This window comes from Thermodesulfobacteriota bacterium, from assembly GCA_040753795.1.
In the GTDB taxonomy this organism is placed as follows: Bacteria; Desulfobacterota; Desulfobacteria; order Desulfobacterales; family Desulfosudaceae; genus JBFMDX01.
In genome coordinates this window covers 403701-519043 of sequence record JBFMDX010000001.1, presented here as the reverse complement: position 1 = coordinate 519043, position 115343 = coordinate 403701, and the positions used below count along the sequence as shown (strand labels likewise).

Below are 115343 nucleotides of genomic sequence, written 5' to 3'. Positions count from 1 at the left end.
GCTCCACGGTCACGACAATGGAAATGTTGCTGGTGGTATCGGAGGCGTCTTTTTTCTCCGGTTCGCCTTCCTTCTTTTTCTTTTTGCCGCCGCCCATGGCGCCGCCCATGCCTCGCAGCACGTCCAGTTCCTTGGGATACTCGTGTTCGGCTTCATCGTATTTTCTGGCAATGGGCCGCAGCAGACCCATGGCAAACCCCTTCATGCTGGTCGCTACTCGCTCAAGTTTTTCCGAGAATTCAAGATCTAACATTGGTCTCTCCTTATATCTTTCATCGTCATTATTTTTTCACGCCATACCGGCAACGGCCTTTCACGCCGAACCGTTACATGGATGACAGTGCTTCCACGGTGCTGAAGCTCCGGGCATTACGGTAATACCGTTCCACCGGGTATTCCCGGATATAGCCGTGACCGCCCATGATCTGCACGCCGTAATCGGCGATCTTCATGGCCATCTCACCGGCATACAGCTTGGCCAGATAGGCTTCCCGGGTGGCGTCCTTGCCGGCTTCCAGTTTTGAGGCCGCCTTCCAGGCCATCAGGCGCATGGAATCCACTTCATAAGCCATTTCCGCCAGCATGAAGGCCACGGACTGCCGGTAGGCAATCGGCTCACCGAACTGCTCGCGGGTCTTGGCATATTCCCGGGCAAACTCATAAGAGGCGTTGGCCACGCCGGTAGCCATGGCCGCCATGGCCGCCCTGGCCCGCTGCAGCAGGGCGGCATAATTGCAGCCCTCTTCGCCGCCCAGCTTGTCGTCCGCCGGCACTTCGCAGTTTTCCAGAGAGACCGGGTACATTTCCAGGGCGTACATGCCCAGAGTCTTTTCCCGTTCACCGATCTTCATGCCCGGATTTTTCGCGTCCACGATAAAAAGTTCGTTTTTCCCGTTCACGGCCGCGGCCACCATGATATGGGAAGACTTGGCCGCCAGGGGAACAAAGCACTTCTGGCCGTTGATGACATAGGCGGCGCCCTTTTTCTCGGCAGTGGTCTTCAGGTCGACCACGTCAAAGGCGAAACGCGGCTCGTTGATCGCCAGCGTACAGGGAGAGAACTCCTCCTTGCAGACCTTGGGCAGGTATTTCTTTTTCTGGGCTTCGGTGCCCATTCTGACCAGAGGTGAGATAAACAGAGACGGAGCCGTGGCCGTGACCGCGAAAGCCATGTCGCCGTACGCCAGTTCCTCCAGGACCAGGGCGCTTTCCAGGGGGGAATCCGCCATACCGAATCCGCCGTAGGCTTCGGGGACGGAGTTGACCGAAAAGCCCAGTTCCCAGGCTTTCTGGATGGACTCTGCCGGGATACTGCCGCTTTCATCCATATCATGCGCGGTTTCGGTCACAAGCGCCTTGACCAGCTTTGCGACCTCCTTCTTGACCATTTCCTGCTGTTTTGACATCGCGAAATTAAGCATACTCCGCCTCCTTAATTTACTGTATTTAATATATTTTCCGAAAAACTACGCTTGCGTCTTTCAGAAAAAACTGACATGTCAGTTCAATATTGCATCGTTTATTTGCCTTGTCAACCTCTTTTATGACATTCCGCCTATGGCGATGTTTTTTTATCCGAACCGATGTTGATGTGCAGAAACGATTTCCGGGGCAGCCGGAAGAACAGAACATACAACCCCGCCGCCAGGTAAAACACATCCCGGTAAAGCAACTGGAGAGCGGATGAGTCAGGATCGTGCGTGAACGAAAAACAGCCGCAGTCGAACTGGTGGCCCCGGGCCAGGTTGATGGAAATGGCAACAATGAATAAAAACAGCATGACGTTGACGATCAGGACGGCGCCACGGGGATACACCCCGAGAATCAGAGCGGCTCCGCAGAGCAGTTCAAAAAACGGACAGATCACGGCGAGGGGATAGATCGTCACCGGAGGGAAAAGGTCATAACCGACGATAATCCGGACAAACTGCGACGGATCGGCAATCTTATGAAAACTTGAATATAAAAAGATCCCGCCCAGCATCCAGCGGGCCAGTACTTCAATAGTTGTCCAGAACATCATTTTTCTGTCATTGAACGGCAACGGTAAACCCCTTTTCCCGCCAGGCAGCCATACCCCCGGCAAAAATCCGGACATTCTCATAGCCCATATCGGAAAGTTCCCTGGCCAGCATATGGCTGTCTTCGCAGGTAACGCTGGAGCAATATACAATGATCGCGGCGTCGGGCTGAACCTCGCTCAGAAACGGCAGCAGGGCATCATCCAGTTCATAGAGCGGCAGGGAACAGGCGCCCGGGATATGGCCGGCTTCATATTGCTCGGCTGACCGGGAATCCACGAACACCACTCCGCCGGCATCATGCAACCGCCTGGCCTCAGTCACGCTTACGACTGGAAAGTGGGAATCAACCGCCCCGACAGGCTCGTCGCCGGGGCAGAATAGCGGAATACCGACCGGAGAAAACGCATTAACCGCCAGAGCAAGGCATATGGCGACGACGGAAAGGATCACCGCTTCCCGAATCGTCTCCTCCACCCATTTTCCAAAGTCGCGCATGAAAATCAATCTTACCCGTCCATGCTTATCGCCATCTGTAACCACCCTCTTCAGGTTTTGCTATCCAGACGCTGAAGCTTCCCAATATTTTTTCGAATCTTGTCGAATTTCGATTTCAAATTATGTTCAACCAGCAGGCCGACCCACCGCTGGATAATCGTCTCCAGCCCATCCAGCCGTTCTCCGGCCTTGGCTGAAACCGTTTTGACCGCCGACTGCCTGGCTTCTATCCCGGCCATGGCCTTTTGCAGGGCCTGGTTTTCCGGATCGGACCCCAGCAGGTGCCGATAAATTTTCAGGCTCTGATCAAAATAACCCTGATCGGCGCAGAGCCCGGCCATGGACGCCGTAAAAAAAACCGGGTTGTCTTTCATGGAGCCCCTCCCTGTTCTTTGAACTTGTATACAATCTCGTCCTTGGCGATCATGCCCAATTCCTTTCTGGCAAGGTGCTCGATATAACGCTTGTCGGTTTCCAGCCGGTACACCTGGCGCCGCAGCAGAAAATTTTCTTGTTCGGCGGCAGTATTTTTTATCTCCAGGGCTTTTTTCTGGTCGATCAGCCGGAGATAGTCAACGTATCCCCCCTCACCGAACAGAATCAACCCCACCAGCACGAGCATCAGCACTCCGCCCCCGGCCAAGGCAACCTTATGACCGGTTTTTATCCGGGCCATTCCCCCTCCTGAAAAAATTCATCAGACCGATCACCTCACCGCTTCCGGCAATATACGCAAAAAAAACATAGCACGCAACCCCCGCGACGATGCAGGCCGGAATTCCCGCCAGCAATCCGGCGACACCGGCGCCGGCCGGGATCAGACGCACGGACGCCTCCCGGACCACCAGGCCCATCAGGCCGGAACAAACCGCGGATCGAACAAAAGATACGGTTACCGCGGACATCTTCAGGGAAGGGAGTCTGGCCCTTAACGCTCCCATCAGCAGGATAAAATTCACCACCGCCGACAGCGACACGGCCAGGGCCAGGCCGCCGTGGGCAAGGGGCCCCATGAGCGCCAGGCCGAAACCGATATTGGCCAGGCTGGCGACAAACGCCATCAGAACCGGCGTGCGGGTATCCGAAAGAGCGTAAAAAACGGACACCACGATACGGGCAGCGGAAACCGCCCACAGACCAAGGGAGTAAAACAGCAGCGCCTGGGCCGTCATTCTTACCGCGGCGGCATCGAATTCCCCCCGCTGAAACAGCAGCGCCACAATGGGTTCGCGCAGGACGATCAGACCGGTCATGGCGGGCAGGGTAATAAAAAAGGTCAGTTTCAGGGAAAAAGCGAAGGTATCGGCCACCGCCCCATAATCCCCGGCGGCCGCCTGACGGGACAGGCTCGGCAGCGCCGCCATGGCGCCGGACAGGGCGAAAACGCCCAGGGGGAACTGCACCAGGCGGTCGGCGTAATACAGGCAACTGACGCTGCCTTCCGGGAGCATGGTGGCCAGCAGCCGGCCGACAACGATATTGACCTGGTAAACCGCCGCCCCGAAAACCGCCGGCAACATCAAGATGGCCACTCTTTTCAGTCCCGGATGGAACAAGGGCGCTCTCTGCCTGATCCGCAAGCCCACCTTCATCAGAAACGGCAGCTGCAGGGCCAACTGCAGAACGCCCCCGGCCACTACCCCCCAGGCCAGGCCCTTTGCCCGGAACAGGCTGTCCCCGGACAGGGCTGCCGCGCCGCTGACGGCGGCGATCATGGCGATATTAGAAAACACCGGAGAAATCGCCGGGGCCGCGAAATAACCCAGGGCGTTTAAAATGCCCATGCACAGGGCCACCAGTGAGACAAACAGCAGATAAGGAAACATGATGCGCGTCAGCGTCACCGTCAGGGCAATCTTGTCCGGTTCGTCCGCCGCCCACCCCCAGCCGATCACGCGCACGATGGCCGGAGTAAAAAGGATGCCGGCCAGAACAACCGCCAGCATCACCGTGGTCAGCAGACGCAGGGCGGAACGGGCCATGACGAAGGCGTCCTCGCGTCCCTGGTTTTTCATACGATCGATGAACACCGGGATAAAGGAAATGGTCAGGGCGCCTTCGGCGAAAAGACGACGTAACAAATTGGGAATGGTAAAGGCGATAAAAAAAGCGTCCGCGACCAGGCCGGCGCCCAAAAACCCGGCCACCACCATGTCACGGATGTAGCCGAAAATGCGGCTGGCCAGCGTGGCCCCGCCGATCACCCCGGTGGCCCTGGCCACCTGACGTTTTTCGTTCATGAATAAACGACGTTTCAATTATGTGGTTATGTGATTAAGTGATTATGTGGTTAAAGGGTTCATTATTTATTATGGCCTTATGTTATTCGACCGCAGTAAAACCGTCAATACCACCGCGAGGCCGGGTTGATCCGGATTGCCGCCGTATGCGGAATATGTTGATTCCGGCCTGATGTTGTAATAGTCTAAAGAATCAGGCGTATCGAGCCTAATCCCCGCAACCGACACAAGAAATAAGGAGAAGGGCGACGTGCCGAACGATAACGAGCTGAAAAACCTGCCCGTATTCAAAAAGCTGTCCGATGCGTCCCTGGCTACAATCCTGTCCCAGGCCCGCTTTGAACATATCCCGGAAGGAGAAGCCATCATCCGGTTCGGCGAAGCCGGACATTTTTTCGGCGTAATCCTGGACGGACGGATCGAGATTTCCCGCGCCAATGCCGACGGCGTCCGGGAAAGGCTGAACGTGCTGGAAAAGGGCGAATTCTTCGGTGAAATGTCGCTCATGACGGGCGAGCCGACCACGGCCGATGTTTCCGCCCTGACCGACGCCAGGGTGGTCATGGTCCCCCATGAGGTGCTGACCCCGATTGTCTCGACCGAACCGTTTCTGGCGGCGACCCTGGCCGCCACCATTTCCCGAAGGCTGGTGGCGAGAGATCTTGATGTCCGGGAAAAGGAACGGCTGATCGAAGCCCAGAAAGCCCAGGTAGATCCTTACGGGCTGGCCAGTTTTCCCCTGCCGTCCGGCGGGCTCATCCTGACCGTGAATTGCGGTTCCTCGTCTCTGAAATACCGCCTGTTTGACGGCCGCAGCGAGCTCCCCCTGGTCAAAGGACTGGTCGATCGCATCGGCTTGAGTGACACCACCCACGTTTTTGACCGCGCCGGCGTCAAAGGCCGGGAAACGATAGAAGGCGGCGGATTCGCGGCAGCGTTCGCGGCCATGGTCAACGGGCTGGGCGGAAGGGACACCCTGGAAAAAATCGAAGTGGTCGGCCACCGGGTGGTTTACGGCGGCCGGGATCATTCCAACGCGGTGGAAGTCACGGATGAGGTGCTGGGAGCCATCCGGGCCGTCGAAAAAACAGCGCCCCTGCATATCCCGGCCAACGTGGCCGGTATTGAAGAAGCGCGGCGGCTCATACCCCGGGCCGCCAATATCGCCGTCTTCGACACCGGCTTTCATGCCACCATACCGAAATTCGCCCGCATCTACGGTATTCCCTACCGCTTTTTCGAGGAAGGGATCTATAAAATCGGCTACCACGGCACGTCCCACAAATTCGTTTCCCTCCAGGCGGCGCAGTTCCTCAAAAGGCGTAGTCCCGAATTGAAGATGATCACCTGCCATCTGGGGAACGGCTGTTCCCTGGCGGCCATCGACCACGGCCGCTGCGTGGACACCAGCCTGGGCATGAGCACCATCGCCGGGCTGACCATGGGGACCCGTTGCGGGGACTTTGATCCCGGCGCCCTGCTGCACATCATGAAGGAGCACAGTTTGACCCCCGCGGAAATGGAAAAAGTACTCATGAAGGAGAGCGGGTTGCTGGGCATATCCGGTATTTCCAGCGACATGCGTGAGATCCTGGAGGCAGCCGGCCAGGGGAACGACCGGGCGCTGACAGCGCTTCAGCTGTTCTGCTACAACGTCAAAAAATACATCGGTTCCTTCTGGGCAGCCCTGGGCGGCATCGATGTGCTGGTCTTTACCGGCGGCATCGGGGAGAACGCGGCGGAAGTACGGGCCCGGGTCTGCCAGGGACTGTCGGGCATCGGCATTGTTCTGGACGAGGCGGCCAACCGCGATCCCGCCTATCGGGGTTCACCCGCCGCGACCATCTCCGCCGACAATTCCCCGGTAAAAATCCTGATCGTGCCCACGGACGAGGAGCGCATGATCGCCCGCGAATCCGTCAATACCGTATCCAGGGCCCGGGTAACCCGGGTCATCAAAAGCCATGACAAACTCATACCGGTCGGTGTTTCCGCCCATCACGTCCACCTGTCCAAGGAACATGTCGCGGCCCTGTTCGGCCCCGGCCACGGGTTAACCTTCCACACCCCGCTTTATCAGACCGGCCAGTTCTCCTGCAAGGAGCAGGTCGATCTGGTCGGCCCCAAGGGACGGGTGGATCGGGTCCGGGTCCTGGGCCCGGCCAGAAACGAAACCCAGGTGGAAATATCACGGACGGAGGAATTCAAGCTCGGCATCGACGCGCCCATCCGGCAGTCGGGCGACCTGGAAGGCACCCCCGGCCTGACCCTGATCGGACCGGCCGGACAAGTGACGCTGTCCAAGGGGGTCATCTGCGCCCAGCGGCATATCCATATCGGCCCCCAGGACGCACTGGAACTCGGCGTGCGGGACAGGGATGTCGTCATGATCCAGGTCGAAGGTGAACGGTCGCTGATTTTCGGCGATGTGGTCGTTCGGGTAAATCCCGATTTTAATCTCGAATTTCACATCGACACGGACGAAGCCAACGCCGCCGAAGTAAGCTCCGGGATGAAAGCCAGGCTCCATTCCATCCAGTCCCGCCGCGGAGCGGGCCGATAACCCCTTTTTCTTTGTTGACACCGACAGCGGGGTCACGTTAGCGTTTCCAGAAAAAAAGGGGGTTGACATGGCAAAAACGCTGTTGGGATTGATCGCCTCTTACCGGAAACGGGGCAACTCGGAAATTATCACCAAGGCCGTCGCCAGGCAGATGGGTGGGCAATGGCAATTGTCCCTGGTCCGGCTGCCGGACCTGGAGATAAGCCCCTGCCGGGGATGTTACGCCTGCCTGATTCCGGGCAAACAATGCCAGATCGAGGACGATATGGTCTGGCTCCTGGAACAGATGAAACAGGCCGACGCGATCATCATGGCGGCGCCGAACTATGCCCTGGGGCCGGTGGGCATCGTCAAGATGATTTCCGACCGGGTGCTGCAGGTAGCGCACTATTTCCATCATTTCCAGCACATCCCCGCCGCCGTCATCCTGACCCTGGGTCTGAAAAAATACGCCGGCCTGGCCCAGACGGCTCTGTGCGCCCAGACCGCGTCTTTGGGGTTAAATATCGTCCGCGTGGAAAGCTTCCTCGGCACCCATCCCGGTGAAGCGGCCCTGGACGACTCCTTCAGCCAGCGCATCACTGATATCGCGCAGGCACTGACCCGACCGGATGCGGGGAAAACAACCGGCCCCGGACAATGCCCCCGGTGTTTTTCCGACCTGTTCCGGCCCCACCCGGACGGGGGCCTGGAATGCGCCATCTGCAAATCCGTGGCCAGGCAAAATGGCGGCAGGCTGGATTTTTACTATTTTGACCCGGAATTCACCAAAGAAGGCCAGATGAAACACATGGAATGGCTGTTCGGCAAAAAACAGGAGTACGAAACCATAAAAGACCGGCTCAAGGCCGTCCGTGAAACATTCCGGGATGGAGAGTGGAAAAAACCGGTGAAAACGCCTTGACCGGTTTCAGATAACCATATAAATTATTTTATCTATTATTAAAATCCCGACTTGCCCCAGTCAAACAAGCCTGGTTCCTGGCCGGCCTTGTGTCGACATTTTTTATAGATTGTAAAAGGTCTCTTCACCCCGGGATTCGGTTGATACCGTTTGGCAGCCGTCTGCGGTCGACAGCCATACCGCGCTTCCGGCATCCGGCGTCTCCGCCAGCCACCCGGCCGGAGCGTTCATTCTTTGAATCCACTATATTAGCAACCGGTGTGATCCAGATTGGCGGAGCCCGCTTGCGGGTCCTTCTTCCCCTGTGCTACTCTTGGCATAGAAAGTGCTAATTTCAGTCTGGCAGCAGAGGCGACCGGGGTGCATGAGCCGCCCCCCGTCTTATTATATGAGGTCAGGAGATGACAACGGCAACAGTACTGCTGGTAGATGACGAGGAGGCTTTTGTCACTTCAAACGCCAAGCTTTTAAGCAAGCGGGGATACGATGTCCGGACCGCCCTTGAAGGGACAACGGCTATTCGACTGCTGGCGGAACAGGATGCCGATGTGGTGGTCCTGGACGTAAAAATGCCGGGCATGGACGGCATTACTGTGCTAAAAGAGATCAAAAAACGGTTTCCCCTGGTGGAGGTCATCATGTTAAGCGGACAGGCCACCTTTGAAGCGGCGGTGGAAGGGATCAACCTCGGCGCCGGCGACTATCTGATGAAGCCCTGCCAGATCAGTGAACTGGTGCGGAAAATTGAAGAGGCCCGCGAGAAGCGGAAAATCAATGAGGAAAAACGCCGTTACCTGGGCAAGATGGGAAAAGACGGCTCCTAACGATCCAATCACTTCGGGAATGGGTGGAAATGCCTGATATGGTGAACGTGCTTTTTGTGGATGACGAGACCGGATTTCTCGATGTCATCACCAAACGGATGACCAGGCGGGAGATAAACGCCACCGGCATTCCCAGCGGAGAAGAGGCCCTGGCCCTGATTGAAAAGCAGCCCGTGGACGTGGTGGTCCTGGATGTCAAAATGCCCGGCTGCCGCGGCGGCATCGAGATCTTAAAAGAAATCAAAACCCGATGGCCCCTGATCGAGGTCATCATGCTCACCGGTCACGCCATGCTGGACGCGGCCAGAGAAGGCATGGAGGTCGGCGCCTTTGATTATATCGTCAAACCGGCGGACTTTGACGAACTGTTTTATAAAATAAAGGACGCCTGTCAGAAAAAACGGCTTCAGGAATCAAAAATTAAAGGAATTGAGGATATTATCCGGAAACAGACTTAACAAACTTTCAACAGCTTAACAAAAAGGAGAAAATTCATGCGGTTCTTGACCAAAGCAGGCCAGTTCCTGTACGCGGGCGCGCAAGCCCATGCGGAATGGGAAATCAGTACGGCCAGAACCATTTTGAGCGATAAAAGACGCCTCCTGGTTCTGGTATTGATGCTGCTGCCGATCCTCATCGGCGGCGTGGTGTTCGCCGACGACATCGCCGGCGGGCTCCCGGGCTATCTCGGCGGAAAAACCGCCTACAGCCCGTCCTTCTTTACCATGAAAGTCTTCATCGCCTCGATCCTGATCGGTCTGTGCGCGGGGCTGATTACCGGCTGCATCGGCGCGGGCGGCGGGTTCATCATCGCCCCGGCCCTGATGAGCGCCGGCATCAAGGGTATTCTGGCGGTGGGTACTGACCTGTTCCATATTTTTGCCAAGGCCATCATGGGCAGCGTGCTGCACAAAAAACTCGGCAACATCTCGGTGTCCCTGGCCGTCATCTTCCTGATCGGCTCCATCGGCGGCGCCTCCCTGGGCGGGTGGATCAACCGCGTTCTGTATGAATTAAACCCTGTCATCAGCGACGCCTTTATCACCACCATCTACGTGCTCATGCTGGGCGCCCTGGGCCTTTATTCCCTGCTTGACTTTCTCAAGGCCAGAAAGGCGGAGGGCGGCGGCGATTTCCACGGCGGAAAAGACGAGGGCACTGATATGGGCAATCTGCCAAAAAAACTCCAGGCCATGAACCTGCCCCCCATGGTCACCTTTGACCAGGGCCTGATTCCCGGCGGACGCCGTATCTCCTCCTGGTTCCTCATAGCCAGCGGTTTTTTCGTCGGCCTGGCCGCGGCCATCATGGGCGTAGGCGGCGGATTTCTGACTTTCCCCATCTTCGTTTACGTTCTGGGCGTATCCTCCATGACCACCGTGGGCACGGATATTTTCCAGATCATCTTTACGGCCGGATACGCGGCCATCGGCCAGTATGCCATCTACGGCTTCATCTTCTATACCCTGGCCATGGGCATGCTGCTGGGTTCCCTGGTGGGCATCCAGATCGGCGCCATGACCACCAAAGTGGTCAAGGGCATCACCATCCGGGGATTTTACGCCATGGCGGTGCTGGCCGGCTTTATCAACCGGTTTTTCGCCCTGCCCTCCAAACTCTCCTCCGTGGGCTGGTTCCCGCTTTCCAAGGAGACAGCGGCCATTCTGGACAAACTGGGCATCTGGCTCTTTTTTGTCTTTATCACCATTTTCGCGGTCTGGGTCATCGGCACGTTTGTATTGAACATCAAAAAACTTAGAGGCAAGGAGGCGTAATACCATGACATCGACTACCAACAAGAAAGAGCTGTTTGGCGGCATTATATTATTGGCGGCCTTTCTGGCGGTGCTGGTCGCCATCTTCATGCCCCTGTACCACGGACAGAACGGGCTCAATTACCTGGACAACCTGTTCAACTCCATTTCCAAGGGATCAGCCTACTACATTCCGGCCATCAGCGAGGATGTGAAAAAAGCCCAGACCGGCAAACCGGTCACGGTCAAACTGACCTATGACACCGAAGCCCAGGCCGCGGAAAGCGCCCTGCTGTTCCGGAAGTCTCAGGCCACGGCCGTGGTCGAAGGCGCCACCCTGACGGTTACCGGCGATTTCGGTGCTATTCTGGGCAACTGTCTGGAAGACGCCGACACGCTGTTCCACAACGACGGGGAAAAACTCCAGGCCAAATACGGGCTGGAAGGCCGGAAGGCCCTTTTCTGCTGGCATAAAAGCCTGAAGGCCATGCAGAAGGATCTCAACAAGCAGGAGAAATTTGCCGAAGGCAAAGTGGTCTATACGGTCATGACCAAGGCCGTGGAGTGCGCCTACAACTACTATAAAATCGTACCGGAAAAAATCACCGACCGGCTGGGAACGGTGCTGTTTGCGCTGGTCTTTTACGTGATTTATACCCTGTGGTACGGATACGCCATTCTCTTTATCTTTGAAGGATCAGGCATGCAGATCAGCCACTGATCGGTATTGACCGGAAAAAGGACAAGCGATATGATGATAAGAAGCGCCGGACCTTCCGGCGCTTCTTATCATCTGACGACATGAAACGACTGATCCATTTCTTCAAATCGCGGCTCACCGGAACGTCATCCGCCGACACGGTCGACGTGGAGGGCCTCCGCATTGCCTTCAAGGAGCGCTACCACCACTTCAAGCTGCTGCTCAACGCCAATAACAGCGCCCTTGAAATCATGACCGCCATGGAACAGGCCCTGGCGGGCAGGCAGCCCTTCGGCATGTCCTTTGTCAGAAGCAACTGCATCGCCATTACCGTCAACCTGCTCCGCCTCCTCAAACACCTGGAGCAGTTAAGCGGCGGCAAATACAACCCGCTTTACGGGCGTTTTGACGAAATCATGAAAAACGTCAGCGCCCTGATCGAGCAGAAAAAAGAGCCCGCCGACCAGCGGGCCGTCATTCCCCTGGCCGACGTGGACCGCACCATGGCGGACCTGGTCGGCGGCAAGATGGCCAACCTGGGCGAAATCCGGAACAAGGTCGGGCTGAAGGTCCCGGCCGGATTTGTCATTTCCGCCCGTGCCTATCAACACTTCATTGCCCACAACGATCTCCAGGCCGACATCGACAAGCGCTTTATCGCCATCGATATCACCGATATGGAGGCCCTCTACGCCGCCAGCGAGGAGATCCGGAAAATGATCATCAGCGCGCCTCTTCCGGAAGACCTGGAGCAGGAGATGACCGGGGCCGCCGGCGCCCTGGAGCAAGAATCGGGCGGACCGGTTCCCATGGCCTTGAGAAGCAGCGCCATGGGCGAAGACTCGGCCGCCAACTCCTTTGCCGGACAGTATCACTCCGAACTCAACGTGTCCCTGGCGTCCCTGGTGCAAACCTACAAGGAGGTCGTGGCCAGCAAGTACAGTTTGACCGCCATCACCTACCGCCTCAATAAAGGCATCCGGGATGAAGACATCGCCATGAGCGTCGGCTGTCTGGCCATGGTGGACGCCCGCTGCGGCGGCGTCATGTACACCCGCAATCCCCTGGACGCCGGCGACGACTCCATCTTCATCAATTCAGCCTGGGGCCTGCCCAAGGCCGTGGTGGACGGCAGCGTGGACTGCGACCTGTTCGTGGTCGCGCGGACTGAACCCCTGGAGATATCCCGCCGGGATATCCGGGACAAAAAAAGCCGTTTCGTCTGCCGGACCGAAGGCGGCACCTGCCGGATGGAAACCGTTGATGAAACCGTGTCCCAGCCGTCCATTCGGGATGACGAGGCCACGGCCCTGGCGGAACTGGCCGTGCGCATGGAACTGTACTATGGGTCTCCCCAGGACGTGGAATGGGCCATCGACCGGGACGGAACTGTCTATATCCTTCAGTGTCGACCCCTTCGGCAGATGGAATCCGGAACGGCCGAAGTTTCCGACGCCCTCATGCAGAAGGCCAGGGAAAACGTGCTGGCCTCGGGGGGAACCGTCATCTGCCCGGGAATCGCCGCCGGAGAAGTGTTCATCGTGACCGGTCCCGACGACATGGTCCGCTTTCCCGAGGGCGGGGTACTGGTGGCCAGCCAGGCGCTGCCCCTGTGGGCCTCGCTGCTCAACCGCACGGCCGCCGTTCTGACCGAGCACGGCACCTTTGCCGGTCATCTGGCCAACGTCGCCCGGGAATTCCAGGTGCCGGCCATATTCGGCCTGAAAGACCTCACCCGGACCCTGAAAAACGGTGACCGCGTGACGGTGGACGCCGGCAGCGCCTGTGTTTACGCCGGCATCGTGGACCTCCCCCAGCGGCCCGCGGATTCCGACCGCAGCCGCATCGAAGGCAGCCCGGTGTATAACACCCTGCTGGAGGTCAGCCGATACATCATCCCCCTGAACCTGCTGGACCCCTATTCTCCGGACTTCAAACCCGAGAACTGCCAAACCTTTCACGACATCACCCGCTTTGCCCATGAGAAATCGGTGCAGGAGATGTTCAATTTCGGCAGGGATCACGACTTCTCCGAGCGCTCCAGCAAGCAGCTCTTCTATAAAGTGCCCATGCAATGGTGGATACTGAACCTGGATGACGGGGTCCGGGAAGACGCCAGAGGAAAGCATATCCGGCTGGAGGAGATCACGTCCGTTCCCATGCTGGCCCTGTGGGAAGGCATGATCGCGGTGCCCTGGGACGGGCCGCCGCCCATTGACAACAAGGGGCTGGCTTCGGTTATGTTCCGCTCCACGGCCAACCGGGACCTGGAGACGTCCGTCAAGTCCGCCTACACGGAACGCAACTATTTCATGATTTCCAAAAATTACTGCAGCTTCACGTCCCGGCTGGGATATCATTTTTCAACCGTGGAGTCCCTGGTCAGCGAACGGACCGCCGAAAACTATATCAGCTTCCGTTTCAAGGGAGGCGCCGCCGACAGCCAGCGCCGGATCCGGCGCATCCGGTTCATCGCCGACATCCTCACGGATCACGGGTTCCGGGTCGAAACCAACCGGGACAACCTGGTCGCCCGGGTCGAAGGATTTGAAATCGCTTTCATGCTGGAGCGATTGAAAATCCTGGGCTATCTGGTTCTGCATACCCGGCAGCTGGACATGATCATGTCCAACGAGGCGGCCATCGCCTATTACCGGGAAAAAATCAACGCCGACATCAGAAAATCCGTTCTGGCCGGACAAGCCGGTTCGGGTTAAATCAAACGATCCGATTTCAGGCGACGAATGATCTCGCAGGTGGAGCGGCTGCGGTCCATGGTGTAAAAATGCAGCCCCGGCACCTTCTGCCTCAACAGACCCCGGCACTGTTCCGTTGCCTGATCGATACCGAAGTCCAGCACCGTGTCACTGCCGGCATCGGCCAATCCGTCCAGGAGCCGCTTCATCGATTCGGGGATGGACGCGCCGCACAGTTTGGTGAGCGTCCGGGTCAATTTCAGAGAATAGACCGGCATGATGCCGGGGATGATGGGAACAGTGATGCCTCTGGCCCGGCATTTTTCCACATAATTCGCAAACAGGCTGTTGTCATAACAGAACTGGGTAACCACATATTCGGCGCCGCTGTCGATCTTCAATTTCAGATGCTCGATGTCGGCCTCCAGGTTCTCGGCCTCTATATGCCCTTCCGGGTAACCGGCGCAGCCCAGCGTGAAGTCGTATCTTTCCCTGATGAACCGGAGCATTTCATATGCATAATTGAAGCTGTCAGGGTGCGGGACAAAATCGGCCTCCCGGGGTTTGTCGCCGCGGATAACAAAAATCGTCCCGATTCCCAGTGCCTGATACTTGTCCAGTACAGCGGTGATCTCGTTCGGCCCTAGGCCGTAACCGGCGATATAGGCGACCACCGGCAGGTTTTTATCCTCGATCAATCGTTTAACGGTCTGGTACGACCCTTCCCGGGTTGATCCCCCGGCGCCGAACGTCACCGTCACATAGTCCGGCTGCAAAAGGGCCAGTTCGTCCACCGTTTTTTCAAACGCGCCGGCATCCTTGGGCGGGAAAAATTCCAGGGATATGACCGACGCTTTTTTGCTTTCATACAACTGCAGAATCTTCATGTTTATTCCCCTTTTACAACTCCTGTGCCAGGCGGCATGAGGTATTATCATCCTTCACTGCGGTAAAGAAATAAAATCTATGCGGAACGACCCGGGGATGTCAACCCAAAAGAGCCGCCGGCGGGGGATTTTGAAGAAGATACCGGTGATATTGAATTTCCGGTAATCAGATTCGGATGGAGATAGGGTCGACCCAAAGAACCGACGCCTTTTGCAAAAAATGAACAGGTGTACAAAAAACATCTTGACAAGAGCGCCGGATAATTTATTATACAACTGTACAAAATATTTTAACCGGCCGCCGGGAGCCCTCCTGCCGGCCGATAACAAGGACACAACATCAAACCGGAGGACACCATGTCACAGCAAACATTCACGATTACCGTCGATGTCGCCGAACTCTTAACCGAATTCATCCCCACCATGGCCCGCCAGTTTATCGCCCTGCGGGGACCGGACGAGGCGCTCAAAGGCACCAACCTGACCCTGACCGTCGATGTTTCCGGCAGCCGCTACAGCTACACCATCAAGGACGGACAGGAGTTTGACGTCAAACAGGGTGATATCGACAACCCCATGGTCCTGCTGGCCATCCCCCTGGAAACCATGTCTCTGCTGGCGGACATGAAAAACATCGACATGCTGATGGGATTCCAGGGCCAGATCTCCGGAGGACAGGCTTCCCGTCAAAAACTCAACAGCCTGGCCTCCCTGAAGGGGACGGCTGTTTACAAGCTGAGAAGGCCGGACGGGAAAGAAGCCGTCATCACGGCCACGTTCAACGGCGCCAAGACCCCGGCCTGCACCCTCAAGCTGGCCATTGAAGACGCCCGGACATTGACGGCCCGCAAAGACACGCCCATTCAGATGTTCATGAGCGGCAAGCTGCAGATCGAAGGGGAGATGTCCTTTGCCCTGGCCATGCAGCCCCTGTTCTCCTGATGTTCTTAAGCCCGCTTGGCACCATTTGTAAAAAGAGGTATATATCCGGGGATGAGTTTTCAATCGGGGAAAATCATCCCCGGATTATTTTAAGTTAAGGATAACCGATGAAACGTCTGGCTTACCACCTGCGGCTCCGCCACCTGATGTACGGCTACGCAAGGCTTTTACAATTCGCGGGGCTGATCGACTACTCTTTCCGTCAACGGCTGGCCGAAAGGCAGTTCACCTTTGTGATGACTTCCCGGGACAACACCACCGCCCGCTACTTTTCCTGCGCCGGCGGAAAGCTGAAGTCCTCGGTAACCCCGATTCCCGTGGATTTCAAGCTGATCTGGCGGGACAATCAGACCGGCGGAAAGATCATGCTGGATATGATGCGGGGAAAACCGAAAGCCCTTTATAACGCCGTACTCAAAGGCGATCTTCAGCTGGAGGGCGACGCCCAGACCATCGGCTGGTACATGAAAACCAGCGGCCGGCTGGAAAAGGTGTTCCGGTTAAAGAAAAAGAAAAAAGAAGCGGAGACTGCCGGGCAACCGGATACTGCTGATGAAAAGTAGCCGCCAATCACTTGCCTGACTCCAGGCCGCCGCTGATCATGTCCCGACAATACGCCTGCTCCCGCCTGGCAGGGCCATGGCCCGGATCCATCTTCAGCACCCGAGCGAACAGGGCCGACGCCTCCTGAAAATTCCCCCTCGACATCAGGGCAACCCCTAAATTATAGCAGACGTCCCTGTCCTCGGGATTGATCGTCAGGGCCTTGCGGAACAGCGCCATGGCTTTTTCCGCATCACCCTGTTCCATCAGCACGGCACCGAGATTATTGTAGGCGGCGGCATAATCCGGGCCGGGCCTGTCCGGTTCCCGCGCGAGCCCCGCCTGATAATGGCGGACGGCATCTTCGGACCGGCCCGTCCGGTAAAGGACGACCGCCAGATTCAAATGGGCATTGATATAGTCCGGATTCAGCCGCAGGGCGTCCTGGAAATGGCCGATGGCCTCCTCATACCGGCCGGCTTTTTTCAGGGCCACGCCGAGGTTGTTGTGAATCCGGGCGCTTTTTGGGCTGGCGGCCGCGGTTTGGGAATAAAACGTGATTTCATCGCGCCAGTCCCGGTTCCGCTGAACGGTAACGGCCGCATAGAGAGCAAAAACGACACTGCCGATGACGGCCGCCCGGGTCATGTTCAGCCGGCCGGGACGAATGGAGGAAAGGGATTGAACCGCGACCGCCAGCAGCAGGCAGAACCCCAGCGACGGAATGTACAGCCGCTGCTCGGCAATGGGCCGGGATACGAGATAGACGATATTGGCCGCCGGCACCAGGGTCAGCCCGATCCAGCCGATCGCGAAAAGAACGATCCCTTTGCCGGACAATGACCGAACGGCGATTCCCGCGCTCAATGCCAGCAGACACAGGAAAGTGACAACGCCCGGGTCCGAAAGTGACTCCGGGACCGTAAAGGCATGCTCGGCGTTCAACGGAAAAGGCACCAGCAGCATGCGGCCGTACATGCCCAGGGTCTTCATCACCGTCAGCGCCCGCTGAACGGCGCCCTCGGGGAGAATAGCCCCCGGCGGCAGGGGGTCGCCGGGCCGGATGAAAACGTGCATGAACCAGAAATACGCCAGGATGGTCACGCCGTAAGGGACCACCCGCACCAGGGCCTTTTTTCGTTCCTCTCCGGAAATAAAGCAGACCGCGTAGAGCGCCGCTACCCCCGGCAGGCTCAAGGCCGTTTCCTTGGACAGCAACGCCGGGGCAAAACACAGCCAGGCCCCGGCCAGCATCAACCAAGAACGGCTGCGGCCGGCTGCGGCCAGGTGACGGATAAACAGTAGCAGCGATATCAGAACAAACAGCAGCGCCAGCAGTTCCGAACGGTTTTTGACCAGGTTAATCGATTCGGTATGAATCGGATGGGCGGCGAAAAAAAGAGCTGTCAGGAAAGGCCATCCCGCTACCCGCGCCTTGCGGACGGCCGGTTGCTTTCCGGCACCGCCACCCGCCGCCACCAGGGTGGTCAGATAAAATATCAGCAGGACGTTAATGGCGTGAATCAGAATGTTGGTCACCCGGTACCCGGCCGGGTCCAGCTTCCAGAAAAAATAATCCAGCGCCAGGGATATCTCCCGCACCGGGCGGTAAAGATTCGGGGAAGGATGGGACTCATTCCAGTAGCGGGGCGTCAGCAATCGAGGGATGTGGCGGATGTCCCGGATCGCCCGGTTTTCCGCGATCTGCGGCAGGTCATCCCACAGCAGCGCGTTGGGCAGCGTGTTGACATACAGGCCCAGGCATGCCGCCAGCAGCACCAAGACCGCCAGAGCCCGGGACCGGAAAAACGTGCCGCCGTTCAACATGATCACTTCCCCGCCTCCAGGCATTCCCGATAAGCCCGCTGCGCCTTCTCACTGTCGGGATCCAGCTGCAGGGCCCGGGAAAGCAAGTCTTCCGCCTCCTTACGCCGGCCCTGAAGCAGGCGTGCTTTTCCCAGATTGCAACAGATATCGGCGCTGTCGGGCATTAGCCGCAACGCTGTCTGCAAATAACCGGCGGCCTCATCCACCCGTCCGGTCAGGGATAGCGCCAGGCCCAGATTGTTGAGCGCCTGGGCGTGATCCGGCTGCAGCCGCAAGGCGTCAAAAAAATGGCGGATGGACTCTTCCCGCCGCCCTGCTTTCAGCAACTCGGCTCCCAACCGGTTGTGGGCGTCGGCGCTGCCCGGCTCCAGGCGCATGGCCGTTTCATAATGCCGGATCGCCTCATCCGATCGGCCTGTCGCTCCCAGCGCAAGGCCCAGATTAACATGCGCGTCCACGTAATCCGGATCCAGGGCAATCGCCCTCATAAAAAACCGGATGGCGTCTTCCCATTGGCCGCGGCGTGCCATCTCCACTCCCAGGTTGCTGTTCGCCATAACATTTCCCGGATCCAGACGCAAAGCGCTTTCATAATAAGCAATCGCCTCGCCCGATCGGCCCGCCTTGGCCAGGGCCGCCCCCAGATTGACATAGGCTTCCGTGAAATCGGGATCAAGAGCGATAGCCGCAAAAAATTGGTCCAGGGCTTCTTCCGTTTTTCCCGTTCTCGAAAAAGCGACGGCCAGATTGTGGTGCGCCCAGGCGGAGTCCGGCAGCAGGTCCAGAGCGATCCGGTAGTGACGGATCGCCTCTTCCAGGCGGCCTTCTATGGCCAGCACCGCCCCCAGGTTGATATGCACCTCCGCGTAAGTTGGATTCAGAGCGATCGCCCGCTGAAAATAATCAATGGCCTCAACCGGGCGACCGCTGTCGGCCATGACCAGTCCCAGATTATTATAGGCCCTGATATTATAAGGGTCCAGCCGCAGTGCGGCCTGATAATGGTCGACGGCCTCTTCGTACCGTCCGGATTCGCTCAAGGCGACACCGAGATTATTGTGCATGCGGGCGTTGGACGGACTGCCCGCCAGAACCTTGGAGTAGAACAGGATGGGCTGCCCCCAGTCCCGGTTCCGCTGCACGGTGAGAGCGGCATAAACAATGAGGGCAAGGCCGCCGATTGCGGCCGCCCGGTTCCGGTTCAGCCGGCCGGATGGAGCAGCCGCCAGTCGCCGGACGCCGCATACCAGCAGCAGGCAAAACCCCAGTGAGGGAATATACAGCCGCTGCTCGGCAACAGGCCGCGACACCAGGTAAACGATATTGGCCGACGGCACCAGGGTCAACCCGATCCAGCCGATCGCGAAAAGAACAATGCGGTTACCGGCCAGCGACCGGACGGCCAGCACGCCGGACAACACCAGCAGGCACAGGAAGATCACAATATCCGGGTCCAGCGGCGATACGGGGATGGGAAATGGATGTTCCAGGCTCATGGGAAAGGGCACCAGCAGCATCCGCGGATAAAACCCCAGGGTCTTCATCACCGTCAATACCCGCTGGACGGTGTTCGCTGGCAGAGGAACGTTCGGCGGCAAGGGGTCGCCGGGCCGGATAAACGTATGCATGAACCAGAGAAAACCCAGGATCATCACCCCGTACGGGATCACCCGGATCAGCGCTTTTTTGCGCTTGCTGCCGTCAAGAAAACAGGCCGCATACAGGGCCGCCACCCCCGGCAGGCTCAGGGCCATCTCCTTGGACACCACCGCCGGGATAAAACACAGCCAGGCCCCGGCCAGCATCAGCCACGAACGGATCCGGCCGGCCGCGGACAGGTGACGGATAAACAGCAGCAGCGATATCAGAAAAAACAGCATCGCCAGCAGGTCCGAGCGGTTCTTGACCAGGTTGATCGATTCGGTATGGATCGGATGCACGGCGAAAAACAGCGCCGTCAAAAAAGCAAAAGCCGTCCGATCGTTCGTTCCGGATTGCGCCCCGCCGGCTCCTTCCGCGCCGGTCAACAGGCCCGCCAGAGAAAACACCAGCAGAACGCTGACCGCGTGAATCAGAATGTTGGTCACCCGGTATCCGGCCGGGTTTTCCTTCCAGAAATAATAGTCCAATGCCAGGGATATCTCCCGCACCGGCCGGTAAACGCCGGAGGAAGGACTGGACTCGTTCCAGTAGCGGGGCGTCAGAAAACGGGGAATGTTATTAAAATTTCGGATATACAGGTTATCGGCAATCAGGATGCGGTCGTCCCACAAGAATTTGCCGGACAGGGTATTGCTGAAAAGCGCCAGTGAAACAATCGCCAGCGCCAGGAGCGGCAACGCCCGATACCGGGGAATAGAAGCGTTTACCATGTTCAATTGATCCTCTCCGGGCACTCCTGATAAGCCTGCCTCGCTTTTACGTGGCAAGGATCGATTCGCAGCGCCCGGGATAATAATGCACAGGCCTCTTCCGGTCGCTTCCCCTGAACCATCAAGGCGACACCAAAATTGCAGAGAATGTCCGCATCATCCGGATAAATCCTGAAGGCTTTTTCATAAACCGCGATCGCCTTGTCTGTCTCTCCCTGTTCCATCAGCGCCTTTCCAAGGCTGTGGTAGACAGCCAGGCAATCCGGTCGTGACTTCAGGGCTGACGTGTAATAACCGACGGCTTCCCGGGAACGGCCCAGATCGACCAGAAGATCCCCCATGTTCCAGTTGGCCTGCATATCACCCGGAGAAATTTTCAAGGCGGCCGTAAAAACCCCCAAGGCTTCGTCCAGACGGGCGGATGCATGCAACGCCACGCCCAGGTTGTTCAGGGCATCTACATTTCCCGGTTCCCGGGCCAGGACCTGCCGGTAATGGCCGATCGCCTCTTCGTGTTTTCCCAGTCCATAAAGCGTAATTCCCAGGTTGTAATGGGCATCCAGATAGTCCGGCACCAGGCGCAACGCCGCCCGGTAGTGGCCGACGGCCTCTTCATACCGTTGCTCCCGGCACAGGGCATTGCCGAGATTGTATTGAATCCTGGGGCTGGCGGCGTTTTCGGCCAGGGACCGGGTGTAAAGGGTAATTTCATCTCGCCATTCCCGGTTTCGCTGCACGGCAACGGCGGCATAGAGGATAAAAATGATACCGCCGATCAAGACCGCCAGGCTTCGGGCCGACCGGCCGGAGCGAGGGGATGCCAGTGACTGAAGGCCATACCCCAGCATCAGACAGAACCCCAGCGAAGGAATGTACAACCGCTGTTCGGCAATGGGCCGGGCCGCCACGTAGACGATATTGGCCGCCGGCACCAGGGTCAGCCAGATCCAGCCGATTGCGAACAGGACGATCCGGTTGCCGAACAGTGACCGTGCGGCAAGGATCCCGGTCGGCGCCAGCAGCAGCAGAAACGTCAGAATACCCGGGTCCAGCAGCGTTTCGGGAATAGAAAAGGGATGTTCCAGGACCAGGGGAAAGGGGAACAGCAGCATGCGAAAATAGATGCCCAGCGTTTTGATAACCGTCATTACCCGTTGAATGGCGCCTGCTGGCAGGACGGCCACCGGTGGCAACGGGTCTCCGGGCCGGATAAAGGCATGCATGAACCAGAAATAGCCCAGGATGATCATCCCGTATGGGATCACCCGGATCAGCGCCTTTTTCCTCCGGTCACCGGAAAGAAAACAGGCCGCGTAAAGCGCCGCCACCCCCGGCAGGCTTAAGGCCATCTCCTTGGACAGCACCGCCGGGATGAAACAGAACCAGGCCCCGGCCAGCATCAGCCAGGAGCGAATCCGGCCGGCCGCGGACAGGTGACGGATAAACAGCAGCAGCGATATCAGGCAAAACACCATCACCAGCAGATCCGAACGATTCTTGATCAGATTGACCGACTCGGTGTGAATCGGGTGCGCGGCGAATAAAAGCGCCGTTAGGAACGCGGTCCCCTCCAGGCAGCGCCTCCGGCCAAACGGATCCCCCCCGCTGCCGCTCTCCACCGCCAGGATGACCAGATAAAATACCAGCAGAACGTTGGCGGCATGGAGCAGAACGTTGGTCACCCGGTATCCGGCCGGGTTCAGCTTTGAGAAAAAATAGTCCAGCGTAAAGGAGATCATCCGCACGGGCCGGTACTGGCCGGGGTAAGGATGCGACTCATTCCAGTATCGCGGGGAGAAGAACCGCGGGATATTGCCGATGTCCCTGACATGACGGCTCTCCGCCACGGACAGAAGGTCATCCCATACAAACGCGTTGGTCAGGGTGTTGGCGTACAGCCCCAGGCTGACGGCCATCAGCAGGACGACCACCGGCAGGCGGGACTTGGTGGATATGGTATTCGTCATGGAAAATTCACGACTATAATGCAGTAGTGCCGGCAGGCACGGTTTTATGTCCATACTCCGCGAGCGGCCTTGATCGCCTCCTGGACCGCGTATCTGGCCAGCATGCCATTGGCGTTTTTCAGAATCTCCCCGGCAAACAGTTTGAAATAATAAGGCCGGAGATACACCCTGTTGATAACGCGCTGCGTCTCCCTTTCCAGATCAGACAGGGAGTCGGTCCAGGGAAGCTTGATCCAGGGAGTAAAGGAACGGTTCACCGACCAGTCCCCGATCAACCGGTTTTCCGCTCTGGCTTCTTCATAAACAGCCGTCCCGGGATAGGGGATCAGACGGAGGATGCTGGCGGTGGTCGGCTTCACGGCAAGGATCAGCCGGGTCGTTTCCCTGATGGTCTCCCGGGTTTCCCCCGGGAAACCGATGATCCAGCCGGTGTTTAATTTCAGTCCGGCTTTCATCACCGTCCGGCAGGCTTCAATATTTGTTTCGATCCGGGTCTTTTTGTTCATCCGGCGCAATATTTCCTGGGAACCGGATTCCATGCCCATGGAAACCAGATAGGCCCCGGCCCGCCTGGCCTTGTTGACCAGTTCCGGGCTGATAACCGACGTCCGGCTTTTAAATCGGAAAGAAATTCTGACCTTTTCCCTGATGATCAGGTCAAAAATCCGCATCGCCCGAACGGGGTCATGGGTAAAGTTCGCGTCAGCGATATCAAAACCGGCTATCCCGGAACGGTAACGCTCGACGATCTCCTCCAGCACGTTTTCAGGCGACCGGGCCCTGAAGGTACCGGGGATATTGCTGCAGAAGGCGCACTTGAAAGGGCAACTCCGGCTGGTCAGCAGCGTCTCCATGGGTCGCTCTTTCTCCAGGATCAAATAATACTTATCGGCCCGATAGGCCGCCGACAGCAGATGCCGGGCGGGCGGCGGCAGCAGGTCCAGATCGCTGATCGGATCGGCCGCCGGGCTGCCGGCGACGGTCCCTTCCTGCCGCCAATACAGTCCCGGAACCTGACGGATATCCTCTCCATGCGTCAACGCCCGGACGAGGTGCACCAGGCTCTGCTCACATTCCCCGGTAAGGACCAGGTCCACGGCGGTAAACTCCTTCAACACGGCCTCCGGCATGGCATTGGCATGCGGTCCGCCAAGCATGAGCCTCGCCCGGGGGCAGGCGGCTTTCAGCCTTTCGGCCAGGCGGAAGGTCTGAATCATGGTTTCCGACAGCAGGGAAATGCCGATCAGGCCCGGATTTTTCTCCGCGACCTGCCGGACGACCTCGTCATCAGAAAAACCGAAGGCGTTGGCATCGATGATTTCGACCTCATATCCGTCGCGCAGAAGGGATGATGCCAGGTAGAGCAGGTTGACCGGGGCAAAGCATTTCTGCTGGATTTCCTCCGGCCGCCGGGAACGGGGGTTGATTAGAATAATTTTCATCTTGGCATTAGCGTCAACTGGCTTGTTTTTTTATCATAGCATAACGCTGAAAGGACCGTATGAACAAAATCCCGACAAGTACCGGCAGCACGTACTCAACCAGTGAAATCAATATACCGCCGCTGAAAAGCGAGGCGGAGGGGCCGAAATCCTTGAGGAAATAGACGATGGCCATCTCCCGCGTCCCCAGTCCCAGCGCCGTAATCGGCAAATTGTTAATTATCATTATCACCGGGACGATGACCATGAGATAGGCGAACGGGGCCGCCACACCCACGGCCTTGAGCAGGATGAATGTATTCACGAATTCAGACAGCTGATAAACAAGGGAATAAACGATCAGGATCGTCTTTTCCGATCCCCGGACCTCCGCGAAACCGCTCAACAGGCCGTTGACGGTTCCATGCAGGCGGGGAACGATTCCGGCGACGACGACGGCCAGCCCCTGGCGGAACCGGTCGGAATAAACCGCCAGTAAAATCAGCGACAGGATCAACAGCAGGGCCGCCTTGATAAAGGGGATGTCAACGACGGACAGCCCGATGATCGCCAGCGGAATCAGCACCAGCAGGTTCATGGCCTTATCCAGGATCAGTGAACTGGTCGCGCGGGTGAAAGAAAGTTTTCTGCTCCGGTCCAGATAGTAGGCCTTGAGGAGTTCGGACGACTTGAAAGGCAGCAGGATTTTAAAGGGGATGCAGCCGGTCCGGATCGCGAGCACCTCCCGGTATGGAAGGTCGCATCCCAACGCGGACAGGATCCGCCGCCATTTTTCAGCGCCGAAAAGGACATTGATGCCAAGAGAAATCACCGCGGCCAGCCCCACCAGCCGGATATCGCAGGTCCTCAGTGATTCCACGATCCTGCCGGTATCGATCTTTACCAAAAGCAGATAAAGGATCAACGCCGAAACGGCCAGTGGAACGAATACGCGTAATCTTCTGGTCAGCAGACTGGGCAATTACCTCACCAGGGTTTTGAGTTGGTTCAAAATCGTCGGCACACTGAACGAGAACGCCAGGTTGAGTTCCACCCGCCCGGCGCACCAGCAGTCGTCGCAAGCCATCGGCCCGAGTCGCTCAAACGCCTCCCGGAAAGAGGCCTCGGCGCAATTTCCGGGGGTGGCTCCTGCGGCGCCCCGGCTGCAATGCAGGACCTGTCCGTCCGGCTCGATCCGGCAGGAGATCCGGCCGCTGGCGCAGGCCATCCGGACCGGATCGGGCCAGCGGATCAGGTGCCGGAGACCGGTCAGGGAGTTGGCGATGGCAGGGTCTCCGGCATTTTTCCGGGCGATCAGCCCGGTAATCACTTCACGGTAGGGACCGACCGGGGGCGCCAGCTCATTGGGCGCCCGACCACCCAGCCGCAGTCGAGTTGCCGGTTGAAACATGACCCGGCAGCCAGCGTCCCGGGCCCCATCCAGAACGAATTCCACGGCGTCAAGGTTGGTGGAAGCCAGTACCGTGGCCAATCCGACCGGTACTCCCTGACCCCTGGCCGCCCGCATGGCCTCCCGCACCTCCTGAAAGGATCCCGGCCCGCGGATGGCGTCATGAATCGCTTCCGGGCCCTCCAAACTCAGGAGCAGCATATCCAGACCGCGCAGATTGTCGATTTTTTCCTTCACCAGGGATCCGTTCGAATTCAAACGCGTTTCTATCCCCTTTTCCCGAACGTAACGGATGATATCTCCCATGTCCTCTCTGAGCAGCGGCTCCCCGCCGGTAAAGGATATCCGCAAAGTCCCCGAAGCGGCCAGTTCGTCCACAATTCTGAAGACCGTGGCCGTCGGCAGGTCCTGCCGCGGCCGCTGCCAGATGGCGCAATAAGCACATTTCCGGTTGCACTGATGGGTAATAGCCCAGCCGACAACCAGTGGCCGGTTCCGTTTCAGCAGTTTCGCCTGCGCGACGGCAGCGGCGGCCTGAATCATCTTGTTCCGTTTCATATGCGTTTCAACCAGAGACCGGCCTTCCCCTTTTCAACCGTCACTTTTTGCCACTTTCCGGTTTCCGCTCCATTTTCTCCGGAAGGATCGTTTTATTCTAAGCGGGTAATATTTGAGATAAACGAGATAGCGGTAATCCCGGCCTTTAACGGCCACCAGCAGCTGCCCGATGATAACAATCGGTTTGGGGATAAGATCAAACACCCGGAGGTCACCTGACCGGATCAGCCGCCGCACGATAATATCCGGTATGATCGGCAGCAGTTTATAACATTTTGAAAAAAGGTCCTTGGCCTTTTTCAGCCGTCCGTCGCGGATGGCGTCGCCGTGGAAGAAATCCGAGATCTCCCCTTTTTTCAGTTTGTCTTCATCCTCCGCGCCCAGCACGTTATGCTCACGGGCATACCGCGCCATGGTGGTGTTCGGGAAGCAGGTCAGGTTGTGGCACTTGATCCGGTTGAGCCGTTTGAGTCGGCTATAATAGCGCAGCCCGTCCACGTGATCCCGGACCGTTTCCCCCGGCAGCCCGAAAATATGGTCGATGTCATAGCGCAGCCCGAAGCGGTCGCAGCGGCCGAACGCCTCCAGGGCCATGGCATTGGTCTCGTTGCGGTGCAGCACACTTCTTTTGAGGTCTTCATTCCAGGTCTGCATCCCGAATTCAATGCAGTAGCACCCGCCATCGGCCAGCATGCGGCAGATGTCGTCATCAAGATGAGACACCTTGCCGAAGCACCGGAATGGCACGCTGATCTTTTCCCGGTATGCGGCCATCAACTGCCGCAGCCACTCCCGGTCGGTAAAAAAAAGAGCGTCATTGAACATGACCTCTTTAAAGCGGTACCGCGCCTTCATAACGGTCAGTTCCGCCATGACGGAGGCCACGCTCCTGCGGCGATAATATTGATGCCGGTACAACCGGTTCAGGGTGCTTTCGCAGCAGTAGCTGCAATTAAAAACGCAACCCAGGCTGGTGATGATCACGTAATCGTCGACATAATTGACGTCGTTTTCAAACAGCGTCTTGTCGGGAAAGGGCAGGGAATCCAGGTCCGCCAGGGGCGGTGCCAGCGGGTTGTTCATGACAACCCCATTGCGCTTGAACCAGAGGTTGCTCACGTCATCCAGGCGGCCCCGGCCGGAAGCCAGGACCGCGACCAGGTCCGGGAAAGCCGCAAACGCCTCACCCTGAATGACGAAATCGACATTCCTGTCGGCGATAATGACTTCCGGAACCAGGGTGGCGTGAATACCGCCGAAAACAATGGGCACTTTCAGCGATCGCCTGATTTCCGCGGCTATGCCCCGGGCCCACTGGTAGGTGCCGGTATAAACGGTAAAAGCGATCAGATCCGGGGATGACTCCCGGATGGCGGCAAGCACCTGCCGCCGCTGGTCAAACAGTCGTTCCAACGCGGGAACACAGAACACATTGTCCTCCGGGCCGAACAGACCCGGATCGTATGCCAGGGACACCTGATGCCCCTCCCGCCTGACGATGCTGGAAAGGTATTCAAGGCCGAGGTGTTCCCGGCCCAGGTGGACAAAAGTGATTCGCATGGATCCGCTTTATTTGTATTTTGCGATTTTCTTGTAAAAATCCAGCCGCCGGGAATTCTCGTTGTAGGCGACAAAGGCGTCATCCCCCCTGGAAACGTCCTCCTGGCTGAACACCATCTCCAGAAACCCCAGGAGCTTTCTCTTGAACTCCGAAAACGATCTGACCTGCAGCGTGGACCGGACCAGGAACCGGAACCGGGAATGATAGTTCACATACGCCCATTTGGACAGGCGGTCCACCTGGGCTTCGGTCAATTCCGTCCAGGGTCGCGGCAGAGGGCGATCCTGCTCCAATCCGCGCACCCAGTCCTCCCAGTAGTCCCGCCCGGTCTCCTGCTTCATCTGCTCCCACAGCGGTGTCAGGGGCTTGGCCAGACACTTGGAAAACTGGACATATTCCAGGTCAAGGGACCGGGCGAACCTGACGGTCTGTTTCACGGTCCGTTCCGTCTCCCCGGGAGCGCCGATCAGGAAAAATCCCAGGGCCTTCATTCCCAGCTTCCGGGTATGTCGCACCGTTTCCCGGACCTGATCCAGGGTGATCCCCTTGTTGACCCGGTCCAGGATCTCCTGGCAGCCGGATTCAATACCGTAGTATATCCGGCCGCACCCGGCCAGCCTCATCTCTTCCAGCAGTTCCCGGTCGATGTCAATCCGCGACCGGCAGGCCCAGAGAAGGTCCAGCTTCCGGCTTCTCATCTCCCGGCAGATGGCGATGGTCCGTTTTCTGTCGGCCGTAAAAGAATAATCGAAGATATCGATTTCCCGGATGCCGTACCGGTCATAACACTCCTGCATTTCGTCAACCACGGTCATGGGGCTTCTCGGATTATAGGGCGTTCTTCCGGCCTCGCAGAAGCTGCATCCATAGGGGCACCCCAGGCTGGTCACCATGACCGTGAAATTCTTTCTCTCGGTGGGGAACTCCGCATACAGATCATTGGGCAGCAGATCCCGGGCGGGACTGGGAAAGTCCTCAAACATGACCGGCCGGGGCGGATTCTTGACAATGGCCCCGTCCTTTTTATAGACCAGTCCCGGCACGTCCTCCAAGCTTCCTCGTCCTTCCAGTGCCGCGAAAAGAAGAGGCACCGTTTCCAGGGCGTGTTCGATCACGCCATAGTCGATTTCCGGGTGGCTCAGGGACGCTTCCGGATAAACCCGTAAATTATAACCACCGATGAGCACAGGGATATCAAACCTTTTCTTAAAATAGCGAATCCATTCCAGGGTGTCCTGGAACATGTAGGTGGTCATCATAAAGCCCATGATGTCCGGCGCGAACGCCTCCAGCCGGGCAGCCACTTCTTCTTTGGAAAGTTTCAACGTTCTGGCGTCGATGATGGTCACTTCGTGGCCGGCTCGCCGGGCGATGGCCGCCACCCAGGAAATACTCAGCGGCGGGAAAAGGCCGAAATACTTCTGCACAATACGGAGATTCTCTTCGTGCACTTTGTATTTGAATGGATTAAAGACCAGGGCCAGTCTCATCAGCGGTTATGTTCTTTCCGTATCGAAGGCGGGTGAAAAATCACGCGATTCATTTTGGTTGCCATATTTTATTAAATTTAGCCGAGGCCGGACGGCATGTCAAACACTTCAGGCGCCGTTGGATGTTAAAACACGAATTCATTTTCTAAAGTTTTTATTGACATAACCTGAAAAATATAATTATGAATCTATTCTATTTGACGTTACTTACTGAAGTGGAGGGCGGAGTGTTCGATCTGTTCAGTTTTCAGAATATTTCCAATAGCAACGGTTGGGCCTTCGCAGCCCTGGGGATTTCCATCGATATAGCCGGCCTGGCAATTCTATCGCTGATCGTTTCCCGGGTGCCCAGGCTGGTCGCTCTGCTGGAAAAGATCGGCAGTCTGCTCAAAAAAGCGCCGGTTCAGCCGCGGAAAAAACAGACCGTCAAATCGCAGCCGGACAATCTTCTGGCAGCGGGTATCAATGATCTGGCGACCGTTTACAAATCACTGACCGATCCCCTGGGAGACGTTTTTCAGCTCTCCGAGGTTTACAGGGCTGCCGAGGAAAACGGTCTGCCCCATCCCCATCTGACCATCAAGGCCTTGCGGGAGTCCGGCATGCTTGTTTCTGAAGGCAACGGCCTGTTCAGATGGCGACGGTAGATCCGCCCGGCTGTTTTCAACTGGAAGGGAAAATATAATAGATGCTTGATCTGGCACTGAATTTTTTGAGCAACACCGGTTTCGCGCTGGCCGATTACCGCCACCTGATCATGCTGGTGGTCTCCTGCTTTTTTATTTATCTGGGGGCGGTAAAAGGATACGAACCGCTGCTGCTGATTCCGATCGGACTGGGTGTGGTGATCGGCAATATCCCTTTTTTCAAGGGATTCGGGATCGGCATCTATGAGAACAACAGTGTCCTGCACTACCTCTATTTCGGGGTTACGTCGGGTATTTATCCCTCCATTATTTTTCTTGGCCTGGGCGCCATGACCGACTTTTCCTCCATGCTGTCCCAGCCGAAGTTGATGATGCTGGGCGCGGCCGCCCAGGTGGGCGTTTTCTTTACGATGCTGGCGGCCCTCGGCCTCGGATTTACCCCGCAGGAAGCCGCCTCCATCGGCATCATCGGCGGCGCCGACGGCCCCACCTCCATCTTCCTGACGGCCAAGCTGGCCCCGCACCTGATCGGGCCCATCGCCATCGCCGGCTATTCCTACATGGCCCTGATACCGGTCATTCAGCCGCCCATCATGCGGCTGCTCACGTCCCGCAAGGAGCGACTCATCCGTATGCCCGAGTTGCGGGACGTATCCAGAAACGAGCGCATGATTTTTCCCGTCATCGCCATCATGCTCTGCTGTTTTCTGGCGCCGGCCTCCATCCCCCTGCTGGGTCCCTTCTTTTTCGGCAATTTTCTCAAGGAATGCGGTCAGGCGGAGCGCCTGGCCCAGAGCGCCCGGACGGTCATCATGGACGCCGCCACCATCTTCCTGGGCATGACGGTGGGCGCCAGCACCCAGGGAGATGTCTTCCTGACGCCGAAATCCATCGGCATTTTTCTCCTGGGCGCGGTGGCCTTTTCCGTGGCCACGGCTTCCGGGGTCCTGTTCGCCAAGATCATGAACCTGTTCATGAAGGAAAAAATCAACCCTCTGCTCGGAGCGGCCGGGGTATCCGCCGTGCCCGGATCAGCCCGCGAGGTTCATCTGGTCGGGCGGCACGAGGATCCCCACAATTATCTGCTGATGCATGCCATGGCCTGCAACGCCTCCGGCGTCATCGGTTCGGCCATTGCCGCCGGTGTGCTGTGGAGTTTTATGATCGGCAAATGATGGGCGGAGGGGCAAGGACTAAAAGCGATTATGGTCTCGGCTGCTTTTCTTCTCCCAGAAAATAGTCGGAGATGACGCCCATGAACCGGTTATACTTGATGGCGTAATGGGTCTTGCCTGATTGAACCATCTCTTGCGAAAGGCGTTTATCCTCAGCCGTCAGCGTGTCTCCGACCGCCTTCCAGGAAGTTTCGTCTAACGCCAGCAACTCGTCGACCTTTTGGCGGTAAACATCCGCGCAGTCCAGATCCGACCAGGCGTTGACGAACCAGGGCATGACCCGGCCGACCTTCTGCAGAAACAGGTTCTGCTCCGGGCCGAAATCAAGGCAGGTGGCGTCCGTGAAATTGACCAGACTTTCTTTTTTATCAAAATCGATGTAACCGCCCCGTTCGCTGATGGCATAGGCTTCCGTGCCGGGATAAGGGTAGAAGAAGGTCCACCGGAACCGGCCGGGTTTAGCCTCGGCCAGCAGCCGGATCGTCTCCATGACATTTTCGGCTGTTTCCCCGGGAAGCCCGATCATGACAAAACAGGAGGTGTGCATCCCTTCGTCTTTGGCGTATTGAATGGCCGCGGCAATGTCTTTGTTGCTGGTGTGCCGGCGCATGATCTCTTTGCGCACGCGCGGACTTCCACTCTCCAGGCCGAACTTGACGATCCGGCATCCGGCGTCCGCCAGTGACCTTGCCCGCCTGGGGTCGAAGAAGTGAACGTGGGCGTTGACCACAAACGGAATCCGGCAAATCTTGCGGTATTCCGCGCAGAATTCCGCCAGGTAGTCCGCGTCAAAGGTAAACAGGTCGTCGTCAAAAATGAACATGTTGATGCCGGTGTAATGTTCAAGCAGGTACCGGATTTCCGCGATCATGGCGCTGACAGGAAAATGCCGGATGTAGTTTAGTTTGGAAAAACCGCAGTCCAGGTCGGCCCGGTACTTCTTGACGATGATATGGTTGAAGCAGTAGGTGCACTGAAAGGGGCATCCCCGGGAGGCCATGAGTCCGACCCAGCCGTTCTTTTCGTCGATCAGCTTCTGGAAGTCGAAAATGGTGTAATCTTTCATGGGCAGGGAAGCCAGGTCGGGAAAGGGACGGACCGGGTTCAGGTGAACCGCGCCGTCCTTTAAAAAACCCAGGTTGCGGATGCCGGACGGGTCACCACCCTTGGCGATGGTGTCGACGAGTTCGAGAAAAGCGGTATCGCACTCTCCGGCCAGGACATAATCAAACAGGCCCGAACCCAGCACCTGCTCCGGCGCCACCGTGGCGTGAATACCGCCGCAGACCATGGGAACGGAAATCTGTTTTCGGATCCAGGCGGCGGTCTGCTCGGCCAGGTGCCACTGATTGGTCACCACGGAAAAACCGATGATCCCGGGGTCGTATGCGCTGACCAGGTTCCGCAGTTGGGCTTCATCCGGCAGCGGTGCCAGTTCCTCGGCCAGATGGAGGAGCTTGACCTCGTGGCCGGCCTGCTTGAGGACGGCGCTCATGTGGGCCAGGCCGTAGTTGAATCCCAGCTGGGAGCCGGCATTGGGGTAAATAAAAAGTATCTTCACGCCCGGTTCCTGGCGTCATGGATGCGGGCGATGATATCGGCATTGTCGAACATCCGATCCCGGCTCAGATTATCCACATGAATGACGCGGCTGACGGCTTTTCCCCTGGCCTGCCACCGCCGGACAAAGCGGGGGTTATTGGAACCGGCAAACACGGTGCAGGACGGGATTCCCGCGGCCGCCGCGATGTGCTGGCAGGCGGAGTCATACCCGATGAATTCATCGCTGCCGGAAATCAGGGCCGCGATCTCCCCGATGCCGCAGACAATGCTGACGATTCCCGGTTCCGTCAAATCCGCCGGGCGGCTCATGTCCGCGTGGGCGGTCGGAAAGCCCTTTTCCCCGAGCGCTGTCAGAAGCCGGCCGGCGCGTTCCTTTTCTTCGGCTTCCGCCCCGCAGTCCAGAATAACGGCGGTGCCTTTTTCGGAAAGAAGGGAAGCCAGCAGATCGAATTCGAAATCGTCATCCAGGCGTTTCCGGGAATTCCCCCCCACGCCGAGGTTGACGGTGACGATATGCCCGGCGGTGCGCCGCAGGCGGCCCAGCATATCACCGGCCGCAGTTGTCGACGGCCCATCGATCCACACCCCGGGATGACAGAAACCCGATTCCGGCAGAACCCGGTTGGCCCACTCGTTAGCCAGTTCGGACATGGACTGGCGGTGGGTGCTGTTGCCGTTATGCCGGCTGTTGAAGAAAAAATAGTTACCGGCGTCGGCCACGGGCAGAATGCCCAGCTGGGAAAGCCGCGAATCCGGATCGATCACCAAAAACCGGCCGCCCAGGCCCCCGGTCTCCTCCTCCACGGCCGCCAGGGCCGAGAACCAGGCTGAAAACCGCTGGATCAGACCGCCCCGCCGGGGATAGGAAAGCTCTCGGATTCTCAGGTTCTTCAGCCCGCCGAAGATTCCGTTCAGCTTGGCGCTGCCGAGCAATACCAGCTCCGCCCCGGGGAATAGTTGCGCGAACCGCTGCATCAGCACGCTGGTAATGGCGATATCCGCGCCAAAGGTCACCCGGGAAAGAAACATTATTTTTTCCGGTTCCGCTATTTCTTCCTTCAGGGGGAAAGATTTGCGCAGCCCGGCGGCCCGGCCGAGCAGGCTTTCCAGGGAAGTCAGGCCGAAACCGTCCAGGGTTTCGTCCAGTTTCTTCCCGCGGGCCGTCTTCCGGCAGAACGAGACGATCTGGCACATGACCCGGTCGTAAATTTCCGTCTGCATATCCTCGAACTCATCGCACAAGCCTTCGACGACGATATCGAACAGGGCCGACGTGGCCCTGGCGTTCAGGCCGCTGCCCGGGTCAAAGGCCGTGGCCATTTCGCACAACAGATCGATGCAGGACTGTTCATACCGGTCGCGATATAGGCAGGCATCCATAAAAGAGAGGGCCACCTGACGGGAAAGGTGTTCAATCGCGTCCGGATCCGGCGTCTTTCCTTTGATTTGATGCCATCTGGCTGTATAGGATCGTGGATTCATATTCAACAAAAAAAATAAGGAATCAGGGTAGTTGCTTTTTTGGTCATCACCTATAACAAGGCCGGTCCGGTGTGTCAACGGTTTTCTGGACGCCAGAGACCGGTATCCGCTCATCGACCGGGTTTTCCGTTACGAAGAAGAGCAATTGCAGCGACAAGAAATTATTATTCGCACCCTGAGCCTTTTGCCGTCTTCTGCATTTCTCGATCTCGGGCTGTCCGGAATCACCGGAATCCACTGCCTGGCACCCTCAAACAGCGAGAAATGCTTGACGCAGCCGTCTTCAACCGGCTTTCTCCCAAAAGGCTCAACCGGCGCTCACAAAAACAACTTTTCGCTAAGCCCGTTTTCCCGGCGGATTTTACCCACAATGCCGATCATATTTTCACGACAAAAGTGACCAATGCAAACTGGCGCCGGAATGAAAGTTTTTTTTGAACGGGATAGGATTGCGCTAAAAAAGATACGCGGGACTTCATGTAAAAGGGTACCTCAAAATCAGCACAGCTATTCCCGAAGGCGGCCGCCGTACCGATTTCCTGAAGACTTCATGTTTCGGCTTTCTCCGGAAGAAAAATCCGAGGTGGTCGCAAATTGCGACCACCTGAAGAACACGAAATATTCCAGCACACTGCCATACGCATTCACTGAACATGGGACGATCATGGTTGCCAGCGTACTGAACACATCCAGAGCGATTGAAGTTAGTGTTTATATCGTTCGTGCCTTTGTTAAAATGCGGAAGATGATTTCAAGCCAAAAGGGATGGCAACGTAAGATATCACAGATTGAGCGGCGACTTGCCGATCATGATGAACAAATCATCGAGTTGGTTAACTTTATCAAACAATTATTGGATACCGATCCACTGCCAGAAAAGAAAAGGATAGGATTCTAATCGGAACGATAACCAAGATCAAATAAGGACAGCCGGGTTAGTTTTTGGAAAAACCCGGAGAGGTTGAGTCGGCGGGCTCGCGAAGCGAAAAGCCATTTTTATTCGCGCCCTGACCCTTTTGGGGCCGGTTGATGCCGTCTGCTGCATTTCTCGAACTCGGGCTGTCCGGCAGGACTGAATTCCACAGACGGGCACCCTCAGACAGCGAGAAATGCTTGACGCAGCCGTCTTCAACCGGCGCTTTCCCAAACGGCTCAGACGACGCTCACAAAAACAACTTTTCGCTAAGTCCGTTTTCCCGGCGGATTTTACCCACAATACCGTTCACATTTTCACAACAAAACGACCCATGCAAACCAGTACCGGAGAAAAAACGTTTTTAAGAAAACTTAAGCGTAATGCCTAAATCGATCCGAACGGCAATTTCTTGAGATGCCCTAATCAGCACAACTGGTCCCGAAGGCGGCCGGAGGATTCAGCCGCCATATTGACATCAACCGCCAAATCCGATAAAAAAAATCATCATGTTTTCGTTGTATTCACGGGGGCGGGTTTATCTTGACAAGGGTTGTAACGCCTGAACCAATTTACAGGGATTTACTTCCCATTCAATTTCCATATTGGGATGTAATATTATGATTAATGGAAAGATTCCCATCTATATGCGTCATTAACATGGAAATTCTTCCATTTATTGCAACTGTTCGCCATCAAAAATATGACTGTATCAACTTCACAATTATTAGATGAATTTGAAGCCTCGGTGAAAAGAAAATTTCAAAATTTCATCACTGAAAGAAGGGCGGTCTATAATTCTGGGTTTTCACAATTTGAAGGAAATCCAAAAAAATTAAAGAAAAGAGGGGCTAAAATTCCAAGTATATTTTGGTTTATTTGCCGTTTTCAATTTCCATCTGTTGTCCTAGATATTGGCTATGGTGACAAAGAATTCATCGTCGAACCTGAATTGTATTATCCTCAAATAGATCGATATATTTATCCCACATTCTTGGTGGAAGCGGCGGGTAGGAATAAAGAGAAAGGGTTGGGAGGCAATACATTTGTACTTGATTTGGGCTTTATGAAAAGAACAATTCAAGAATTAGCAACAGCAATTACATCAACATGGGATATATTAGAATCTCCCTCACGAGAAATCTTTGATCGTGTTCAAGTTATTCTTGGGGAAAAAATGATTTTTGACCAAGAAATGCAGAGAAAAAAAGACAGGGAAAGAGACGCAATTATTGCATCAAAGGCCTTTCATGAGGGTGATTATGAACATGTTATTTCTTTACTTTCTCCGCATCAGAACGATCAAGAGCTATCGGTCGCTACAAGAAAAATATTAAAGATGGCGCATAAATATAAAGATAAAAAAGGCGAACAAAAGCATTAAGGGTGACGGCAAAAAGCCGCTGCGCCTTATGCTTGGCGTTGAGCACACAACAATACCGAAACTGGCATCCCCGCGACCAAACAACCTCCGCCAACCCGTACCGAAATCATGCAAAAAGTCTTTTGTGAGCAACTCTGATTATTTTGGGGAGAAAGGTCGCGATGGCTTTCGCGTAAAGGATTTCTCGCTGTTTGAGGGCGACGGGCTGTGGATTCCTTCGGTGATGACGGACAGCCCGAGTGCGAGAAATCCAGCGAAGGGCGTCGCGACCGCCCAAAATAATCACGTTGCGAACAAAACGGCTTTTTGCATGCACGATTTATCGGCTCCTCACCTCATTCCCGCGTCAGCATCTCCAGAGATTAAGTCTCCGGGATGAAATCAAAGGGCGCTTCTTGTGTTCACGACTCTACAGCAAATTATGCTTGACCGTTAGTCACGCCATGCGTTATTATGGGATACATGATCAGATCATTCAAATGTGAATATACTGAAGCGTTATCAAAAGGTTACCCTGTCAAAAGATTCGCGAACATTGCCAAAGCTGCCCGACGTAAAATTCGCCAGCTCGAAATCGCGAATCGGCTTGATGATTTGAAGGTGCCGCCCGGCAATCATCTCGAAGCACTCAAGGGTGATCGTGCCGGTCAATACAGTATCCGCATAAACGATAAGTGGCGAATATGCTTCAACTGGACAAATGCGGGTGCGGAAAATGCGGAAATCGTTGATTACCACTAAGAAGGGCCTATTATGAAAAAACTTGATCCCATCACGCCAGGCGAACTTTTGTTGGAAGAATTTCTTAAGCCTATGGGGCTTAGCCAGTATCGCTTAGCCAAGGAAATTGATGTTCCCGCCCAGCGTATCAGTGAGATCGTTTCAAATAAACGTTCAATCTCGGCTGATACTGATTTGCGCTTGTGCCGATTCTTCGGTCTGTCGAACGGTTATTGGTTACGTGCCCAGGCTGCCTACGATACGGAAGTCGCTGAACGCACTATTGGCCCTTTGCTCAATAAAATCAGGCCCTGGTCTGAATCCCTCGCCCAACAGCATTGAGGCGATAAAAAAATCCGCCGTGCCTTATGCCTGCCATAGGGTGCAGAGCCGAACGGACACCCCCGCGACAAAAATCAAAGCAAACCCGTACCGAGATCATGCAAAAAGTCTTTGGTGAGCAACTTTGATTATTTTGGGAAGAAAGGGCGCGAGGGCCTTCGCGTAAAGGATTTCTCGCTGTTTGAGGGCGACGGGCTGTGGATTCCTTCGGTGATGACGGACAGCCCGAGTTCGAGAAATCCAGCGAAGGGCGTCGCGACCGCCCAAAATAATCACGTTGCGAACAAAACGGCTTTTTGCATGGAATGATTTATCGGGAATTCGGGGTATACCTATTTATTTTAGGAGCCGGTGAGACCGGCCGGCAAGCACCGGATCTTCTCGCGCCTTGATAAACCCGTTAAGGAATGGTATTTTCCCCTCACTTATCCGGTGACGGTCTCCAGAGCCTTTTCCGGGTAGAAATTTTTCGGCTGTCATATTCCGGTATGGGAAAACGCCAGCGATGAAAACAGAACCGTCAGGGCACCTAAACGACATTCGCGATCAGAAGACCGACAACGGCTCCGCGGCCGGTCCGCAACCGCCGATCCGGCTGCCGGAAAACCCGTCTTTTCTCATCATCCTCATGGGCTCCCTGGGGGACGTGGCCCGGGGGCTGGTGGTGGTGTCCCAGATCAAAAAAAAGTTCCCGGCCGCGTCCATATCCTGGCTGGTCGAACCCAAATGCCGGGAACTGGTCACCTATCACCCGCTTATCGACCAGGTTCTGTTTTTTAACCGGACAAACTGGAAACAGGGGGGATTGAAGGATATCTTCCGCGAACTCCGGCAGCGCCATTTTGATTGTGTCCTCGATCTCCAGCGCCATTTCAAAAGCGGCTTGTTTTCCTTCCTTTCCGGGGCCAGATATCGAATCGGCTTTCATCCCGACGACGCCAAGGAAGGGAACTGGCTGTTTAACAATATCCATATTCCCGCCCAGGATAAGTTTTATCCCAAGCTCTTTCATTATCTCAAATTCACGGAATACCTGGAATGTCATCCGGCCTATGCGCCGTCTCAATCCCGGTCGCTCTTTGAATCCGGGGCCCTTGATTTCGGCTTCTCCGGCCCCGGGCTTTCCTCCCTGGCGTCCGAAATCCTGTCCGGGATTACGTCCCCCTACGCGGCCGTCGTTCTCGGCTCCAGCTGGGTTTCCAAGGAATGGCCCGTTGAAGGTTATTCCCGCTTAATACAGGAGATGATAACGACAACCCCCTGGAACATCGTCATGGTGGACACCAAGGAGAAATACCCCATGGCATGTGATCTGGAGAAACGAGTCAACTCCGCCCGGCTGATCAATCTGGTGGGGCGGACCTCTATCCTGGAACTGGCCGCGGTATTGAAACAAGCCGCGATCGCGGTCGGGCCCGATTGCGGTTCCGCCCATATTGCCGCCGCCGTGGGAACGCCCTATGTGACCATCTTCGGGCCCACCTCACCGGAAAGAACCGCCCCCTTCGGCAGCGAGCATCTGGTCGTGAGCGCAAATGTCCCCTGCGCGCCCTGTTACAAACGGAAATGTCCGGGCAAAAACATGATCTGCATGAGCGCTATTCAGGCGGAAGACGTCATGCGGAAAATACGGCAGGCAACCCCAGTCCATCCTACAGCCGGAGTTTAACGCGGTTTTCCCCGGGCTTTGCCCGTTTTCTGGATTCCGAATCTCGTCCGACGTTGTCGGACTCGTCCGGAATGACGATTGCTTCAGGTTATTGGACAGCCTGTGAAACTCTCCACCAGCATCTGGAAGGCTGAAGCCTTCGCTACTTATGCGTCTGCGCCAGCAGCCGGACGCTGGCATCCAGGACTTCTTCTGGGGTGATCAGGGTCATGCATTGGTGATGACCGAGGGGGCATTGTTTTTCGTGGCAGGGGGAACAGTCCAGGTCCTTGCGCAGGACAACGGTTCTCTCCAGGTTGGCGGCGGTGTAATCCGGATTGGTGGGCCCCATGATGACGACCGTGGGGATGTCAAAGGCCACCCCGTAATGCCTCGGGCCGGTATCATTGGTGATCAGAAGATCCAGCCGGCTGATGACGTATTTCAACAGGGACAGGTCCACCCGGTCCGGACCGGTGTCGATGATGGCCGCCCGGGTTGACGCCAGGATGGAGGCCGCGATTTCATCCTCGCCGGGACCGACCAGCAGCAGAATCCGGCAGTTCCATTTTTCACTGACCCGTTCCGCCAGCCGGGCGAAATTTTCCGCTGGCCAGCACTTGGAGGCGCCGAATTTCGCCCCGGGATTGATCCCGATGACCATCTCGCCCGGCCGGATGCCATAGCCGTCAAACAGACCGTCCCCTTTTTTCCTGACGTCTTCGGAAAAAAACAGTTGCGGTTTCAGTGAAGAGGAAGGGGCCAGCCCGAGATGATGGCAGACGGCCATATAATAATCCGCCATGGGAACCGGCTTGATGCCCTTTTCATCCATCACCGGCCGGGGGCCGCCGCTTAACAGCAGCGAGCGCAGATCTCTTTTATACCCGTATCGTTTTGAGGCCCCGGAGAGAAGGGCAAGGAGGGACGACCGGAAAGAATTGGGCAGCACAATGGCCATATCCGGCCGCAGGGACCTGAGAAATTTGACGCTTCTGATAAAGCCGCCGGTGCTTTTGTCTTCCAGTTCAATAATCCCGTCAAACCAGGGACCGTCCTTGACAACACCGGCGGCGTAACGGCGGATCACACCGAAAATTCCGGCCTCCGGGAAATTCCGGCGCAGACAGTCAAAGACCGGCGTCGCCATGACCACATCACCGACCCAGTTCGGGCAGAAAACGAGTATCGTCATCCGGGCGGGGTTGTTGTTTTTATCGGTAGGTTTCAACTTCCGGGTATTTCTTTCGTCTGGAAGATAACCGGGGGCCTTTGATCCGGCGGCCGGATCAGCCCTTCATTAAAAGGAAAAAACGGTTTTTCCAGGCCCTGAAATTAAAAGGGTGAAGCGACAGGGTCTGCCGGAGAAGGGCTTCCCCCTCCTGCTTTTTCCCTTTTTTAAAAAGATTTTCAGCCATATGGGCATAAATCCGGGCCATTCGTCTATTGTACACCGCCCGGGGGATCAACTCGGGGTCGTAATTCTTTTCCAGCACCCGTATCCAGTTCTTCCGTCCCTTGATGCTGTCCTGCCGGATCTCGATGGGCCTTCGGGTATAAACGGTCAGAATATCGTTGATAAAGCCTATCTGATATTTTTTCGCGATCCGCAGCCACATGTCGATTTCCTCGCACCGGGGCAGGCTTTCATCGAACACGCCCAGTTGATCGAAGCATTCTCTTCTCACGACCACCGATGAGGTGCGGATAAAATTCCTGTAAAAAAGATCCTTGTAGACCCACCCGGATTTCCCGTACCGCCTTCTTTTATTGATCGAAACGGTCTCAAAATGCCGGTCCACTGTGTTGGTCAGGCAGCGGGTGGCGACCATGCCGTATTCCGGATGCTCACCGAAGAAGGCCATCTGTTTTCGCAGCTTGTCCGGTTTCCAGAAATCATCCGAATCCAGAAAGGCGATATACTCGCCGCCGGCGATTTCAAGCCCGCGGTTTCTGGCGCTGGAAATGCCCCCGTTTTCCTTATAATCGTAACTGATTTTATCGCCGTAAGACTCGATTATTTCCCGGGTATTATCCGTCGATCCGTCATCCACCACAATGATCTCATAATCACCGTAGGTCTGCTGCAGGACCGAATCGATGCTCTGCCTGACAATAAAGGCCCGATTATAGGTTGGTATAATGACGCTTACGTTTGGCATAAGGTATCCTTCAGCGGGATGACCCCGGGTATTTCATAAAATTTTCCGGCTATCCCGCATGTCCCGACAGAATTGACCGCTTTAACCGGAAAATCCAGAGAAATTTTTTCTTTTTATTGATCTTCGACAGCAGCTTGCGCGGTTTATGGTAATACGGATCCAGTTCGATGGCCTTTTCGCACTCCCCCCGGGCCCGGCGGTAATCCCCCTGCTCATAATAAATTTTCGCCAGATAATAACAGGGATCGGCTTTCTCCGGACAGAATTGTTTCCAGTATTGCAGGGACGGGATTTCCGCCGTCCCTTTATTGCCGCCGGTTATCCAGGGCATGTCAAAAACGGGCTTGCCCAGGAAATCAGAAATCATCGCGGCGGCGTTCTTTGTATCCCGAATAACACATAACCGGTTTTTCTCACCCGTCTCAGAAAAAAACCGCTCTGCCTCCCGGGTATGCCGGAGATACATTTCTTCCATCTGCTGATCGGAAACATCTTTCAGGCGGCTGACGTCAAACCCCAGATAAGGCCCGTACTGTATTTTATCAAACGGGGCAAGCGCCCTGTCTTTCAGGTGATTCCTGACGCTTTTCACCCACCCGGGCGGATCGCGGTGAACCAGGATGAATCGGCTGTTGACCCACCGCTCCGCCAGGCGTTTATATAAAACGGGAAACGGGATATCGCTTAAGGCATCATATTCTTCAATGACCGGCGCCAGCAGGGACAGCACGCTGTCCTGCAGATGCTCTATCCCCCGGAAGTTCTCCTCTATATTCACCCCCCGGATATATTTCGGGTAATGAATCGTCCGGTATCCCAGAATCGACAGGTAGGCATCCACGCTCCGGGTCATGGTCCGGTGCAGGGAAATGACAAAGACCTTTTCTTCCATATTAAATCCCATTGATCCGGACATTACGGGGTGGCCCCGACCCTTTCATAAAATTTCAGGGTCTGCTCCGCCAGGGACTTCCATTCAAAGCGTTCCCGGGCCGAGGCAAGCGCCTGGCGGGAAAAATGTTCCAGCGTATCGGGTGAATCCATCAGTCCTTTCAGCGCCGCAGCAAACCCCTCCGCCGACTGTTGCACCAGATACCCGTTCCGGCCGTCCCGGACCAGTTCCGGCAGATAGCCCATGTCAGCGGCGATCACCGGCACTCCGGCCGCCATGGCCTCCCGGACGGTCCGGCAGGTCCTGTCGGTTCCGGGCATGGGGTAAAGCAGGACCTGCATGTGACGGAAGGCGGCCACCAGATCGTCGCCCCCGCAATAACCCGCCAGGACCACTTTATCCTGAATGCCCAGGCCGGCGGCCGGTTTTTCTATCACCCTTTCCACCGCGCCGAAGCGGCCGCGGCCGACCAGGAGCAGCCGTAACCCGGGATACGCGTCCCGCAACCGCTGAAGGGCGCCCAGGGGAATGTCAAGGCGGCGTTCCGGCCGTATCCGGGAAACGACGCCCGCCACAAAGCAGCCCTGAAGGGGCCCGAAATCCGTCCGTCCGGACAGGTCCCTTGACGGTGAAAATCGTTCCAGGTCGATCCCCGGCTGGATCACTATCACCCTTTCCGGTGCAAACGACCGGGATATGGCCGACTGTCTTACCTTTTCCGTGACCACGATAAGACCCCGGGTAAAATGGCGGTAACACCACTGGGAACGGAGGTCCCCGCCCAGCCGTTCAGGATCATAGGCGCTTCGAATCAGCAGGGCCTCGCTGTTTTTCCCGCGGCCCAGGCCGGCCAGCAGGTGGGCGTTGCGCATATGGCAGTGAATGACATCCGGCTTCACCCGGTCGATCATTTTCCGGATCCTGCCGCTGCCGCGGGAGACCAGGGTAAACCGGGTATGCTTGGTCATTTCCGGCCAGGCGGCGACATTCTCCATCCCTTTTCCCCGGGCGTGAAACAGCACATCCGTTCCCGGTTCGCTATCCGGCGGGGCCTGGCCGCAGACCAGCCAGACCTGCTGGCCCAGCCCGGCCTGGGCCATGGCCAGGTCAATGACCAGTTCAGAGCGTTCCGTCCATTTCCAGTTGCTGAGCAGATGGAGGATCTTCATTGCGCCAAAAAATATATGAAATCAAAATAATACGGCCCGGTCCGGACAAATCCGGCCGCGGGACCAGACAATGATTATCTGTTATGGCCCTGTGTAACACAAAAAAACTTGAGTTTGCAAGAACGTGCTAATAACATGCTGAAGCGGTAATATCCCTTATCGCCCGCGGATTCCGGAAAGGAGCATCAAAAAATGGCTCGCACGCCGCTTATCGGATTTGTTCACATCCCCAAAACCGGGGGAAGCACCCTCAAGTTCATTCTGCGCAACTCCACTTTTTTCCGCCATTGCGACCTTCAACCCCTGGCCCGCTCCGGCATCTTCACCGAGCGGGATTTCACCTTCATGAAAAAGGTCTTCTTCTTCGGTCTTCACACCATCAGCGGCCACTCCCTGCGGCCGTTCGCGGTCAGCTTCCCCGAGCCGGTCCGGTACTTTACCATGATCCGTGACCCCTATCAGCGATGCCTGTCCCACTATCAGCACATCAAGCGGGCCTGGCAGCGGCTGGGAAGGGATATCACCTTTGAAGATTTCATCCGCAACGAGAAAATGACCGATGTCCAGGTGCAGCGGATCTGCGGGGCTCCGGATTTAGACCAGGCCAGGAAGCAGCTGGAGAAAAACTATTTCTTCGTCGGCCTGACCGAGCGCTTCGCCGAGTCCGTAACCATTCTGCAGCGGCTTTTCCCCTGGCCGCTTGTCCTGCAGTACCAGCGGCTCCACATCACCAGAGACAACACGGCCAGGCAGGAGGTCCTGAACAACGAGGCCCAGATGGCCCTGCTGCGCCAGGGGAACCGGCTGGACCTGGCGCTCTACCATTTCGTACGGGATGAACTGTACCCGGCCTTCCGGGAAAAGGCGGGGCTGCCGGCCCGGGAAATCGATGAAAAGGAGCACGCCCTTTCCGGTTCCGCGGTTCGCAACCGGATTACCCGGATCTACAACCACGCCGTTTACCGCAATCTGAATAAATTCCGCAGAAGGCTGAATCGCCAGGAAGGGGCCAGGGGGACGGCGCTGCCGGAATCTATGCTATAGTCCCGAATTGCCCTTTACTTCTCAAAAGAGTAATTCGCCAGGAAGGGGTAATCCTGGATGCGCCGGGTGACGGAGGCGATGATCTCCTCCGTCCAGGGCGCGTCATGGCGGGTCTGGTGGGGCTTTGAAAAAACAATGCCGCTGCAGGCGTCCAGATACTCGGGAGAGGCCTCCACGCCGAGAAAGGCGGTCAACTGCCGCAGGTAAAGGCGCGCGTCGCTGATAAAGTCCTCGTGGCTGACTTCCATCAGATCCTTGTCCGGGATGATCTGCTTGAGCCGGAGCACCTCATCGGCCAGAAAAAAATAGTAGTCGATGCTTTCCTGGAAATTCTTGTTCCGGCCCTTGAGAAATATGGTGCTGATATTGTCAAACGGATTGCGCACCACATGAATCGTGCGAATGGGCACGCCCACCATCTGCCGCAGGCGCTGATACACCCCCGGATGGTAGCAGATCCGCTTGACCGACCCGCTGCCGCGCTTGTCGCCGATCACCCGGAGACGATTATAGCGGCCCTGCCACTGCCCGGGCACGGCATAGAGATAGTCCGTATGCCATCTCCCCTCATTTGAAAACTGGCGCGAATTTTCCAGCAGCAGCCAGTAGATCTGGTCGCGGCTGAACCGGTACCGCACATAACGCAGCGTATTCAACTCATTGCCCACCACGATTTCCGGATGGGCGTCCAGCAGCGACCCGATCAGCGTGTGTCCGCTCCGGGGATACCCGATGAACATGCAATACACTTCCACGCCATTAAAATCTTCCCGGTATTGCGCCGCGCGCGAACGGGAGGCCGCATACTGGCGTATCAGGCGCAGCTTGCGTTTCAGGTTTTTATGCAGCATACGTCGTCCTTTCGCACTTCCGGGAAGAGGTGAGGCATCACTATACCAGCGCCCGAAAAGAGGTGTCAACTGTTTACACCAGTTCTCACACCGGTCGGCCGGGCCCTTCCGGCCGTTGTTGCTTGCCAACCGGACCGGTAGTGTGCTAAAAGTTTCGATAAAAATTTATACCTGATAATAACAATTTGATTTCATATTCAAACCATCATGTCCCCGGGAAACGTTCCCGGCTGTGACCGCCTTGTAAAGATATGGCACAACCTCCAGCTGCGACAGAAGTCCCTTCGGTTTCCGATCTGATCCGGAACATAAAAAACTTCCGCATAATCATGGATCGGTCCTCTGACCTTGGTTTTTACCCGGAGCGCCTGTTGGATGCGTCACGGCCCATTCTCCCTGTTTCCGGCAACTTTCGCCGGATGGTTTATTCAATCCAGACCGATTCCGGTATTTTCTTCCTGAAATACAGTCCGGTCCAGCGAAAAAAGGACCGGCTACGGTTTCTGGCCCTCCCCTGGAGAATCGGGACCGAATGGCGGAACCTGGCCCGACTCCGCAAAAAAGGGATCGCCGCGCCCCGGCGGATTTTATTCGGTTACAGGGGGCTGTTCCCCAATCTCGGTTTTTTTCTTGTCACCAGAGAAGTCCCGGGCGCGACGATAGATCGCCGGAATCCGGACCAGGTTCTTGCCCTGGCGGCCTTTATGGCCGGACTTCATGAGCGGGGTGTTTTTCACCGGGACATCCACCCGGACAATATTCTGATGGACCATAACGGCACCCCGACCCTTCTCGATGTCCAGGAGGTCTACTTTTTGCCGTGGTTGCCGCGCCGCCTGAAAATCTCCAATCTCGGTCAGTTGTGGTGGCACATCTGCTCCCCTCCCGGTGGCCCGGTCACCCTGGAAGCGTTTCTGCAGGCTTATAACACCGGGGAAAACGCCCCTGTCTCCGCCGCGGAAGTTGAGAAAGCCGCCGATCGCCGCCAGCAGCGCTATTATCGTTCCCGGGATGAAAGATGCTGCAAAAACAGTACGGAATTCCAGGTTATCCGGAATGGATCGTCCTTCCGGGGATTTAAGCGGAGAGATTTTGCCTGGGGAAAAGCGGAACTGCAGATTGCCCTGGACCGGGGAAAACAGATCAAAGGCGAAAACCTCCTCGTTCATGAAGCGGTCTGCGTCAAAATTCATAAGAAACGGCTGTTCCACAGGGATCGCTCCCTGACCGGCTGGAAAATGTCCAGGGCGCTGGCAATCAGGGGGATAGGCGTCCCCGTCGCCCTGGCCTATTTCGTATTGCCGGAGTTCACCTGCCTGCTGTCCGTGTTTTACGGCGACGGCCTGAGGCTGAACGACTACTTTTCAACATCCATGAGCGGCCCCGAAAAAAAGGCGGCCATCAGGCGTCTGGCCGGCTGGCTTCGGACCTGCCACGACCTGAACATCTGGCAGCGCGACTTCAAGTCCAGCAACGTCCTTGTCGTGGACGGTCAATTCATGATGGTCGATCTGGAAAGCGTTAAAATCTGCCGGAAGATTTCACCGAAAAGGGAGCTGATCAACCTGGCCCAGCTCAACGCCTCACTCAGCCATCGCCTCACCATCAAAGACCGGCTTCGCTTTTTTCATTCTTATTACCGTAACGCGCTCCCGCCGAGGAGGGAACGACGTCGGGCCTATCAAACCATCTGGCGGATCACCCGGGGGAAAAACACCCTGCCCTTTGGATTGGATCCTGAAAAAATTCAACCCTGACAGCCGTCTACCGGCATCGACCGGAAAGGGCCGACCATGAACATCCTGAAAATACGATCCGTCGCCATTCGTTTCCTGGAAGAAAAGTCCGGGCATATGATTTTGTATTTCCTCTTTGTGCTCCTCTTTTTCATATCGACGGAGCAGCGCTGGCCCCGGAACTTCTTTTACGCCCTGATGATCCCGACTTTCCTGATATCGCTTCGGACGGAAAATATCAGACGTTTGTTTTCTTCCAGCCTCTGGCGGATCACCCTGATCCTGCTGGTCTATCTTCTTTTGACAATGCTCTGGGGAGAAAATCCCGGGAAGGAACGGCCGATCTATTTCATCCGTAACGCCTTTTATCTTCTGACTTTCTTCATCCTGACCATGGAGCTGACGATCCGACATTCCCGGTTTCCGGAAAAACTGTTTGTGCTTCTGGCCTGGGTTGGGGCCGTGACCGCTTTTCTGTCCGTTCTCCTCTTTTACCGGGCCGCCCCTCTATCCGATCGCCTTATATTTCTCGCGGACCAGCTTGACAATCCCGTGTTAGGCGGAATCCTTTACGGCATGATTGTGCTGATCGTTTGTTTTCACATCCTTCAGGCACCGGGCGGCCGGCCGCGATGGCTATATATTCTCTTCCTGGCCATCATCGCCGGGTCCATGCTGATGACCCAGAGCCGGGGCCCTGTGGCCGTTTTGCTGGCCACGCTGGTTATCGGCGGCCTGATCACCCGGAACAGAAGGCTCCTGATCGCACTGGGGTGCATCATCGTAATCGGAGCGGCGGTCGCGTTGAGCGTCAAGCCTTACCGTGAAATGGTCACCCAGCGGGGCATGAGCTACCGGGTTGAACTGGCGAAAAACACCATCGCCATGATCCAAGACGATCCCGTCTTCGGCAAGGGGCTGACCACCGACCAGCGGGTCATGATCCATGAAGGAAGGCGGCTGCGCCATCCCCACAACGTCTATCTGGCGATGGCGCTTTACGGCGGTCTGACCGGTCTGGCGATCCTGGTGCTGCTGCTGGCGACGGCCTTACGGGAAGGCTGGAAACACTACAAAAAAACCGGGAACATCACGCTCCCGGCGCTGGTTCTGTTTGCCGCCGGCACGATCATGGCCAGCCAGGACAAACTCATCACCACCACCCACCCGCTCTGGTTTTTCTTCTGGCTCCCCATTGCCATTCTGGCCGGGATTTCCTGCAGAGAGACCGGCCCCGCTGATCCATCTAATAATAAACCGTAACGGGCCGATGGCATAATTTTGGATTCGCCGGAGAGAAGGGTTGAATCTTTAATCCGGATGCTACTGCCCTTCCGGCCGGTTCTGATGCAGTTCCCGAAGCTTGATATACTTTAAAAACTTGCCGAAAGCCGAATTTACACAGATAACAAAGCCGTAGTAGCCGTCCAGAAAACCCGCCTGAAGAATGTACATTTTCAGAAAAGTCAGCGGAGGGTTCAGGAGAATGTCGGCAATAAAGTGCGATTGTTTCCCTTTTTCATAAACAGCCCGCGCGGCCAGATCGGAAAACGTGTTGATCTGTTCCACCTGCTGCCGGATGCTGTGATAGGAGTAGTGCAGCAGGTCGCCCGTCAGATGGGTCACCTCGCAGCCGTCCCGCATGACGACCAGATCATGGGGATTGGTCCCTCCCCACTGCCCCTTTCGCCGGTCCCAGAGCCGGATTTTCGAATCCGGATACCAGCCGCAGTGGCGGATCCATCTGCCGCAGTAACTGGTCAGCCGGTTAAGTGAATAACCGTCGCCCCGCCAGTTGTTTTTCGCCGCCAGAATAGACTGCCGCAGGTCATCGGACAGGGCCTCGTCCCCGTCCAGGGACAGGACATAATCGTGGCTGGCCCGGCTCAAGGCATAGTTCTTCTGTTCGATGTGACCTTCGAACGGGTGCTGCAGAAACACCGCCCCCATCTCCCGGCAGATTTCTCCGGTCCGGTCGGTTGAGTAGGAATCGACCACCACGATCTCGTCGGCGATATCCCGGAGCGACGCCAGGCAGCGCCGGATATTCCGTTCCTCGTTGTGCGTAATGATAACGGCGGAGATCTTCATCTTGCCCACCACTTTACTGTTTTCGTATCAGAAAGCCATGATAACGGTTCAGGCCCGTTTTCTTTTCCAGCGCCGCTACGGGCAAAAAAGAAGCCGACCGGTTTTTCAAACAGCCGTTATCCGCCTTCCAGGCCCGAAGAAGCGGCGTCCGTCCGGCAATCCGTTGAAGCCGGTAGCCCAAACCGCCGCCTTCAAAAACCCTGACCTGAAATTGTTCCGGTCGGGCGCCGGACTTCACGTCCAGATTCAGCACCTGATGATCGGTCGGGAGACCGGAGCCGTCATCCAAAAGGAATTTGTCAAGGGATTGCGCCAGGAAGATCATATCAGATCGGGAAAAATATTCCCGGGAATGGTGCCGTTTCCGGTAGTACCCCTGATAACCGTCATGCCTGAAAACCCCTGTCCGGCTGTTCTCCGATGTGCATTGTCTGGCCGCCCGGCGCTGATCCCGTAACCGCACCTTATCCTCTTCCCTCCGGATGCCGGAAATCCATTCCCGCCGTTCCCGGCGGGTTGCCCCCGGGCCCAGATAGGCGTTCAAAAACCGCATCTGATCGGTCCGGGATAAATGACGTCCCATGCGATTGAGCTTGGCCAGGCTGTGGATTCTTCTCTGCAAAGAAAATTCCCGGACGATCCGGGTTCTTTCAAAATCCACAAAATAAAGTTGAAAGGTGCTGCCCGCCTGTTTCTGAAAAAGAATGTTGTTGGGGTCAAAATCGTCCTGATAAACGCCCTGGTCATGAATCAGGCGGGCCAGCTTCCCGTATTCACGGACAATCTGTTTTTTCAACCAGCCGCCGGACACCCCCTTCCTGATCAGCGCTTCCTCCAGATTCATGCAGTCCGGCAGGTATTCCGCGAAAACAGCGCTTTCCTTCAACAGGCCCCATTTCCTCACGTTTCGGACCTTCTCCGGAACAATCGTCGGGATCCCCTTTTCCCGAATGCGGGCCGCCAGGGCAAGCTCCCGGTGTGCCTTGGACGGCCGGAACAGATATTTCACCTTTTGCCACAGGCCCGGATAATAATAAATTTTAACGAGGCGAAACCGGCCGGTTCCGGCGTCGAGGCAGCGCAGGACTTTTTTTGACTTTGACGCCTTCATCACCTCGCAGTCGGTGATGTTCCAATGCCAGAGCGGATCTTGATTGCGCATAAAACGCCTTCTGTCCGGTTATCGTTTTGCCCGCAGCCCCATGTCGTCCGGGCACAGCCGGAGATGCCACAGGCATAGCCGGGCGTAAATCTTCCATTTGCGCCGCGGTCTCGGCTTCATTCCCAGGGTCAGCGCCACCGCCAGGGAGGCCAGCAGAAAATTAACGCCCAGCTTGACCGGGCGGAAAATCCGCAGGACCACCCAGGCGAGCGTGCTTCTGTTCTTTTTGAAAAAAAGGTAACTGGACCGGTAATATTCGATCCAGGCCAGATCGGGGGCCTTGTTTTTACTGGCGCCCTGGATATGGTAAATCCGAGACCCGGGCACGTGATACACCCCGTATCCCGCCTGGCGCATACGATAGCACCAGTCCGTCTCCTCCAGGAAAAAAAAGTAGTCCCCGTCCAGAACGCCCACTTTGGCCATGGCCTCCGCCCTCACCAGCATGCAGGCGCCGATGACCGAATCCACCGCCAGGGGTTCCTGATAATCCTTCCGCTTGCTGGGGTATTTTCCGGGAAAGATAATTTTCAGCAGGCTCTTGTTGAGCAGTTCGGAAACCAGCCCGGGGAAATTATCAAAAGAGTTCTGCCTGGAACCGTCCGGGTTCAGATACTGGGGCGCCGCGATGCCCGCGCCGGGGTTCTCATCCATGAATCCGACCAGCGTTTCGACGGCGCCTTTTATCAGTTCCGTGTCCGAGTTGAGCAGCATGGCATAGCGGGAGGAAACCTGCGGCAGGATTTGGTTGTTGGCCCCGGCAAACCCCTCGTTATTCTGGTTGACGATCAGCCTTACCTGAGGGAATCGCTCGCGGACGGCTTCGGCGCTGCCGTCGGACGAGGCATTGTCGACCACCACCACTCCATAGCTCAAGGTTTCGATGCACGTAAAAATCGACTCCAGACACCTGAGCACCAGGTCCCGGGTGTTCCAGTTGACGATGATGATGGTCAGATCCGTTGGCGGCATTGGCCTTACCTGAATCCCGTCACTTTAAGCCGGCCGGAGGAGGCAGCCCCAGCTTTTTGTTTTTTTTCATCCGGCGCCGCTTCCTTTTGGCGATGTCTTCCGGGTAAAGATGGGGATAATATTTTCTCCACCGTTTGTGAACCCAGAACCACTGCTCCGGATAAGCCCTGACCGCCCCTTCAATCGCGTCGGTCATGACCTGGGTGTTCTTCGCCAGGTCGGCGCGAAGGTCGCCGGTCCGTGCCATGGGCAGGGGTTTTCCGATCTGAAGGGTAAAATTGCCGTCGCCGTTTCGGACGCAGAAACCGGGCAGGACCGGGCTTTTGCAGCGCATGGCCAGCAGGGAAGCACCGGCGGTGGCGGTCACATACCGGTCAAAGAACTTGATCTTGACCCCCAGGGAGCTTTTTGTTCCCTGATCCACCAGAACCGCCAGGGCCTTATCCTGGCGCAGGGCCCGGATCATGTCGGACATGGCCTCGTCCTTGTAGATCACCTCGCTCCCGAACCGGCTCCGCAGACCGTATACCCATTTATCGACGAATTTATTCTCGAGTTCCCGGGCGACAACGGCCACCGCCGTCTTGAAGTACAAGGGCCAGAACAGCGGTACCACTTCCCAGTTTCCCAGATGGGCGGAGATCAGCACCACGCCCCGGTGCCCGCTCATGGCTTCCCGCAGATGTTCTTCGCCCCTGACCGTCACTTTTTTCAGGATATCGTCTCCTGAAAAACAGGTCATCTGACATATCTCGATCAGGGTAATCCCCAGGTTCTGAAAAATCCGCCGGGATGTTTCTCTGACCTTTTCCGACGACCAGTCCGGATAAACAAACGCCAGATTCCGCCGGACGATTCGCCGATGCCGGACATCCATGTAATATATCAGCAGCCCCACGATTCTGCCGATGGCGGCAATATGACGATAAGGGATACGGGTGATATGCGAAGCAAACTTTTTCCGCAAAATCAGTGAGTCCTTTCCAGTATTTGCTGTCGGGCATAACCTATAACAAGGCCGGCCTTTCGTGTCAATCGATCCTGGCGCGTCACGCTTCCGTCAGGCCCAGATCCGCGAAGATATCCGGCAGCCGGTACTTGCGAACGGCCCTGGCCCATCGCCGCTGATATTTTCGGGCCAGTGCCTGACCGGCCGACGAACGGATGCGGGCTTTGTCAAAATCGATCAGATAAATTCTGCGGTCTTGATCGACCAGAACATTGCCGGGATGAAGATCTACATGATGAATGCCGGCGTTGATCAGCAGGCGGATATGGCGGGCAATCTCCGGAATCAGGCGCAGAGACTGCTCCTGCTGCGTAACGCAGAACCGAACGAAGGGAATGTGCCCGGGGATTTCCCTGGTTATCAGCCAGGCCCGATACCATAGCAGTCCATGACTGGCGTAGGCCACAGGAACCGGTACGCTGACTCCGGCTTTCTTCGCCCATGCCAGGCATTCAAACTCTCTTCGGGAACGAACGCGCAACGTCCGCAAATAAATGTCCCGGTTCAACCGGGACATCCACCCGCCGCGTTTATAAAACTTGATAACCACCGGGCCGGTTTCGGGACTAGACGCGAATTGCGGCGCCGCCCGGCCCTCAAGTCGTTCAGATGCTTTATATGACCCTTTCTGGAATATTTCCACAAAAGCGCCCAGCGTCGCAGCGCTCAACGGTTCATAGAAGCCGAAGGAATAAAGCCCGTGCGTTGTCTTCCGGATAGCCGGTAAATAATTTTCCGAATGCGCTTTCATTGGCCTATATATGATCAACCAAATAATAATAGGGTGTTGATTTGGAACTGGTATAGCATGGAAAGGTTTGTGCTGGCAATACGGGCGGGGTTTAAGATTCAGGGTATAGAGTTCAAGGTGCAGGGTTTAAGGTGTAAGATCCCGGGGCAAGGTACACCTTAACCCTTAAACCCTGAACCTTAAATCCTTAAAAAATATCTGCTTTACAAAGGACCATGCGTCTGATTTGCTCCTGCCAATCGAAAGGTGAAAATAAGGAGCTCAACAATGAAACCGACCGTCTTTATCACCCGCACGCTGCCGGAATCGGGGCTGAAACTGCTCCGGGACCGTTTCAGCGTGAGCGTGTTTGAAAAGCCCGAGCCTATTGACCGGCAGACATTGAGGCAGGGGGTCAGCCGGGCCGACGCTCTGGTCTGCCTCCTGTCCGACCGCATTGACGCCGACATTCTGGACCATGGCAGACGGCTGAGAATCGTCGCCAATTACGCCGTCGGCTACAACAACATCGATATCGCGGCCGCCCGGGAAAGAAACATCATGGTGACCAACACCCCCGGGGTGCTGACCAACGCCACCGCCGAACTGGCCTTTGCCCTGATCATCACGCTGACCCGCCGGATTCTCACGGCCGACCGGTTCACCCGCCGGGGCCAATTTATCGGCTGGGATCCGCTGCTGCTGCTCGGGGATGAACTGGCGGGCCGGACCCTGGGAATTGTCGGTATGGGCCGGATCGGCCGGTCACTGGCGGAAAAAAGCCGCGCCTTCGGCATGTCCGTTGTCTACCACAATCGCCGCCCCCTGAATAAAGAAACGGAAACGCGGCTGGCGGCAAGTTACTGTTCCTTTGATGAGTTGCTCGGCCGCGCCGATATCATCTCCATCCACGCGCCTCTGACCGCCGAGACCCGGCATCTGTTCAACCGGGCGACTTTTGAGAAAATAAAGCCCGGCGCCTGTCTGATCAACACCGCCCGGGGGGAAATCGTCGACGAAGCTGCCCTGGTCGAAGCGCTATTGTCGGGTCGGCTCAAGGGCGCCGGCCTGGATGTGTATGAACGGGAGCCGGCCATCACCAATGCTTTGATGAGCATGGACAACGTCGTTCTGCTGCCGCACATCGGTTCGGCCACGGTTGAAACCCGGTCGAACATGGCCGTCATGGCGGCGGAAAACGTCATCGCCGCCCTGGAAGGACGAAAACCGAAAAACCTGGTGCCGGAAATGGCTCTGCCTTAAATCCAGGAAAGCCAGGTAGCAAAGATGAGATGACAAGTCACCGCCAGGACGGGCAGCCCGACGGCGGCGATGGTTTTGGCCTTCAAGGTCAGATGATCGTGGCACCAGGCCACCACTAAAAACGGCAGGCAGTAAGCCGCAATGATCAGCCAGATATTAGGCCATTGCCACCAGACATTGTCCCATACCAGCAAACCGGCCCGGTTCAGCAGGACCTCCACGAACACTGACGCCAGGCCCATCATCATTGGGATCACCAGTCGGTTGGGAAGGCCCAGAATCTTCAGGGACCGGTCCGCAGGCAGGGCCTTGATGACCAGAAGAGCGGCCACGGCAAAAAAGAAGGCAATTTCGATGTTCAGTCCGACATAAATCACGTAAGCGGAATTACCGCCCGGCGTGCTCCACATGGGCGCCCAGCCGTTGATCTTCAGCACCAGGGCGTTGAACATCTCCCAGATGAATTCCCCGGCCCAGAAGGCAATGCCCAGGGTCACCGCCGGCCAGTTTTTCCTTTCGATCTCGGTGATGTAGGCGTAAATGACAAAAATCAGCAGCGGCACGACGTACCACTGCATGTTGCCGGTATGGCGCAGAATGGATACCGCTTGCTCACTGGCAGGACTCATGACGCCCCTCTTATCCGGATTGAACCGGCAATTGTCTGACGTCCATAAAGTGTACCACTCGGTTGAACATGAACGTCAGCAATTCATAAACGGAAAAATCCTCTTCCTCTGTCTTGAGCCGGTTCATGATCTCCCGGTTCTTCAAAACCTGGATTTTCAGCTTCTGAATCCGCTTCAATTGCCCCAGGGACTGGGCCAGCGGCGGGGCCACCTGGCCCGCCGCATCCGGACCTCCCTGCGCCTTTTTAATCAACTGGTCGAGTTGCTCGGGGGTAACGGCCAGAAGCTGTTCACGGTGCTCCCTGGTCTTGAACAGGGTCTGGCGCTCGATCAGGCGGCGGATCTCCTGTCCCGTTCGCTTATTCTCCGCGTTCAGTTCAGTCTTGAACATCTCCCGCGCCGGGTCGACAAGGGTGGTCCTCAAAAACTGAAGCGCCTCCCGTTTCCGCTCCATCCGGGCCTCAAATTCCGAAACGGCGCTTTTCCAGAACATGGCGTTAATCTCGGGGACAACCGATTCCGGCGGCCGGCCTTCCTTTTTGGCCGCCTTGAGCCTGGCCGCCGCCTCATGGAAGAGCGGGGAAGTTTTAGAAAATAAAGTCTCGCCGGTCAGCAGCCGGTAGATCATGGCCACGACAGAATACCAGTCCTGAAGATAATATGCCGGACGCAGGTCCTTGTAAAAAGCGAGCAGCAGTCTGTTATTGAACATATGCAGCGGGGTGGCATAAAGAGAAGTGCCGCCCAGAAACGGCTGTTCAATCTCCTCCGGAGTTTCCGTACCGAATATCACCGACGTTTCAAAATCGATCAGCCCGATGGAAAACCGTTCCGGTGTGGCCAGAAAAGCGGGATAATTGTCCATGTCGCCGTCAAGGAGCAGATTGTCCGGTTTAATGTCCCTGACGGCAACGCCTTTTCCCTTGAGCCAGGCCAGCAACTCGATAACGTTGGCCACGACGCCTTCTTTATATTTTCTGTTCTGAAAATATCGTTTTGATTTCAGATAATCGACGACCATGGCCCTGTATCTGTCAATGACCTCCCGGTTTCCCTCCACGATCCGGCTCAACAGCTGATTTACCCCCGGCGCCCGCTCTTCGCTGACCTTTTGTTCACTCTGGTCTATGGGTTTACCGCTGATGGTGTGAAAAAACCATTCCTGCATCTTGTACAGCATGTCGGATGAAGCGGCGCCGGTGTCGGTCATCAAACGGGACGCCTTCTCATTGAAAATTTTGTAAACGCCCTTCAGGTCCACCCCGACCTGAGTGTTTTCAATGCCGTACCGGCCCTCGAATTTCTCAAAATTGTCCAATATCGAATGATCGCGGGTGATCTCTTCCTGGACTTTAGTGCCCAGGCCGTGGAAAAGCTGCAGAACGTCCGCCAGAAACATATATTTGGAAAGGTCCATGAAAAAAACAAAGCCGCCTCCTATTTTGAGATACCGCTGGTATTCCTGATTGAAGTTCAACCATTCAAAATAGGCGTCCTCCCGCTGATCCCCCTTGAGTTCATTGATGCGGGGAAACTTGTAAATCTTATCCAGGATCATGGAAACGCCCGGTATCAGGCATTCCCGCGGCTTTAACGTATCGACAATTTTTCTGTCCCGGACGATACAGCGGATATATTCCTCAAAATCAGTTATCGGCCTGGGCGGAATTTTAATGACCAGCTTGCTGTCGTAAATCGCGAAAAAACAGGTGCTCTGGCTGCCTGTTTCCTCGGCGATAGGGCCGACGGTCACCCGCCGCGAGGTTTTGTCTTTATTGTACTCCACGATCAGATCATAGGTGATCAGCTTGGGATACTGGCGGCTGGGCTCCACCTCAACGATCTGCGACACGGCGTCTCGCGGGACACCCAGGGTAAGCTTGTAAAGCGTCATGAAATAGTCAAGAAGACTTTCGACGGTAACTCCGCTCCTGCTTTCCGCTTTGCTCTCTGTCATTGGAACCCAAGAAAATGAAATTATGAAAAAAAGGAATACGTCTGTCGCTCTACTTGTTATTTAAAGATGGGACCGTTTATATGTCAATCTTTAATTTAACGGCAATTGACGGCCTGGGAAAAGTGCTTTATTCTAAAAAAATGATTTTTGTCACCGATCATATCACCATCGCCGAGGCGGAACTGGATTTCAAGTTCATCCGCGCCTCGGGTCCGGGCGGCCAGAACGTCAACAAGGTCTCTTCGGCGGTCCAGCTCCGGTTTGACGTCCGCCGTTCTCCTTCCCTGCCGGAGGAAACCCGGGCCAGGCTGATCCGCCTGTCCGGCCGGCGGATCACGGATGACGGCATCCTGATCATCGAGGCCCGGCGGTTCCGTGATCAGCCGCGGAATCGCCAGGACGCCGTCGACCGGCTGACGGCCCTGATTCGCCAGGCAGCGGTCAGGCCAGTCGTTCGCCGGAAAACAAGCCCCACGGCCGCTTCCCGGCGGCGTATCCGGGAAACGAAAATCCGCCAGAGCCGATTAAAACAAAACCGCGGTAAAATTACGGACTTTGAATAATTAAGTAACCTGGCGACACCTTCCCCGACATGGCCTGTGTATCGACTTTAATCAAAGCGCCGGACGGCAGGTCGGGCAAAACAGCGCCTTCGGCGCGGAAAGATCCTTGCCTTGAATCAGGACGGAACCGACTTTTACCAAAACCATTTCCGGGAATACTTCAAACGGACCGTTGCCATTAATCCTGCCCCGTTTCTGACCCCGCTGATCGACAACCTGGCCAAGGACGCGACTGTGCTTGACATCGGCTGCGGCTCCGGACGGGATCTGCTGTGGCTCAAAGAACGGGGCTTCCGGGTCACGGGCTTTGAACGCTCGCCCGGCCTGGCAAAACTGGCCGCAGCGCACGCGGGATGTGACGTTATCACGGGCGATTTTGAACAATATGATTTCTCCCGTTTCTCATTTGATGCCGTCATGGCATGCGGCTCCCTGGTGCATGTTCCCCAGGGGCGGCTGGCCGGTGTGCTTCAGAACATCCTGCGGGCGCTGACGCCTTCAGGCATCTCTTATGTTTCCCTGAAGCAGGGCCGCGGCCTGAAATCCGATGCCTTCGGCCGGACCTTTTATTTCTGGGAAAAAACGCTTCTGGATGAGTTGTGGCGGGAGCTGGGCCTGACGGTCGTTCACGCTGCAGCCAGTCGTTCAGCCCTCAATTCCGGAGACGACTGGCTGGCTTATGTACTGCGGCCCCTTCCGGCCCCCCTGAACCCCTTAAATCTTGCACCTTAAACCTTGTACCTTGCACCCCTCCCCCATTGACCTTCCCCGGTTTTTTCTTTATGGTGGGGCATAACCGGCTGTTTGGCGCCCGGTCAACCATCGCACGGGAATTTCCGATTTTATGCCGCGGGTCACCTTTATCCATACGGCCGATATCCATCTGGACACGCCCTTCAAAGGACTGTCCGAAATCGACGCCGATCTGGCCGACCGCCTGAGACAGTCCACTTTTCAGGCGTTCCGACGGGTGGTGGACCTTTGTCTCCGGGAACCGGCGGACTTTCTGCTGATCGCCGGCGACACCTTTGACGGAGAGACCCGGAGCCTGTCGGCGCAACTGGGTTTTGCCGAGGAACTGGGGCGTCTGGCTGAAGCGGGTATCCCGGTTTACCTGACCTTCGGCAACCATGACCCCGCCGACGACTGGCTCAGGGAAATTCCCCTGCCCGGGAACGTGCACTGCTTCTCCCCGGCCCGGCCGGAGACCGTCACCTTTTCCAAAGACGGCCGTCCCCTGGCGGATATCCACGGACTCAGTTTTGACGGCGGGAAAAGCGCCGACAACCCCGTACTCCTTTTCCGGAAAACAGAAGACCCGGCGCCCTTTTCCATCGGCCTGCTCCACGCCACCGTCGGCCCGGCCGGACCCCATGCCCCTTACAGCCCTTTTGCCGTGGACGATGTCATGGACAAGGGGTTTGACTACTGGGCCCTGGGCCACGTTCATAAGCAGCGGATCGTCCGTCAGGCCGACCCGGCCATCGTCTATCCCGGCAATCCCCAGGGCCGGGATTTCGGGGAACCGGGGCTCAAGGGCTGCTGCCGGGTGGTCCTGGAAACCGGACGGCAGCCGGTCATCTCGGTCATCCCCACCTGCGCCATCCGTTTTGAAACCGTGTCCGTGGACCTGTCGGATATAGAGGCCCTGACCGAGGTTCCGGACAAAATCGAAGAGGCCATCGGCGACAGCAACCCCGCGACGGAGGCCGACTGCCTGACGCGGGTCGTCCTGAGAGGGCGGACACCGCTGCACCAGCACCTGAGCAAAGAAGAAGATCTCTCGGACCTGGCCCGCCGGATGAATGAACTCCGGGCGGGAACCCGGTTTTACCACATTGACCGCATCGAATCCGAAACCCTGCCCGATATCGACCTGGCCGCCGTGGCCCGGGGAAACGATTTTCCGGCGGAAGTTTTCCGGACCATCCGCGGATATGACGACAACCCGGCGGAAAGCAGCCGCCTGATCCAGTCACTGGCCGGCGAATTCGCCACGCCCGGGATCAGAAAAGAGATCAGCCTGCCGGATGAAGAGGCCTGCCGCCGCATAATGGCGCTGGCGCAACGCCAACTGATAGACCTTTTTTTTCCGTAACCCTTATGCGTCTTGTCGAACTGAACATTGACGGCTTCGGCCTGTTCACCGGGTATACCCTCTCCGGGTTGAAACCGGGCGTCAATATCATCTTCGGAGAGAATGAGGCCGGGAAATCCACCCTGTTGCAGTTCATCCGCTTCACCCTGTTCGGTTACCCGCGGCCTTTGGAGCAGCGCCTGCCCCCGCAAAACGGCGGCCGCCACGGCGGCCGGGTCAACGTCCTGCTGAACGACGGAGCGGAGCTTGTGCTGGAGCGGACCGCCGGATATCCCGGCGACATCCAGCTGTACTCGGACGACACCACCACCGCCGGCACCCAGGAGTGGTCACGACTGATAGGGCATGCCTCCGGAGACCTGTTTGAAAACGTTTACGCCATTTCTCTAAATGAACTGACCGGCCTGGAATCCCTGAATCATTCCGGAGTCGAGGATCGCATCTTCAGCCTCGGCCTGGGCCTGAAAAACATTTCCGTTAATGATATTGAACGGAACCTGACGGACCGGATGGAGGCCATTTACAAGCCCAGGGGAAGCAAGCAGACGGCCATCCGTCTGGCCCGGGAGATTTCTGAATACAACCGCGAAATCGAGGCCCGGCAGCTTCATCTGCCCCAATATCAACAGCTTTCCCGGGATATTGACCGCCATCAGGAGGAACTGGGCCGGGTGGAGGCCGAGCTGTCGGACCGGCAGTCCCGGTACGACCGGCTCAGCGCTTACGGAAAATGCTATCCCAGTTTTGTCATCATCCGGGACGCCGACCGGGAACTGGCGGCCCTGCCGGAATGGCGTCCCTGGCCGGAAAACGGCGCCGCCCGCCTGGAACAGATGGAACAGGAAGAGGCCCGCCTGCGGCAGGTTCTGGCCGGCCTCCGGGACGAGCTGGCCGCGGCACAGGCCGGTGAGGCCGGCGGTTACAACGAAGCCCTGGCCGGCCGGACCGAGGAAGTTGAAGCCCTGTCCCGTAACCTGGAAAAGTACAAGACCTGGGCCGGGGAAAGCGGCCGGGACCGGGCCGACCTGGATGACCTGGACCAGTCCATCGCCCGGCGCGTTACCGCCATCGGCACCGGCTGGACGAAGGACGCCGTCCTGGCCTTTACCGACATGGTGACCCGTCGCGACCGGCTGACCGGTTTTAAACAGCGGCTGGAAACTTTACAAGGCAGCCGCGACCGCCTGGACACGGAAATCAGCCTGCTCAAGGCCCGGCGCTCGCCGGTTCACGTCCGCAACGCCTGCCTCCTTATCGCCCTGTGCCTGCTGATCGGCGCGGCCCCCCTGCTTTACGACAAAAACTATCTCTGGGCCGGCGTCCTGATCCTGATCAGCCTGGTTGTGTTTTTCGGCAGAAAACTGCTGGTGGTGGATGCCCCCTTAAGAGAGGCGCTCCAGGCTTCCGCCCTGCTGGAGACGGAAAAGGCCGCGGCAGACGACCAGCTCCAGCGCTATCTTGGCGAGGAACTGGGGCTGCCGCCGGCGCTCTCCCCGGAAGCGGCCCTGGAGACGCTGCGGGTCATCGAGCAGCTCGGCCCGGACATCGCCGCCCGGAACCGGCTCCGCGACCGGCTCAACGAAAAGGAGCGGTTCCTCAAGGCCTTTGAAGCGGCCCTGGAATCCCTGGCCAGGATCTCGTCCGACAGCGCGGCTGAAACGGACAAGGTCCGGTTGGCCGGCCGCGTCCTGAAGGAGCACAAAGAAGCCGTCTCCCGGAAAAACCTGTTTATCCAGAAACAGAAGGAAGTGGCCCGGCTGCGGGAGGCGGAGAAAAAGGCCGGCCAGGCCCTGGCCCTGGCCGAGGAAGCGATCGACCGGCTGCTGACCTCGATCCAGGCCGAGGACCGCGTCGACTTTAAAGAAAAATACCGGATGAACGCCCGGGTCGGCGCCATGACGGAACAGCGGCGCCAGGCCGTGCGGACCATCGAGCAGATCGCCGGCGTTCATGACAGCGAAAACGTCATCGCTTATCTGGCGGCCACGGAAAAACCGGTTTTCGAAAAAGAACTGGCCCAGGCCGGCCAGGCGTTGAAAGCGTTAATGGAGCAGCGGGATGAGTGGAACCGGAAAATCAGCGCCGACATGACCCGGCGCGACCAGCTGCGCGCCGCCTCCAGCCTGGCTGAAATCATGACCCGGGTCGCCACCTGCCGGGAAAACCTGAACCGCTGCCATCAGGAGTGGCTGGCCGCCAGAATCGCCCGGCAGGTCGTGCAGCAGGTCAAACAGCAGTACGAACAGCAGAAGCAGCCGGCCATTATCCGCAACTCCAGCGATTTCTTCCGGCGCATCACCGGCGGCCGCTACCAGCGCATCCAGGTGTCCCTTGAAGACAGCCGGGTGCTGGTGTTTGACCAAAGCGGCGCGGCCCGGCGCATCGACCAGCTCAGCCGGGGCACCCGGGAGCAGCTCCTGATCAGCATCCGCCTGGGATTTATCGAAGAGTATGAGAAGAAGACCGAGTCCCTGCCCCTGGTCCTGGACGAGATCCTGGTCAATTTCGACCGGAAACGGGCCGAACGAACGGCCGCCCTCCTGCATGAATTTTCACAAAACCGCCAGACCCTGCTCTTTACCTGCCACCCGGAAACAGAAGGACTGTTTCAGGGCTTGCCGGTCAACCGGATCGCCATCGGAAACTGATCACTCCCCGTACATATCCGTAATCAGCTTGCGCAACTGGGCGGCTTTACCGTCAGGCAGCCGGTCAATTTTCTTCTGCAGTCTCTTCCTGCTGATGGTACGGATCTGGTCCACGGCAATTTCCGCTTTTTTGTCGGCGCAAGTGATCTGAATCCGGGTTCTCCATTGCGGGTGGAGCTTTGAAGTTAAGGGGCAGACAACGATCGTTTCCAGGTGCTGGTTCATTTCATCCTGGCTGATGACGACGACCGGCCGCACTTTTCTGATTTCGCTGCCGATGGCGGGATTCAGGTCCGCGTAATAAATGTCGTACCGCTTAATCTCCAAAGTCCTCGTCCTCCAGGCCGTCGGAAACCGTGGTTTCAAAATCTTCCCAGGACTCCTTTTCCCGGGCCATGGCTTTATACGTTTCTTCCCAGGTCAGCCGGCCTTTTTCTTTATTGCGCAGCAGCAGCCCGCCCTCTGTTTCCTCCAGCAGCAACGAATCCTTCAACCCGTATTTATCAAGCAGGGCCTTGGGGATTCGAACCCCTTTGGAATTGCCGATGGGAACCAGCTTCACGTCTCTTGTCCGTAATTGACTCCGCATGGTCATCTCTCCTGAATATATGGCAACTATTTTGTAATTATTGTAATTACATTTTGCTGGCGGTGTCAAGGGTCTTGAGCGGCTTTTTTTGATCCAACTACACTCCGCCCGACGGCATCAGTTTGATATGCATCTGTCTTGAGCGGGGGCCGTCGAACTCGCAGAAGAAGACCGACTGCCAGGTGCCCAGCACCAGGCGGCCATCCTCCACCAGGACCGTCACGGAACTGCCCATCAGACTGGCCTGGATATGGGCGTCGGAATTGCCCTCCACATGGCGAAAGGCCTTGTCCGCCGGCACCACTTTTGCCAGATGGCCGAGAATGTCCCGGCAGACGTCGGGATCGGCGTTTTCATTGATGGTGATGCCGGCAGTGGTGTGCGGCACGTAGGCGATGACCAGACCGTCGGCCAGGCCGGCCGCTTTCACCGCCTGCCGCAACTCGTCGGTCACGTCCACCATCTGCTTCCTGGCACTGGTTTTCACGGATACGGTAATCATGGGGTCTCCCTTCAGCATTGATCATGATCGGCAATCATGCTGATCTTGTAAAAATTCGGAATCTACCTTGTTTCGTCACCCCGGCGAAAGCCGGGGTCCAGTGAAATCAAGTGGCTCTGGCTTCTGCTGCTCGCCGGAATGACGATGACAAAGCTCTTTTACGACTTCATCAATCCTAACTTTCAACGTATTCCTGGGCTGTCGCGAAAAGTCATTTTTATTCGCGCCCTGACCCTTTTGGGGCCGGTTGAAACCGTCTGCTGCATTTCTCGAACTCGGGCTGTCCGGCAGAACTGAATCCCACAGGCGCGCGCCCTCAAACAGCGAGAAATGCTTGACGCAGCCGCCTTCAACCGGCTATCTCCCAAACGGTTCAAACGGCGCTCACAAAAACAACTTTTCGCTAAGCCCGTTATTCCCGATGGATTTTTATCCCACAATACAACTCATATTTTCACAACGAAACGGACAAGGCAAATTGCTGCCGAATCGAAAGTGTTTTGTAAACGAAATTGAACGTAACGCAGAAATTGAGCCGAACATCAATTTTCAGAAATGCCCACGATCAGCACAACTGGCCCTGAAGGCGGCCGGAGGATTCGGCCGCCGTATTGACATCAACAGCCGAATCCGATAAAAAAGTTCATCATGTATTCGTTGAATTCACGGGGGCGGGGTTTCGCTTGAACATGGCTGGTAGGATATAACCATTGCCGCTATTCACCAACAGGTGCGAAAACTGTTCTGCTGGATGGATGAAATGGAAAAAAAAAGGAAACCAATACCAAAAGACATTGAACTGTGCATTCTCTTCAAGAGCAAGCGTCGATGCGCCCTTTGCTTTCATTACAACTGTGATCTATGTGTCAAGGAAGGACAGATAGCGCACATAGACCGGAACCCGGAAAACTGTGTAGAGGAGAACTTAGCTTGGCTCTGCCTACTACACCACAACCAGTACGACACACGTCCAAGCCAAAGTAAAAGTTTTCAGAAAAGCGAACTCGCCAAAGCTAAAGCCGACCTACTCGCCTATCTTTCCCAACACAATGAACAGATTCTCTCGGTTCCTCATTACGATTCAACACTCGCGACACATCCTTCACGAGGTATAGCCCTCGATGTTTTCCAAATCCGACTGCCTGTTTATCGAGCATTCCAGAAAATCGCTTTACACATTGTGCGAGAGGCGATTGTCCCACATGAAGTGCTCTTTGAATACTTACGTGAAATACAAGATGCGCTCTTCTTGTTTGACGAGGATTTAGACCAATATCTGCTGCACGTCTACAGACAAGCAGTACGCTTACGCGGCTTGCAGGGGCGCATGGAGCAACCCGAGCGCTATAACAACGAGCAATGGTCCAAGATCGTTGATGACGAAACGGACCTGATCCTGTGGTTTGACAAACAGCTGGAAGAAGGAAGAAATAGGTTCAATCGCTACCTTAATATTACCGATCAATAACCTTCTGGAAGTGGTTCTGGAAGGTTTGTGGACGCGTCACCAACAACACCTCAGGAGTGACGTTCTCCAAAGGAGACGTAGATGATAAATTGGATACTTGATAACAAAGAATGGGTCTTCAGCGGATTCGGGGTTACAGTTGTTGCAGGCATTTTGGTTACCGCAGTCCGACTAGTACGTAAGGATTTAACCGAGGGGGGAGCTGGAAAGACGTCCATCTCTATTACAAACCACAATATCATGTCAAATGAGGGGAAGGTTGCTGGTACAACAACAGTCCACGACATAGACATACTAAAGGCAAAGACTCATATATTATTCATTGATGATGACCAGAAATTCAAAGTTGTCGATATTCTTGTAAAGAGCGGCTGGGTCCACACACGGCGGATGAGTGACGTTGGTTCTATTGATGACGAAAAAATACAAAAAGCGCAGATTCTCTTTATTGACATACAGGGCGTAGGCAGGAAACTTCAGTTTCGGGACGAGGGCCTCGGTTTAGCCAGCGCTGTCAAAGATAAGTTCCCAAACAAAAAAGTCGTCATTTACTCAGCGCAGACGCAAGGTGAACGATTTCATGATGCCTTGCGAAAGGCTGACGACTTTCTTCCCAAGAACGCCGATCCCTATGAATTCCAACAACTCACCGAACGTCTTGCTTCAGAGCTTTCCATCGAGCCATGAAATATTCTATTCGACAGCCCGACAATGAGGAAATCGCTGGGAATATGCTTCCCCAATGTGGGGCATGCTTCTCCCAATGTAAGACAAATTCAACCACAAAAATAAAATGCTCGGCTGACGGTCTCACGCGGCGTTTAGGGTTAGGGAAAACAGAACAGGGCCTCGTCTTGCTTTGTTCTCCAGATAAAGACGACGTGAACAGTTCGAAAGTTTTTCGCTCCCGAATGTCCGCTTATGTTACCATTCTCTCACACGTAATGACCGTGCGAACAGACATGGCAGCGGCCTTCAACCAACAGATGAAGCGTCTACTCCACAATCTCACTTCGTTGAATGCCCACTGTATCCAGGAGATCTTCGATCTCGTTTCGCAGGACACATTAACCAAAAACATTTCCCAACAGCTGAAAACCGTACAAAATGTTTTAAAGGCATCGCCACAGAAAGCTGCGAGAACTATCCTCCGAATTGCCAAAAACAATCTTGCTATGAAGTCGGAATTTGTAGCTATGCGTTATTTGGAGGATGCGAGTCCCCATCCTCAATTAAGGGTTCATCAAATTCAGAAGGTTGTTCTCAATGTGCTTCATGCTTTCTTCCAAGACTTCACAGATCACAGCGTCAGGGTTTACGTTAACGATTCTCCTTTTACAGTTCTTCTCGACTATGACACCTTTCATGTAGCTTTGTACCATGTCTTCGACAATGCTACTAAATATATAATGCCGAATTCAGAGTTAATCGTTAGCTTTGAAGCCAAAGATGGGAGAGTAAAGGTAGTCTTGGACATGTTGAGCCTGCCAATATCACCACAAGAACTCGCTCGTCTCGGAGAAGAAGGTTTCTCTGGCAGCTTGGCGATTCGTTTACAGTTAGCTGGACACGGCTTGGGAATGTTCCGCACTAAGCGGCTCTTAACTGTGAATAGAGGCCTATTGAATGTCCAACCAAATATTTCGCCATCGAAGGTGATAAAGCATAATGGCATTACATATGAATACAATAGGTTTGTGTTTAGCCTTCTTGAGTCAACGAGGGAGGGACGAATCGGGTAACCGGGGGGTTCTTCCTGGTGCCAGAGCTTGGCGTTAGACACAAGTCCGAACTGACATTCCCGCAACAAAACGACCTCCGTAAAACCCGTACCCCGGTCATGCAAAAAGACTTTTGTGAGCAACATTGATTATTTTGGGAAGAAAGGTCGCGACGGTCTTCGCGTCAAGGATTTCTCGCTGTTTGAGGGCGACGGGCCATGGTTTCCTCCGGTGATGCCGGACAGCCCGAGTTCGAGAAATCCAGCGAAGGGCGTCGCGACCGCCCGAAATAATCACGTTGCGAACAAAACGGCTTTTTGAACATGACCAATATGCATCGCATGCATGTCGGAGGACAGCATATCTATTTATTCTTTCTAGCGGCATAAAAAGGAAATAGGTATGCTGTCCCCGGTATTCACTCCCGCGTCAGCAGCGCCAGCATCTCCAGGTAACGGGTCTCGGGGAAAAAATCAAAAGGGATGATCTTTTCCACCTCATAACCGCCCGCGGTCAACCGCGAGAGGTCTCTGTTCAGGCTGACAGCATTGCAGGAAAGACAGGCGATCCGTTTCGGCCGGAACACATCCGCGATCCAGTCCAGCACTTCCGGTTCAATGCCCGTCCGCGGTGGATTGACATAGAGCAGTCGGTGGTCAGGGTCCACGGTCAGCAACTCCGCCAACTGGGGCAGACGCTGCCGGGCCGCGCCCCGCAGGATAGTCGCCGATGGGGCATTGATCCCGGCGCATTCCACGCTCTCGGCGCTGATTTCAACGCCCGCCACACACCCGGCACGACCGGCCCAGCGCCGCAGACTGCCGCCGATGCCGCAGTACAGGTCCAGAACCCCATCATCCGCCCCCGGGGCCAGAAAGGATTCGGCTTCGTCCAGGGCCGCCCGGGACAGATCCGGGATCAACTGCTGAAAAGCGGTCGGGCCATAAATCAGACCGGTAGAGTCGATGGACCGGGGCTCGCCCCAGACAAGATGCCAGGTGTTTTTGGCCGTTACCCGGCGGCCGGCCGCGGGATGCAGATGCAGCCACAGTCCCTGGCCGCCGGCCCGCGCGAACGCTCCGGTCACTTCGGCAGTCAGCCAGGAAAGGTCCGGAAGGTCCCGGATCTTGACCACCAGGGTCACCTGGCTGCCGGATTGCAGATAATAGGCCAGGGGAAATGACCCGGCCGCTGGCAGGACGCCGGCCATCAGGCCGATAATGGTATTGACGCGGGATGAGTGCAGGGGACAGTGATGGATGGGGATCAGGGCCTGCCGGTGACGCAAACCTATGCGCCAGCCGCCCTCTCCCCATTCGGCCGCCAGGCAGACCTTTTCCCGGTACCCTTTCCGGTTTTCTTCAGCCGGCTCCCGTACCGGGCCAATCCGATCCCCCCAGGCAGACAAGATCTGGCTGACGAACCTGCGCTTTTCGTCCAGCCGCTCTTGCGGTGAAAGTTTGCGGTTGTGGCACCCGGGACAAAAAAAAGGGCAGAGCGGCTCCTGCGTCCGCCCTGCCCCCTGGTTGCTACTTGTCATACTGCTCCGGTTTATAACCCGCCGAACCCGTCATCGGTAATCTCGATGGCGGCCGGGCAGGTGGCCATGACCGAATCCAGGCTGCCCAGGGTCTGGTAGACGACGGTGTTGAGGAAGAACTCGGCCGTCTTGACCTGGCCGTTGTAAAAATCGACATCGGACTTCTTGGCTCCGGCGATCTTCGGCGCGGCGGCCATGGCCCTCCACAGCAGCATCCAACCCATGATGGTATCGCCCATGGCATGGAGGAACGGCAGGGAGTGGGCAAAGGCTTCCTTGATTTTTCCGCCCATGGCCGTGACGCCCAGGTGCATGGCCGCCTCGCCCAGCCGCTTGGCCAGTTTTTCCAGCTGCCCGGCCATGTCTTTGGTGGCCTCGACCTGTTTGGCCGCGGCGATGGTCTTGTTGACCTCGGCCAGGAAGTTTGAGAAAAGCTGGCCCTGTTTCATGGTCATCTTGCGGCCCAGCAGGTCCATGGCGTGAACCCCGCTGCAGCCTTCATAGATGGAGGTGATCTTGCAGTCGCGCATGTACTGTTCCACCAGGTATTCCTTGATGTAGCCGGAGCCGCCCAGCACCTGCATGGCCTGGACGCATACTTCAAATCCCCGCAGGGAGAGGTACTCCTTGATCAGCGGGGTGAGCAGCTCGAACATGTCGGAGTTGAACTCCTTTTCCTTGGGATCGGTGGACATGTGGGACATCTGGCCGACCAGGCTGGTGTAGTAGAAGAAGCTGCGCATGCCGTCCACCATGGATTTCATCCACAGCAGGTTGCGGCGCACGTCCGGATGCTTGATGATGGCCACCGACGGCGCGTTGGGATCCCGGAAACTGGTGATCTCCTTGCTCTGGATCCGCTGCCGGGCGTAGTTGACGGCGATCATGTGAGCGGCGGTGGCATAGGCAAAGGCCTGCAGGCCGGTGGCCATGCGGGCTTCGTTCATCATCTCGAACATGATGCGCATGCCCTGCTTTTCCTTGCCCAGCAGGAAGCCGATGCATTTGCCCTTGGAGCCCATGCTGAGGCTGCAGGTGGCGCTGGCGTGAATGCCCTGCTTCTCCTCGATGCCGGTGCAGACGATGTCGTTGCGCGCGCCCAGGCTGCCGTCGGGATTGACCAGGTACTTGGGCACGATGAAAATGGAAATGCCCTTGGTGCCGGGCTCATGGCCTTCGATGCGGGCCAGCACCGGGTTGATGATGTTCTCGGTCAGGTTGTGCTCGGCGTTGGTGATGAAGATCTTGTTGCCGGTCAACGAATAGGTGCCGTCGGGGTTCTTCACGGCCGAGGTCTCCAGGGCGCCCACGTCCGTGCCGGCGTTAGGTTCGGTCAGGGCCATGGTACCGCCCCATTCGCCGGAGATCAGTTTGTCCACGTACAGTTTTTTCTGTTCCTCGGTGCCGTGGCGATGGATCATGCCGGCGGTGCTGGCGCCCAGGGTGACATAGGTGTAGAGGGGCCAGTTGGCGGCCATGAACAATTCGCTTACCGCGGCCGCCAGAAAGCCCGGGGCACCCTGACCGCCCATCTCCTCCTCCACCATCAGACTCTGCCAGTCGCCCTCGAGCAGCAACTGCCGGAGACGGTGGAAGGATTCCGGAACGGTGACGGTGCCGGCGTCGAACTTCAGCCCTTCGCTGTCGCTTTCGCTCAAGGAGGGCAGGATCTCCTTGATGGCCAGGGCACGGGCCTCGTTCAAGACCATTTCACAGGTCTTTTTATTGAACTCCTTGAACCCGAACTTTTTCAGAAACGCTTCGCCGTCAAGCTGCTCCCACATGACAAAGTCCATGTCCCGTCTGTCCGCCAGTTGCTGCGCCATGATGATCCTCCTTCTGATTGTTTTGAATGTGTCCTTTTAATGCCTTGTATTTCAAGGGAAAAAATTACTGAACAATCGTTCGAAAAAATGAATGCTAAATCATTCCGGCCGCCAATGTCAAGTGTTAAATCGTATTGGCCGGATGGTGGATGCTGCCGGGAGAAAAGCCATGAAATAAAAGGGTTATTGACTGACAACCAGACGGAACCCGATGATGCTGCTTTTAAAATCAGGACCGCGCCAGTTCCGTTCCGCCGAACGACAGCCCCGGGCCCCGCTGCTCCAACCGCCGCCGCGGAAAATACGGGCCTGACCGGCGGAAGGGCCGACGGGATCGACCACCATGAAAGAAGAGTACTCCCCGGACCAGTCCGCGCACCACTCCCAGACATTACCATGCATATCGTAAAGCCCCCAGGCATTGGGCGCGAAGCTTTTGACCGCGACAAGCGAGTTTCTTGTCACGCCCGCGGAACATCCCTGCTGAAAAAACTTGCCGTCATAATTGGCCTGATCCGTGGACAGGCAATCGCCGGTGTTGAACGGACCGGTTGTGCCCGCTCGGCAGGCATACTCCCACTCGGCTTCCGTGGGAAGCCGATAAATCCGTTTACCCGTTTGATTGAGCTTCTTGATGAACTCCTGAACGTCATTCCAGGAGACCTGCTCCACCGGGCAGTTTCCCCCGCACGACAGGAAATGGGACGGATTTTTCCCCATGATCGCCGTCCACTGCGCCTGAGTCACCTCGGTGGTCTGAATGTAAAACCCCCTGGTCAGCGTCGTCTTATGCTGCTTCTCATCGTTATCCCTGCCCGGTTCGTTCTCCGCGCTTCCCATAATGAACTTGCCCGGCGGGATATATACAAACGTCATCCCCAGATCATTGGTAAAAACGGAGTCAGCGGATGGAGCCGCGTCCGCCGCTTTGATCCTTGGCCGGCAGGCGGCGGTTATGGCCGTGAGTATCATGCCCGCGCCAGTATCGGCCCGGGCGGGTGAAAACCCGGCGACCGGCATTGCCAAAAGCAGCAGAAAGCATAGCGTTATGGCGACCCCCCATCGCCTGATAATCTCCCCCGCAGACATAAACACGACCATCACGCCCCCCTGTGGTAATGGTTAAGGACAAATCGAGCCGACATTTCAATTGCCAACGTTTCCCCCCAGCGACACATTAAGCGATTTCTCTTAACACGACCCGTCAATTAAATCAAGCCCCCTGCCCGCGTTCCTGAGGACATTCCGGACGAAACCCTGGAGATCATTAGCGGTGAAGGTTATGCCGGCTCGCCTCTTTTACGATCGTTGAAAACAGGCTGGGGACATGATATGCATATATACAAAAATTTCAACCTAAAAAATGAGCCCGCTATGTCATCTACCAAGGCACTGCTGACCGCCCATGATGTCCGCCCGAAAAAAAGTCTGGGCCAGAATTTCCTCTGTGATCCCCAGGCCGCGGAAGCTATTGTCCGGCATGGACGAATCGGACCGGCGGACACGGTCGTGGAGATCGGCGCCGGTACAGGCGCGCTGACCGTTCACGCCGCCCGGGCCGCCTCCAGAGTGTACGCCGTCGAAACCGACAGCCGGCTGATGGATGTGCTGACGGAAACCATCCGGGAAAAAGATATTGGCAACGTAACCATCGTCAACCGCAACTTCATGGATGTGGATCTGGCCGAATTCTTTGAAAAGGCGGGTAGCAAACTGGTTGTCATGGGAAACCTTCCTTATTATATCTCCTCCCAGATACTGGTTCGCCTGATTGAAAAACGCCGGCTGATTGACCGGGCCGTGCTGATGTTCCAGCAGGAACTGGCCGACCGCATCGCCGCCCCACCGGGAAGCAGGGATTATGGCCGTCTGTCGGCCATGCTGCGCTACTGCGCCGAGGTCAGACCGCTGATGCGGGTTCGGAAAGAGCTCTTTTACCCCAGGCCCGCGATTGCGTCGGCCGTGGTCGGTATTCTATTTAAACCCTCTTCCGAAACGGTTTCCTGCGACGACGAGCTACTTTTTGAAATTATCAAAACCGCCTTTGCCAAACGTCGGAAAACCATCAAAAACGCCCTCGCGTCCGGGAAATCCGGAGCGCCTCCGGCACTATGGGATCAGATACTGGAACAGGCCGGAATCGATCCGGAAAGCCGGGCGGAAGCCCTTGACGCGCCGGCGTATGTTGATATATGCAGATGGTATAAAGCATTGACACAACTTTGACCTGAATCGAAAAAGTAAAACGACGGGCACGACATCCATGAAAGATGATGAGAAAGAAAACCTGGCCGAACTGATCGACTCCTGGCAGGAGCCGACGTCCGGTGTGCGCCGTGTTTTTCTCCGCCTGCGGGACCATCTGGAATCCAAGGACCCGGTACGGCTGGCATTCAAGGCCCGGCCAGGCGTCAGTTATTCCCTGCGAGCCGCCACTCCCGGCCAGGGCCGGGAGCTGTTTGTCATGGTGGATGTCATCGACGATGACCCGCAAAACCGCTGGCTGTCCGTCTGTTTTTACGGAGAAATGATCACTGATCCGGAAGAAATGGGGGACCTCATCCCCGGCGGCCTGCTGGGAGAAGACGGGTATTGTTTTGACGTCCAGGAAGATGACAACGCCATGGTGACCTACCTGCTCGCCCGAATTGATGAAGCGCATCAATCGGCACTTCAATAAAGGCCTTCTTTAAAAAATGACACCCGAAAAGGAAAACTGCATATATGGTCCGGTGCCGTCACGGCGCCTGGGGCGTTCCCTGGGCATCGATCTGCTCCCGGCCAAAATCTGCTCCTATGACTGCATCTACTGCCAGCTCGGCAGAACGGCCGCCGCCACGATCAGGAGACGGCCTTTTCGAAACGCGGCCGACGTCCTGACACAGGTAAAAAAGGTACTGGCCGGCGGGGTTACGGCAGACTGCCTTACCATCGCCGGGTCGGGAGAACCGACCTTGAACAGTGACATCGGCAAGGTTATCCGGGGCATAAAAGAGGCAACCCCCCTGCCGGTGGCGGTATTGACCAACGGTTCCCTTTTGTCTGATGAGGATGTCCGTGACGCCCTGATGGCGGCCGATATTGTGGTGCCGTCACTTGACGCGTATAACGCGGCCCTGTTTGAAAAGATCAACCGGCCGCACAAAACCATCGGGTTTGACCGGATGGTCGAAGGGTTGGTCGACTTTTCCCGCGCCTTTCCCGGCCGGCTGTGGCTGGAAATATTCATCATGGACGGTATCAACGCCGCTCCGGAAGATGCCGCCGGATTCAAGCCGCTGGTGGACCGGATCGCGCCGACGGATGTTTATATCAACACCGCCGTCCGGCCGCCGGCGGACTCCTCCGTAAGGCAGGTCAGCGAGGAAACGGTCGACTTTTTTTACCAGGCGCTGGGGGTCAGCCGGCAACGGGACACGGTCTTTTCCGCCCGGGCAGGCGACCAGGCCGGAGATATCGCACCGGCCATTCTTGAAATGGCGGCCAGAAGACCGGTCACCCTGGAAGACATGGCAGCGGGCCTGGCGACGCCGATAGAAAAAATCCGCCGGACAGTAAAGGAACTGATTGCCGGCAACCGCCTTGATGCAGTTAAAAAAAATGCCTCTGTTTACTACCGCGTACCGATAGCTTGAAACGGTGTTTTTTTATCGGTCATAAATAAACGATGCCAAACCATGAATCCGCTATTACGGAAATTGTAAAACAATTTTTCCTGGCCGCCCAGGGCAGTCATGACTGGGAGCATACCCGGCGTGTGGTCGATCTGACCAGAACCATCGGCGCGCTCGAAGGAGCGGATATGGCCGTGGCGGTGACCGGGGCCTTGCTGCATGATATCGGCCGATGCCATCAGGACAATGCCGGCGGCGCCCTCTGCCACGCGCAAAAGGGGGCGGATCTGGCGGTCGCTATCCTGGAGCAATTTGACTTTTCAGCAAACCAGATAAAAAACATCGTTCACTGCATCGCGGCCCATCGCTTCCGGAAACCGCCTGAGCCGGAGACGCTGGAGGCCAGGGTAGTATTCGATGCTGATAAGCTGGATGCCATCGGGGCCATCGGTATCGCCAGGGCATACCTTTTTGCCGGAGAGCTGGGGGCCTGCCTGCACAACCCGGAAATCGACGTTACCCTGGCCCCGTCATATTCGGTAAACGATACCGGCTACCGGGAGTATCTGGTCAAACTGCGCTGGATAAAGGACAGGATGCTGACCGCGGCCGGCCGGGAAATGGCGCGGCAGCGGCATGAATTCATGGAGCTGTTTTTCAGTCGGTTCCTGGCCGAATATGAAGGGAAAAAATAAAAAGCTGTTGCGCACAGGGGGGTACGCAACAGCTTTTATTATGTAGGTGGTCTGCCTAACTCACCCGGCTGGAGGAGGGGGGGGTGCCGGTAGCACCTGGGGAGATGCTGGCGAGCGATTCAGACGCACCGTACAACTTGAAGCCTGAGTGGTTTAGGGGGAGGGGGGGGTAACCACATCTTTCAGACTTCGTCAAAAACAATCTTATTTTTCAAATATCACTTTTGCCTTTTAAAAAGCAATATCCGGGCCAAAAGAAGACGAAACTTCATATTTCTTGGATAAAAAAAAATAACACTTTGAATCATAACAAAAAAACATTAATCTTGTCTGTGTGCAACTTATGCCAGCGGCTCTGAAAAGTTCCATTCCAATAAAAAAAGACGCATAAAAAAGCATAACTTTGTCCTAAAATATTTGACATTGTCCTGCTGAAGAGTACAAACTGGCCCAAAAATCAATAGCGGATTTAGAGATCGCTTCGCCGCTTATTTTGCCTCTGCTGTCGGCTGCACGGCATAAATAATTTAACAATAAAATCAATTATTTCTGGAGGTAAGTTGCCATGAGCATTAACACCGTAAAAGAGATTGACGGCCTGATTCCCATCCGCAATCTGCTGATCAGTGTTTCAGACAAGGACGGTCTGGACGCTTTTGTCAAAGATCTTATCAATATTATTCCGGAAGTTCATTTGCTTTCCACCGGGGGAACCTTCTCGGCGATTCAAAAGGCGCTGGGCGACAGAGCCGGATCAAGGCTCACCCAGGTCGCCGATTATACAGGACAGCCCGAAACCCAGGGAGGTCTGGTAAAAACCCTTGATTTTAAAATATATCTTGGGATTCTGACCGAAACCTACAACAACGCTCACCAGGCCGATTTGTCAAGAACCGGCGCGATTCGCATCGATATGGTGGTGGTCAATCTCTACCCCTTTACCCGGACCGTCGCCCGGCCCGACGTTACCCCGGAGCAGGCCCGGGGGAATATTGACATCGGCGGGCCATGTATGCTGCGGGCAGCCGCCAAAAATTTTATCCGCGTGGCACCGGTAGTCAACCCGTCCGATTACCCGACCATCCTGGATGAATTGAAAGCCACCGGCGGAAAAATATCCCTGAAGACGCGCTTTGGTCTGGCCCAAAAGGCCTTTGAGCACACGGCTGTCTATGATCGGGCCATTGCCGATTATTTGAAGGCCCGCAGCCTTGACGACATCGGCCGGTGTTATACGCTGCATGAGTGAAGGTTTGCCGGCATTAAAAATATATGATACATCTGCCTTAACCGAATGCATCCTGTTTCCGGCAGGATACCGTCATCAATCAACAGCACCGCTCATGACAACAGACGCTGACAACACCACGATTTCTATCGTCATACCGGTTTACAATGAAGCCGATATCCTCCGGGACTGCCTGCCGGCTCTGGATCAGGCCCTGGCGGCAGAGGACATCCGCCACGAATATATTTTCGTCGATGACGGCAGCACCGATAACAGCTGGGATATTCTCCTGGATATCAGCCGCAACCGTCCCGACCTCACCCTGATCTCCCTGTCCAGAAGATTCGGTAAAGATATCGCCGTGTTTGCCGGCATCGGCAGGGCCGCCGGCAAGGCCGTGGTGGTAATCGATGCCGACCTTCAGGATCCCCCGGCCATCATCCCCGGCCTGCTGCAAAAATGGCGGCAGGGCCATGACATCGTCATCGGTATCCGCAGGCGCCGAAGGGGCGAGAACTGGATACGACGGCTGGCCGCCAAAATTTTCTACAAACTCATCCAGACGATATCCGACTGCGATCTGCCGCCGGACAGCGGCGATCTCTGCCTGCTGGACCGGCGTGCCGTTGACGTCATCCTGCAGTTCACCGAGCGGACCCGCTACTTCAAAGGGCTGATCAACTGGATCGGCTTTCGCAGAGGCTTTGTGGAATATACACGGGAAAAACGCAAAGGGGGAAAATCCAAGTGGAGTTATATGCAGCTGACCGCCTTTGCCATTGACGCCATCACGTCTTACAGCCGCCTGCCTTTACGGATATGGACCCTGGCCGGCATCAGCGCCGCCGCCATCGGTTTCTGCTACGGCGTTTACGTTTTTGTCTATACCATTGTCTTCGGCGGCCGGGTGCCCGGATATGCCTCCATGGTCATGCTGATCCTTTTTCTGGGCGGCATCCAGCTCATTTCGATCGGTGTTATCAGTGAATACATCGGCCATCTGTTCCTGGAAGTCAAAAACAGGCCGCTGTTTGTCATCCGTGAAATAAAAGCGCCCGATGAAAAAAACAAGGCTGAATAGCGCTACTGACGGTATCAATGACGCCCTGCGGCTTCAGCGCGGGCTCTACACCTCCCGCAACCCCACCCGGAAATGGCTGCACACGAGCCGGCTGCAATGGCTGATCGATACAGCCGGCCGCTATTTTCCGCCCGGCGCCAAAGGGCCGGTCATTGATATCGGAACCGGCTGCGGTATCCTGCTGCCGGCGCTTTCCCGGCATTTTGAATCGGTCATCGCCCTGGATCTTGAGACGGAATTTCTCAAACAGGTCAAAACCGGGTTCAAAGAAAACAAGGCCATGCAGTGGCTGGCCGGCGACGCCCGTTTCCTGCCGATTCGCGATAATGTCGCCGACCTTGTCGTCTGCGCCGAGGTGCTGGAGCATATCGACAGCGGTCTGGTTTGCCTGAAAGAGATATACCGTGTTCTGAAGCCGGGCGGCATCCTTCTGCTTTCCACCCCTCAGCCGTTCAGCCTTCTGGAAATAACGGCCGGCATCCTCCTGCGCCGGCCGGTCATCTCTCTGGTAAGAAAAATTTATCGCGAACCGGTGCTGCCGACGGGTCACATCAACCTCATGACCTCGCGCCGGCTGAACGAAAGTCTCGCCCGCATCGGTTTTACCGTGCTGGAAATTCACAAGTCCGGCCTTTACCTGCCGGGCCTGGCCGAAACATCCGCCCGGTTTGCCCAGCGTCTTGCGGCAGCGCTGAACACCAGGCTGTTTAACACGAAGTTGGATTTTCTGCTGTGGACCCAGTTTTTTGTCGCCGGCAAGCCGGCCGCCGGCCGAGGCCGCCCCAGACCAGCAAAAGAACAGCCATAAAAAGACTGGCCAGGGTCAACCGGTTGGCGATTTTCTGGGCGGGCGGCATTTTAAAGTCGTAAGGCCGGTAACGGGTAAAGGCGACAACCTGATCTTTCTGCGCGACCGTGAAATGATCGCCGGGTCGACAGCCATTTTCTTCGGGGAACACATAGCAGGCGGGGTTCTTAATATTCAAAAAGCCATCTGTTTCCTTGAACACCGACCCCGGAGACAGTTGCCTGACCGGCAGGTTCTCAAGCCGGTAGCCAAAAGCGGAATCGTAACACAGCATCTGGGACTGACCGAAGATAAGGCTGTCGTTCCGGAAAATGGGGAGTCCGGGACGGCCGGTCTCATCGGTACAGACGCCGATATCGGTAATGACCGGTTCCCACAGCCCCCGTTTGACATTGTAATACATGGCCATGATGGGCAGCGGTGAATATGTCTCCTGACGGTAGTAAGATTTATCCGCGATCAGGTTCAGGAGCAGAACGCCGGCCACGCCGGTTACGGCGACCGTTTTATGATATTTCTTCAGCCAGGAGACGTTTCCGGCGATGATGGCCGTCAGAATGGTAATGACCGGGATATACATACAGAACCAGCGGGTACACTGGGTGCTGCTGCCGATAATGGGAAGCGTCTTTAAAAAACGGTTCCAGGCGGGGGTATGGTAGTTCAGGATCACCGGCAGGCACAGCATCAGGAAGATCACGGCAAGTATCGTCAGGTTTTTTCTGCCCCGCATCCAGGCAAAATCCTTGCGCTCCCCTGCCCGCAAAGACCAGACCAGAGAAATCCCGCCGACGCAGAGGATCACCAGAGGTACGGGCGTCAACCCGAATTCGAACTCATGCTGCTTCAATGCAAACTGCATATTGATCATTGATTGCCTGGCCCTTTCCCAGGCCGGTGAAAAGAAAAGCGACTGGACAAGAACGATCAGAAGGTCGGCCAATCCGGTGAACTGGGGCAGGGCATAGCCGGTCCGGGGCACATGGCGTAAAAAATGGTAAACGGCGCTCAACTTGGCCGCCGATATCCCCAGCGCCAGGACGCCGGCAAAGGCAAAACGCGCTGCCCACGCCCGAACCGAAAAACGCCGGCCAAGCCCCAGGCCGCAAATCAGGCCGGCGGCGGCAATACTCAACAACACGGCCGGCATCAGGTTTTGAAGAGTGGAATAGACCATATAGCTAAGCAGCAACGCGACGGCCGTGCCGGCGGCCAGGTTCCGCCGGAGCCGATCCCGGCCTTCATCCAGGCGAGGATCCGACAGCAGCAGCACGCACCAGGGAATCAGCATGAAGGAATGAAAAAGAAAGTGACCGATAACGTATCGATAGGCATAAAATCCGTTGAAAAGAAACACCGCGGCGCAGAAAAAAGAGGTGGATGCATGGGCGGCAAACAACCGGCGGGCAAGCAGGTAGTGCCCCCAGAAACCGGCTGCCGCGAATATGAGCAGGTTCAGCATGACGGCTGAAAAGGGGTCGATGACAAAACTCAAAAATTGGGGCACGGAATAAAAAAAATGGATGGGATGCGGAAAAGCCGGGACACCGCCGCAGATAAACGGGGAGAACCAGAGGACCGAGGAAAGGCCGTTGTTCCTGAACCAGAAGTAGCCGGCCAGCAGTTGCGGCAGGCCCAGCACGAAGTCATGTCCCAGGCCGCCGCTGGCGATGGGGAAAAACCCGGAAAAAATCAGCCCGTAACAGGCAAGAAGGCCGCCGCTGGCCAGACCGGCGACTGCTTTTTTAAGGAACCCGGATCGAAGGGCACCATGATGGCGATTCATGATTGTTCAGTTTTTCCCGTTCTTATCATCCCGGAATAACGAAAAATGTTTCTTTACGCTGCAACCTTCCGGCTTATATTTTAATCATATAAAAATTTTTATTTATAATATAGAATTAATAGCGGTAACCATTCTTTTACCGTTTTTTTAAAAGGCCATGGCTGAAAATCCTTCCCCTCGACAGGTCTATCAGGCCCAAAGGCGCCGGCATTGGGACGGCATCTGCCGGACCACCGCGAGCAGAGAAAAACGCACCGGTCACTTTTACCATCATCTTCTGGCGCGTTATTATCGCGCCCTGATTCCCCCGGGTCTAACCGTGCTGGAACTGGGTTGCGGTCAGGGCGATCTGTTAAACGCTCTGAATCCGGAGCGGGGGGTCGGCGTGGACTTCTCCATCGGCATGCTTACGAAAGCCCGGGAAAAATATCCCCATCTTGATTTTGTCTGCGCCGATGCGCACCAGATCGGCTTGAAGATCAAATTCGACGTCATCATCCTGTCGGATCTGGTCAATGATCTGTGGGATGTCCAGTCCGTCCTGGCCCGGGCAGCGTCGTTCAGCCATGCCGGGACCCGCCTGATCATTAATTTTTTCAATAACATGTGGCGCATCCCCCTGAACCTGGCCAGAAAATATCATTTGGCCGCTGATCTGATGGAACAGAACTGGCTGACCCCCCCGGACATGACCAACCTGCTGAGACTGGCCGGATTCGAACAGATTCGTTCACACAACGCCATCCTGTTTCCGGCCCCCTGCCCCGTGCTGGAACCGCTGTTGAATCGCTTTTTTCTCCACTTGCCGCCGTTCCACTGGCTGGGGCTGACCAATTTCATGATTGCCCGCCCGGTCCCTCCCCCGGGCCGTAATACCTGCCCGCCGCTTGTTTCCATCATCATTCCCGCCAGAAACGAAGCCGGCAACATCCATGATCTGCTGCAACAGACGGTTATCCCGGGATACAGGATCGAATTGATTTTTGTGGAAGGCGGGTCAACCGACGGAACCCACGAAACCATCTGTCAGGCCATCGCTGAACTGCCTGAAAGCAATTGTCGTCTCATCAAACAGCCGGGAAAGGGAAAAGCCGATGCCGTAAAGGCCGGTTTTCAGGAAGCCGCCGGGGATATCCTGATTATCCTGGACGCCGACCTGACGGTTCCGCCCGAAGACCTGTCCCGTTTCGTCGATGCCCTGGTGTCCGGCGCCGGCGATTTTATCAACGGCGTCCGGCTGGTATATCCCATGGAAAATCAGAGCATGCGTTTTCTCAATATGATAGCCAATAAAATCTTCAGCCTGCTGTTCTCCTGGCTGCTCGGCCAGCCGGTCAAGGACACGCTCTGCGGCACCAAAGCCTTATGGAAAAAAGATTATGAAATCATGAAAAACGATCCGGGCGATTTCAGCCTGGTCGACCCCTTCGGTGATTTTGCCCTGCTCTTGAGCGCGGCCAGGCTCAATCTTAAAATCACCGATCTGCCTGTCCGTTACCGCCGCAGAAAGTACGGCTTCACCAATATCAGCCGGTGGCATCACGGCTGGTTGCTGCTGAAAATGGCCATCCTGACGGCCGGACGGATCAAATTCCTGTAAATTCTTTTAAACTTGAGCGGTCGGGCAGTTCCGGCTGGCCGCCACGCCTCATGGTAATTCATTTGGCAGAAAACAAGGCGACGCGAAGGGCACCCATGACGGCCAAGACGTCATCGCCTTGGCCCGGCCTCTTTTATTTGTCTTGCCCGGATCAGATTTTCCCGGGCGGTGTGGTAGCCGGGGTTGAGCGACAGGGCCGTTTCCCAATGAAAAATTGCCTGGTCATATAATCCCTTTTGCAGCAGAACCGTGGCCAGATTATTATGCGCCCGGAACAGCGACGGGTCGATGCGAAGCGCCTGGTTATAATGGGCAACGGCCCCGTCCGTATCGCCCATATCCGCCATCAGGTTGGCCAGATTGTTATGGGCTTCAGGATAATCGGGATTGGCCCGGATGGCTTTTTCAAAATGGTCCCGGGCCCCCTGGCGATCCCCCCGTTGCATCAGGGCCAGGCCCAGGTGGTTGTGCGCCACAAAAAAATCGGGATTGATCTTCAACGCCATCTCCAGTTGCGTAATGGCTTCATCAATCCGGCCCTTTTCGTAAAGCACTTCCCCCAGATTGGAGCGCCGCTGCTCGCAGCCGGGAAAAACATCGACCGCGTGCTTGAAGTAGCTGATTTTATCCGCCCATCGCCCGGCCTGCGTCCACGACGTCACCGCCAGAACGACCAGGACAATAACAGCCGCGGCTCCGACCGTCAGCCTGCGGACGCCCATCCTGCCTAACACCGTCGCCCCGCCCCAGGCGGCAATAATGGATAGGCCGATCATGGGAAGATAGGAATATCGGGGAACCAGCGGCCGCTGCTGGCTTACGCTGATTAACGCGTAAGGTCCCAGACAGATGACAAACCAGAGCCATCCGGTGAGCAGAAAGGGATGCCTTTTCCGCTGATGAATCACCGCGGCGGTTATCAACGCAAGAAGGACCGCTGCCCCGCCTATCTGCCAGGCAGGCATCACGTACGACCGGGCCAGTGGTGAGTCCGGAAAATGCAGCGGCAGGCTTGAGGGGCAGACCATTTTCCATAGATACAGAACGTAGGAAACCGGAAGATTGAGCAGATGCCACTGATTGTCCGGGCGGGGAATATTGACCGGCAGATCAGGGCCCATACGGACAACCAGGGCGAAAATTCCCACCCACACGACCGGGACAATCAACAGCGGCATTTTCTCCGTAATCAGTTTCACGGGTTCCGCGGGCGCAAACCGGGGTGCGACCGACTCATCCCTGCCAAAGCGCCGTCGGTTCATGGGCCAGAAATCAAACAGCAACAGGGTGAAAAACAAAAAAACAATCGATGGCTTGGACAGCAGCGCCAGGACCATGAAAAGCACGATCAGTCCGTATCTTAGTTTCGAAGGTTTTCGGGCGTAATAGATATAAGACAGGACGGTAAGCAGAAAGAAAAAAGTCTCAATCAGCGTTGGCCCCCGGCACCAGGAAACGACGTTTTCCGTGTTGACCGGATGCAGCGCGAACAGGGCCGCGACAAAAGCGCTTTGCCAGAGACAACCCGAGGCCAGTCTAAGGATCATAAAAACCAGTACTGAATTCATGACATGAGCGATCACGTTCATCAGATGCAGCATGCCGATCCGGTCACCGAACAGCCAGATATCCAGAAAAGCCACAAAATTGGGGATGGGAACCAGGTAAACGGCGTTGCTGGGCATCCGGAAAATTCCCATAAGCGGGAAGCCATAAGCTTTCAGCCGGGTTCCCAGTTCATTGTAAATGACATAATCTTCAGCATGAACCAGTTCGAAAGTAATGGCCTGTAGATAGGTGGCCAGCGTGACGGCAATCAAAATCAGAATTACCGTCAACTCCGGTCGGAACTTTTTTTCCATGGATAGCACTCTCATTTGATTGACAGGCGACTATTCTCTATAGCCGACAATCCGAAACTGATCAACAACTTATCGCTATTTCTGTGGATTCTTATCTGTTGACACGACCCGGCCGCGACTCTATAATCAAAGCATAAAAGTATTTACACTCACCCGCAGGGGGATTTCACAATAAAATATATTGGCAGGTAGTTTTCGTTTCCGGCAGGCTGCATGAACCTGATAAAGAGACATCCAACGCTTTTCTTCGGCCTGGCGGTCACCATTGTCTTCCTGTTTCTAACCCTTTTCCGGGTTGAATTCTTCGATGCTTTAGGGCTTAAGCTCTACGACGCCTGGATGAAGCTGAACCGCCAGGCCGACACCATAGACCGTATCGCCATCATCGACATTGACGACGAATCCATCGAAAAGCTGGGCCGCTGGCCCTGGCCGCGGACAAGAATCGCCGAGTGCATCGACAAAATCGCCTCGGCCGGTCCGGCCGTTATCGGCCTGAATATTATCTACAGCGAACCCGAGGAAAATGCCGGCCTGCAGGAGATCGCCCGACTGGAGCAGATTTTCCTTGAAGCCAACCCCGCCGCCGGGCCGGCGCGTGAAAAATTTCTCCGGTCGATGCAGGAAGCCAGAGCCAGGCTGGACCGGGACACGATTCTGGCCATGTCCATGAAAAACACCGGAAATGTTACCCTGCCCGTTTTCTTCAAAGACGACCTGATCCCCGGAGCCGGTGAAACGCAAATTGATCCGGTTCTGGCCGCCCAAGCGATCACCGTCACTCAGCCCGATGCCGGCATTCTCTGCCCCCGGGCCAGCGAGGCGACCCTGCCGATCCCGGCATTCAGGCAGGCGGCCGCGGGCATGGGACACATCAACAGCGCGCCGGACCTGGATGGAACCTATCGCCGGGAGCGGCTCTTTTATCAGTTCAATGACCTATACATCCCCTCCTATTACCTGGTCATTGCCGCCAGGTACCTGAAAGTCATGCCTGCCGATATTACGGCCGACATCGGCTCATCATTAGCAATAAAGGACATGGTTATCCCGCTCACGGCCTATTCCGAAATGCTGATCAATTACAGCGCCGGGGAGGACGCCTTCAAGCACTACTCCTTCTTCGATGTCATCAACGATAAGATCCCCCTGAATATATTCAAAGGGAAAATCGTCCTGCTGTCTCTTTCGGCCAAGGGGTTGGCCAACACCTTGAGCACGCCGGTCTCTCCGGACACTTCTTTCGGTGATTTCAGCGCCAATGTGATCTGGTCCGTTCTAAACGGACAGTTTATCAAAGAAATGCCGCTGGCAATGGTCAGCGAACTGATCGCCGTTCTGATACTGGGTCTGTTTGTGGCGCTAATCCTCCCCCGGCTCAAGGCCGTCATTGCCGGCGCGTCGTTTTTTGGGGTTCTGTGCCTGCTGATCGGCGGATCCGCTTACCTCTTCCTGATCCAGGGAATATGGGTCCAGTTAATCTATCCGCTCCTGCTGCTGGTCATCGGCTATATCGGCGTGGTCACGATTAGTTATTTCATGGCCGAAACCGGCAAGGAAAAGGTCGAGGGCGAATCCGCCCAGACCAACCGCATGCTGGGTATATCGTTCCAGTCCCAGGGAATGCTGGACATGGCCTTCGACAAATTCAGAAAAGTACCGGTCGATAGCGAAATGAAGGATATCCTTTATAACCTTGCCCTGGATTACGAGCGCAAAAGGCAATTCAACAAGGCGGCGGCGGTATTCGGCTACATCGAAGACCACGACGGCAAGTTCAAGGACGTGGCGGAAAAAAAGAAAAAGCTGAACATCGCCAGTGAAACCATGGTCTTCGGCGGCGACTTCGGCGGCGGCGGAGACAACCTGGCCGCCACCGCGTCGGCGGGCGTCCGGCCGACCCTGGGACGTTATGAAATCCTCAAGCAGCTGGGCAAGGGAGCCATGGGCACGGTCTATCTCGGCCAGGATCCGCGGATCAACCGGACCACGGCCATCAAGACCGTGAAGTTCTCGGAAGATTTTGACGAGGAAGAGGCTAAACAGATGAAAGCCAAATTCTTCCGCGAAGCCGAAAGCGCCGGCACCCTGTCCCACCCCAACATCGTAACCATTTACGATGCCGGAGAGGAGCATGACCTGGCTTACATCGCCATGGAGTACCTGGAAGGCGAAGACCTGGATAAATACACCAAGAAAAAAAATCTGCTGCCCATGCGCAAGGTGATCCAGTACATCGCCGAAATAGCCGACGGCCTGGACTATGCCCATCAGAAGGGAATCGTTCATCGCGACATTAAGCCGGCCAACGTCATGCTGCTTAAAGGCGAAAAGATCAAAATCACCGACTTCGGCATCGCCCGGATCACGGCCTCGTCTCAAACCAAGACCGGCATCATCAAGGGCACTCCCTATTACATGTCGCCGGAACAGATCACCGGCAAAAAAGTGGACGGCCGCAGCGACATTTTTTCCCTGGGCGTCATGATGTTTCAACTGCTCACGGGTGAAGTTCCCTTCAAGGGCAGCAGCCCGGCGGAACTGATGCACAAAATTTTAAACGAGCCGCACCCGGACCCGCAGCAGATCAACCCCAAAATCGTCAAACCGCTGGTGGCGATCATCAACAAGGCCATGTCCAAAAAGACAGAAGCGCGCTACCAGACCGCCGGCCAGATGGCGCAGCACTTGAAAATACTCGGCCAGAAAATTGACGCTGCCAAAACCAAGAAAGCGCAGGATGGCAAATAACCGGAAAGCGACATATGCTGATTGTTGAGTCCGCGGGTCTGACCGACACCGGCAGAAAAAGAAAAGCCAATGAGGACAGTTTTGTCGTTGACGACGCGCATAACCTTTATGTCGTGGCGGACGGCATGGGCGGGCACGCGGCCGGAGAAGTCGCCAGTCGCGTGGCCGTTGAAACCATTTCCAGTTATATCCGGAATCTGTCACAAAAACATCCCGAAGAACTGCCGATAAAAATCCGGGGAGTTTCCAGGCAGGCCAACCGGCTTCTGGCCGGCCTGCATCTGGCCAACCGGAGTGTATATGACCTGGCCTCCAACAACCCCCGCTACGCCGGGATGGGGACGACCATTTCAGCGGTTCTCTTGACCGGCCGAACATTTATCACCGCCAATGTGGGCGACAGCCCGATTTTTCTCGTCCGCGACGATCAGATCGAGATGGTGTCCACGCTCCATACGGTCGCCTCCGCAGCCGCGGCGGCCAATCCGGACGGGGAGCCCCTGGATAATGAATTCAAGCACATGCTGACACAGGCTGTGGGCACGAAAACCAGTGTGGCACCGGACACCGTTGAAAGGAAATGTCAGGAAGGCGACACCATCGTCATCAGTTCGGACGGTCTGACCGACATGCTGTCTCTTGATGAGATCCGGGACACGGTCACCGTTGAAAAACCGGTTGGCGCCTGCCAGAAACTGGTGGAGCTGGCTAATTTGATGGGCGGACTGGATAACATCACGGTCATTGTGATTAAAATCAAAAAAGTGGCAAAAAACGTGGGCCTTCTCTCCCGATTCCAGAAATCAATTCGTCAAATAATTAAGCCATAGCCCGGATGAATTCTATAACTTTCTGAGCAGCGACTGCTGCCTCCCAGAGTCTGCAGGACAGGCATCGCCCCCGGGTTACGGTTCGGAATCGGTGATGGAAAAAATCGGATCAAACTTGAATGGAAAGCGCGGAATGAGAAGACAGTACCTTATTGATGACTTTAAGCTGGAAGAGAGTTGGCGATTATTTAAAATAATGGGTGAATTCGTGGACGGCGTCGAAGCGCTTCACGATATCGGCCCGGCGGTCAGTATTTTCGGCTCGGCGCGGCTGGCGCCGGACACACCGGTCTACCGGACCGCGGAAAGGATCGCCGCGCTTTTCGCGGAGAATGGCTTCGCCGTGATTACCGGCGGCGGCGGCGGCGTCATGGAAGCCGCCAATAAGGGTGCCGCCGAAAACAACGGGATTTCCGTGGGTCTGAACATCGAACTCCCCTTCGAGCAGAAGCCCAACGACTTTGCCAACGTCAGGCATGAATTCGAATATTTCTTCATCCGCAAGGTCATGTTCGTCAAATATGCCCAAGCCTATATCATCATGCCCGGCGGACTCGGCACCCTGGATGAACTGTTTGAGGCGGTGACCCTGATTCAGACCCGGCGCATCAAACCCCTGCCGGTTATTCTGGTCGGCACGGATTACTGGTCTGGGCTGATCGACTGGATCAAGCAGCAGTTGCTGGCCCAGAAACTGATATCCCCCTCGGACATGGATATCATGCAGATCATGGATGACCCGGAAAAAATCGTGGCGACCATCAAGCGGCTGGTCATCATTTAATCTTAAGGGCCATTGCCGAACTGCATCTGGCAAAGACGACAGTAGTCGCCCCCCAGGGCGAGCAGCTCGTCGTGTTTCCCCTGTTCTACTATTCTTCCATTCGAGATGACAATGACCCGGTCGGCATGGCTGACGGTGGAAAGTCGATGGGCAATAACAAAAGTGGTCCGGCCCTTCATCAGGTTGGTCAGGGCTTTCTGAACGATGGCCTCGGCCTCGGTGTCCAGAGAAGACGTGGCCTCGTCCAGGATCAAAATCGGCGCGTCTTTGATCAGAGCCCGGGCGATGCACAGCCGCTGCTTCTGCCCTCCGGAAAGTCGCGCCCCCAGTTCCCCGATGACGGTATCGTACTGCTCCGGGAAACCGGTGATGAACTCATGGGCATAAGAGTCCACGGCCGCCCGGACAATATCCGCTTCCGTGGCCTCGGAATTGCCGTAGGCGATGTTGGCCCGGATGGTGTCATTAAACAGAATCGGCTCCTGGGTGACGATAGCGATCTGCTGGCGCAGGGAGGCGATGGTTGACCGGCGGATGTCCAGCCCGTCGATCAGGACCGCGCCGGATGAAACATCATAGAACCGGGGGATAAGGTTGACCAGGGTAGTCTTGCCCCCGCCGCTTGCCCCGACCAGGGCGATCACCTCGCCGGGGGCGACATCCAGGTTGATGTCCGTCAGCACCGGCTCACCGTCCTCATAGGAGAAACAGACATCCCGGAAGACCACCCGGTGGTTTTTCCGTTCGATCTCCACCGCGTCCGGCGCCTCCCGGATATCCGACTCCGTTTCCAGGATCTCGTACACCCGGTCAAAGGCCGCCAACCCCTGCTGGATCTGGGCGTTGAGCTTGGACAGGCGCTTGGCCGGGGAATACATCATCATGACCGCGGCCATGAACGACATGAAAGTGCCGGTGGTATAAACGCCCTTGACCACCTGGGAGCCGCCGAACCAGATCACCAGGGCAATCCCCAGGCCCGACAGGGTTTCCACGATGGGCGAGGTCAGTGCCTTGACGATGGTGTTTTTCATTTCATTGGCGAACAATGCCGCCGATTTTTTATGAAAGCGGGCGATCTCATAATCCTCCCGGCCGAAGGCCTTGACGATCTTGTTTCCGAAAAAGGTTTCGTGCAGGAAGGAGTTCATGTCGCCGACGCGCTCCTGGGAACGCCGGGTGATCTTCCTCACCCGCCGGCCCAGGGTGGCGATGGGGTAAAAAGCCACGGGCAGGACCACAAAGGCCACCAGGGCCAGCTCCCAGATCTGGTAAAAGGTCACGGCCAGCAGGCAGACCAGGGTCCCGATATCGCTGACCAGGCTGGTTATGGAATTGGACACCACCATGCGGATGAGGTTGACGTCATAGGTGATGCGGGACATGAGCACCCCGGTCTTTTTCTCGTGGAAGAAGGACAACGGCAGGGCCGACATGCGGGTGTAGAGCCGGTCGCGCAGTTCCTTGACGATCCCCTGGGCCACGCGGCTTAAGAAATAGTCCTGGCCGAACATGCCGACACCCCGGCACAGGGACACGGCGACGGCCGCCACGGGGATCAGCTTCAACATGGCCTCGTTGCCGGTAATGAAAATCTGGTCGATGGCCGGCTTGACCAGATAGGCCAGGGCGGCGGTGGTGCCGGATGTAAGCAGCATGCACAGCATGGCCACATAAAGTCGGAAGCGGTTGGCCTTGATATATCCCAGCAGGTCCCGGTAGCGTTTATCGATTTTCATCTTGTCCTATTTCCAGCGCCCTTTAGCGTTGAACCGTGCGGCGCGATTGTTTTGTTCCTCACCAGAGATAAAACTATGCCACCTTCTGCATCTCTTTGGCTTCGTATTGTTAACCCTTTAATACTGCTATCGCCACCTTGCCGTCAATTGTCGTCCGATCTGAGCAGTATGCTTTCAGAGTATGAAAATGGGCGGGGATGATTTGCTCGCGACTGATGGCTTTCGGGATTCAGCAAACGCCTCCGCTGAAACTTCAAAAACTCGGCCTGGCGGCCTCAAACAGTTTGAAGTTTCTGCGCTCCGGCCTTTGCTGAATTCTTTCCCGAAAACCATCAATGTCGCTCCCAAAACCATCCCCGCCCATTAAAGTTCTGCCCGTTTCTTCCGATCTTTCAAATCAGCTCTAATGGTTGTTATCTGCTATATCACAAATAAGGCGCCCATGTCGTGCTTCTATTGTTATTAACGGCGGCAGCCAGGGCTTCCACTGGTTGACATAAAGGTGGGTACAGTTCTTCAACCAAGCCGTTCAACAAAGCCTGCCCTGGCGATCCTTTTGCGCTGAATTGGGCAAAGCCCTTTAGTATATTTGTCAGTCAGAATTGGCTCATTACGCCTCCTTCAGAAATATAATTCTGACTACCCTTGCTGATATATGCCTTATATTCACGATTCTTTGTGAGAAATTTTCTATTCATTAATGATGTAACCTTCTTATAAATATCGAATAAAACGTCAGGATAGGGCATCCATTGATCTCGCCCAAAGTATCCTCCCCGAAAATAGATTCTCCCTCTTGAAAGTTCTGATTTCCGTAAAATCGAACAGCTAAATTCAATGACTGGGGAGGTCGTTTCATCGACAACATAGATTTCGTTGGAAACTTTGGTCATTTGTATTTTGTCTTTTAATTCTGAAGGACAAATATATACCTTTGAAATTTCATTAAATATTTTGATTTCATTTGGTTCAATGCTTTCTGAACGATCTCCAATGATAATGCAATTTTGATCAACTAAAAATTTTAATATGATCTTGGTTTCGTCAGGCATAAGAAAGAAATATAATTGAGACGTTTTTGGTATTGATTTTGTCATTTATAGTATTTGCTTGTGCCTGATTTATATGCCCAACATTGTTATTATATCGACTGCCGTTTACCACCGAATCGCTGCCCGCGGCCGGACTCGAAAAAAGCCTTTTGTGAGCGACCTGCGAGCATTCCGGGAAGTACGGTGTCAAAGCCCCCCGGCGAAAAGAATTTCTCGCTGTCTGAGGGCGAAATCCCGACATTTTTCAGAAATATTGAACAGCCCGAGTTCGAGAAATTCAGCCGGGGGCTTTGAGACCGCCCGGAATGGTCGGAGAGCGAACAAAACGGCTTTTTTCGCCGCCCGGCCCGACATTACCGCGAGGGCCCCTTCCGCTCAACCGCCCCCTGCCTCATTTAAATCATCGCCAATAAAACAACTCAACTCCGGCCTTCTCAATCGAGAAACCACAGTATTTCAATCCGGCCGCTATATCCTGATTTTGATTTTCCGGATGAAGAAATCAACGGCCATGCCGATGCCGAAGGCCCAGCCCATATTGGGAACCGCCAGGGAAATGCCGCTGATCAGCAGGGCCACGAAATACTCCTCGTTGGTTTTCAGGCTGCGGATCAGGGGGCAGAGTTCCAGGCCGGCGAAAATGAGCAGGACCCCGAGCACCGCGTTGGGGATCATGGACAGGAGCGAAAAGCCCAGTTCCCCGAACCCCAGGGCCATGACCACCAGCACGGCGCCGATCATCACCGGCGCGCCGCCGGTCCGGGCGCCGAAACGGTAATGAGCCGCCAGCCCCCCGGTGCCGTGGCACATGGGCACGGCGCCGATAAACCCCGCCGGCAGATTGGCCATCCCCATGGTCAGGGCGAAGTTGCCCGCCCCGGCCTTCTTCAGCAGGGGGCTGCCCGGGAAAAGCGACAGGCAGGTGTCGGCCGTTCCGACGCAGGCGTTGCCGATGGTCAGGGGCATCTGGGGCAGGATCAGCATGGAAAAGGCGATCCAGAAATCATGGGCCGAAGGCAGGATGAACCGGACCGGCGTCGGCCCCAGCGAAAAGTTCTGCCCCTTGAAACCGCCGAAGATAAAACCCGTTAAGATCCCCAGGCCCACCGCCGCCATGGCCGCCGGCACTTTCTTGTTGTCCAGCAGCATCAGCACCGCCACGAAAACAACGATGCCGAGAATAAAATTCACGTTGAACCCGGCCAGGTCCGGCGAACCGCCGGACAGGAACAGGTCTTTCTTGACGATCAGCTCGATCCCCTTGCGCAGAAACACCAGGCCCAGGGCCAGTTGGATGCCGCGGACAACCGGCTGCGTAAACAGCTTCGCCAACCGGTCCACCAGACCGGTCAGCGAGAAAACCAGCAGGAGCGACCCGAAAAGAATCCCGGCGGCGGCGATGACCGGTTCGGAGACAACGGCCGGATAGGCGATGGCAATGGCGCCCACGGCCTTCAGCGGCTGGACCGGGACCGGCAGCCGGTAGTAATATCCAGCCAGGAGATAAAACAGCCCGAAGGACAGGAACACGGCCGACGGGCTCAGCTTGTTGATCAGGATCATCCCCAGAACGATGGGCAGGAGAGTCCCCAGGTCGCCGAAAGAGCCGGCCAGTTCCATGCTGTCAAACTTCAGGTTTGCATTAAAAGCGGGGGGTGATTCTTCCACGGGCACTGCGGAGGATTTTCCGGATTTTTTCTTCTTCATGATGACACCGTTGACTAGGTAAGCTGCTTGAGACTATCGCCGGCCGGAAGAACGGCCTGCCCTCCGGACAGCATCTCCAGGGCGATGCCGGCGGCCCGGCCGGAGGCGCCGCTGTCGCCCAGCCGCCGCCGCACTTCCAGCAGGCCATCCCGGATGGCGTTGAATTTTTGTGCATCCTCCAGGATGCCCATGGCTTCGGAGGCGATGGTTTCGGGCGCGGCCGCGGCCTGAAGCAGTTCCGGCACGACTTCCCGTTCCGCGATCAGGTTGATCAGGCTGACATGCTGGAGATTGATCAGCATCCGGCCCAGCCAGTAGCTTAGCAGCGACACCCGGTAGACGACGACGGCAGGCGTTGCAGACAGCGCCGCCTCCAGGGTAACGGTGCCCGAGGCCGCCACCACCAGCGTGGTCCGCTGTAAAAATGATTCCACCTTGTCGGTGACCGTCTCACAATCTACCCGGCCGGCAAAAGGCGCCGCGATCCGGTCGAACAGCTCCCGGGAAACGGACGGTGCGCATGAAACCAGGAACCGGGCCTGCCGGTTCTTTCGGCTGATGACCTCGGCGGTTTCCAGCATGACCGGCAGCAGGCGGCGGACTTCCTTGTTGCGGGAGCCCGGCAGAAAACCGATGACCGGCGTCTCTCCGGGCCGCCATTGAGCGGCTGTCGGTGAAATCCCGTAGCCCGCATCCAGGAGGGGATGGCCGACAAAGGAGACGGGAATGTTGTGTTTCCGGAAAAAGCCGTCTTCAAAGGGAAGGATGACCGCGGCCCGATCCACCAGTTGCTTGATGGTGTGGATCCGACCCTGACGCCAGGCCCAGACCTGGGGGGTGATGTAATAGAAAACCGGGATGCCCTGCTCCCGGGCCACGGCCGCGAGCTTAAGGTTGAAATCGGGAAAATCGATCAGGATAAGCAGGTCCGGAACCCGGGAACGGAGAATCTTCCGGGCGGCGGACATGCCGTTTAAGATGGAAGGAAGCCGGGCCAGAACTTCGGTGATACCGACCACGGACAACCGGTCGGCGTCGACGATAATTTTCACGCCGGCCGCCTTCATGGCGCTGCCGCCGATGCCGCAGAAGAAAAGAGAGCCGCACTCCCGGCGCATGGCCCGGACCAGGTTGGCGCCGTGCAGGTCGCCGGAGGCCTCCCCCGCCGATATCATGACGCAGCGGGGGGACGGCGGCAGAGATGGGATCGGAATGGGGTTATTCAAACCGTTTTCCCGTTTGTTGAATCTGATCCATGACGGCCAGGGCCGTCCGCAGGGCTTCACGGCCTTCCCGGCCGGACACCACGGGCGTCCGGCGGCTGCGGACGCAGTCGACAAAGGATTTGAGCTCCTGTTCCAGGGCGTCCCATTTTTCAAAGGCCAGCTGCTGCGTGTTCATGTGCGGGACCGGGCCGTTGCCGTTGCCGGCTTCGTTCCTGGACACCACCGTGATGCCGCAATTGGCGAAATCCAGGGAAATATAGGCATTCTCCTGAAACACCCGCAGCCGCCGCTCGCTCCGGTTGGAAACCCGGCTGGCGGTAATGGTGGCGACGCAGCCGTTGGCAAATTCCAAGCGGGCGTTGGCGATATCCACATGATCGGAAATGATGGCCAGACCCGCCGCGCGGATATCGACGATCTCGGACCCGACCAGGTTCAGGATGATGTCGATATCATGAATCATCAGGTCCAGCACCACGCTGACGTCCGTGCCCCGTTCCTTGTAAATACTCAAACGGTGCGCTTCAATGTATTGAGGCCGGTCGACGATGTCTTTTAAAGGATGAACGGCCGGATTAAATCGCTCCAGGTGACCGACCTGAATAATCTTCTTTTTTTTCTCCGCCAGAGAAAGCAGCAGGTCCGTCTCCGCCAGGGTGGCGGTCATGGGCTTTTCCATCATGATGTCGACGCCGCTTTCCAGAAAATCCAGGCCCACCCGGCAGTGATCAATCGTGGGCACGACAATGCTGACGGCGTCGACCGCGCCGAGGAGTTGCCGGTAATCCGTGTAAGCGACGGTCCCCAGGCGCTGCGCCACGCTTTCCGCCGCGTCTTTGTTCACATCGGCCACGCCGGCCAGAATGACGTCGTCCATGGCCGCGTATTTTTCAGCATGGAATTTTCCCAGATACCCGCACCCGATCACGGCTACTTTCAATCTGCCCATCTGTCCTCTCCGAAAGCGATTATGGACATGGCGGACTCATCCGCCATGGCAATCATTTTTTCCCGGTCAAAGACCACGGTCCGACCGGATTCCACGGCCAGGGTGCTGACGCCGGCGGCGCGCATGGTGTCAATCGTCGCCGGTCCCACCGCCGGAATGTCAAAGCGCGTATCCTGCTGGGGCTTGCAGACCTTGACGACCACGGCCCGGCCGCCGCCCAGGCGGCCGCCCCTGGCAATGGTGGCATCGGTCCCGTCAATGGCCTCCACCGCCAGCACCGAGCCCTTTTCCACCACCACGCACTGACCGATATCCAGAAGGCCGACGGCTTTGGCCGCCTTCCAGCCGATGGCGATATCCCGCAACTGGTTCGGGTCCGGCTCAACCTTTGTCCAGCATCCGTCCGGTGCCAGCAGTTCCGGCAGCAGGTAAGTCGACGAGCGCACGGCGATGCCGTTTTCCTCCAGGAAGGCCGCGAAACGCCGCAACAGGGCGTCGTCATGGGTATCGGTCAGCCCGGCGATCAGGGACAGAGCGGCCGCGTCAGGCCGGAAATCGGAAAACATGGCGCGTTTGTTGACTCCGCCCATGATGACCGCCTCCCGGACGCCATTGTCGTGGAAAAAACGGACCAGCTTTTCCAACTCCCCGAGGTAAAGCCACTGGACGGCCTTCACCCGGTCGACGATTTCAGGCGCCGCCGCGCCATGATACGCAACCGCGTATACCTGGTTGCCGGATTTTCCGGCAGCCTCGGCGAACTGCAGGGGGAAATCGCCTCCGCCCGCAATCAGTCCGATTTTCATTGCCCTGTCCTTATCCCGTCGGACAACGCCCGGGTGTGTTTACCGCGTAATACCCCGACGGGAAGATTTGATAAATTCCAGAAAATGGACGACCTCCGGGGTTTGCTCTACTTCGGCGTTTGCTCTTTCAATGGCTTCATTTAGGGTCAGGCCGACGCGAAAAATAATCCGGTAGGCTTTCTTCAGGCTGTTTAAGACGGCCGGAGGAAAATTGCTGCGCTTTAATCCGACCAGGTTAAGCCCGTACAGTTTGGCCCGGTCCCCGGCGGCGATGACATAAGGCGGGACATCTTTTACCACCGCCGATTTGCCGCCGATAAAGGCATGCCGGCCGATGTTGACGAACTGGTGAACGGCCACCAGACCGCCGATGGTGGCGTTGTCTTCCACGGTAATGTGTCCAGCCAGGGTGGCGTTGTTGGCGAAAATCACCTGATTGCCCACCTGGCAGTCATGGGCGATATGGGTGTAGGCCATGAGCAGGCAGTTGTCCCCGACCTGGGTCAGGCCGGTGCCGAAAGCCGTCCCCCGATGAATGGTGACAAACTCCCGGATGACGCATTTGCGCCCGACCTTGACGCAGGTGTCCTCGCCGGCATATTTAACCGACTGGGGCGGCCCGCCGATGGCAGCAAACGCTGAAATCCGGCACTCCGGCCCGATGGTGGTATGGCCTTCGATGACTACATGGGGACCGATCTTCGTTCCCGATCCGATAAAGACATTACCGGAGATGCAGCTGTAAGGACCGACCTCGACACCCGGTTCAATACGGACACCGGGGTCAACGATCGCCGTCGGATGTATCATTTTCCACTCCTGTGCTGGCCATGATCTGGGCTTCCGCGACCAGTACACCCTCGACCGTCGCGGTCACTTCCATCTTGATGATATTGAGCTTTCTCTTGATAATCTTCCCGCGAATGATCAACTGGTCTCCGGGAACAACTCTTCTTCTGAAACGCACTTTATCCAGGCCGGCCAGATATCTGGCCGATTGATTGTTTTTTTCGTTCCGGGACAGATTCACCAGCACACCGCCGGCCTGGCACATGGCCTCCAGAATCAGCACGCCGGGCATTACGGGATTTCCCGGAAAATGGCCGGCCATCCAGGGGTCGCCGGCGGAAACATTTTTGATGGCAGTGATATGCTCGTCCGGCACATAATCGATCACCCGGTCGATCAGAATAAACGGGTACCGCTGGGGCAGCAGCAAAAGAATTTTATTGATGTCAATGGTCATCGGATCCGTTTTTCCCCAACCGGCTTTCCAGTTCAGCCAGCCGTTTTTCCATCTCTTTTACTTTCCGGTTCAAATCCGGAAGACGGGTGATCAGACTGCTCGTCTTCAGCCATAATTTATGGGGCATTCCGGGGGTTCCGGATATCACGTCGCCGGGGGCCACGGATTTGGCTATTCCGGCTTGAGGGCCGATGATGGCGTGGTCTCCGATGGTGAGGTGCCCGGAAATACCCGCCTGGCCGGCCAGGATGACGTTCCGGCCGATGGTGACGCTGCCGGCCACGGCGGCCTGGGCCACGATAATGGTGTTCTCCCCGACCGTCACGTTATGGGCGATGTGAATCAGATTGTCCGTTTTGACCCCGCTCTTGATCCAGGTTCGATCGAACTTACCGCGGTCGATGGTGTTGCAGGCCCCGATCTCCACGTCGTCATCGATCCGGACGATACCGGTGTGCGCGATTTTCAGGTAGCGATCCCCGTCACGGGTGTATCCAAACCCGTCGCTGCCGACTACCGTTCCGGCCTGGATGGTCACGCGGCTGCCGATAATGCATCCCCACAAAATGGACACATGGGCATGAATCTCCACGTCGCTGCCGATGGTAACGCCGTCACCCAGATAAACCCCCGGATAAAGAACGACCCGATCACCCAGGATGACGTTATCGGCGATCACCACGCCAGGAAAAATCGTCACTGCTGCGCCGCAGGAGAAATTCAGGCCGATGACGGATTGAGGATCGATCCCCGGCGTCGGCGGGTGGCGATCGGCAAACAGGTTGATCAGCCGGGTAAAAGCAACTTGAGGATCAGCCGCTTCAATACAGTTCTCATGATCGCAGCTTACCCCCGCTGGAACGATGAGAGCGCCGGCCCGGGTTTGGCTGGCGGCATTCCAGTATACCGGGCTGCCGGCCAGGGTGATGTCCTCCTGTCCGGCCCGTTCAAAAGGAGCCGCTCCGGATATCCGTAGATCGGGATTTCCCCTCACCACACCGCCGATCATAACGGCTATTTCCCCCAGGGATAATTTCATATCCTGACCACCATTATGCCGGATTAAACCGGGTGGAAGGGATTACTGTTTTTTGGGCGGAGCGGTCTTTTTCTCGTTGGCATACTGAATCAGGTGGTCGGTGACATCTATGGCCGTGGGATAATAGATGACAGCGTTCTTTTCTATCAACAGGAGGTATCCCTCTTTCTTGCCCAGCTCGGCAGCCAGAGCGGAAGCTTCCTGCTGCACACTACCGATCAGCTGCTGCTCCTTCTTCTTTAACGCCACCGTATATTTCTGCTGCAGCGCCTTCAAATCTCCGATCTTGATCCTGTATTCGCGGAGCTGGGCCTCCTTTTTCTCTTCGCTGAGTACCATGGCGTCCGCTTCCATCTTTTTTTCCAGGGCTTCGATGGCGCTTCCCTGTCCCTTAAGATCGCTTTCCATCTTAGCGCCTTCTGCCTCGATCTCCGACTGGGCCGCTTTGCCGATATTGGATTCGGTTAAAAAGCGCTGAAAATCGACCACCCCGATTTTAGCGACATCCTCGGCAACGCCGGGACCTGCGAACAAGGCCACCCCCGCCATTATCCCTGCAATCCAGAAAATTATCCGTTTCATTTCTTTATGGACTCCTTACTGCTTGAATTGTTTTTAAAAGGCTGTTCCTATACTGAATTCCCACCGTCCGCTTGAGTCTTCCCCGTCCTTGGCATCCAGTATATACCCTCTTTCCAGGCGGATCGGCCCCATGGGTGAAAACCACCGGATACCGAACCCCGCCGTTTCTCTCAAATTTCCAAGATCGATGCTTTCGCCCACATCATAAACATTACCGGTGTCATAAAACAATAGTCCAACCAGGCCGATTTTCTCGCCGAACAGGGGACACAGCAATTCCAGGTTGAACTGCACATATTTATCCCCGCCTTTTTCGATGACCAGACCGGTTTCATCGGTTTCATAAACGCATATATCACGCCAGTCGAACCCCCGCAACGAATTGATGCCGCCCAGATAAAAGCACTCATAGTCCGGTAGATACCCGCCTGAATTTTCATGGACATAGCCGCCTTCGGAGTGGAGGAAGGTAAATGTTTTCCAGAACAGCGGCACGTACCAGCCCAGTTCGGTGGTGTACTTGGTAAAAGCCACGTCTCCACCGAGCATACCGCCGGCGTTTTCGATGGTAAACGAATTTTTGGCGCCTTTGCGGGGGTTCATGGTATTATCCCGGGTATCATACACCAGCGAGGCGGACACGCTGCTGGTAATGCTGTCCTCCTCCATCTCCTGAATGGATATGGGGGCGAACACGGAAACATCCGTAAGATGATTTTGTTCGTAAGTATTTGAAAGGTATAACCGGGTATCCTTGAAAACGGGATAGCCGAAGCGCAAGCCACCTCCGGTAGTATCCATGTCGTACGTATCATAATCGACTCCCCAGTTGTACAGATCAAAACCCGCGGACAGGGGGATGTCAAACAGCCAGGGTTCGGTAAAACTGAGTTTATACTGCGTGGTGGTGCCGCCGACCTGACCCTGGACCTGCAATACCTGCCCGCGGCCGAAAAGGTTGTATTGAGAAATGGAGGCGGTGGCAAAAAACTTTTCGATGCTGCCGTATCCGCCGCCGAAGGAAAACTCCCCGGTGGACTTTTCCTCCACTTCTATCTTCAGGTCGACCTTGTTTTCGGCTTCTTTCTCTATGGTATCGACGTTCACGTTTTCAAAATAATTGAGTCGGTACAACCGGCCGATCCCCCTTTTCAGCTTCTGACCGCTGTAGAGCTCCTGCTCGTAAATATCCAGTTCCCGCCGGATTACCTTATCCCGGGTCTTCGAATTTCCGGAAATGATGATTTCATCAAAATAAACCAGATTCCCCTTGCTGATCTTATAATCGATATCCACCGTTCGATCGGCTTCGCTGGTTACGGTCTCCGGATAAACATCAACATAGTAATAGCCCTTGTCGGAATAAAAATCACTCAGCGTCATCAAATCCGTGCGGACGCCGGAACGATTAAAAACCGTGTTCTCGGCAATGGTGAGTTTACTGCGCAGTACCTGCTCATCATCAATCAGATCCCCTGAAATACGGATTTTCCCGATGTTGTACTGATGCCCCTCTTCAATCTTGAAGGTGATGGTGATGCCCTTTTTTTTCTTTTCCCCTGTTTCCGTTCCCGGCACGTCACCGTAAGTAATTTCCGGATCCCCGATTTTTGCGTTCATATACCCGTGGTCCTGGTAGTGAGCGGTCAACCGGGCGACATCCTGATACAACTGATCCATCTTCAGGTCACCGGCGGAGGAAATCATCCACATGATCAGACCTTTTTCAGAAGTCTCGATGACCTTTTTCAATTGCTTGTCGCTGTATACCTTATTGCCTTCAAACGTAATTTTCCGAATCCGGTATTTATCCCCCTGCGCAATGGTGAATTCAATATCCGCCTGGTTGTTGTCCTCGGGAAGAATCGCATAGGTAATCTTGACGCTGTGATAATTCTTATCCTTGTATAACTGTTCCATCTTCCTGATGTTGCGCTGTATTTCCAGCGTATTGATGATGGAGCCGCGACTGATGGTAATCTCTTTGGTCAACTCTTCGTCATCAAACAGGGTATTATCCTTGAAGAGAATTTTCCTTACCGTCGGTCTTTCCTTGACGTCAAAATAAACGATTTTCCCGGCAGCGGTATCATCGACCGAGACCCGGACATCCTCGAAATAACCCATCTGATAAATCGATCGCAAGTCATCGGAAAGTTGTTCTTTGCTGAACGCATCGCCGGCTTTGGTGCCGATTACTTTCTTGATGGCTTCCGCTTCGATACGAACATTACCGCGCACCTGGATGTCGGAGACAAGGATTTTCCCCGAAATGGTTCCGAAAATATTCTTCGCCAGGTTCTCGACGGCCCGTGAAAGGGACTTTCCTTCGCCGGTAAAATGCTGTATGACGGCGTCCGCAGGTGTTTTAGTCAGGGAGGCTTCGATGCTGAACTGCTCTCCCTGGACGGTAACGCTGCCCCAGAGCGCGGCGCCAGCTCCTTTTTCAAGAGCGAGTCGTCTTCTCTGGCCAACGGACAGGCCCGGTTGTCTCGCCTGAACGTCACTGATCACGGCTGTGCCATAATCGGCCAGACGGTCGGTCAGAACAGTATCCAACCCGGCGGTGAGAGATAGCCCCACATCATTATCCGCATTCACGGTAAACGGGAACAACATGATCCGGGCAACGGTTCCATCCGGCTTGTCCTGCGCCCATCCCGGGAAAACGAAAGACAGGGCGATGGCTATGACCAGTGCGGCAGCTATCCGCGGGGAAGATCCCGCGCGCTTCAAGGGAAACGTCCAACCGCTGCCATGCTTTCCTATTCCCCTCATACGATCACCCCGCTTCGGATATGTCCGCAATTTCCAATATTTTAGCGTCGACGATGGTCAGATTACGTGACATCAGTCGTGCCAGGTGAGGGTTATGCGTGGCCACGATCAGCGTCATGGACAACTCGCTGTTCAACTCCAGCAGCAGTTCGTGAATATGGCCGCTCGTCTTTTCATCAAGATTGCCAGTAGGTTCATCAGCCAGAAGCACCAGGGGGTTCAACACCAGCGCCCGGGCGATGGCCACGCGCTGCTGCTCCCCTCCGGACAATTCCGACGGGCGGTGATCCAGCCGATTGGCAAGCCCCACCCGCGCCAGCATTTCTTCGGCCAGTTGCCGGACCGCGCGGCTGTCGTCCCGCCGGATCAGTCCAGGCATCATGACGTTCTCCCGGGCGCTGAACTCCGGCAGCAGGTGGTGAAACTGAAACACAAAACCGATGGTCTGGTTTCTCAATTGCGCCAGCGGAATTTCTCCGAGGGCATAGACGTCTCTGCCTTCCAGCAGCAGCGTACCGCTGTCAGGCGGATCCAGAGCGCCGATGACCTGAAGAAAAGTGGATTTCCCGATACCGGAGGCGCCGACCACGGCAATCGATTCCCCGCGGAAAATTTCAAAACAGGTGCCCCGGATCACCTCGATCCGAAGGCCGTTGTTGTCAAATCCCTTGGAAAGATCGTGTCCGATGATCAGCGGGTCACGTCCGGTGTTCTCCGTGCCGCCGCCGGCATGGATGGTATCAGCCATAACGGATCGCCTCCACCGGATTGACTTTGGACGCCTGAGACGAAGGATAGAGGGTCGCCAGATAACAAATAGTCAGCGCGGCTCCGGCAATGATGGAAACATCCAGCCATTCCAGCTGAACGGGCAGGGTGGTGATGTAATAAACATCGCTGGACAGCTCAATAAAGTGATAACGTTTAAGCAGAAGACAGGCGACGACGCCCAGGGCAACACCCAGCAGGGTGCCCACCCCGCCGATGAGCATGCCCTCGAACACGAATATCCGGCGGATGCTTTTCCGGGTAGCGCCCATAGCTTTTAAAATGCCGATTTCCTTTTTCTTGTTCATTACGATCATGATCAGGGAACTGGCGATGTTAAAGGCCGCCACCAGCACAATCAGGGTCAGAATGATGAACATGACGGTTTTTTCCAGTTTCAGCGCCGCGAACAGGTTCTGGTTCATGGTCATCCAGTCCCTGGCATAATACGGATACCCCAGCCGGGAAATAATCGCCTCGGCGACTGACCGGGCTTTGTAAATATCCTTGACGCGTATCTCAATTCCGCTGACGGTATTGTTCATGTGAAGAACGCGCTGCGCCTCAGACAAGTGAACAAAGGCGAAGGTGCTGTCAAAATCATGCATGCCGGCCTCAAAAATGCCGGTCACCTCGAACCGCTTGACCGCCGGCATATGGCCGACCGGGGACAACGCGCCCATAGACAGGACCAGGTAAACCACGTCCCCTGTTTTAACACCCAGACGGCCGGCCAACTCTTTCCCCAGGATGATGCCCGGCGGCTTCCCGGCGTTTTCCTCGTTATCGCCGCTGCGCGTTAATTTATCGTCAAGGGGCCGGATCGACTCAAAAATGCTCATGGAAGCGCCCGCCCGCCCGGGGTCAATGCCTCTCAGGACCCCTCCGGTAACCCCCGATGCTGAACGCAGCATGACTTGAGTGACAATAAACGGCTGGGCGTTGACAACCTGATCCATCCGTTCAATTTCATCCACCACCTGAACAAAATCATAGATCTCTCCGCTGTGGTGAAACAGAACGATGTGCGATTCCACGCCGAGTATTCGTTTTTTAATATCGTTTTCAAATCCCGACATTACCGCGATCACGATAATCAACGCCATAACGCCGATAACCACCCCGACCACCGACAGCAGGGTGATAAAAGAAACAAAGGCGTTGCGACGGGGCGCCATCAGATGGCGCCGGCTGATCAATAATTCGTATATCATAATGGTTTGACAGTGGCCGCTGCCGTGTTGTTCACGGCAATTTTTTCTGCTGCTTGTTATTCCCCGGGGATCTTTTTCATATGAGGGAACAGAATGACTTCCCGTATGGAAGGGGAATCCGTCACCAGCATCACCAGCCGGTCGATGCCGATCCCCTCGCCGGCCGTCGGCGGCATCCCATACTCAAGGGCTTCAATATAATCTTCATCCATGAAATGCGCTTCTTCGTCACCCGCCTGCCTGGCATTAACCTGAGCCAGAAACCGGCTGCGCTGATCTTCGGGATCATTAAGTTCGGAAAACCCGTTGGCGATTTCATTCCCGGCGATAAACAGTTCAAACCGGTCGACGACCTGCGGATTTTTCTCGCTGGATTTCGACAGCGGCGACACATCAACCGGATATCCGGTGATAAAAGTCGGCTGAATGAGTTTCGGCTCTACCAGAACATCAAACAGCTTGGTCATGATTTTCCCGAAATTTTCCGTCTTGGTGAGATGAATACCGTGAACCGCCGCAAACGCCAGGAGACTTTCCTTGTCCCGCTGCCGGTCCGGCGCCAGGCCACCGATCTCGCTCATCGCCGCCGCCAGGGTCATCCGCCGCCAGGGCGGCGAGAAATCGATGGCATTCCCCTGGTATTCAATCTGCAACGTCCCTTTTACTTTCGAAAAAACATGCTGGAACATTTCCTCGGTCGTTGCCATGAGCGTTTCATAGTCGGCATAAGCCTGGTAGAATTCCAGCATGGTAAATTCCGGATTATGCCGGGAGGAAACGCCTTCATTCCGGAAGTTCCGGTTGATTTCAAACACTCTTTCAAACCCGCCGATGACCAGCCGTTTCAAATAAAGCTCCGGGGCTATTCTCAAAAAGAGGTCCATGTCCAGTGCGTTGTGATGGGTAATGAACGGTTTGGCCTCGGCCCCTCCCGGGATCGGCTGCATCATGGGCGTTTCCACCTCCATGAAATCCCGCTGGCAGAGGAACTCCCGGACAGCCTGAACCGTCCGGTTCCGTTGAATAAAAATATCCCGCGCCCCACTGTTCATGATCAGATCCAGATAGCGCTTGCGGTATCGCTTTTCCGGATCTTTCAACCCGTGAAATTTTTCAGGCAGCGGCCGGGTTGCCTTGCATAACAGCTTAAACTCCTTTACCAGTACCGTCCATTCACCGGTTCTGGTCTTGAAAACACCGCCGGTAATACCAATAAAATCACCAATATCCAGTTGTTTGAACAGCGTGTATGGATCCTCTCCAACGGTATTCTGCTGCAGGTAGGCCTGGATCGTTTCCGTGCGGTCCCGGAGGCGGATAAACGATGATTTACCGAATTTATTAATCGCGATGATCCGCCCGGCAAGGGTCATTCCCGGGATGTCGTCCGGCCCGGGGGCCATATCCTGTTCAATAAGGCGCAACACTTCCGCAACGGTATGCGAAACAGGAAAAAAGGAGGGGAAGGGATTGATCCCGCTCTCCCGCAGGGCCTGAATTTTCTGTTTTCGTACATCAAGCAGGGTCTCGGATTTTTCCATTGGGCTCCATCATCCGTTTCATGTCGTCAGCAACAGTAAATTATTTTCAAATCATTTAAAATAGCAAAACTTTAAAAAGATAGTCAAGGTTAAGTTACAGGTTGGGTTTTTACAAGGTTAGCCGCAGCCTGGACCGAAGCAACCGATTGTCTCATGATTATCGGCAATGAAGTGCAACAGGATACTGGATTTTTCGGGAGCCGGCCGGCCAGGTCAACACCCCGGCAATCAGTCCGTTCGCGTCAAATATAAGATGAAGCGGGTGCCCTTTCCCGGTTGGCTTTCAAAATCGATCTTCCCCCCGTACAATTCCACCAGCCGGTGAACAACGGAAAGGCCGAGACCGGTTCCCTTGGATTTGGTTGTGAAAAACGGATCAAATATGGTGTCGGCTATATCCGGCGGCATGCCGCAGCCGTCGTCAATGATTTCCAGCCGGGCCATCCTGTTTCTGGCCGGATACAGATTGACCGTTATGGTTCCTGCCGGTGTCTCCTTTTCACTGATCGCATCGGCAGCGTTTAGCAGAAGGTTCCAGAGGATCTGGCGCAGGTATTCCGGATCCATGTCAATTTTGATGCCGGGGGAAATATTTGCCACGCACTGGACTTCTCCTCTGCCTTTCAACCCGGTTTCAAAAAGATCCAGGGTGTCCTTGAGAATCTGATCCAGAGGGATTGTCTTCACGTTTCCTTTGTGCGGCTTGGCGAACAGTAGAAAATTGGTTACCAGGGAATTCAACCGTTTGGCTTCCCGTTGAATAATCTTCATCAGACGGACATCATCCGGGCTGGTAACCACCCCGTCGCCTTCGAGCATTTCTATGGCCCCGGTCAGGGCGGCCAGAGGATTTTTAATCTCGTGCGCCAGTCCGGCGGCCATCTCCCCCACCGCCGCCATCCGCTCTACGCGCCGGACATATTTCCGCATGACCAGCAGTTCACCGCGGGCTGTCCTCTCCTGTTCCACCAGCACACTGGTCAGAAAAGCCACGGCAAAACAGGCCATCATCATAATAATGGTCTTATACAAAACGTTGGGGCCGCTCAACGTGGCGTCCGTCACGATAAAATTGATGTCCGCGGGGCCGATCAGGCCGTAATATTCCAGATCAATCATGACACCGTACTGAATACTGCTGAGGGCGGCAACGATCATCCCCCCCCGGCGGAACAGAAAAAAACAGGCGCTGATAATAACGATCAGATAGAGAAATGTAAAAGCGCTGTAATAGCAACCGGTGACATACACAATCAGCGTGACGGCAAAAGTGTCAACACAGATTTGAAAATAGGTGAAAAAGATTTTCCGCTTCACGAACCGCAGAAGGATGGCGTAACCAGCTGAAAGGACCAGGGTCGAGAGGGAAATCACATAAAGCAGAAGGATAGCGCCTTCGGCGTAATGCGAATCTTTCGTTCTGGTAAAAAAAAGTGTCGAGCCGAGAAGGAAAACGGCGAAAAGCGCCCGAAAGGCAATCAGCCATCGCAGGCGGCGATTGAATTCCTCTGTTTGTTGCACGTCAACGGGCATCACCAGCCTGCGGTTTTCAGATGTCGGTTTGTCTGCCCTCCGGAACAGGCAGGGTTTCTAACCGCCGGAAATAGCTCCCGCCATCTGGAAAACGGGCAGATACATGGCGACCACCAGACCACCAATCAACCCGCCCATGAAAACCATCATCAGCGGTTCAATGGCCGAGGTCATGGCTTCCACGGCAGCGTCCACCTCCTCTTCATAGAAGGCGGCGATTTTTTCCATCATGGCGTCCAGAGCGCCGGTAGACTCACCGACCGCGATCATGGAACAGACCATGGAAGGAAACACGCCGGTTTCTGAAAGCGGATCTGCCACCGTGCGGCCTTCGGAGATACCGGCCCGGGTAAAATAAACGGCGTTTTCGATGACCTTGTTGCCGGCAGTCTTGGCGACAATGTCTAGGGCGTCGAGGATGGAGACGCCGCTGGAAAGCATGGTGCCCATTGTTTGAGTAAACCGGGCCACGGCTGATTTCCGGATGACGACACCGATGACCGGCAATTTCAGAAAAATACCGTCCATGACCAGCCGGCCCTTTTCGGTTTTGTAAAACTGCCGGTAAGCCATACTCAACAGAACCATTCCGGCAATGATAAACAGGATTTTGCTTTTTACGATTTCGCTGGCGGTAACAACGATCTGGGTGGGCAACGGCAGTGCCTTACCGAAATCAGCGAACATCTGCTGGAAAACCGGAATAACGAATACGAGAATAACTATAACAACCAGAACGGCGATGCTCAAGGTAATAAGCGGGTACATCATGGCGCCCTTGATCTGCCGTTTCAGTTTGGCGTTTTTTTCCATGTAGGTGGATAACCGCTGCAGAATCTTGTCCAGAATACCGCCGGCTTCACCGGCCGCGATCATATTCACGAACAGGGCGTCAAACTGCTTGGGATGTTTTTTCAAGGCTTCGGCCAGGGTCAAACCGCCTTCCACATCCGCTTTGATGGTCTTCAGAATTTTCTGAAATGTTTTGTTCTGCTCCTGGGCCTGCAAAATATCCAGGCACTGGACGATGGGCAGACCGGCATCAATCATGGTCGAAAACTGCCGGGCGAAAATAATGATATTCTGCTGGGTTACCCCCGGTTGTAAAAAAGCGACATTGGCGAAAAGATCCTTGGGCTTTTTTTTGACTTTCTGGGCCGTAATACCCATTCGTAGCAGTTGAGCCCTTACCGCAGCTTCATCCGCCGCATCCATTTCCCCATTCACATTTTCATTCCGGCGTTTGCCTTCCCAGAGGTAGACCGGCATATTATCCCCCTTGTATGTTAGAATGGTTCTTCACCGGCGCCGGCGCACAAGACGCCTTAACGGTAGTTTTGAATCACCGTTGCCAGTATAGGCAATTGAATAATATTATTCAAGTAATTATATATTAAAAACGGGTTTAAATGATAGTGTCAATTAAATCAGATTTTTTATTTTTCCGGCCGCCGCAATGCTTGATAAATAAAACGGCGTATCATATGGTGGGATTTGCTGTACTGACCTGGTTAAAACAATTCGGAAAATGTCGTCATGCCGGGAAAAAAGCCGCCTCAAAAAAACCCGTTGACGGTGATCACAACCCACGTCAACGCTGATTTTGATGCCATCGCATCCGTCCTCGCGGCCCAGAAACTGTATCCGGGTTCCGTTGTGGTCCTGCCGGGCTCCAACGAAAAGAACTTAAGGGATTTTTTTGTAAGTTCAATGGCTTATCTTTTTAACATGAAAAGCATCCAGGATATTGATCTTCCCGGGATCAGGCGGCTGGTGATCGTTGACACCAAGCAGAAGAACCGCATCGGGCCATTGGCCGATTTGCTCGATGACCCGTCGATGGAAATCCACATTTATGATCACCATCCCGTATCAGACAATGATATTGCCGCCGACATGCAGGTCAATGAATCAAGCGGTGCCACGGTCTCTATTCTGACGGAAAAAATCCGGGAAAAGGGCATCCCGGTTTCTCCGGACGAAGCCACCGTCATGTGCCTGGGGATTTATGAAGACACCGGCTCCTTTACTTTCACCTCCACCACCCCCAAAGACTTTGAAGCCGCCGCCTTTCTGGTGTCCCGGGGCGCCAGTCTGAATACCATCGCCAACATGATATCCAAGGAAATGACGCCGGAGCAGGTGGATATTCTCAACAGCATGATCAAAAATGCCCAGGTCCATGATATCAACGGGACCGCGGTGGTGATCACCTCCATCTGCCTGGATGAGTATGTGCCGGATTTCGCCTTCCTGGTTCATAAAATGCAGCGGATGAAGAACTTGGGCGTGGTGTTCGCCCTGGCCCAGATGGGCAACAGGATCTATATCGTCGGCCGGTCCGGACTGCCGGAGGTCGATACCGCCGGCGCGCTGTTCCCCTTCGGCGGCGGAGGACATGCCTACGCCGCTTCCGCCAGCATCAAAAACATGACCCTGCCCCAGGCCGAACAGCAACTGCTGACCGTTTTGAACCGGCAGATCCAGTCCAGGATATGCGCCCGGGACCTGATGTCCTCGCCCGCTATTTCCACGACCCCGGACATGACCTGCCGACAGGCCGGGGAACTACTGACCCGATATAACATCAATGCCCTGCTGATCACGGAAAAGGAAAACGCGGGCGGGGCACTGCTGGGATTTATCACCCGGCAGGTCATCGAAAAGGCCCTCTATCACAACCTGGGCGACACGGCCGTTTCCGAATACATGACGTCGGAAGTCCTGCGGGTGGATCCGGATGATGATTTGTACGGGATCCAGGAAAGAATCATCGACGGCCATCAGCGAATTTTGCCGGTGGTCCGGGACGACGCCATTCTGGGAGTGATCACCCGGACCGATCTGCTGAATCTGCTGGTTTCCCGCAACAAACGGGAAAAGGAGCAACAGCCCCAACTGGTTGAGGCCAGCATCGACGCCAAGACAAAAAATATTACCCGGTTGATGACGGAGCGGCTGCCGGGTCATATAATGGACCTGCTCAAAGCCGCCGGGGAAACCGCCGCGGCCATTGGATACAGCGCCTATGTAGTGGGCGGATTTGTCCGGGACATGTTTCTCCTGCGCGACACGGAAGATGTCGATCTGGTCATCGAGGGAGACGGCATCGCCTTCGCCAAACAGTTCGCCGGTCTAATGGGCGCCCGCGTTCACTATCACAGCAAATTCGGAACCGCCGTGATTACCTTCGCCGATGGCTTTAAAATCGACGTGGCGTCATCACGGCTCGAGTATTACCAGTTTCCGGCGGCCCTGCCCACCGTCGAAATGAGTTCCATCAAGCTGGATCTGTTCCGGCGGGACTTTACCATCAACACCATGGCCATATGCCTGAACCCGGAAAAATTCGGCATACTGATCGATTTTTTCTCGGCCCACCGTGACATCAAGGACAAGACAATCCGCGTCCTTCACAATCTGAGCTTCGTGGAAGACCCCACCCGCGTCTTCCGCGCCATCCGCTTTGAACAGCGATTCGGCTTTACCATCGGTAAAATGACTTCGGGCCTGATCAACAACGCCGTTAAAATGAATTTCTTCAAAAAATTGAGCGGGCGGCGGGTATTCGGGGAAATGAGCCTGATCCTGGAAGAGGACAACCCGGTCCCGGCGGTTCAACGGCTGGCGGAATATAAACTGCTGGCCGCGGTTCACCCGGCCATCCGCATCAGCAAAACGATCCTGACAAGGCTGAATTCGGTCCGGGAGGTGATCTCCTGGTATGACCTGCTTTTCTTTGAAGAAAGATACATGAAATGGGCGGTCTACTTTCTGGTGCTGGTCAACCGCTGTGATCAGGCGACGACGCTGGAGATCTGCGGCAATTTTGAATTAAACCGGAAATACCAGTCGCTTTTCACCACTGAACGGTTTGAAGCCATCGCCGCCCTCTCCCGGATCAACCGGGACTTTCCCATTAAAAACAGCGCCCTTTACGAAAGCCTGAAGCCGTTCCGCACGGAACTGGTGCTGTTTATCATGGCCCTGGCGGAAAGGGATGAAATCAAAAAACAGATTTCCCACTATATTCTTCAACTTAAAAACATCCGCCCGATGATTAAGGGGGAGGACTTGAGGCAATTGGGCATTCCGTCCGGTCCTGATTACAGCCGTGTCCTCAAGGCGGTCCTGCACGCCAGGCTGGACGGACTTGTCGCCACCAAAAAAGACGAGATGGAGTTTGCCGCGAAATATGCTGCCCGAATTTGATATCAACCGGATTGTCGTCATGGTGACCCCGCTCCTGTTCGCGGTAAGCCTTCATGAGGCCGCCCACGGATACGCCGCCCTTAAAATGGGGGATGATACCGCCGCCCGCGCCGGCAGGATCACGCTCAATCCCATCCGGCACGTGGACCCGGTCGGATCGGTGGTTCTGCCGCTGTTGCTGGCGGTATTCAACGCGCCTTTTGTCTTTGGTTACGCCCGGCCGGTACCGGTCAATCCCGCCCTTTTCCGCAACTGGAAAAAAGGAACCCTGTGGGTGTCGTCGGCCGGCGTTCTGGCCAATCTGGTGTTTATGATGATGGCCGGTGTCTGCTTTCGGATATTGCTGATTGCCGCCCAGGCCGCCCTGCCCATGAGCCCCCTGGCTCTGTTTCTGGTGACGGACCTGCTGCTGATGCTCGGCTACTTCGTGCTGATTAACGCCGTTCTGGCGGTCTTCAATCTGATCCCCATCCCGCCACTGGACGGCAGCAACATCCTGCTGGTTTTCCTGCCGCCGGCCATGCGAAAACGATTTGCATCTATGGGTCGCTTCGGTATAATACTGCTGCTTTTTTTGCTGACGATCAAGGCGGACTGGTTCTTTAACGCGATCTGGTTTGTAATCATGCCGCTGGTTCATCTTGCGCTCGGCAGCGGGGGGTTGAATTTTATTGCCGGCAGTTCACCCTGATATTACACCATATTTATTGATTAACGGATTTGAGTGTCGGGAGCTATTTCATGACGTCAAAAAAGAGAATTTTAAGCGGTATGCGGCCCACGGGTCCGCTTCATCTGGGCAATCTTCACGGCGCGCTGAACCACTGGGTTGGCCTTCAGGATGAATTTGATTGTTTTTTCTTCATCGCCGACTGGCACGCCCTGACCACGGATTATGAGAATCCCGGCAACCTTTCCGAATTTTCCCGGATGATGGCGGTGGACTGGCTGAGCGTCGGGCTTTCTCCGGAAAAATGCACCCTGTTTGTCCAGTCCCGGGTCAAGGAGCATGCCGAACTGTTTCTGATCCTGTCCATGCTGACCCCCCTGGGATGGCTGGAACGGAACCCGACTTACAAAGACCAGATGTCCCAGTTAAGCAACAAGGACATATCCACCTTCGGCTTTCTCGGGTATCCGGTGCTTCAGGCGGCCGATATCATCATGTACAAAGCCGACTTTGTGCCGGTTGGGGAAGACCAGGTACCCCATGTGGAAATCACCCGGGAAATCGCCCGGCGATTCAACCATTTTTACGGCCCGGTCTTCCCGGAGCCTCAGGCCAAACTGACGGAGACCCCGCGGATCCTCGGCATCGACCGTCGGAAAATGAGCAAAAGCTATGACAACGCCGTTTTCCTGGCCGATTCCCCGGAAAAGATCATGGAAACGACCATGAAAATGATCACGGATCCCCAGCGGGCCCGGAAAAGCGATCCCGGGGATCCGGATATCTGTAACGTGTTTTCCTTCCATAAGCTTTATTCGGAAGCGGGGACCGTGGTCGCCATCAATCAGGACTGCCGCAAGGCCGGCATCGGCTGCATCGAATGTAAAAAGAAACTGGCCGCCAGCCTGGCGATAGGGCTGGCGCCCATCCGGGAACGGCGGGAATACTATGTCCAGCGGCCGGAACTGGTGGAGGAGATTGTCGCCAGAGGAACGGCCCGGGCGCAAGAGGTGGCCCGGCAGACCATGGCCGAAGTCCGTCGTGCCGTAGGGATTTAACCATTTAATTTTAGCAACCATCAAGTTTGAACAGCGCTCATGCAGGAAGAGGAAATCATAGAAGAGGCACCGGAAACCGGCGGGCCTTACAAGGTCAAGACCGAAATTTTCGAAGGTCCCATGGACCTTCTGGTCTACCTGATCAAGAAGAACGAAGTCAGCATCTATGACATTCCCATCGCCAGCATCACCAGGCAATTCCTGGATTATATCGAGTGGATGAAAAGCCTGAACATCAATCTGGCCGGTGAATTCCTCTATATGGCGGCCATTCTGACCAACATCAAATCCCGCACCCTGTTGCCGTCCCACTCCGCCGCCGGAGACGAGGATGAGGACCCGCGAGCCGAAATCACCCGGGCGCTGGAAGAGTACCTGAAAATCAAGTCAGCGGCCGAAGGCCTGAACACCCGGCCGATTTTAAATGAGGACATCTTTGTCCGGACCACCGACAAGAAGGCCTTCCGGCAGGAGGCCGATGCCGACCTGATCGAAGTGGGTCTGTTCGAGCTGATTGACGCCTTTCAGAAAGTGATTGACAGGCTCCCCGACTCTTCAAAAATGATGCTGGCCAGGGAAGAGATTTCGATCAAGGATAAGATAGCGGAAATCGTGGAACGGCTGGAGGAGAAACGATCCATCACCTTTGCCGAACTGCTGGAGAACGTTTCCGGAAAACGCGAGGTGATCGCCTTTTTCCTGGCCCTGCTGGAAATGGTCAAAATGCAGCTGGTCTCCATCCGGCAGCACGTGGATAGCGGGGTTATCCGGTTGTTCTACCTGTAAAACGAAAGTGATTTCTCATGCAGAACGATTTGAAAAACACCATCGAAAGTCTGCTGTTTATCTCGGACAATCCGGTCGATGTCCGGGCCCTCAAGCAGATCATTCCGGAGGCCGACCCCAAAGATATCCGACTGGCCATCGCCGAACTGGTGGGGGAATACGAGGACCGGCAGGGCGGCTTTCTGCTCTATGAAGTGGCCGGCGGGTTCCAGTTCCGGACCCGGCCCGAGTACAAGGAGTGGATCAGGAAACTGGTCAAGCCCGCTCCCGTCCGCCTGAGTAAGGCGTCCCTGGAGACCCTGGCCATTATCGCCTATCACCAGCCCATCATCCGGGCCGACGTGGAGCGGATCCGGGGGGTGGATTCCGGCGCCATCATGCGCAGCCTGCTGGAACGGAAACTGATCCGCATTCTGGGGAAAAAGGAGATACCCGGCCGACCCCTGATCTACGCCACCACCCGGCGGTTCCTGGAAATCTTCAACCTTAAAAATCTGAGTGACATGCCGAGCCTGAAAGAGATTCAGGCGTTCGGCAAGGAGGGAATAGCCCAGCAGTTCGCCGCCGGGACAGGGGTCGAGGTGGCTCCGGCCGAAGACGACGTGCCCCCGGGTGAAGGCGCGGAAATGGTCGGCGAAGACGGTTCGGCTATCACGGATCAGCTTCCGGAAACCCAGGGAACCGAAGAGGCCGTTTATTCAGATCAGGACGGGGACTTATCGGTGGGCGAGGCGGAACCGGACGAAGAGGCATCGGACGTTGAGGCGGATTCAGATGTTAAGGACGATTATATAGCGGAGGACGAGGCGGATTCCGTTTTCCGGGACGAAGGTGCAGCGGCGTCCGGGGTCGAACATCTTGTTGATGGCGAAGTTTCGGATATGCCGGAACCGGGTATGGACAGCCCGGAATACGATGAAACAGTCTCCCCTGACCGGAAAGAGGATATGCCGGAACAGGAAGCGGATGGCCATGAACCCGACACAATGGTTCCCCCGGACCAGGGGGTGGCTACCCCGCCGACCGATGGCACGGAAGAACCGCCGGTTCCCGAAGACGAAAACAACACCTAATATCTTATATAATATGGAAGGTTTTTAGAAAAACCTTTTGTCCGTTCCCCAACGATGCCGGGGGCGCTCACAAAAGACTTTTTTTCGAAACCGGCATAAAATGTTTGTTGACCGGGGCAACGGTTTTTGGTATCAAAATACACGCAACGAACAAAAGACGTTAAGGGCGATTAACTCAGCGGGAGAGTGCTACCTTCACACGGTAGAAGTCACAAGTTCAAATCTTGTATCGCCCACCATAAAAATTTACGGGGGTTGTGAAAGGCCACAACCCCCGTTCTGTTTTTCACCTTTCGGGGTTCGCTTACGGCCTAACCCCACGGAGGTGTTCTCGCAAAAAGCTTTTTGTGAGGTCATATAGGCTTTACCTCCATTGATTGACCGAGAAATAAGGATGATGCTACAGTTCACCATGCTCATCTGTGCTACGCTTTTGGGTTAACCGTTTAACCTTTACTGTGTGTACACCCACTTCGCCGATGTACATATACTATCTTGCCCGAATCGAAGGTGTAGTTCAGGACCTCCTCCCTCCGATGGCTTTGCAAATTTATAAAATACGTAATGGAAATAATAACCGCCATTACCATCGTAGGATTGTTCAGCCGGACCAAGGCAAGATTCTATCTGCTCTAAAGTCAGTCCGAGCAATTTAGCATCTTGAGGGCAACCAGTGCAGGGCGCTTCAAAATCTTTGCCAGCTGGCGAGTTTTCCACAAGATCTAACGCTGTGCGAACTTTCAACAGGTTTTTCTGGGCACACAAGTCAGTTGATGTGCATCCAATTACCCAAAACAATAATCCGAATAATAATGGAATAAAAGATATTCGTCTCATACTTCCTCTGTCGTCCAGCGATATATAATATCATCCGCTGCCTTCAGCGAATCAGCGAATGGTCAGACCGGATCGGCCGGGATCAAAAAGCCTTTTGTGAGCGAGGTTCGATTGTTTTGGGGGAAAAGCGCGAGGCGACCCCGGCGTCAAGAATCTCTCGCTGTCTGAGGGCGTCAGCCCGAGTTCGAGAGATTCAGCCGGGGGAGCCGAGCGCTCCCAAAATAATCGCCGAGCGAACAAAATGGTTTTTTGCCCCGACGCCCCGCACTTGGCCCCCCGCACCCCGTATCTTTTACCCTGCTCCTTGTACCTTGCCCCCTGCGCCCAAACCTTGTCGTCATAGGCGATCGTCAGGCCGCGGATTGCTCATGGGAATTCCAGCCGGGGAAGACAAGCACCGCCGGATGGCATTTCAATGCCCGGGCCAGAACTTTGGCCCGTTCGACGCCAAGCCGGATGCGATCGTTCTCAATGGCGGATATAGTGGATTGGGGGATGCCGGTCACGACCGCCAAGTCGTTCTGACTCAACCCCTGAAGTTCCCGGATAATCCGCACGGATTCTCCCACGGAAACATCCACGGTTTTTTTCGCCAGCCGGTAGTTTTTCATTTCACTTTCTCCTGTAGTCGTGAGCCGTAATGTCAATCACCTCGATGAAAATCTTATCCTTCTCCACCCGGTAGATCACGCGGTACTGAAGCCCGAGACGTGATGATCGATGGCCGGCCCATTGTCCGCTCAACGATTCGTCGTGGAAACCTTTTATCAGTTTCAATCCTTCAGGCCCGGAAATGTTAACGATATCCTTCCATTTTTCATATCGCTTTAAGATCTCCTGAGGAAGTCTGGTTATTTTTCTGGCCGCGTTGCGATGCTCATAGACTGTCCACATATCAAATATATACTATCCACTCTTTGGTATGTCAAGAAATGTTATCTGAACCTGGCACTGGCCTTGCCTACGCCGCCTAAAAGGATATCGAATCGACCGGAATAACAAACCTTTGGTGAGCGAAGTTCGATTATATTGATCCCCCCTGAACTCATCATGACGGACTGAACAGATACCGATGATCCCCGCCTATTGCAGCGCCGCCGAGCGCGGGCGATTTTTCCGGAGAAAGCGGGCAGACTGTTTGAGCGCCGGTTCCCGGTAAAAATACGCAAAAGGGAAGACAGTGCTCGAACCGGGAAACGTGCTTTAAGGCCGTTTCTCAAGCGAGTTTCTGACCGCGCCGGAAAAAGCGTTCGCGCGAGGGAAGTCACGCCGTGGCGTGACCGGCGCTGCCGGGCAATGTTTCTTTTGGTACTTTTCTTTGCGCCAAAGAAAAGTACGCCCTAATCCGTCCTTTTTCGCAGCACCTTCTTGTCCACCTTGCCGACGGTGGTCAGAGGCAGCTCATCGAGAATACGCACCCGCTTGGGCACTTCGTAGGGCGACAGTTTCTCCTTGGCAAAGGCGAGGATATCCTTTTCCAGGGCCGCCTTGTCCGCGGCCAGGGGATGCCCCAGCCGCGGCTTGACATAGGCCTCCACCAGCTCGGATCCGGGCCGCTCCGGATTGGGCCGGCCGATGGTGGCGATCATGTCGATGGCCGGATGCTCGGAGAGCAGATCCTCCACCCGGCGGGAAAAGACCTTGAACCCGCTGACGATGATCATGTCCTTGGTGCGGTCGACGATGCGCAGATACCCCTCCTCGTCCTGAATGGCCACGTCCCCGGTATGCAGATACCCCTCGGCGTCCATCACCCGGGCGGTCTCCTCGGGCTTGTTGAAATAGCCCACCATGACCTGGGGGCCCTTGACGC

100 protein-coding genes and 1 tRNA gene (2 of these 101 cut by a window edge) are annotated in these 115343 nt (G+C 55.8%); 44 read left to right on the top strand and 57 right to left on the bottom strand.

The window, feature by feature from the left end:
- From AB1724_02285 to murJ, 7 genes are all read right to left on the bottom strand, one after another.
- Window positions 1-253, bottom strand: partial view of an acyl-CoA dehydrogenase family protein gene (locus AB1724_02285; GenBank protein MEW6076621.1) — the beginning only. Its footprint begins 941 nt before the window's first position; the window shows 253 of its 1194 coding nt (coding positions 1-253); it begins with the start codon at window positions 251-253; the stop codon falls past the left edge of the window.
- 73 nt (window positions 254-326) lie between these two features.
- On the bottom strand, window positions 327-1421 hold the full coding sequence (locus AB1724_02280) for an acyl-CoA dehydrogenase family protein (GenBank protein MEW6076620.1): 1095 nt from the start codon (window positions 1419-1421) through the stop codon (window positions 327-329).
- A 134-nt stretch (window positions 1422-1555) separates the two neighbouring features.
- Window positions 1556-2023 (bottom strand): MauE/DoxX family redox-associated membrane protein, encoded by a 468-nt coding sequence (locus AB1724_02275; protein MEW6076619.1) that lies wholly within the window; start codon window positions 2021-2023, stop codon window positions 1556-1558.
- A 7-nt stretch (window positions 2024-2030) separates the two neighbouring features.
- Window positions 2031-2519, bottom strand: coding sequence for a rhodanese-like domain-containing protein (locus tag AB1724_02270; GenBank protein MEW6076618.1), 489 nt, complete (start codon window positions 2517-2519; stop codon window positions 2031-2033).
- Window positions 2520-2569: 50 nt separating this feature from the next.
- Window positions 2570-2893: a hypothetical protein gene (locus tag AB1724_02265; protein ID MEW6076617.1), complete on the bottom strand. Its 324-nt coding sequence runs from the start codon at window positions 2891-2893 to the stop codon at window positions 2570-2572.
- A complete protein-coding gene (locus tag AB1724_02260; GenBank protein ID MEW6076616.1) occupies window positions 2890-3195 on the bottom strand; it encodes a septum formation initiator family protein in 306 nt (101 codons plus the stop codon). Before AB1724_02260 ends, AB1724_02265 begins: the two co-directional genes overlap by 4 nt.
- Complete coding sequence (murJ, locus tag AB1724_02255) at window positions 3170-4759, bottom strand: murein biosynthesis integral membrane protein MurJ (protein MEW6076615.1); 1590 nt, start codon at window positions 4757-4759, stop codon at window positions 3170-3172. Before murJ ends, AB1724_02260 begins: the two co-directional genes overlap by 26 nt.
- A gap of 250 nt (window positions 4760-5009) precedes the next feature.
- On the opposite strand from murJ, the gene AB1724_02250 reads away from it, so the two are divergent.
- The 7 genes from AB1724_02250 to AB1724_02220 all read left to right on the top strand — a co-directional run bounded on the left by AB1724_02250 (window position 5010) and on the right by AB1724_02220 (window position 14221).
- Complete coding sequence (locus AB1724_02250) at window positions 5010-7322, top strand: acetate/propionate family kinase (protein MEW6076614.1); 2313 nt, start codon at window positions 5010-5012, stop codon at window positions 7320-7322.
- A gap of 67 nt (window positions 7323-7389) precedes the next feature.
- Complete coding sequence (locus AB1724_02245) at window positions 7390-8226, top strand: flavodoxin family protein (GenBank protein ID MEW6076613.1); 837 nt, start codon at window positions 7390-7392, stop codon at window positions 8224-8226.
- 401 nt (window positions 8227-8627) lie between these two features.
- The gene (locus AB1724_02240) at window positions 8628-9050 is read left to right on the top strand and encodes a response regulator (protein ID MEW6076612.1); all 423 of its coding nucleotides are present in this window, start codon (window positions 8628-8630) and stop codon (window positions 9048-9050) included.
- A 38-nt stretch (window positions 9051-9088) separates the two neighbouring features.
- Window positions 9089-9508 carry a response regulator gene (locus tag AB1724_02235; protein ID MEW6076611.1) on the top strand — a complete coding sequence of 140 codons (420 nt, stop codon included), beginning with the start codon at window positions 9089-9091 and terminating at the stop codon, window positions 9506-9508.
- 36 nt (window positions 9509-9544) lie between these two features.
- Window positions 9545-10825, top strand: coding sequence for a sulfite exporter TauE/SafE family protein (locus AB1724_02230; GenBank protein ID MEW6076610.1), 1281 nt, complete (start codon window positions 9545-9547; stop codon window positions 10823-10825).
- A 4-nt stretch (window positions 10826-10829) separates the two neighbouring features.
- Complete coding sequence (locus tag AB1724_02225) at window positions 10830-11525, top strand: hypothetical protein (GenBank protein MEW6076609.1); 696 nt, start codon at window positions 10830-10832, stop codon at window positions 11523-11525.
- Window positions 11526-11605: 80 nt separating this feature from the next.
- A complete protein-coding gene (locus AB1724_02220; GenBank protein ID MEW6076608.1) occupies window positions 11606-14221 on the top strand; it encodes a PEP/pyruvate-binding domain-containing protein in 2616 nt (871 codons plus the stop codon).
- On the opposite strand, the gene AB1724_02215 is transcribed toward AB1724_02220, so the two are convergent.
- A complete protein-coding gene (locus AB1724_02215; protein MEW6076607.1) occupies window positions 14218-15087 on the bottom strand; it encodes a methylenetetrahydrofolate reductase in 870 nt (289 codons plus the stop codon). The two genes, AB1724_02220 and AB1724_02215, sit on opposite strands and share 4 nt — an antisense overlap.
- Window positions 15088-15444: 357 nt before the next feature.
- On the opposite strand from AB1724_02215, the gene AB1724_02210 reads away from it, so the two are divergent.
- Together AB1724_02210 and AB1724_02205 are read left to right on the top strand one after the other, a co-directional pair.
- A complete protein-coding gene (locus tag AB1724_02210; GenBank protein ID MEW6076606.1) occupies window positions 15445-16029 on the top strand; it encodes an SCP2 sterol-binding domain-containing protein in 585 nt (194 codons plus the stop codon).
- A 107-nt stretch (window positions 16030-16136) separates the two neighbouring features.
- On the top strand, window positions 16137-16592 hold the full coding sequence (locus tag AB1724_02205; protein MEW6076605.1) for a hypothetical protein: 456 nt from the start codon (window positions 16137-16139) through the stop codon (window positions 16590-16592).
- Between the two features lie 7 nt (window positions 16593-16599).
- Here AB1724_02205 and AB1724_02200 read toward each other — a convergent pair whose 3' ends face one another.
- Genes AB1724_02200 through AB1724_02165 form a run of 8 tightly spaced genes read right to left on the bottom strand, consistent with a single transcriptional unit; the run spans window position 16600 to window position 29179 of the window.
- Complete coding sequence (locus AB1724_02200; protein MEW6076604.1) at window positions 16600-18399, bottom strand: tetratricopeptide repeat protein; 1800 nt, start codon at window positions 18397-18399, stop codon at window positions 16600-16602.
- Window positions 18400-18401: 2 nt separating this feature from the next.
- A complete protein-coding gene (locus AB1724_02195) occupies window positions 18402-20771 on the bottom strand; it encodes a tetratricopeptide repeat protein (protein ID MEW6076603.1) in 2370 nt (789 codons plus the stop codon).
- A gap of 2 nt (window positions 20772-20773) precedes the next feature.
- The gene (locus AB1724_02190) at window positions 20774-22792 is read right to left on the bottom strand and encodes a tetratricopeptide repeat protein (GenBank protein ID MEW6076602.1); all 2019 of its coding nucleotides are present in this window, start codon (window positions 22790-22792) and stop codon (window positions 20774-20776) included.
- Window positions 22783-24180: a radical SAM protein gene (locus AB1724_02185; protein MEW6076601.1), complete on the bottom strand. Its 1398-nt coding sequence runs from the start codon at window positions 24178-24180 to the stop codon at window positions 22783-22785. The genes AB1724_02190 and AB1724_02185 overlap by 10 nt, the downstream gene beginning before the upstream one ends.
- A gap of 13 nt (window positions 24181-24193) precedes the next feature.
- Window positions 24194-25141 (bottom strand): lysylphosphatidylglycerol synthase transmembrane domain-containing protein, encoded by a 948-nt coding sequence (locus AB1724_02180; protein MEW6076600.1) that lies wholly within the window; start codon window positions 25139-25141, stop codon window positions 24194-24196.
- Window positions 25142-26128, bottom strand: a complete 987-nt coding sequence (locus AB1724_02175; protein ID MEW6076599.1) for a radical SAM protein — start codon at window positions 26126-26128, stop codon at window positions 25142-25144. It abuts the gene before it with no gap.
- Between the two features lie 33 nt (window positions 26129-26161).
- Window positions 26162-27688: a cobalamin-dependent protein gene (locus AB1724_02170; GenBank protein ID MEW6076598.1), complete on the bottom strand. Its 1527-nt coding sequence runs from the start codon at window positions 27686-27688 to the stop codon at window positions 26162-26164.
- Window positions 27689-27697: 9 nt separating this feature from the next.
- Window positions 27698-29179 carry a radical SAM protein gene (locus AB1724_02165; GenBank protein MEW6076597.1) on the bottom strand — a complete coding sequence of 494 codons (1482 nt, stop codon included), beginning with the start codon at window positions 29177-29179 and terminating at the stop codon, window positions 27698-27700.
- A 197-nt stretch (window positions 29180-29376) separates the two neighbouring features.
- Between AB1724_02165 and AB1724_02160 the strand changes: the two genes are divergently transcribed.
- Both AB1724_02160 and AB1724_02155 read left to right on the top strand, forming a co-directional pair.
- Window positions 29377-29826 (top strand): hypothetical protein, encoded by a 450-nt coding sequence (locus AB1724_02160; protein ID MEW6076596.1) that lies wholly within the window; start codon window positions 29377-29379, stop codon window positions 29824-29826.
- Window positions 29827-29867: 41 nt separating this feature from the next.
- On the top strand, window positions 29868-31001 hold the full coding sequence (locus AB1724_02155) for a sodium ion-translocating decarboxylase subunit beta (GenBank protein MEW6076595.1): 1134 nt from the start codon (window positions 29868-29870) through the stop codon (window positions 30999-31001).
- A 28-nt stretch (window positions 31002-31029) separates the two neighbouring features.
- Here the strand turns inward: AB1724_02155 and AB1724_02150 are convergent, their stop codons facing one another.
- Together AB1724_02150 and AB1724_02145 are read right to left on the bottom strand one after the other, a co-directional pair.
- Window positions 31030-32562, bottom strand: a complete 1533-nt coding sequence (locus AB1724_02150; GenBank protein MEW6076594.1) for a radical SAM protein — start codon at window positions 32560-32562, stop codon at window positions 31030-31032.
- Entirely contained in the window at window positions 32559-33944 is a 1386-nt protein-coding gene (locus tag AB1724_02145) for a glycosyltransferase family 9 protein (protein MEW6076593.1), read from the bottom strand. Before AB1724_02145 ends, AB1724_02150 begins: the two co-directional genes overlap by 4 nt.
- A gap of 505 nt (window positions 33945-34449) precedes the next feature.
- Between AB1724_02145 and AB1724_02140 the strand changes: the two genes are divergently transcribed.
- The 5 genes from AB1724_02140 (at window position 34450) to AB1724_02120 (ending at window position 39074) form a co-directional block, all read left to right on the top strand.
- Window positions 34450-34944: an ORF6N domain-containing protein gene (locus AB1724_02140; protein ID MEW6076592.1), complete on the top strand. Its 495-nt coding sequence runs from the start codon at window positions 34450-34452 to the stop codon at window positions 34942-34944.
- Between the two features lie 694 nt (window positions 34945-35638).
- A complete protein-coding gene (locus AB1724_02135; GenBank protein ID MEW6076591.1) occupies window positions 35639-36343 on the top strand; it encodes a hypothetical protein in 705 nt (234 codons plus the stop codon).
- A gap of 462 nt (window positions 36344-36805) precedes the next feature.
- On the top strand, window positions 36806-37084 hold the full coding sequence (locus tag AB1724_02130) for a type II toxin-antitoxin system RelE/ParE family toxin (GenBank protein MEW6076590.1): 279 nt from the start codon (window positions 36806-36808) through the stop codon (window positions 37082-37084).
- Window positions 37085-37096: 12 nt separating this feature from the next.
- Window positions 37097-37405: a HigA family addiction module antitoxin gene (locus tag AB1724_02125; GenBank protein MEW6076589.1), complete on the top strand. Its 309-nt coding sequence runs from the start codon at window positions 37097-37099 to the stop codon at window positions 37403-37405.
- Window positions 37406-37910: 505 nt separating this feature from the next.
- On the top strand, window positions 37911-39074 hold the full coding sequence (locus AB1724_02120; protein MEW6076588.1) for a glycosyltransferase family 9 protein: 1164 nt from the start codon (window positions 37911-37913) through the stop codon (window positions 39072-39074).
- Window positions 39075-39216: 142 nt separating this feature from the next.
- Here the strand turns inward: AB1724_02120 and waaF are convergent, their stop codons facing one another.
- The 4 genes from waaF to AB1724_02100 are packed head-to-tail and all read right to left on the bottom strand — an operon-like array spanning window position 39217 to window position 43276.
- Window positions 39217-40284: a lipopolysaccharide heptosyltransferase II gene (gene waaF, locus AB1724_02115; protein MEW6076587.1), complete on the bottom strand. Its 1068-nt coding sequence runs from the start codon at window positions 40282-40284 to the stop codon at window positions 39217-39219.
- A gap of 58 nt (window positions 40285-40342) precedes the next feature.
- Entirely contained in the window at window positions 40343-41215 is an 873-nt protein-coding gene (locus AB1724_02110; GenBank protein ID MEW6076586.1) for a glycosyltransferase, read from the bottom strand.
- A 49-nt stretch (window positions 41216-41264) separates the two neighbouring features.
- Window positions 41265-42107, bottom strand: a complete 843-nt coding sequence (locus tag AB1724_02105; protein MEW6076585.1) for a sulfotransferase — start codon at window positions 42105-42107, stop codon at window positions 41265-41267.
- Between the two features lie 23 nt (window positions 42108-42130).
- Entirely contained in the window at window positions 42131-43276 is a 1146-nt protein-coding gene (locus AB1724_02100) for a glycosyltransferase family 4 protein (GenBank protein MEW6076584.1), read from the bottom strand.
- 192 nt (window positions 43277-43468) lie between these two features.
- Here AB1724_02100 and AB1724_02095 point away from each other — a divergent pair, with 192 nt between their 5' ends.
- Window positions 43469-44320 carry a sulfotransferase family 2 domain-containing protein gene (locus AB1724_02095; GenBank protein MEW6076583.1) on the top strand — a complete coding sequence of 284 codons (852 nt, stop codon included), beginning with the start codon at window positions 43469-43471 and terminating at the stop codon, window positions 44318-44320.
- 14 nt (window positions 44321-44334) lie between these two features.
- Here the strand turns inward: AB1724_02095 and AB1724_02090 are convergent, their stop codons facing one another.
- On the bottom strand, window positions 44335-45171 hold the full coding sequence (locus tag AB1724_02090; protein MEW6076582.1) for a sulfotransferase: 837 nt from the start codon (window positions 45169-45171) through the stop codon (window positions 44335-44337).
- Window positions 45172-45542: 371 nt separating this feature from the next.
- Between AB1724_02090 and AB1724_02085 the strand changes: the two genes are divergently transcribed.
- Both AB1724_02085 and AB1724_02080 read left to right on the top strand, forming a co-directional pair.
- Complete coding sequence (locus AB1724_02085) at window positions 45543-46928, top strand: lipopolysaccharide kinase InaA family protein (protein MEW6076581.1); 1386 nt, start codon at window positions 45543-45545, stop codon at window positions 46926-46928.
- Window positions 46929-46964: 36 nt separating this feature from the next.
- On the top strand, window positions 46965-48170 hold the full coding sequence (locus AB1724_02080) for an O-antigen ligase family protein (GenBank protein ID MEW6076580.1): 1206 nt from the start codon (window positions 46965-46967) through the stop codon (window positions 48168-48170).
- 60 nt (window positions 48171-48230) lie between these two features.
- On the opposite strand, the gene AB1724_02075 is transcribed toward AB1724_02080, so the two are convergent.
- The 5 genes from AB1724_02075 to AB1724_02055 form a co-directional block, all read right to left on the bottom strand.
- Window positions 48231-48998, bottom strand: a complete 768-nt coding sequence (locus AB1724_02075; protein MEW6076579.1) for a glycosyltransferase family 2 protein — start codon at window positions 48996-48998, stop codon at window positions 48231-48233.
- 13 nt (window positions 48999-49011) lie between these two features.
- The gene (locus AB1724_02070) at window positions 49012-50160 is read right to left on the bottom strand and encodes a lipopolysaccharide kinase InaA family protein (protein ID MEW6076578.1); all 1149 of its coding nucleotides are present in this window, start codon (window positions 50158-50160) and stop codon (window positions 49012-49014) included.
- Window positions 50161-50178: 18 nt separating this feature from the next.
- On the bottom strand, window positions 50179-51132 hold the full coding sequence (locus AB1724_02065; GenBank protein ID MEW6076577.1) for a glycosyltransferase family 2 protein: 954 nt from the start codon (window positions 51130-51132) through the stop codon (window positions 50179-50181).
- 19 nt (window positions 51133-51151) lie between these two features.
- Window positions 51152-52099, bottom strand: coding sequence for a hypothetical protein (locus AB1724_02060; GenBank protein MEW6076576.1), 948 nt, complete (start codon window positions 52097-52099; stop codon window positions 51152-51154).
- Window positions 52100-52181: 82 nt separating this feature from the next.
- Window positions 52182-52892, bottom strand: a complete 711-nt coding sequence (locus AB1724_02055) for a lipopolysaccharide kinase InaA family protein (protein MEW6076575.1) — start codon at window positions 52890-52892, stop codon at window positions 52182-52184.
- 267 nt (window positions 52893-53159) lie between these two features.
- Here AB1724_02055 and AB1724_02050 point away from each other — a divergent pair, with 267 nt between their 5' ends.
- Window positions 53160-54134 (top strand): D-glycerate dehydrogenase, encoded by a 975-nt coding sequence (locus tag AB1724_02050; protein ID MEW6076574.1) that lies wholly within the window; start codon window positions 53160-53162, stop codon window positions 54132-54134.
- On the opposite strand, the gene AB1724_02045 is transcribed toward AB1724_02050, so the two are convergent.
- Both AB1724_02045 and AB1724_02040 read right to left on the bottom strand, forming a co-directional pair.
- Window positions 54131-54763, bottom strand: coding sequence for a hypothetical protein (locus AB1724_02045; protein MEW6076573.1), 633 nt, complete (start codon window positions 54761-54763; stop codon window positions 54131-54133). The two genes, AB1724_02050 and AB1724_02045, sit on opposite strands and share 4 nt — an antisense overlap.
- Window positions 54764-54773: 10 nt before the next feature.
- Window positions 54774-56720, bottom strand: coding sequence for a hypothetical protein (locus AB1724_02040; protein MEW6076572.1), 1947 nt, complete (start codon window positions 56718-56720; stop codon window positions 54774-54776).
- Window positions 56721-56860: 140 nt separating this feature from the next.
- Here AB1724_02040 and arfB point away from each other — a divergent pair, with 140 nt between their 5' ends.
- The 4 genes from arfB (at window position 56861) to AB1724_02020 (ending at window position 62029) form a co-directional block, all read left to right on the top strand.
- Entirely contained in the window at window positions 56861-57283 is a 423-nt protein-coding gene (arfB, locus tag AB1724_02035) for an alternative ribosome rescue aminoacyl-tRNA hydrolase ArfB (GenBank protein ID MEW6076571.1), read from the top strand.
- A 111-nt stretch (window positions 57284-57394) separates the two neighbouring features.
- The gene (locus AB1724_02030; GenBank protein MEW6076570.1) at window positions 57395-58015 is read left to right on the top strand and encodes a class I SAM-dependent methyltransferase; all 621 of its coding nucleotides are present in this window, start codon (window positions 57395-57397) and stop codon (window positions 58013-58015) included.
- 112 nt (window positions 58016-58127) lie between these two features.
- Complete coding sequence (locus AB1724_02025) at window positions 58128-59381, top strand: DNA repair exonuclease (GenBank protein MEW6076569.1); 1254 nt, start codon at window positions 58128-58130, stop codon at window positions 59379-59381.
- A 5-nt stretch (window positions 59382-59386) separates the two neighbouring features.
- Window positions 59387-62029 (top strand): AAA family ATPase, encoded by a 2643-nt coding sequence (locus AB1724_02020; protein ID MEW6076568.1) that lies wholly within the window; start codon window positions 59387-59389, stop codon window positions 62027-62029.
- On the opposite strand, the gene AB1724_02015 is transcribed toward AB1724_02020, so the two are convergent.
- From AB1724_02015 to AB1724_02005, 3 genes are all read right to left on the bottom strand, one after another.
- On the bottom strand, window positions 62030-62356 hold the full coding sequence (locus tag AB1724_02015; protein ID MEW6076567.1) for a type II toxin-antitoxin system PemK/MazF family toxin: 327 nt from the start codon (window positions 62354-62356) through the stop codon (window positions 62030-62032).
- Window positions 62346-62618 carry an AbrB/MazE/SpoVT family DNA-binding domain-containing protein gene (locus AB1724_02010; protein MEW6076566.1) on the bottom strand — a complete coding sequence of 91 codons (273 nt, stop codon included), beginning with the start codon at window positions 62616-62618 and terminating at the stop codon, window positions 62346-62348. The genes AB1724_02015 and AB1724_02010 overlap by 11 nt, the downstream gene beginning before the upstream one ends.
- A 97-nt stretch (window positions 62619-62715) precedes the next feature.
- Window positions 62716-63120: a secondary thiamine-phosphate synthase enzyme YjbQ gene (locus AB1724_02005; protein MEW6076565.1), complete on the bottom strand. Its 405-nt coding sequence runs from the start codon at window positions 63118-63120 to the stop codon at window positions 62716-62718.
- Between the two features lie 760 nt (window positions 63121-63880).
- Here AB1724_02005 and AB1724_02000 point away from each other — a divergent pair.
- From AB1724_02000 to AB1724_01990, 3 genes are all read left to right on the top strand, one after another.
- Window positions 63881-64588 carry a hypothetical protein gene (locus tag AB1724_02000; protein MEW6076564.1) on the top strand — a complete coding sequence of 236 codons (708 nt, stop codon included), beginning with the start codon at window positions 63881-63883 and terminating at the stop codon, window positions 64586-64588.
- A gap of 81 nt (window positions 64589-64669) precedes the next feature.
- Window positions 64670-65275: a hypothetical protein gene (locus AB1724_01995; protein ID MEW6076563.1), complete on the top strand. Its 606-nt coding sequence runs from the start codon at window positions 64670-64672 to the stop codon at window positions 65273-65275.
- Between the two features lie 275 nt (window positions 65276-65550).
- Window positions 65551-66330 (top strand): hypothetical protein, encoded by a 780-nt coding sequence (locus AB1724_01990; GenBank protein ID MEW6076562.1) that lies wholly within the window; start codon window positions 65551-65553, stop codon window positions 66328-66330.
- 397 nt (window positions 66331-66727) lie between these two features.
- On the opposite strand, the gene AB1724_01985 is transcribed toward AB1724_01990, so the two are convergent.
- From AB1724_01985 to AB1724_01975, 3 genes are all read right to left on the bottom strand, one after another.
- Entirely contained in the window at window positions 66728-67849 is a 1122-nt protein-coding gene (locus AB1724_01985; GenBank protein MEW6076561.1) for a class I SAM-dependent RNA methyltransferase, read from the bottom strand.
- A gap of 11 nt (window positions 67850-67860) precedes the next feature.
- On the bottom strand, window positions 67861-69675 hold the full coding sequence (locus tag AB1724_01980; GenBank protein ID MEW6076560.1) for an acyl-CoA dehydrogenase C-terminal domain-containing protein: 1815 nt from the start codon (window positions 69673-69675) through the stop codon (window positions 67861-67863).
- A gap of 183 nt (window positions 69676-69858) precedes the next feature.
- Window positions 69859-70776, bottom strand: a complete 918-nt coding sequence (locus tag AB1724_01975) for a formylglycine-generating enzyme family protein (protein ID MEW6076559.1) — start codon at window positions 70774-70776, stop codon at window positions 69859-69861.
- Window positions 70777-71049: 273 nt separating this feature from the next.
- Here AB1724_01975 and rsmA point away from each other — a divergent pair, with 273 nt between their 5' ends.
- From rsmA to AB1724_01940, 7 genes are all read left to right on the top strand, one after another.
- Entirely contained in the window at window positions 71050-71901 is an 852-nt protein-coding gene (gene rsmA / locus AB1724_01970) for a 16S rRNA (adenine(1518)-N(6)/adenine(1519)-N(6))-dimethyltransferase RsmA (protein MEW6076558.1), read from the top strand.
- A 37-nt stretch (window positions 71902-71938) separates the two neighbouring features.
- Complete coding sequence (locus AB1724_01965) at window positions 71939-72355, top strand: hypothetical protein (GenBank protein ID MEW6076557.1); 417 nt, start codon at window positions 71939-71941, stop codon at window positions 72353-72355.
- A 16-nt stretch (window positions 72356-72371) separates the two neighbouring features.
- Window positions 72372-73310: a radical SAM protein gene (locus AB1724_01960; protein MEW6076556.1), complete on the top strand. Its 939-nt coding sequence runs from the start codon at window positions 72372-72374 to the stop codon at window positions 73308-73310.
- A 32-nt stretch (window positions 73311-73342) separates the two neighbouring features.
- A complete protein-coding gene (locus AB1724_01955; protein ID MEW6076555.1) occupies window positions 73343-73984 on the top strand; it encodes an HD domain-containing protein in 642 nt (213 codons plus the stop codon).
- Between the two features lie 565 nt (window positions 73985-74549).
- Window positions 74550-75233: a hypothetical protein gene (locus AB1724_01950; GenBank protein MEW6076554.1), complete on the top strand. Its 684-nt coding sequence runs from the start codon at window positions 74550-74552 to the stop codon at window positions 75231-75233.
- Window positions 75234-75327: 94 nt separating this feature from the next.
- Window positions 75328-76293 (top strand): glycosyltransferase family 2 protein, encoded by a 966-nt coding sequence (locus AB1724_01945; GenBank protein MEW6076553.1) that lies wholly within the window; start codon window positions 75328-75330, stop codon window positions 76291-76293.
- A complete protein-coding gene (locus tag AB1724_01940) occupies window positions 76271-77101 on the top strand; it encodes a class I SAM-dependent methyltransferase (GenBank protein ID MEW6076552.1) in 831 nt (276 codons plus the stop codon). The genes AB1724_01945 and AB1724_01940 overlap by 23 nt, the downstream gene beginning before the upstream one ends.
- On the opposite strand, the gene AB1724_01935 is transcribed toward AB1724_01940, so the two are convergent.
- Window positions 77001-78887: a hypothetical protein gene (locus AB1724_01935; protein MEW6076551.1), complete on the bottom strand. Its 1887-nt coding sequence runs from the start codon at window positions 78885-78887 to the stop codon at window positions 77001-77003. The genes AB1724_01940 and AB1724_01935 overlap by 101 nt on opposite strands.
- A gap of 157 nt (window positions 78888-79044) precedes the next feature.
- Here AB1724_01935 and AB1724_01930 point away from each other — a divergent pair, with 157 nt between their 5' ends.
- The gene (locus tag AB1724_01930) at window positions 79045-80487 is read left to right on the top strand and encodes a glycosyltransferase (protein ID MEW6076550.1); all 1443 of its coding nucleotides are present in this window, start codon (window positions 79045-79047) and stop codon (window positions 80485-80487) included.
- Between the two features lie 110 nt (window positions 80488-80597).
- Here the strand turns inward: AB1724_01930 and AB1724_01925 are convergent, their stop codons facing one another.
- A complete protein-coding gene (locus AB1724_01925; GenBank protein ID MEW6076549.1) occupies window positions 80598-82349 on the bottom strand; it encodes a tetratricopeptide repeat protein in 1752 nt (583 codons plus the stop codon).
- 213 nt (window positions 82350-82562) lie between these two features.
- Between AB1724_01925 and AB1724_01920 the strand changes: the two genes are divergently transcribed.
- The 3 genes from AB1724_01920 (at window position 82563) to AB1724_01910 (ending at window position 86714) form a co-directional block, all read left to right on the top strand.
- Entirely contained in the window at window positions 82563-85100 is a 2538-nt protein-coding gene (locus AB1724_01920; GenBank protein ID MEW6076548.1) for a serine/threonine-protein kinase, read from the top strand.
- A 14-nt stretch (window positions 85101-85114) separates the two neighbouring features.
- Window positions 85115-85930 carry a protein phosphatase 2C domain-containing protein gene (locus AB1724_01915; GenBank protein MEW6076547.1) on the top strand — a complete coding sequence of 272 codons (816 nt, stop codon included), beginning with the start codon at window positions 85115-85117 and terminating at the stop codon, window positions 85928-85930.
- A 133-nt stretch (window positions 85931-86063) separates the two neighbouring features.
- Window positions 86064-86714: a TIGR00730 family Rossman fold protein gene (locus AB1724_01910; protein MEW6076546.1), complete on the top strand. Its 651-nt coding sequence runs from the start codon at window positions 86064-86066 to the stop codon at window positions 86712-86714.
- Between the two features lie 2 nt (window positions 86715-86716).
- On the opposite strand, the gene AB1724_01905 is transcribed toward AB1724_01910, so the two are convergent.
- The 16 genes from AB1724_01905 to AB1724_01830 all read right to left on the bottom strand — a co-directional run bounded on the left by AB1724_01905 (window position 86717) and on the right by AB1724_01830 (window position 106163).
- Window positions 86717-88453, bottom strand: a complete 1737-nt coding sequence (locus AB1724_01905; GenBank protein MEW6076545.1) for an ABC transporter ATP-binding protein — start codon at window positions 88451-88453, stop codon at window positions 86717-86719.
- 596 nt (window positions 88454-89049) lie between these two features.
- Window positions 89050-89550, bottom strand: coding sequence for a hypothetical protein (locus AB1724_01900; GenBank protein MEW6076544.1), 501 nt, complete (start codon window positions 89548-89550; stop codon window positions 89050-89052).
- Between the two features lie 423 nt (window positions 89551-89973).
- On the bottom strand, window positions 89974-91212 hold the full coding sequence (locus AB1724_01895; protein ID MEW6076543.1) for a putative sulfate/molybdate transporter: 1239 nt from the start codon (window positions 91210-91212) through the stop codon (window positions 89974-89976).
- Window positions 91213-91226: 14 nt separating this feature from the next.
- A complete protein-coding gene (gene lpxB, locus AB1724_01890) occupies window positions 91227-92438 on the bottom strand; it encodes a lipid-A-disaccharide synthase (GenBank protein ID MEW6076542.1) in 1212 nt (403 codons plus the stop codon).
- Entirely contained in the window at window positions 92431-93387 is a 957-nt protein-coding gene (locus tag AB1724_01885) for a Gfo/Idh/MocA family oxidoreductase (GenBank protein MEW6076541.1), read from the bottom strand. The genes lpxB and AB1724_01885 overlap by 8 nt, the downstream gene beginning before the upstream one ends.
- Entirely contained in the window at window positions 93375-94193 is an 819-nt protein-coding gene (gene lpxI, locus AB1724_01880) for a UDP-2,3-diacylglucosamine diphosphatase LpxI (protein MEW6076540.1), read from the bottom strand. The genes AB1724_01885 and lpxI overlap by 13 nt, the downstream gene beginning before the upstream one ends.
- A 39-nt stretch (window positions 94194-94232) precedes the next feature.
- Window positions 94233-95003 carry an acyl-ACP--UDP-N-acetylglucosamine O-acyltransferase gene (lpxA, locus tag AB1724_01875; protein MEW6076539.1) on the bottom strand — a complete coding sequence of 257 codons (771 nt, stop codon included), beginning with the start codon at window positions 95001-95003 and terminating at the stop codon, window positions 94233-94235.
- Window positions 94978-95439 carry a 3-hydroxyacyl-ACP dehydratase FabZ gene (gene fabZ / locus AB1724_01870; GenBank protein ID MEW6076538.1) on the bottom strand — a complete coding sequence of 154 codons (462 nt, stop codon included), beginning with the start codon at window positions 95437-95439 and terminating at the stop codon, window positions 94978-94980. Before fabZ ends, lpxA begins: the two co-directional genes overlap by 26 nt.
- A complete protein-coding gene (gene lpxD, locus AB1724_01865; GenBank protein MEW6076537.1) occupies window positions 95429-96478 on the bottom strand; it encodes a UDP-3-O-(3-hydroxymyristoyl)glucosamine N-acyltransferase in 1050 nt (349 codons plus the stop codon). Before lpxD ends, fabZ begins: the two co-directional genes overlap by 11 nt.
- A 42-nt stretch (window positions 96479-96520) precedes the next feature.
- Window positions 96521-97060 carry an OmpH family outer membrane protein gene (locus AB1724_01860; protein ID MEW6076536.1) on the bottom strand — a complete coding sequence of 180 codons (540 nt, stop codon included), beginning with the start codon at window positions 97058-97060 and terminating at the stop codon, window positions 96521-96523.
- Window positions 97061-97093: 33 nt separating this feature from the next.
- A complete protein-coding gene (gene bamA / locus AB1724_01855; protein ID MEW6076535.1) occupies window positions 97094-99796 on the bottom strand; it encodes an outer membrane protein assembly factor BamA in 2703 nt (900 codons plus the stop codon).
- A 46-nt stretch (window positions 99797-99842) separates the two neighbouring features.
- On the bottom strand, window positions 99843-100586 hold the full coding sequence (locus AB1724_01850) for an ABC transporter ATP-binding protein (GenBank protein MEW6076534.1): 744 nt from the start codon (window positions 100584-100586) through the stop codon (window positions 99843-99845).
- The gene (locus AB1724_01845; protein MEW6076533.1) at window positions 100579-101820 is read right to left on the bottom strand and encodes a lipoprotein-releasing ABC transporter permease subunit; all 1242 of its coding nucleotides are present in this window, start codon (window positions 101818-101820) and stop codon (window positions 100579-100581) included. The genes AB1724_01850 and AB1724_01845 overlap by 8 nt, the downstream gene beginning before the upstream one ends.
- 56 nt (window positions 101821-101876) lie before the next feature.
- A complete protein-coding gene (gene lysS / locus AB1724_01840; protein MEW6076532.1) occupies window positions 101877-103361 on the bottom strand; it encodes a lysine--tRNA ligase in 1485 nt (494 codons plus the stop codon).
- A gap of 228 nt (window positions 103362-103589) precedes the next feature.
- Complete coding sequence (locus tag AB1724_01835; GenBank protein ID MEW6076531.1) at window positions 103590-104882, bottom strand: ATP-binding protein; 1293 nt, start codon at window positions 104880-104882, stop codon at window positions 103590-103592.
- A gap of 69 nt (window positions 104883-104951) precedes the next feature.
- Entirely contained in the window at window positions 104952-106163 is a 1212-nt protein-coding gene (locus tag AB1724_01830; protein MEW6076530.1) for a type II secretion system F family protein, read from the bottom strand.
- A 267-nt stretch (window positions 106164-106430) separates the two neighbouring features.
- Here AB1724_01830 and AB1724_01825 point away from each other — a divergent pair, with 267 nt between their 5' ends.
- From AB1724_01825 to AB1724_01800, 6 genes are all read left to right on the top strand, one after another.
- Window positions 106431-109106, top strand: coding sequence for a CBS domain-containing protein (locus tag AB1724_01825; GenBank protein MEW6076529.1), 2676 nt, complete (start codon window positions 106431-106433; stop codon window positions 109104-109106).
- A complete protein-coding gene (locus AB1724_01820; protein ID MEW6076528.1) occupies window positions 109090-109797 on the top strand; it encodes a site-2 protease family protein in 708 nt (235 codons plus the stop codon). The genes AB1724_01825 and AB1724_01820 overlap by 17 nt, the downstream gene beginning before the upstream one ends.
- 50 nt (window positions 109798-109847) lie before the next feature.
- The gene (gene trpS, locus AB1724_01815; protein MEW6076527.1) at window positions 109848-110834 is read left to right on the top strand and encodes a tryptophan--tRNA ligase; all 987 of its coding nucleotides are present in this window, start codon (window positions 109848-109850) and stop codon (window positions 110832-110834) included.
- A gap of 39 nt (window positions 110835-110873) precedes the next feature.
- A complete protein-coding gene (locus tag AB1724_01810) occupies window positions 110874-111620 on the top strand; it encodes a segregation/condensation protein A (protein MEW6076526.1) in 747 nt (248 codons plus the stop codon).
- A 17-nt stretch (window positions 111621-111637) separates the two neighbouring features.
- Window positions 111638-112693 carry an SMC-Scp complex subunit ScpB gene (gene scpB, locus AB1724_01805; GenBank protein ID MEW6076525.1) on the top strand — a complete coding sequence of 352 codons (1056 nt, stop codon included), beginning with the start codon at window positions 111638-111640 and terminating at the stop codon, window positions 112691-112693.
- A 164-nt stretch (window positions 112694-112857) separates the two neighbouring features.
- Window positions 112858-112932 (top strand) — tRNA-Val (locus AB1724_01800).
- A gap of 948 nt (window positions 112933-113880) precedes the next feature.
- Here the strand turns inward: AB1724_01800 and AB1724_01795 are convergent.
- The 3 genes from AB1724_01795 to AB1724_01785 all read right to left on the bottom strand — a co-directional run.
- The gene (locus AB1724_01795; protein MEW6076524.1) at window positions 113881-114141 is read right to left on the bottom strand and encodes a helix-turn-helix transcriptional regulator; all 261 of its coding nucleotides are present in this window, start codon (window positions 114139-114141) and stop codon (window positions 113881-113883) included.
- 1 nt (window position 114142) lies between these two features.
- Window positions 114143-114424: a type II toxin-antitoxin system mRNA interferase toxin, RelE/StbE family gene (locus AB1724_01790; protein ID MEW6076523.1), complete on the bottom strand. Its 282-nt coding sequence runs from the start codon at window positions 114422-114424 to the stop codon at window positions 114143-114145.
- Between the two features lie 446 nt (window positions 114425-114870).
- Window positions 114871-115343, bottom strand: the end of a protein-coding gene (locus AB1724_01785; protein ID MEW6076522.1) for an AMP-binding protein. It continues 1231 nt past the right edge of the window; the window shows 473 of its 1704 coding nt (coding positions 1232-1704); the start codon falls outside the window, past its right edge; the stop codon is at window positions 114871-114873.

Excerpts from the sequence above, each read along its gene's own strand:
- lpxA (MEW6076539.1), bottom strand. The coding sequence starts at position 95,003 with ATGATACATCCGACGGCGATCGTTGACCCCGGTGTCCGTATTGAACCG.
- AB1724_01810 (MEW6076526.1), top strand. The coding sequence starts at position 110,874 with ATGCAGGAAGAGGAAATCATAGAAGAGGCACCGGAAACCGGCGGGCCT.
- AB1724_02205 (MEW6076605.1), top strand. The coding sequence starts at position 16,137 with ATGAAACGTCTGGCTTACCACCTGCGGCTCCGCCACCTGATGTACGGC.
- AB1724_02020 (MEW6076568.1), top strand. The coding sequence starts at position 59,387 with ATGCGTCTTGTCGAACTGAACATTGACGGCTTCGGCCTGTTCACCGGG.
- scpB (MEW6076525.1), top strand. The coding sequence starts at position 111,638 with ATGCAGAACGATTTGAAAAACACCATCGAAAGTCTGCTGTTTATCTCG.
- AB1724_02080 (MEW6076580.1), top strand. The coding sequence starts at position 46,965 with ATGAACATCCTGAAAATACGATCCGTCGCCATTCGTTTCCTGGAAGAA.
- AB1724_02195 (MEW6076603.1), bottom strand. The coding sequence starts at position 20,771 with ATGGTAAACGCTTCTATTCCCCGGTATCGGGCGTTGCCGCTCCTGGCG.
- lysS (MEW6076532.1), bottom strand. The coding sequence starts at position 103,361 with ATGGAAAAATCCGAGACCCTGCTTGATGTACGAAAACAGAAAATTCAG.
- AB1724_01845 (MEW6076533.1), bottom strand. The coding sequence starts at position 101,820 with ATGATATACGAATTATTGATCAGCCGGCGCCATCTGATGGCGCCCCGT.
- AB1724_01955 (MEW6076555.1), top strand. The coding sequence starts at position 73,343 with ATGCCAAACCATGAATCCGCTATTACGGAAATTGTAAAACAATTTTTC.
- AB1724_02105 (MEW6076585.1), bottom strand. The coding sequence starts at position 42,107 with ATGGAAGAAAAGGTCTTTGTCATTTCCCTGCACCGGACCATGACCCGG.
- AB1724_01980 (MEW6076560.1), bottom strand. The coding sequence starts at position 69,675 with ATGGCGCAGCAACTGGCGGACAGACGGGACATGGACTTTGTCATGTGG.
- AB1724_01885 (MEW6076541.1), bottom strand. The coding sequence starts at position 93,387 with ATGGGCAGATTGAAAGTAGCCGTGATCGGGTGCGGGTATCTGGGAAAA.
- lpxI (MEW6076540.1), bottom strand. The coding sequence starts at position 94,193 with ATGAAAATCGGACTGATTGCGGGCGGAGGCGATTTCCCCCTGCAGTTC.
- AB1724_01935 (MEW6076551.1), bottom strand. The coding sequence starts at position 78,887 with ATGAATCGCCATCATGGTGCCCTTCGATCCGGGTTCCTTAAAAAAGCA.
- AB1724_02190 (MEW6076602.1), bottom strand. The coding sequence starts at position 22,792 with ATGGACATAAAACCGTGCCTGCCGGCACTACTGCATTATAGTCGTGAA.
- AB1724_02100 (MEW6076584.1), bottom strand. The coding sequence starts at position 43,276 with ATGAAGATCCTCCATCTGCTCAGCAACTGGAAATGGACGGAACGCTCT.
- AB1724_02005 (MEW6076565.1), bottom strand. The coding sequence starts at position 63,120 with ATGATTACCGTATCCGTGAAAACCAGTGCCAGGAAGCAGATGGTGGAC.
- AB1724_02235 (MEW6076611.1), top strand. The coding sequence starts at position 9,089 with ATGGTGAACGTGCTTTTTGTGGATGACGAGACCGGATTTCTCGATGTC.
- AB1724_02000 (MEW6076564.1), top strand. The coding sequence starts at position 63,881 with ATGGAAAAAAAAAGGAAACCAATACCAAAAGACATTGAACTGTGCATT.
- AB1724_01850 (MEW6076534.1), bottom strand. The coding sequence starts at position 100,586 with ATGGCTGATACCATCCATGCCGGCGGCGGCACGGAGAACACCGGACGT.
- AB1724_02070 (MEW6076578.1), bottom strand. The coding sequence starts at position 50,160 with ATGCGCAATCAAGATCCGCTCTGGCATTGGAACATCACCGACTGCGAG.
- AB1724_02040 (MEW6076572.1), bottom strand. The coding sequence starts at position 56,720 with ATGACAGAGAGCAAAGCGGAAAGCAGGAGCGGAGTTACCGTCGAAAGT.
- AB1724_02230 (MEW6076610.1), top strand. The coding sequence starts at position 9,545 with ATGCGGTTCTTGACCAAAGCAGGCCAGTTCCTGTACGCGGGCGCGCAA.
- trpS (MEW6076527.1), top strand. The coding sequence starts at position 109,848 with ATGACGTCAAAAAAGAGAATTTTAAGCGGTATGCGGCCCACGGGTCCG.
- AB1724_01790 (MEW6076523.1), bottom strand. The coding sequence starts at position 114,424 with ATGTGGACAGTCTATGAGCATCGCAACGCGGCCAGAAAAATAACCAGA.
- AB1724_02260 (MEW6076616.1), bottom strand. The coding sequence starts at position 3,195 with ATGGCCCGGATAAAAACCGGTCATAAGGTTGCCTTGGCCGGGGGCGGA.
- AB1724_02025 (MEW6076569.1), top strand. The coding sequence starts at position 58,128 with ATGCCGCGGGTCACCTTTATCCATACGGCCGATATCCATCTGGACACG.
- AB1724_01950 (MEW6076554.1), top strand. The coding sequence starts at position 74,550 with ATGAGCATTAACACCGTAAAAGAGATTGACGGCCTGATTCCCATCCGC.
- AB1724_02200 (MEW6076604.1), bottom strand. The coding sequence starts at position 18,399 with ATGTTGAACGGCGGCACGTTTTTCCGGTCCCGGGCTCTGGCGGTCTTG.
- AB1724_02110 (MEW6076586.1), bottom strand. The coding sequence starts at position 41,215 with ATGCCAAACGTAAGCGTCATTATACCAACCTATAATCGGGCCTTTATT.
- AB1724_01900 (MEW6076544.1), bottom strand. The coding sequence starts at position 89,550 with ATGACAAAATCAATACCAAAAACGTCTCAATTATATTTCTTTCTTATG.
- AB1724_01895 (MEW6076543.1), bottom strand. The coding sequence starts at position 91,212 with ATGAAGAAGAAAAAATCCGGAAAATCCTCCGCAGTGCCCGTGGAAGAA.
- AB1724_01940 (MEW6076552.1), top strand. The coding sequence starts at position 76,271 with ATGAAAAAAACAAGGCTGAATAGCGCTACTGACGGTATCAATGACGCC.
- rsmA (MEW6076558.1), top strand. The coding sequence starts at position 71,050 with ATGTCATCTACCAAGGCACTGCTGACCGCCCATGATGTCCGCCCGAAA.
- AB1724_01915 (MEW6076547.1), top strand. The coding sequence starts at position 85,115 with ATGCTGATTGTTGAGTCCGCGGGTCTGACCGACACCGGCAGAAAAAGA.
- arfB (MEW6076571.1), top strand. The coding sequence starts at position 56,861 with ATGATTTTTGTCACCGATCATATCACCATCGCCGAGGCGGAACTGGAT.
- AB1724_02125 (MEW6076589.1), top strand. The coding sequence starts at position 37,097 with ATGAAAAAACTTGATCCCATCACGCCAGGCGAACTTTTGTTGGAAGAA.
- AB1724_02270 (MEW6076618.1), bottom strand. The coding sequence starts at position 2,519 with ATGCGCGACTTTGGAAAATGGGTGGAGGAGACGATTCGGGAAGCGGTG.
- AB1724_02245 (MEW6076613.1), top strand. The coding sequence starts at position 7,390 with ATGGCAAAAACGCTGTTGGGATTGATCGCCTCTTACCGGAAACGGGGC.
- AB1724_01975 (MEW6076559.1), bottom strand. The coding sequence starts at position 70,776 with ATGGTCGTGTTTATGTCTGCGGGGGAGATTATCAGGCGATGGGGGGTC.
- AB1724_02175 (MEW6076599.1), bottom strand. The coding sequence starts at position 26,128 with ATGAAACGGAACAAGATGATTCAGGCCGCCGCTGCCGTCGCGCAGGCG.
- AB1724_02185 (MEW6076601.1), bottom strand. The coding sequence starts at position 24,180 with ATGAAAATTATTCTAATCAACCCCCGTTCCCGGCGGCCGGAGGAAATC.
- AB1724_02165 (MEW6076597.1), bottom strand. The coding sequence starts at position 29,179 with ATGAGACTGGCCCTGGTCTTTAATCCATTCAAATACAAAGTGCACGAA.
- AB1724_02280 (MEW6076620.1), bottom strand. The coding sequence starts at position 1,421 with ATGCTTAATTTCGCGATGTCAAAACAGCAGGAAATGGTCAAGAAGGAG.
- AB1724_02075 (MEW6076579.1), bottom strand. The coding sequence starts at position 48,998 with ATGAAGATCTCCGCCGTTATCATTACGCACAACGAGGAACGGAATATC.
- AB1724_02215 (MEW6076607.1), bottom strand. The coding sequence starts at position 15,087 with ATGAAGATTCTGCAGTTGTATGAAAGCAAAAAAGCGTCGGTCATATCC.
- AB1724_02010 (MEW6076566.1), bottom strand. The coding sequence starts at position 62,618 with ATGCGGAGTCAATTACGGACAAGAGACGTGAAGCTGGTTCCCATCGGC.
- AB1724_01795 (MEW6076524.1), bottom strand. The coding sequence starts at position 114,141 with ATGAAAAACTACCGGCTGGCGAAAAAAACCGTGGATGTTTCCGTGGGA.
- AB1724_02170 (MEW6076598.1), bottom strand. The coding sequence starts at position 27,688 with ATGCGAATCACTTTTGTCCACCTGGGCCGGGAACACCTCGGCCTTGAA.
- AB1724_01990 (MEW6076562.1), top strand. The coding sequence starts at position 65,551 with ATGGCAGCGGCCTTCAACCAACAGATGAAGCGTCTACTCCACAATCTC.
- AB1724_02090 (MEW6076582.1), bottom strand. The coding sequence starts at position 45,171 with ATGCTGCATAAAAACCTGAAACGCAAGCTGCGCCTGATACGCCAGTAT.
- fabZ (MEW6076538.1), bottom strand. The coding sequence starts at position 95,439 with ATGACCATTGACATCAATAAAATTCTTTTGCTGCTGCCCCAGCGGTAC.
- AB1724_02055 (MEW6076575.1), bottom strand. The coding sequence starts at position 52,892 with ATGAAAGCGCATTCGGAAAATTATTTACCGGCTATCCGGAAGACAACG.
- AB1724_01985 (MEW6076561.1), bottom strand. The coding sequence starts at position 67,849 with ATGACAAGTAGCAACCAGGGGGCAGGGCGGACGCAGGAGCCGCTCTGC.
- AB1724_01925 (MEW6076549.1), bottom strand. The coding sequence starts at position 82,349 with ATGGAAAAAAAGTTCCGACCGGAGTTGACGGTAATTCTGATTTTGATT.
- AB1724_02265 (MEW6076617.1), bottom strand. The coding sequence starts at position 2,893 with ATGAAAGACAACCCGGTTTTTTTTACGGCGTCCATGGCCGGGCTCTGC.
- AB1724_02050 (MEW6076574.1), top strand. The coding sequence starts at position 53,160 with ATGAAACCGACCGTCTTTATCACCCGCACGCTGCCGGAATCGGGGCTG.
- AB1724_01860 (MEW6076536.1), bottom strand. The coding sequence starts at position 97,060 with ATGAAACGGATAATTTTCTGGATTGCAGGGATAATGGCGGGGGTGGCC.
- AB1724_01920 (MEW6076548.1), top strand. The coding sequence starts at position 82,563 with ATGAACCTGATAAAGAGACATCCAACGCTTTTCTTCGGCCTGGCGGTC.
- AB1724_01825 (MEW6076529.1), top strand. The coding sequence starts at position 106,431 with ATGCCGGGAAAAAAGCCGCCTCAAAAAAACCCGTTGACGGTGATCACA.
- AB1724_02275 (MEW6076619.1), bottom strand. The coding sequence starts at position 2,023 with ATGATGTTCTGGACAACTATTGAAGTACTGGCCCGCTGGATGCTGGGC.
- AB1724_02065 (MEW6076577.1), bottom strand. The coding sequence starts at position 51,132 with ATGCCGCCAACGGATCTGACCATCATCATCGTCAACTGGAACACCCGG.
- AB1724_02145 (MEW6076593.1), bottom strand. The coding sequence starts at position 33,944 with ATGGATGCCTGCCTATATCGCGACCGGTATGAACAGTCCTGCATCGAT.
- AB1724_02120 (MEW6076588.1), top strand. The coding sequence starts at position 37,911 with ATGAAAACAGAACCGTCAGGGCACCTAAACGACATTCGCGATCAGAAG.
- AB1724_02225 (MEW6076609.1), top strand. The coding sequence starts at position 10,830 with ATGACATCGACTACCAACAAGAAAGAGCTGTTTGGCGGCATTATATTA.
- AB1724_02220 (MEW6076608.1), top strand. The coding sequence starts at position 11,606 with ATGAAACGACTGATCCATTTCTTCAAATCGCGGCTCACCGGAACGTCA.
- AB1724_02155 (MEW6076595.1), top strand. The coding sequence starts at position 29,868 with ATGCTTGATCTGGCACTGAATTTTTTGAGCAACACCGGTTTCGCGCTG.
- AB1724_02130 (MEW6076590.1), top strand. The coding sequence starts at position 36,806 with ATGATCAGATCATTCAAATGTGAATATACTGAAGCGTTATCAAAAGGT.
- AB1724_01820 (MEW6076528.1), top strand. The coding sequence starts at position 109,090 with ATGCTGCCCGAATTTGATATCAACCGGATTGTCGTCATGGTGACCCCG.
- AB1724_01905 (MEW6076545.1), bottom strand. The coding sequence starts at position 88,453 with ATGAAAATCGATAAACGCTACCGGGACCTGCTGGGATATATCAAGGCC.
- AB1724_01945 (MEW6076553.1), top strand. The coding sequence starts at position 75,328 with ATGACAACAGACGCTGACAACACCACGATTTCTATCGTCATACCGGTT.
- AB1724_01830 (MEW6076530.1), bottom strand. The coding sequence starts at position 106,163 with ATGCCGGTCTACCTCTGGGAAGGCAAACGCCGGAATGAAAATGTGAAT.
- AB1724_01930 (MEW6076550.1), top strand. The coding sequence starts at position 79,045 with ATGGCTGAAAATCCTTCCCCTCGACAGGTCTATCAGGCCCAAAGGCGC.
- AB1724_01910 (MEW6076546.1), top strand. The coding sequence starts at position 86,064 with ATGAGAAGACAGTACCTTATTGATGACTTTAAGCTGGAAGAGAGTTGG.
- lpxD (MEW6076537.1), bottom strand. The coding sequence starts at position 96,478 with ATGAAATTATCCCTGGGGGAAATAGCCGTTATGATCGGCGGTGTGGTG.
- AB1724_02140 (MEW6076592.1), top strand. The coding sequence starts at position 34,450 with ATGCAAACTGGCGCCGGAATGAAAGTTTTTTTTGAACGGGATAGGATT.
- AB1724_01965 (MEW6076557.1), top strand. The coding sequence starts at position 71,939 with ATGAAAGATGATGAGAAAGAAAACCTGGCCGAACTGATCGACTCCTGG.
- AB1724_01960 (MEW6076556.1), top strand. The coding sequence starts at position 72,372 with ATGACACCCGAAAAGGAAAACTGCATATATGGTCCGGTGCCGTCACGG.
- AB1724_02095 (MEW6076583.1), top strand. The coding sequence starts at position 43,469 with ATGGCTCGCACGCCGCTTATCGGATTTGTTCACATCCCCAAAACCGGG.
- AB1724_02045 (MEW6076573.1), bottom strand. The coding sequence starts at position 54,763 with ATGAGTCCTGCCAGTGAGCAAGCGGTATCCATTCTGCGCCATACCGGC.
- murJ (MEW6076615.1), bottom strand. The coding sequence starts at position 4,759 with ATGAACGAAAAACGTCAGGTGGCCAGGGCCACCGGGGTGATCGGCGGG.
- AB1724_01995 (MEW6076563.1), top strand. The coding sequence starts at position 64,670 with ATGATAAATTGGATACTTGATAACAAAGAATGGGTCTTCAGCGGATTC.
- AB1724_02210 (MEW6076606.1), top strand. The coding sequence starts at position 15,445 with ATGTCACAGCAAACATTCACGATTACCGTCGATGTCGCCGAACTCTTA.
- AB1724_02240 (MEW6076612.1), top strand. The coding sequence starts at position 8,628 with ATGACAACGGCAACAGTACTGCTGGTAGATGACGAGGAGGCTTTTGTC.